Genomic DNA, 111,414 nt, shown 5'->3' with positions numbered 1-111,414 from the left:
GACGTTCCAGTACGCGACCGGCGGACGCGAAGCGATCGACCTGGCCAAGAAGATCCTGGTCGACTGCACGAAGGACGTGCCGAAGTCGACGACCCTCGGCACGATGCAGATCACCAAGGACAACGCTGTGCAGGCCTACACCGAGCTCGGCGGCAAGCAGTAACAGTTCCGCGGCTGCGGGCCCGCCGCGATGGCTGGGCGGGCCCGCACCACCGAACGACCGGCGAATCAGCCACCGGAAGCCGTCACCGCAAACCCGCATCGAGCCCTGGAGGAAAGCGATGTCCCGCCTACCGTCCCGCGTTGGCCGGCTGTCCGTGCTGCTAGCGGCCGCCCTGAGCCTGATCGCGACACCGGTTCCGGCTTGGGCGGCCGACCCGCCTGCGATCGACAACCAGCCGTACGAGAACCGGTCCACCATGGTCGGCGCCGGTGACTTCGTGCCCGTCTACGACCCCAGCGTCGGCGAGAACGAGCGCTGGTACTACAACGACCACACCATGGTGCGCGACCGCCGTACCGGCGAGTGGCACATCTTCGCGATCACCCACGCTGAGCCCGCCAACCCGCTCGACGAGCGGTTCTTCGGCCACGCCACGGCACCGTCTCCGCGCGGGCCCTGGACGAAGCAGCCGTTCGCGCTGGAGGCCGACCCCGCCGCCGGCGAGAGCCACATCTGGGCGCCGTACGTCCTGTTCCACGGCGGCACGTACTACATGTACTACGCGGGCGGCACGGCGGACCACACGGCCTACCGGATGCAGCTGGCCACGTCGAAGGATCTCAAGACCTGGACCCGCCACCCGGCGAACCCCCTGTTCACCGACGGCTTCGACGGCCGGGACCCGATGGTCACCCGCGTCGGCAGCCAGTGGGTGATGTACTACACCGCCAACAGCACACCGGCCGGTGGCCACCACATCGTCGCCTACCGCACCAGCCGGGACCTGGTGCACTGGGGTGCCCGGCAGACGGCCTTCGAACACCCGGCCACCGGCACCTTCGGCGGACCGACCGAATCGCCGTTCGTGGTGCGTCACGGCGGATCGTGGTACCTCTTCGTGTGCTGCGAGAGCGGATACCAGGACACCCGCGTCTACCGCAGCGCCGACCCCTTCCACTTCAGCGTCGACCAGTTGGCGGGGCAGATCAACGCGCACGCCGCCGAGGTGGTCAAGGACGACTCCGGCACGGGCGACTGGTACGTCACCGGTGCCGGCTGGGGCCAGGGCGGACTCTGGCTGGCACCGCTGCACTGGCGTACGCCGGTGGTGACGAAGGGCCGCGTCGTCACCACTCCCTACTACCGCGCCGTCGTGCAGACAGCACCTCAGGCCCGGCTGGTCTCCTACGACGCCGACCCCGCCGGACGTGGTGAACACCGACCCGTCACGGACTCGTCGTCCCGCTCCACGGCGCCCTACCTCGCGGTCGGAGCCTTCGGGCCGACAGACGTGGCGGGCGCCGCCAGGGACGTGACCGTCTCCGCCGACGGCACCGACCTGAGCCTCAACGGCATCCCCCTCGGAGACGAGCCGGTGACCGCCGACTGGCGGTTCCGGTTCGATACGGCCACCACGGACCTCAGCCTCGTCTGGCACGTGGCCGGCCCGACCACCGCGCCGGTCTGGGAAGCCGCCTGGAACCTGGACTCGGCCCTGCCGCGGCTCGGTGACCCCGGCCAGCAGGACAGGGACGGCGACGCCGCGGGTTTCACCAGTTGGACACTTGCCACCGACGACACGACCACGCTGGTGGCCGCCTACCGCGCCGGCTCGGCCTGGAGCGAGGACAACCGGTGGTTCAATCGCCCCAGCGGATCGATCGCATGGCAGCCGCTGTGGCAGCCCGGCGGACGGTCGATGCCCCTTGGTGACCTTCCCGGGGGAACCTGGCGGCTCGGGGTGAGCGGGACCGCCGCGGACACGTCATTCGCCGAGGCGCTGGCGGCAGGCCTCAACGGCGGGTAGCGGCCCGGTTGTCCCGTCGGGGTGTCGGGGTGGTGGACTCGGGTCGGGCCCGATCACTTGTCGAACCGGATCTCGACGCGTCGATTGCTGGCCCGACCCTTCGGGTTGTCCTTGCCGTTCAGGGTGTTCGGCGCGACGGGTCGGGTCTCCCCGAAGCCCTTGACCTCGTAGGTGATCTGGCTGCCGGCGAGTCCCACGGCCAACTCGTTCCGGACCGCCTCGGCTCGTCGACGGGACAACGTCAGGTTCTGCGCGTCGTGACCCACCGAATCAGTGTGTCCGAAAATCTGGACCTTGCCGGCGGCCTGGGTGCGCAGCCGTCTCGATATCTCGGCCAGCCGGGTACGGGCAGCCGGCGACAGATCGGCCTTGCCGAATGCGAAGAGGACGTCCGCCGCCAGGGTCAGCTCGATACGCCCCCCGGACTCGGCCTCCAGGCTGTTGCCGTCGAGGTCCTCGGTGCGCAGATAGATGTCCTCCATCGGCGCCCGGATGTCGATGATCGGCGCGCTCACCTGCTCGCCGGGCCCAAGCGTTGGTCCGGGCACGGGAGCGGTCCCCGACGACGGCGTCGACGTCGGCGCAGACCAGGCGACGGCCGGTTCACTGACCAGCAGCAGAGCCAGCGCGGTCGCGGCCAGCGCCGTCTGCCGGCTAACCGAGCGGGACATTCTCGAAGACCGGAACTCGGGGGATGACGACATCAACGGCGGTGACGTCGTCCGGTGGGGCTCCGAACATGGCGTACAGGTCCACCGACTGACCGGCCTCGACGAATACCGATGAGAGGCCCGACGAGGCGAGGTACTTCACCTGGCCGGGTGTCGCGTCCGGGTCGCCGCTCCGCGCGACCAGGTGCCGCTTGCGGTTCTTCCGGTCGATCATCGTCACGCCGGAGAACGCCAGGGAGATGGTCTCACCTTGAAAGGCGCTGCCAATCTGCCAGCGGTCCGGGCTGTCCGTGGTGTTCGTGCGCGTCATCCGGACATTGAGGTTGACGAACCCGCTGTCGCGTCGCAGCTGGTACAGCTCCACCTTCACCGGAAAGAGTTTGCCGCTGTCGCTGATCTGGATGTCCCGGCTCGCGATCGGGGAGCCCAGCTCCTCGGGCTTACCCGGCGCGGTACCGATGGTGTCCTTCGAGTCCTTCGTGGCATCTGAGCCATCGGTCCTGTCGATGCTGCTGCATCCGACGAGGACCAGGGCCACCGCTATCGCAAGCGAACCGGCGGCCATTGTGTTGCGCAAACGCACGGATTTCCTCCCCGTAGGCTGTCCGACTGCCAGTGACTCCGACGACCGCTTGATCGTGGAGGAGCCCCTGCGTCCGTGCCGGGCCGCGACCGGCCCCTGGGAGACGGTAGTAGACGGCACCGGATCGGCAAATGCTTATGCGATGGCCCGGGAGGGTGGAGCGTTGCGGGCATGCGGGGCCGCGACGGCCACCGCCCGCTCTGTCGAGGCAGCCTGTGAGGGCGCTCGCGGCCGATCAACGGTGGCCGCCACAGGTCACGCGACACGGCGCGCGCGGCACGCTGCCGCCGTGTCGCGTGATGCCGGTGGTCAGTCGGTCGGGTATTCCGCCAGTGCCTCGACGACCGCCGCTCGGGCGTCGAGCAGCGCCTGGTAGGCGGCCGGTCCGGGGGTGGCCGCGGGTTCGACACCGGCCAGTGCGGCCACCCGCGCCGGGTGGTCCTGGCCGCCGCGTTCGGCTAGCTGGTCGAGCAGGGCGAAGTCATCCTGACCGTCGCGGAACAGCTCCCACCGGATGCTCGACACCGGTCCGTCCTTGCCCGGGTAGACGAGGTACTCGTCGCCCTGCCGGTAACGGTAGGACCCGTCGGTGTACGGGTCCTGCGGCCACGAGTTGTACGCCCAACGCAGGTAGCCGTCGAGGTTGCGTTGTGCGCTGAGCCAGGACAGCACGCGTGCGCCGAGGGGCGCGGCCGGGGTCACCGTGTTCGGGTAGGCCGGGTTGGACCAGGTGTAGAAGGTGGTCTTCTTGCCCTCCGCCCGGCGCCGGTCGATCATCTCCTGCGACCAGTGGTCAACGTCGGAGTAGTTGAGCGACAGGTCCTGCGCGAACGCGTCGGTGCTCGCGGATCCGGCGATCGCGATCTGGTCGACGAAGACCGGTGCGACCTCCCGGACCAGGTCGATGGCCACCTGCATCTCGCTCGCGGGCCGCTCGTCGAAGGCGAGGTAGGTCCGGTCCAGCCAGCCCCGGTCCCGTACGTGGTCCTCGAACGCGACGAGGAACGCCGACCAGGCGTCCTTCCACTCCGCGCCGCCCAGTGAGACCTCCTGGTCCACCCGCTGACCGGTCCGGGTGTCGGTGTAGACGACGTGCTGGTAGCCGCGGAACATCAGCAGCCCGAAGGCGTGGATGTACGGGCCGATGCCGGCCCGCATCCCCTCCTCGACCAGACGGTCCCAGTTGGCGAAGTCGAAGGACCACTGCTCGCCGTCGTGGAACCAGTCGACGGCCGAGTGGTACGGCACGTAGGTCTGCGACCGCCACTGGCCGTCCGGCCACAGCACCGGCCACGGGTCCTCGGCTACTGCCGAGTTGATGACGCGTTGGCCGCGCGAGGCCAGGTCCTCCAGGTACGGCCGGATGGCCTTGAAGTGCTGGTCGGACCACAGTTCGAGGCCGGCCTGGTCGGCGATGGTGTCTGGCTGGAACCAAAGATTCAGGTGGAAGTCCCGCTCGGCGACCGGCGGCAGGGTCACGTCGGCGATCTTCACCGTGAGGTCGTACTCGATCGGCTTGACCCTGTGGGCGGTCACGGTGATCCGGCTGCGATAGGTGCCCGGGCGGGCGTCCGATGGTACGGCGAGGGTGAACCAGACCGGCTGCGCCTGGCCGGCGGGCACGTCCACCCGGTCGACCTCGCGCAGCGGGTCGGCGATCATCCCGCCCCGGTCGTCGGGGATGTAGGCGGGATAGCGGACCTGGATCGCCTTCGAGATCGCGCCGCCCTCGCCGGTCGGCTTCAACGGACCAACCTGCACCCGGAGTTTTTCGAGGTCCTGGGCGCTGGCCACGGCGAGTTGGGCGGACGCTTGTCCGCCCCGGACGGTCGCCAAGGACAGTTGCCGGGCGTTGCCGGTGGGCACCGACTCCGGGGCGACCTGCGGGACGCGCTCGAACGACGAGGACGCGAAGTCGCCGGTCGGCACCCATGTCTTGAGGGCATCCGCGGGCGGCCGTGCGCCGGCCGGAGTGGGTGCGGCGACGGATCCGACCAGGAGCGCGACGGCTGCGAGCCCCACGCTGAAACGGCGTAATCGGACCACTGTGGTCGGTGGATGGGTGATGTTCGACGGTGCGGGAGGAGGCATGTGATCAACTCCTGTGAGCGATATTGCCGGCATCCGACGGATAGCGATCAGTATTGATCAGAGCCCGCCGCTAGGCAAGAAGGGGGTGCGCGATAGCGACCGCTTTTTGTTAATATCGAGCACGAAACTCCATGCCGGAGCACCGGCGCCAGACCCCCGACGAGGAGTCGCGATGACCGAGCGGGCAACGTGATCCTCGCCGTTGCGCCGAATCCGGCGCTCGATGTGACCTATGGACTGGGGGAACTGCACCGGGGCCGGGTGCAGCGGGTGCGGACCGTCAGCGAACGCCCCGGTGGCAAGGCCGTCAACGTCGGCCGGGTGCTTCACGAACTGGGGGAGCGGGTCCTCGTCACCGGCATGTCCGGCGGTCCGGGGGGCGCGGCCCTGCGGGCCGCTCTCGACCGGGCCGGCGTGCCGGCCGACCTGCTCGACGTACTGCCGGACGTCCGGCGCACGCTGGTCGTACACGAGACCAACGGAGTGACGACGTCGCTGTGGGAGCCTGGCTATCCGCCGATGGACCCGCCGGCCGCCGCCAACGCCCTGACCCGGCACGTGAGCGAACTCCTGGCCGGTGCCGACGCGCTGGTCGTCTCCGGCAGCCTGCCGCCCGGCGTGGACCCGGGGCTTCCGGCCCGCCTGGTCGACGCGGCGGTGGCCGCCGGAGTGCCGGCCGTCGTGGACGTCAGCGGCCCGGCCCTGCGGGCGGCGGCGACTGCTGGCGGGGCGGTGCTGATGCCGAACGCGGACGAGATGGTCGAGTTGGTCGGTCACCGGCCCTCGACGCCGGCCGAGGCCGTACGGGCGGCCCGCCGGCTGCTGCCCCCCGCCGGCCGGGTCGCCGCCGTCGTGCTGACCCTGGGCGCCGACGGGATGGCCGTGGTGCGACCGGATCGGGCCATGCTGGCCGCGCCACCGGAGCGGATCGAGGGGAACGCGACCGGCGCCGGGGACGCGGCCTGCGCGGCCGTCGCCCGGCAACTCGCGGCCGCCGGGTCGCTGGACGCCGTCGACTGGCACGGCCTGCTCGTCGACGCGGTGGCGCTGTCGGCGGCAGCGGTGCTGCGTCCGGTCGCCGGTGAGGTGGACGTCCGTGCCTACCGGCGCTGGCGTGATCAGGTGAGAGTGGAGGAAGCATGACTCTGGCTTCGATGGCGGAGCTCGTCATCCCGGCAGCGCGGGACCGCCGGGCCGTCGGGGCGTTCAACGTCATCCAGCTTGAACATGCCGAGGGCATCGTGGCCGGCGCCGAGAGCGCGGCACGCCCGGTGGTGCTGCAGCTATCGGAGAATACGGCCCGCTACCACGGCAGCCTGGCGCCGCTGGCGCTGGCCTGCCTCCGGATCGCGGCGGAAGCGTCCGTGCCGGTCTGCGTACACCTGGATCACGCCACCCGGCGTGAGCTTGTCGAGCAGGCGGTCGAGCTCGGGGTGCCCTCGGTGATGGTCGACGCGTCCGGGCACTCGTACGAGAAGAACGTCGCCCTGACCGCGGAGCTCGCCGCCTGGTGTCATTCGCGGGGGGTCTGGGTCGAAGCCGAGCTCGGTGCGATCGGCGGCAAGGACGGCGCGCACAAGCCCGGCGTACGGACCGATCCGGACGACGCGGCCGCCTTCGTCGCCGCCACCGGTGTCGACGCGCTCGCGGTCGCGGTCGGCTCCTCGCACGCGATGCTGAGCCGTGACGCGGTCCTCGACGACGAACTGATCGCCGCGATCGCGGCGAAGGTGCCGGTGCCACTGGTCCTGCATGGCTCGTCCGGGGTCTCCGAGGCGGGCCTGCGGTCGGCAGTCGCGCACGGGATGTCGAAGATCAACATTGCGACCCATCTCAACGCGGTCCTCACCAGTGCGGTCCGGCGTGCGCTCGCCGCCGACGAGAACCTGGTCGACCCGCGCAGGTACCTCGGTCCGGGCAGGGATGCGGTGGCCGGGCAGGTCGCCCACCTGGTCACCCTGCTTGCCCCGTGACGGCGCGGGCGGGCCTCAGGCCAGCAGCACGTTGACGCCGGCGGCGCGCAGGTCGGCCACGACCTTCGCGTCCGCGCCGTCGTCGGTCACCAGGGTGTCCACCGCGTTGACGTCGCAGATCCGGGCAAAGGAGTGTCGGCCCAGCTTCTCCGAGCCGGCCACGACGACGACCCGACGGGACCGGCGGACCATCGTCGCATCGATGCCGGCCTCGCCCTCGTCGTGACAGGACGTGCCGCCGTCGGGGGAGAACGCGTCGACCCCGAGGATCAGCACGTCGAGCCACAGCTCGTTCAGAACCATCGTGGCCAGCGGCCCGGTCAGCTCGTACGACTGGGGCAGTGCCACACCGCCGAGGATGACGGTACGGACGTGGCGTCGCAGCACCATCTCCGTGGCGATGTTGAGTGCGTTCGTCACCACCGTCACGGCCGGCCGCTGAACGGCCTGGGCGAGGTCGACCCGCGCGGCGAGACGTCGGGCCGTCGCGGACGTGGTGGTGCCACCGTTGAACGCGACGACGTCGCCCAGTTCGACGAGCTCGCAGGCGATGGCGGCGATGCGCTCCTTGGCGCCGTTGTCGCCCCGGCCCCGGTAGCGGACCGGCAGGTCGTACGAGACGGACGTGGCCACGACGCCGCCGTGCGTCCGAGCCGCCAACTGCTGCTCCGCCAGGGTGGTGAAGTCCCGTCGGACCGTCGCCTCGGAGACCTGCAGGGCGCTGGCCGCCTCGGCGACGGACAGCCTGCCGCGCGCGCCCAGGATGTCGAGCAGCGCCTGCAAGCGCTGGGCACGGTCGCGGCCGTCCGCCCGGTCGGCGGCGGCGGCCTCGACCGTGCTCACTTGATGGCCCCCGCCGTGAGACCTGCCACCAGGCGCTTTTCAACCAATGCGAAGAGAACGATCACGGGCACGATGCCGACGATAGAGACTCCGAAGACGTATTGCCACGCCGAGTCGTACTGACCGACGAATTTCGTGATGGCGACGGTCAGCGGCTGGTTCTCCGCCGTGGTCAAGATGACGAGGCTGGCCGCGAACTCGTTCCAGCACGCGACGAAGGTGAAGATGATGGCGGTGACGATGCCCGGCCAGACCACGGGCAGGGTTACCCGCCGCAGCGTCTGCAGTTTGCTGGCACCGTCGATCATTGCCGCCTCGTCTATCTCCTTGGGCACCCCGGCGAAGAAGCTGTGCATGATCCACACCGCGAAGCTGAGGTTGAACGCGCCGTTGACGAGGATCATAGCGAGCCAGGTGTCGTCGATACCGATCGCGAGGAACTGCCGGAACAGTCCCGCCGCGAGTACGGTCGGCTGGAGCATCTGGGTCACCAGGACCAGGAGCAGGAACGCCAGCCGCCCGGGAAAGCGGTGCTTGGCCGTGTAATAGGCGGCGGGCATGGCCACCACCAGGACCAGCAGTGTCCCGCAGGCAGAGATGATTATCGTGGAGACGAGGTTGTAGGCGAGCGGCGTCTCCGGCGTGGACCACATCGACGTGTAGTTCGAGGGCACCCATTCGGTCGGCAGGTAGGTGGCCGGAATGCGCACGATCTCCGAGTGCCGCTTGAACGAGCCGATCACCATCACCAGGTAGGGCGCCAGGAAGAACAACGCGACCACCGCGCCGGCCAATGCCATCAACCACCGGCGACCGCCGCGCGGATGCCCGCCGCGGCTCCGGGTACGACTGTTGTGTCCGCTGGCGCGCACCGACTTCGTGACGCGCTCATCGCCCTGAGATCTGGTTGCCGTCGTCGCCAAGGCTCACTCGTCCCTCATCGGCCGGACAACCCGGAGGTAGATACCGATGACCGCGAGGACGATGACGAAGTTCACGACGCTCAGTGCGCTCGCCGTCTCGACCTGGCGGTCCTGCTGGATGTATTTGAAAATCAACGTGGTGGTGGTGTCCGCGTCGTACCCGGGAATGCTGCCGGTCAGTGTGCGGAGAATGGGCAGCGAGTTGAAGACGTTGATGATGTTGATCAGCACGGCGACGGCGATCGCTGGCCGTAGGACCGGGAAGATCACGCTCCAATAGGTCCGCACCGAGCCGGCGCCGTCCACCGCGGCGGCTTCCAGCACCTCGCGCGGCACCATCTGCAGCCCGGCGAGGATCGTGTACGTGGTGAACGGCAGCGAGACGAACACCGCCACTCCCATGGCCACCAAAAAGGCCGGCACCGGCTGTCGGGTGAAGCCGAACCCGGTATCCAAGATCCCGAGGTCGACCAGGAACTGGTTCATGACCCCGTAGAAGGGATCGAGTCCGTAGTAGAAGACGGTGGCCGTCATCACGACACTCGCCGCCCACGGGACGATGACCGCGAGTCGAACCAGTCGGCGACCAGGGAAGGCCTTGTCCAGGAATTGCGCGAGCGCCATGGAGACGAGCACGGTCACCACGACGCCGCCGACCACCCAGATCGCGGTGTTGAGCAGCACCCTGCCCAACGCGGGGGAGTCGAACAGCGTCACATAGTTGTCGAACCCGGCCGAGCCGCGGTCCACCCCGACCGGCGACACGTCCCGGGTCGAGGTCCAGACCAGATAGCCGGCCGGGAACAGGACGACGGTGACGATCAGGGTCAGCGCCGGCATCAGCCATGGAAGTGCCGCCACCAGGTCTCGGCGTGCCTGACGACGCGTCGAGATCGCGGGTGCCGGCACTTCCATGAGTTGGTTGGTCGTCATTTGTCAGCCGCGCAGGCTCTAGCCGTTGGCCTTGGCCTGGATTTCATCCAGCACCGCCCCGGGGTTCTTGCCCTGCCCGATCTGCCCCATCAGGCTCTGCATCGCGCCCTGGGTCGCCGCCCACTGCGGGTTCGTGCTGGGGTAGAACCGGGCGCTCGGCAGGACCTCGAGGAAGCTCGCGATCTCCGTCTTGCCCGCCAGCGCCGCTGCGCCGGACCTGGTGGTGGGCAGGAACCCCTCGGTGTCGACGAACTTCGTGTAGACCGGTGCGCTGAACACGTAGTCCAGGAAGGTCTTGAGCGCCTCCTGCTTGTCACCCTTGTTCTTGAACGCCATCAGGTGGTCGGCGACCCCGAGGGTCATCGGCTGACCGTCCTTGGTGGCGATCGGGGCGCTCGCGTACTTGAGGCTCGGGTTCTTCTCGGCGATCTGCCCGACGGTGGGCGGGAGCGCCACCACCATGCCAATCTTGCCCTGGATGAACACGTCCAGCATGGGGGTCCGGTCAGACGCCCCGGGGTCGGGCTGGGTGGCCTTTTCGTCGATCATCCGCTTCATGAACGTGACGGCTTCGAGGGTCGCGGGGGTGTTGACCGCGATGGCCGACCCGTTGGTCCACGATCCGCCGTTGCCGAAGGTCCAGATCGAGGTTTCCGCCTGGGCCTCCTCGCTGCCCAGCGGCATGCCGTAGCCGTAGACGCCGTCGCCGAGACCGGCCACCTTTTTCGCCGCGTCGAGCAGCTGGTCCCACGTCTTCGGCGGCGCTGCGACGCCGGCACGCTCGAACAGTTCGGTGTTGTAGAACATGGTGCGGGCCGAGGCGATCAGGGGCAGGCCGTACATCGTGCCGTCGATCGAGGCGTTGTCCGCAAAGGACTTCTGGAAGTCCGCCAGGGTGCTCGCCGAGACCACCTCGTCGGCGGAGTACAACAGGTCGTCCGCCGCGAAGCCCGAGAAGGCGTCGATGTTCAGGATGTCCGGTGCCGCGTTCGACTGGACCTTGGTACGGACAACATCGTTGATGTTGTCCCAGGACTGGATCTCCAGTTCCACGTTGATGTCCGAGTGGGCCGCCTCGAAGTCGGCGATGATGCCCTCCCAGAGCGCCTTGGTGCCGTCGCTGTAGCTGGGCACAAGGAACGACAGCGTGCGTGCGTCCGCACTCTGCCCGTCGTCGCCGCCGAATCCGCAACCAGTCAGCGTCAAGCCGGCAACCGCTACGGCCGCCCACGAACGCGCGAATCTCTTCATTTCCGCCTCCACCGGCGCAGGGGACATCGCCAAAGTTGTGATCGGAATCCTGGCTGGCTGTGATCGTTCGTGACTGGTTCCCGTCGGAACCTTCCACGATCACGCCGCTGTTGGTGGGATTCTGCGTCGCCTTCCTGAGTGGCGTCAAGGTCTTTCGCTGTAACTGCTGCTCAGGCCGTGACCGACTTCCGGCGCCTCAGTGCATGTTACTGACCGGTTCCACGACCTTCTTGACAGATTCGATCAGGTCGCTCCATTCTGGAGGCGCTCCAGACCCGCTCGCATGAACCATGAGGACGAGGCACCCGATGAGTGAAGGAACCTTCCTGGCGGCCGAGATCGAGACCCAGCCGGATGACTGGCTCCGTGTGCTGGACGTGCTGCCCTCGGTGGCGATGGACCTTCCGCAGCCTGGCGAGCGAGTCGCGGTGCTCGGGTGTGGAACCTCGCTGTTCATCGCCCAGGCCTACGCGGCCCTGCGGGAGAGCGCCGGCGAGGGCAGCACCGACGCGTGGCCGGCCAGTGAACACCAGCTGGGCCGTGGCTATGACCGGGTGCTCTGCATTACCCGCTCGGGCACCACGACCGAGGTGCTCGACGTCCTCAAGCAGTGCCGGCATCGCGTGCCCACCACGGTCATCACCGCCGACGCAACATCGCCGGCGGTGAGCCTGGCCCGTCCGGTCGTGCTCAGCGACGTCGACGAGCGTTCGGTCGTACAGACCCGCTTCGCGACGACCACCCTCGCGCTGTTGCGGGCGGCCCTCGGTCACGACCTGCGTCCGGTCGCCGAACAGGCACGGCAGGTTCTCGAGCGCGGGGCCGACGCGACGAGCCCGGCCGCGACGGCCGATCAGATCACCTTCCTCGGACGCGGCTGGACGGTCGGGCTCGCGCACGAGGCGGCCCTGAAGCTACGCGAGACGACTCAACTGTGGACCGAGTCCTACCCCGCGATGGAGTACCGGCACGGTCCGCTCAGCATCACCGCGCCCGGCAGGGTCGTCTGGGCGTTCGGAGAGGTTCCCGTCGGCCTGGCGGACCAGGTCCGGGCGACCGGCGGTCACTTCGAGTGGTCCGAGATGGATCCGCTCGCCGACCTGGTCCGCGTCCAACAGTTGTGCCTGCTGCGAGCCGGGGCAGCAGGGCTCGACCCCGACCAGCCGCGCAACCTGTCCCGGTCGGTCATCCTCGACGGCTGACCGCTCGACACTCGGGGCCAACGTGCCCGGAGGTAGCCGGGCCGGGTGGTCCGACGCTGACTGATCGCCGCGTCGACCAGCACGGCTAAGCAATTGTGCCCGCGTGACACGTCACATCCCCGCAGAGGAGCTGATCCACGTGAGTCCCAACGAAGCCAGCCCGAACGAGTCCACCGCGGCAGCCGGGTCCCACCCGTCGCGTCGTAACGTCCTGAAGGGCGTGGGCGCGCTGGGCGCCGCGGCCGGACTTGGCGGCGCCCTACTTCCAGGCACGGCGGCCGGTGCGGCGCCCGCCGCCGAACCTGCCCGGATCAAGGGCAAAGAGAAGTCCATGGTCAACGTCCCCTTCGAGGGCTTCGACGAGGTGCGTGTCGGCATCATCGGCCTTGGCAACCGCGGCGGAGACCAGGCCATGCGGTGGGCCGCCGTCTCCACGATCACCGCGGTCTGCGACATCCGGCCCGACCACGTCGCGGAGACCATCAGCCGAGTCATGGCTCAGGGCTTCCAGGACAAGGAGCCGGTCGGCTACTCCAACGGCGAGGAGGACTTCGAGCGGCTCGTCCGTCGTGACGACATCGACCTGATCTACGTCGCCACGCCGTGGGAGTGGCACCACCCGATGGCCAAGGCGGCCATGGAGCACGGCAAGCACGTCGCCATCGAGCTGCCCATCGCACCGCACCTGGACGACATCTGGGACCTGGTCCGCACCTCCGAGCGCACCGGCAAGCACTGCATGCTGCTGGAGAACGTGAACTACTTCCGCCCCGAGATGCAGATGTTCAACATGGCCAAGGCGGGGCTTTTCGGCGAGTTGCAGCACGCCTCCGGTGGCTACGTCCACGACCTGCGCTGGCCGTACACCTTCGGGGGCGCCTACTACCCGGAGCACTGGCGGCGGCGCTGGCAGACCCGGATGAACGCCGCCCACTACCCGATGCACGGGCTCGGGCCGGTCTCGGCCTCCCTGGACATCAACCGAGGCGATCGCTTCGACGAACTCGTCGCGGTCGCCTCGCGGCCCAAGGCGCTGGCCCTGTTCCGCGAGGAGGACCCGCGGGTTGGCGCGGACCACCCGGCCTGGGACGACGATCCCTACATCTCCGGGGACCGCAAGCAGGTCTTCATCAAGACCGTCAACGACCGGTTCATCCGGGTCGAGCACGACGTGAACTCGCCCCACCCGTACAGCCGGGAGACCACGCTCACGGGGACCCGGGGTTCACTGGAACTGGACAACGCCCGGATCTACCTGGAGTCGCTCGGCCACACGAACCACGCGTGGCGGACCGGCAGTGCCTTCAGCACGATCATGAACCAGCACGACCATTGGATCTGGCCGGCCCTGGAGAACCTGGCCAGCCAGTACGGTGGGCACGGTGGCGGCGACTTCATCTCCATCTTCCGGATGGTCCAGTTGATGCGCCTGGGCATGACCCCCGACATCGACGTCTACGACTCAGCGGCGTGGTGCTCGGTGATCCCGCTCAGCCACGAGTCGCTGAAGGGCAAGGGCTTCAAGTCGGTCAAGGTGCCCGACTTCACCCGGGGCCACTGGCAGCAGGCACGCCCCACGTTCGACCGGCCGCGGCCGGAGGACCCGTGGCTGGACGGCGACGGTCGGCCGCGCCGGTAGGCATGGGCGCGGGCTGAGCTGACGCTACGCGGGGTCGGGCACGAACGGGTTGTCCGTGCCCGACCCCGATGAGCGCGGCGAGCGGACCAGCAGGCTCGGTGCGAGCGGGGCGAGGGGAAGCGGTGAGTGAAGGCGCGGTGGTCATCGCCCTGGACGTGGGCGGCACGGGCATCAAGGCCGCGCTGGTCCGGGCGGATGGGACCAGCCAGCACACCGAACGGCACGCCACCGGCGCTGACCGGGGTCCGTCGGCGGTCGTGGAGACCGTCCTGTCCGTCGCAGGAGGGCTGGCTGACAAGGCCCGCGCCGACGGGTTGACTCCGGTGGCGGTGGGCATCGCGGTGCCCGGGGTGATCGACGAGGTCGCCGGCGTGGCGGTCTGGTCGGCCAACGTCGGCTTCCGGGACGTACCGTTGCGGGACCTGGCGGTCGCGCGGCTCGGGCTGCCCGTGGCGCTCGGGCACGACGTGCGGGTGGGCGGCGTGGCGGAGGCCCGGCTCGGCGCCGGGCGGGGTAGTAGGCACGTGCTCTTCGTCGCGATCGGCACCGGCATCGCCGCCGCGCACGTGGTTGGAGGGTCGGCCTACGCGGGCGCGCACGGCGCCGCCGGCGAACTGGGTCACATCGTGGTACGCCCCGGTGGGCCGCGCTGCGGCTGCGGCCAGCTCGGCTGTCTGGAGGCGGTCGCTTCGGCGGCCGCGGTCGGCCGGCGTTACGTGGAGCTGACCGGTACGCCCGCCACCGCGGCCGACGTCGCCGCGCGGGCCGCCGCGGGGGAGGAACTCGCCGGGCAGGTGTGGCGCGACACGGTCGACGCGCTCGCCGACGGGCTCCGCACCGGACAGGCGCTCTACGACGCGGAGGTGATGGTGATCGGCGGCGGCCTCGCCGAGGCCGGAGCCGGGTTGATCGACCCGCTCCGGGCGGCGCTGCGCGCGCGGCTCACGTTTCACCGGGAGCCGCGGCTGGCGCGGGCCGCACTCGGCGACGAGGCCGGCAGCCTCGGCGCCGCCCTACTCGCGCTCGACCGCGTGGAGGGTGGCGTGCGAGCGCCGTATTGACCGGTGTCATCGCGACCGACGGCACCATCCGTATCATCGCGGCATGGTGCTGGACCCGGAGCCACGGATCAGCCGGCGGGCGGTGCTCCTGGCCGCCGGCGGGCTGCTCGTCGGTTGCTCCCCAGAGCCCGAGGTCGACACGGTCCACCTGCGACTGGCCACCGGGCCGGCGGGGGCGGTGTACCGGCGCATCGGCGGTGCGCTGGCCGAACACATCTCCGAGCAGGTGCCGGGTGCCACGGTGACCACCGTGCCGAGCGGGGCGTCCACCGACAACATCCGGATGCTGCGGGCCGGCGCGGCGCACCTCGGGCTGACCAGTCTGGATGCGGTGATCACGACCGACGGCAGCGCGCCCGAGGGGCTCTCGGCGGTGTGCCGGCTCTACGACAGTCATCTGCATCTCGTGGTCATGGCCGGTTCGGCGATCGAGGAGTTCCGGGACCTTGAGGGCAAACGTCTGTCCCTCGGTGCCCGCGATTCGGGCACGGAGTTCACCTCGCTGCGGGTTCTGGAGCTCGGCCCGGTCAACGCCGACGTTCGGTACCTCAGCCAGGCCGAATCGGCGGCGGCGCTGCGCGACGGCAGGATCGACGCGATGTTCTCCCTGACCGGCGTCCCGACACCCGCCATCACGGAGCTGGCTCAGCGGCACCCGATCCGGCTGATCCCGTTGGACGCACAGGCGGACGCGCTCTTCACGGCGTACCCGGGTCCCTACGCTCCCGCCACGATCCACGCGACCGCCTACGCCGGCGTCCCGGCCACCCGCACCGTCGCCGTGCCGAACGTGCTGCTCGCGCGCAACGACCTGCCCGACGACCTGGTCTACGCCATCACCGACACGATCTTCACGCACACCGGCACGATCACCTCCGCCAGCCGTGGCGACGCCGCGGCCGTTCCCGAAGCGTGGCAGATCAACGTACGCACCGGGATCTCCACCGCATCGGTTCCGCTCCATCCGGGCGCGGTGGCCTGGTTCCGCGACCGCAAGCGCTGACCAGAGACAGCGGCAGGTTGGCGAAGAGACCGGGTCCTCAGACCGGCGACGGCGCCGGGGCGCCGGCCGACGACGCCACCTGCGGAACGACCGGCAACGCGACCACTGCGGCGAACCCGTGCCCGGACCCGTCCGGACGCGGCAGGCCCTCCTCCAGCCGCAGCTCGCCCCCGGCCGCCCCGACCAGGTCGGCGCAGATCGCCAGTCCCAGGCCGGTACCGGACACGTTCTGGTGCCGCGGCGACCGCCAGAACCGTCGTAGCGCCTGCGCCTGCTCGGACACGTCGAGCCCCTGCCCGTCGTCGCGGACCGAGATGGTGACCACCCCTGCGGCCGTGGAGCCGTTGCGGTTTCCGGCGCCCGCACCACCGGGAACAACGCGGGCGCTCACCTCCACGGTCCGCGCGCCCGAGAGCCGTAACGCGTTGCTGATCAGCTCGTCCAGGATGCTGCCCAGTCCGCCCGGCGGCTCCAGCAGCCGCAGCCCCGGCGGCACGTCGACCGCCAGTGTCTGCCCCGCTGTCGCCGTCAACGCCCGCCACCGGACCACCCGGGTCGCCAGCACCTCGTCGAGATCCACCGGCGACGCCGTCCGCATGCTCTCCATCCGCGCGCTGGCCTGCAGCGAGTTCAACATCCGTTGCATCGCCTTCAGCTCGTCGACGGCGACGTCGTACACCTGCCGTCCGCTGCCCTCCGGCCGCAGGTGCGGCGCGAGGCTCTCCACCGCGAGCCGGAGGCTGGTCAACGGGTTGCGCAACTGGTGCGACGCATCGGACACAAACGCTCGCTGCCGCTGCGCGGCGTTCTCGACGGCGTCCATCATGGTGTTGAACGACTCTGCCAGCCGCCGCAGCTCGATCGGGCCGGCCTCGGCGTCGGCGCGGATCGTCAGGTCGCCTTCGGAGATTCGCGAGGTCGCCGCGTCCAGCTTCCGCACCGGCCGCAGCACCCACGCCGACACCGGCCAGGCGACGGCCGCCAACGCGATCAACGGCAGCAGCCCCAGCCCGGCGAGCCGGGCCCAGCGTACGAGGATGGCTTCGCGCGTCTTCGACAGGTCGGAGATCGTCACGACGGCGCCGACCACCTCACTGTCCCGGCCAACCGGCTCGGCCACAACGAGTGCTGAATCGTCCCACGGCGCCCATTCCCAGGACGGTTCGGAGCGCGCCCCGGCCAGCGCCGCGGTCACGATCCGGGGCAACGTCGGCTCGGCGCGTGCCGCCTCCTGGTACGCGCCGGCCGGTCCGAGCAACACCTCGCCGGACGTGTCGACCAGCGCGACCGGGATGCCGTAGAGCTCGTGGTAGCGCGTCAGTTCCTGCTGGAGCGCCTCGGTCCGCCCGGTCGACAGCGCGGTCTCGGCCAGCGAGGCGAACCGGCCGACGTCGTTGAGCCGGTTGACGTACGTCTCCTGCATCTCCCGCTCGGCCACGGTGACGCTGAGCGGCACCCCGAGCGCCGCGACGAGCAGCACCGCAAGGGGAACGAGGACGACGAGCAGGCGGCGGTGCACGGCGTGTCAGCCGATCAGCTCCGGCTGGTCGGCCAGGAGCCGATAGCCGACGCCGTGGATCGTGCGGATGACCACGTCCGGCCCCAGCTTGTGCCGTATCGCCGCGATGTGGGTGTCCAGGGTGCGACTCGACGACTCCCAGGTCGCGCCCCAGATCTGGTCGAGGATGACGTCGCGGCTGACCACGTTGGGCGCCCGCCGGGCCAGCAGCAGGAGCAGCTCGAACTCCTTGCGGGTCAACGGCACGGGCGTGCCGTCGACGGTGACCTCGCGGGTGCCCACGCCGATCCGCATCGGGCCGAGCAGGAGCGGCTCGTCCGACTGGCTCAGGGCGCGAGCCGCCCGGGTGCGCCGCAGGACGGCGTCGATCCGGGCGAGCAACTCCGGGATGCCGAAGGGCTTGACGATGTAGTCGTCAGCGCCGGCGCGCAGGCCACGAACCCGCTCGTGCTCCTCGGACCGTGCGGTGACCGCGATGACCGCGGTCTGCGGGTGGTCACGCAGCTTCCGGATCACGTCGAGTCCGTCGCCGTCGGGCAGACCCAGGTCGACGAGCACCACGTCGGACGGCGCGGCGCGCACGGCCTCCGCGGCGGTGGCGATGCGGTGGACCTCGAAGCCCGCCTGGGTCAGGACGGTCACCAGACCCAGCGCCACGCGGTCGTCATCCTCGATGACGGTTATCCGCATACCAGCGGATTCTACGGCCCGGGTCGACCCTCGTGTCAGCCCTCAAGTTCTTGGGATTCCTCTGACACCATCCGCGTCCCGGCCAGTCGAGACTGAGGTCCACTCGCTCACTGAGACATGCGCATGCGCTGATGAGGAGGCCGCTGTGCGAGAGACCAGCAGGTACCGGGCCACCGCGCGGATGGTCGCCGCGATCGGCGTCGTCTCGCTCGTCGCCGCCTGTTCCGGCAACGGAGGCGCCAACGGCGGAGGCGACGCCGCAGGCTACCCGGACCAGAACATCACGATCGTCGTGCCGTTCAGCGCGGGGGGCCCGACAGACACCGTCACCCGCATGATCGCCGAGCCGATGGCCGCCAAGCTCGGCGCCAAGATCGTCGTCCAGAACGTCGAGGGCGCCGGCGGCACGGTCGGCGCCGGCGACGTCGCGCGGGCCGATCCGGACGGCTACACGGTGCTCATGCATCACATCGGTATGTCGACGGCGCCAGCCCTGTACAAGAACCTGGGCTACAAGCCGCTCGAGGACTTCGAGATGGTCGGACTCGTCACCGAGGTGCCGATGACAGTCGTCGCCCGCAAGGACTTCGCGCCCGCGACACTCCAGGACCTCGTGACCCACGTGAAGGCGAACGCCAACAAGGTCACCCTGGCCAACGCTGGCATCGGCGCCGCATCCCACCTGTGCGGCCTGCTGTTCCAGACCGCCACCGGTGTCAAGCTCCAGGAGGTCCCGTACCAGGGCACCGGCCCCGCGCTGACCGACCTCGTCGGCGGCCAGGTCGACTTCATGTGCGACCAGACGACCAACACCAGCGGCCAGATCGCCGCGGGGAAGGTGAAGGCGTACGCGGTCACCACGCCGGAGCGGGTGAAGAGCCTTCCCGACCTGCCCACCACGGCCGAGGCCGGGCTGCCCCAGCTTCAGGTCAGCGTGTGGCACGGTCTCTACGTCCCGGCCGGCACGCCGCAGGAGGTCGTCCAGAAGCTGTCCGAGGCGCTGAAGGTGGCACTGGCCGACCAGGGGGTCATCGACCAGATGGCCAAGCTCGGCACCGCGCCGGTCCCGGCCCAGGACGCGACCCCGCAGGCGCACCGGGCCAAGCTCGAGGAGCAGCTCGGCACGTGGGCGAAGATCATCGCTGACGCCGGGGTCAAGGTCTCCTGAGGTGGAACGCCGTCGGTCGTTCCCGGACGTCCTCGCCGGGGGACTCTTCGTCCTGATCGGTGGCGCATTCGTGTGGGTGGCGCTCGGCTACGAGCTGGGCGCCCCACTGCGGATGGGCCCCGGCGCCTTCCCGCTGCTGGTCGGCGCGACCGTGGCCGCCCTGGGCCTGGCGATCATCATCAAGGGACTCATCGCCGGTGAGGGGATCTCGTTCGGACCGGTCCCATGGCGTGCGGTCGCCGCCATCGTGCTCGCGGTCCTGTTCTTCGGACTCACCGTCCGGCGCCTCGGATTCGTGCCGACGTCGGCGGTGACCGCCCTGCTCACCACGCTGGCCAGCGCACGCGTACGGCTGCTCACGGCCGTGGCCGTGGCCGCCGGTCTGACCGCGGCCAGCACGCTCATCTTCGTCGTCGGACTTCAGCTGCGGATCCCGCTATGGGGCCCGTGGCTGGGGCTCTGACGCGGCATCCGGACTGAGGCATGGAACTTCTCGACAACCTCGCGCTGGGCTTCTCGACCGCCTTCCTGGTCCAGAACGTCCTCTACTGCTTCGTGGGAGTGCTGCTCGGGACCGCGGTCGGCGTGCTGCCCGGCATCGGGCCAACGGCGACGGTGGCGATGCTGCTGCCGATCACGTTCAGCTTCGAGCCGGTGACGGCGCTGATCATGCTGGCCGGCATCTACTACGGCGCGCAGTACGGCGGCTCGACGACCGCCATCCTGATCAACCTGCCCGGCGAGTCCTCGGCGGCGGTCACCGCGCTGGACGGGTACGAGATGGCCCGCCAGGGCCGGGCCGGGCCGGCCCTGGCCGCCGCCGCGGTCGGGTCCTTCATCGCGGGTACGGTGGCCACCGTCGCGCTGGCCGTCGCGGCCCCACCGCTGGCCAGCGTCGCGTTGAAGTTCGGCCCGGCCGACTACTTCTCGCTCGTGCTGCTCGGCCTGATCGTGTCGATCACGCTGGCGCGTGGATCGGCGCTCAAGGCACTGGCGATGATCGCGCTCGGCGTGCTGCTCGGCACGGTCGGCCAGGACATCTACACCGGCACGCCCCGGTTCGTGTTCGACCAGCGCGAGCTGTACGGCGGCATCAACTTCGTGTCGGTCGCCGTCGGCATGTTCGGGGTGGCCGAGATTCTGCGCAACCTGGAGAACGAGGAGACCCGCACGGCGATCGTCGGCAAGGTGCGGAACCTCTGGCCGACCCGTGAGGACCGCCGCCGGATCGTCGGCCCGATCGCGCGCGGTACCGGTCTCGGCGCCGCGCTCGGCGTCCTGCCCGGCGGTGGCCACGTGCTGGCCTCGTTCACCTCGTACGCCGTCGAGAAGCGGATCTCGAAGCGGCCGCAGGAGTTCGGGCGCGGCGCGATCGAGGGAGTCGCCGGCCCCGAGTCGGCGAACAACGCCGCCGCGCAGACGTCGTTCATTCCACTGCTCACCCTGGGTCTGCCCGCCCACCCGGTGATGGCGCTGATGGTCGGCGCGTTCATCGTCCACGGCATCACCCCCGGCCCGAACGTCATCACCAACGAGCCGGCGCTGTTCTGGGGCCTGATCGCGTCGATGTGGATCGGAAACGTGCTGCTCGTGCTGCTGAACCTGCCGCTGATCGGTATCTGGGTGCGCCTGCTGCGCATCCCGTACCAGGTGCTGTTCCCGATGATCATCCTGTTCGCCGCGATCGGCACCTACTCGCTGAGCTTCAACGCGTACGACGTCTACGCGATCGCGTTCTTCGGGATCCTGGGCTACATCCTGATCAAGTGCGGCTGCGAGCCGGCGCCGCTGCTGCTCGGCTTCGTCCTCGGCCCCCTGCTCGAGGAGCACCTGCGCAGGGCGCTCATCATTTCCCGCGGCGACGCGTCGGTCTTCCTGACCCGGCCGATCTCCGCAGTGTTCCTGGCCCTGGCCGTGGCAGCGCTCGTCGTCGCCGTCCTCCCGATGATTCGCAGGCGCCGCGAGATCGTGTTCGCCGACGAGGAGCAGGAGGCCGGATGGTGATCCCGGCGGGGCGCTCGGCGCGACCGGTCAGCGCCTCACGGGCAGGACGCTCGCGCGCAGACGTCGATGACCTTGCCGGTGAGCAGGAACACCGCCTTCTGTTTCTGGGCTCCGGCCTGGGCGCGCGGGAACTCGTGCGGATCGTCGCCGTACTCCGGCCCGGCCGGGGCGAGGTTCGTCGTCGGCGGCGCGTACGTCGCGCCGCTGTTCCAGATCACGATCGCCGAGCCGGTGTACGGATACGCCCGGATCGGTGTGATGCCCCAGTACGGCTTCACGTCGAGTGACCAGCCGTCGGCGAGGGCAGGGGTGTGCAGGCGGGCGCCGATGGTGCGCGCCTGGACCTCGGCCGCGGCGGGGGAGACCTGGTGGTCGCCGAAGGCCACGTGCATCAGCACCCGGTGCGCCGGGGTGCGCGGCAATGGCTCGTCGGTCATGTGCTGGGCGTACCCGTTGGCTTCGGACCGGTCCCAGAGCATCTGCAGCAGTGCGAAGATCAGCTGCTGTTCGACCTTGTCCGGGTAGTACTGGTCCATGATCGATTGGAAGGGGGCGAAGTCCACGCTGCGCTGCAGCAGCGTGGAGTAGTTCATCGCCGGCACGCCGAGCACGGACCGGGTCCAGTCCTGGGCGATGGCGGTGAGTGCGCCGCCGTTGATGCCACCCTGACTGTTGCCGTCGTAGTGCAGCCCGCCGGCCACGTCGATGAGCGGTTGCCCGCCGGCGTCCTGGAACGCCGGGTCGGCCGCGAACCCGTCCGGGTGGATCATCGCCCGGCCCAGGAATAGGAAGTTCAGGAAGCTCTGCTGCAACCGGTCCGCCACCGCGGGGAAGGCGCTGAGGTCGGTGAAGGCGCCGGCCACGTACGGGACGTCAGCGGCGGCCATGCCGATCCAACTTGTCGCGCAGAAGCTGAAGTCGTACGTCGCCGACATGGTCTTGACGTTGCCGGCGTTGACCTCGGTCGGGCTGCCCAGCAGACCGTGGCCGTAGAGCGACAGGTGTGCCGGATCGGCGGCGGAGGCGCTGCGCGGGATGTTGCAGACGAAGTCCGCCCGCAGCGTCGCGCCGGACGGCGTGGGCAGGGAGTACCTCGTCGGTGCTGTCCCGTCGCCGTCGGCCGGCCCGTAGTGCAGCCGTGACCCGGGTCCGCCGCTGCCGTTCAGATAGGACGGTACGCCGATGGTGCCGGTCACCTGCCGGGCGATCCGCGCATCCTGCGCGGGCGGGTAGTCGGTCACCTGGGTGACGGTGATCGACGGCGCCGCCGCGCCCAGGGTGGCGAAGGCGTTGTCGCGGATCGCCAGCATCCGCCCGGTCAGGCCCTGCCGGCTCGCCACCGTGAAGTCCCACGCCAGGTGGAGGCTGTGCCGCTTGACGCCGACCCTGGTCAGGTCGGCGAGGACCCGCTTGATCTGCGGGGCGCGGCGGTCCCGGGGGCCGAGGCCGGCGCCGGTTACGTACTTCCGGAATGCGGCCGGCGTAGGGATGAGCTTCCCGTTCCGGTCGCGCATGCCACGCAGGCCCACCACGTACCGGGTGCCCTCGGCCAGCGCCACCGCCGGCCGGATGATGAGCAGCTGCCGGTCGGGCGCGCCGGCGGCGTGCGCGTCCAGCTCCGCCCAGTACGGGGTGCGCTTGCCGGTGGTCGTGTTGAGCAGCACGATCGGCGCGTCCGGCGCCAGCGAGCGGCCGATGTCGGTGACCGGGGCGATCCCCGTGGCCGCGGCGTCCAGGCCGGGCACGCGCACCAGGATCGGCGAGCCGGGGCTGAACCCGTCCTGTCGGTTCCATTCGGCCGGGTCGATCGGGGTGCCGTGCACGTTGGCGGGCATCGAGGAGGCCGCGAGTTGCACCCGCTTGCCGGTGCGGCTGGCTCGATCCGGCACGGTGAAGAAGTCGTTCGGGAACGGCAGCAGGCACGCGGTCGGGTCGATCGGGTCGCAGCCACCGTGCGTGGCCGGGTGCGACGACACCGCGGGTGGCGCGGCGGGGGCTGCCGTGCCGAGCAGCACGGCTCCGGCGGTCACCAGCACGGACACGGCGAGACGGAGCCGTACGGGGGTGGTCACACGCATCTCCTTCGATGGTGGCCGGAGTGGACGGACCCTACGCCGCACGAGGGATCGCGGCAAGAGCGGGCGTAGCCGGCCCGGCGCGGCTCGATCGTGCGGTGGGCGCAGAAGCCGACCGTCACCGTCGCGAAGGTGACTGAGCCGCTGCGCCGCCGGGGACTAACATCCGGCCATGGAAGCCCTGTTCCAGTTCGCCCAGGTCAGGCAACCGCTCACGACCGACGCTCCCGAGGCGATCGACCTGAGTGCCGACCCGGAGCTGAAACGGCAATTGGCGGCGGTCGCGTCCGAACCGGACTCCCGCACGCGAATGAGGCGGCTGGCGGAGGAGTTCGCCGCCGGTCCGCACTACGTGACCGGAGAGGAGACGACGGGCGTCGTCGGCGCGACGCGCGCCGTGAGCGAGGCGCTTGCCCGGTCGGAGACGCCTCTCGATCTCGCGGACCTCCTGGGCCGTGCAGGTCTATCGCGGGCTCACGACGGTCAGCAGCACGACTGAGTCCTCGACCGCGGTCAGGGCGTGCCGCTGTGGCGGGATCGCGACGTGGTCACCGTCCCTGCCCTCCCATGCCTCGGTCGACGTGGTGAGGCGGACGTGGCCGCGTAGGACCAGCAAGGTCGCCTCGCCCGGGCTGCTGTGTTCGGCCAACTCACGCCCGGCGAGCAGAGCCAGGACGGTATGGCGGAGTGCCTGGTCGTGGCCGCCGTGGATGGTGTGGGCCGATCGGCCGCTGTGCGCCTCTCGAGCCAAGGTCAGCTGTTCCTCCGCCAGCGTGGGGAGGGAGGTCGACTTCATCGATAGAGCCCTTCGTCTCGTCCGGGATCAACGCGTTGGGTCAGAGAGCCAGCAGGAGGACGCCGCCCGCGAGCAGGGCGACCACCTTGACCAGCTCAAGGGCAACGTAGGCGTAGTGAGCGTGCGAGCGTGGTGCGTTCTCGCCCGCCAACACGGCGCGGGAGCGCCGAGCCAGCCGCGGCCGGACAGCCAGCAGCTGGACCAGCAGGACGGCGACGGCGACCATGATGGCTGCGAGCGCCCGCGCTGGCGGCGGCTTCAACGCGAACGCGACCAGGATGGTCATGCCGAGGATGACCTCGATGGCGTTGAGGACACGGAAGACCAGCCGACCGATGCCCAGCCCAATCTGCACGGTCACGCCGGGGGCACGAAACTTCAGCGGCGCCTCGATGAACGAGATGGCCAGCACCATGCCCAACCAGACGAAGCTCACCGCGACCGCGACCGCCGCGGCGGCGTTCATCGGGCTGCCCCGGTGACCGTGAGGTGGGTGAGGCACAGGTTGGGCTCGACGAACGGCTCCAGCCGGTCGACCATGACCGGCACCTGCCAGGCGTCCATGGCACCTCGCATCAGCCCCAGGTGGACCGGGCAGACGACGTGGGGCTGGGATTCGGCGAGTTCGAGGAAGGGGCAGTGCCGCAGACCGATCCGTACCTGCCCGTCGGCGTCACGCCGTTCAGGAGCGAAGTTCATCGTCTCCAGCAACGACATCAGATGGTCGACCGGCGCCGCTTTCCCGCCCGCCCCGTCGTCGTCGGTGGACGAGGCGATCTGTCGGCCCCACCGGCGACCGGCCTCGATCGCCTTCGCATCGGGATCAGCGTCGCCGGCGAGACTCAACGCGAGTATCTCGGCCAGCATCCGATACTGCCGCGGCCCGGCCGGGTCCATCCTTCGCACCGCCCGGAACAGCAGCGGGGGACGGCCGGGGCGGTTCTGCTCGGGTACCACACGTTCGACCCGGCCCTGACCGACCAGGGTGTCCAGGTGAAACCGGACGGTGTTCGGATGCACGCCCAACTGGCCGGCGATCGCCACGATGCTCAGCGGGGCGCTCGCCGCGTTCAGCACCCGCAGGACCCGCAGACGTGGCTCCGCCGGCTGCTCGGACTCGGTAGCCATGATTCTCACCCTTCCTGTGCGGCGTTCGTCGGCGGGAGATTCGCCACCATCGGCGTGTCCACCCCCAGCGGGCCGATCCTCGCGGCACCGCCCGGGGAGCCCAGGGGCCCGTCGCGGCCCGGCAGGGTCTCGACGAAGAACGCCTCGTTGTCGGCGAGGTGCGGACGGTACGGCTCGGGCAGATCGTCCTCGAAGTAGATGGCCTCGACCGGGCAGACCGGCTCACAGGCCCCGCAGTCGACGCACTCGTCCGGCTGGATGTAGAGGCTGCGGGCCCCCTCGTAGATGCAGTCCACCGGGCACTCTTCCACGCATGCGCGGTCGATCACATCTACGCAGGGTTCACCGATCACGTACGTCATGTCTATAGTTTACACAAGTTCGGGTTGTATAAACCCATGGGTGGGAGGAACCAGATGGAGCAGAAGAGCACGGAGTCAGAGCTCGACGTGCGGCAACTTCGCAAGACCGACAAGCACCCGACGATCTTCGCCGGCTATGCCGAGCTGCCGACGAACGGGTCGTTCGTGCTCGTCAACGACCACGACCCCAGGCACCTGCGCGACGAGTTCGAGGCTGACCACCCCGGCAGCGTCGGCTGGGAGTACCTGGCGCGGGAGCCCCGCAACTGGCGGATCCGGATCACCAAGCTCACCAGTACGCCGCTTCCCCGGACTCTCGTCGATACGACCAGCCTCGCCGAGCTCACCGGTGAGCCGGATGTGACCGGGGCGGTGTGGAAGTTGCAGGCGCGCGAACGGGACCTGGACGCCAACATCATCGCGTTGCCGCCCGGCGGCGTCATCGACGAGCACGCCGGCCCGGACCTCGATGTCCTCATCCACGTCCTGGCCGGGTCCGGGCAGCTCGCCACCGAAGGCGGCGTCGTGGACCTGCGGTCCGGCGCCCTGGTGTGGCTGCCCCGGCGGTCGCGCCGTCAGTTCACCAGCGGGCCGGACGGACTGCGCTACTTCACCGTCCACCAGCGCCGACAGGCTCTTCTCGTGGACACCACGGTGCGGCGGGCCGACTGATGAGTGGGCCAGTGTGACCTGAGGGTTCGTGATCCGCCTCGATGTCGCGGCCGGCCGCTCGTCAACGTCCCGACGGCCGGAGGTGAGCGGCGCCATCGCGATTCGGCGTCGCCACTGGCGGCCCGTCGGCCGGTCTTCCACAATTGGCCCGGTCGGCTCGGAGTGCTCACCGTGTCGGGCGGGCGCTGCTTGCGGCTGCTCACTGGAGATGTTTGACTGACGCGTCAGTATTGGTGGTTTGGGGACTGCTTGGTCGGCCAGACGGATGGATGGGGCCCATGGCGCGAGTGAGCGTGGAGGCGGAGCGCAAGGGTCAGATCCTCGCGGCCGCCTGCGAGGTCCTTTCCGAGATCGGCTTCAAGTCCCTGCGCGTAGCCGATGTGGCCCGGCGCGCGAAGACCAGCACCGGTACCGTGCACTACTACTTCGACACCAAGCGTGACCTCATGCACGCGGCGTTCGAATGGAACTTCGCCCAGTCCCTGCGACGGCGGGCGCCGCTCATGGAGCAGCACCCCGACCCACGGGACAGGCTGCGTGCCTTCGTGGAGTCGTATCTGCCGGCCGACGAAGTCACCGTGCGTGCGTGGCACGTGTGGGCGGAGCTGTGGGTGGAGGCTCTGCACGACCTGGACCTGCAGGACCTGAACGAGCGGGTCTACGGCGAGTGGCGGCGGACGGTCGCTGCGATCATCCGCGACGGGCAGGCCGCCGCGTACTTCCGCGAGGGCGATCCGGTGCTGCTCGCCAACGGTCTGATCGGCATGATCGACGGGCTCAGTCTCCAGGTGCTGCTTGGATCAAAGAGCCTGACCGTGGCCCGGATGCGTGCCGCCTGCGAGGAAATGCTGCGCACTCTCGAGGCTCCGTCACAGTCACCCGGTACCCACGCCCCGGTGTCCGTACCGCGCCCGTAGTCCGCGCCCGCCCGGCCCGGTTCTGCCGGCGCACTCCGCCCGGGCGTTGTCGCCGCCGCGCTGGCCGCGCTTCTCCCCGCGGACACGCCGCCCCGCTCAGATGTGCGGGGTGGCGCGTTGCCGTGCGGGTCGATCGACCCAGCCATCGGTGATCTTCAAGGCTTTCTCTGAATCAGGCGCGCTTCGGCGCCAGAAACCCCCGAAGACCCCCTTGACACGTCGTGACTCACCTCACAGGATCGTGCTCATATAACTGACGCGCCAATCAAATTTGGGGGACTAGTGCACGTTCCGAAGCGGGTCCTCGCTGCCGGTGTCGCGGCGGGTGCCGTGGTCGCCCTGGTCGGATGTGGTGGAGACGCCGGCGGGGCCAGTGGCAAGTCGCTGACCGTGGTCATGTGGGGCGGCGAGGATCAGAAGACCCACGTGCGGGAGGCGGTCCAGCCGTGGGCGGACCAGAACGGTGTCACGGTCAAGCAGGACTCTCCCACCGACTACGCGAAGTTCCGCGCCCAGGTCGAGTCGGGCAAGGTGAGCTGGGGCGTGGTCGAGGTGGAGCCGAACTTCGCCAAGACCGCGTGTTCCAACGGCTGGGCGGAGAAGCTCGACAAGGCCAAGGTGGACACGTCGCAGGTCAACCCGGTGGAGGTCACCGACTGCGCCGTGCCGACCCTGGAGTACGCGTTCACCATCGCGTACAACACCAAGACCTTCGCCGATCGGCACCCGACGACCTGGGCGGAGTTCTTCGACACCGCGCAGTTCCCCGGCAAGCGGGGCTTCTGGAGGTACGCCACCGGCGCCATGTTCGAGGCCGCGCTCCTGGCCGACGGGGTGAAGCCCGAGAACCTCTACCCGCTGGACATCGATCGCGCCTTCCGCAAGCTCGACACGATCAAGAAGGACATTGTCTTCTACGAGACCGGTGAGCAGCAGCAACAGCTGGTCTCCACCGGGGAGGCTCCGCTGATCCAGGCCTGGAACGGGCGGATCTACTCCGCGGCCAAGGCCGGCCAGCCGGTGGCCAACGAGTGGAACGAGCACATGGTCGCCTACGACCAGTTCGTCATTCCCAAGGGCTCCCCGCAGGCGGCCCAGGCGCAGGAGTGGCTGGCCCACTATCTCATGGATGCGAAGGGTCAGGCGGGTTACTCCAATGCCACCGCGTACGCGCCGGTCAACAAGGCTGCCTTGGAACACATCGACCCGGCGGTGGCCAAGGAGCTGCCGACGTCGCCGGAGAACGCCGCGAAGCGCTCAGTGATCATCGACTACTCCTACTGGGCGGAGCACTACGACAGCGTGACAGAGCGGCTCACCGAATGGGCGGTCAAGTGAGCGTGGTGGCGTCCGCGCCGGACGGAGTGGCATCGGGCAGCCGGGGCGCGGACCCCGGCTCCCCGGCCCCTTCGCAGCCGTACGGGCGAAGGCGTGGGATCTTCGACGGGTGGGGACTGCTGCTGCTTCCCCTGGTGCTCTTCCTGCTGGCGGTGTACGTCGCCCCGCTGGTCCTGGTGCTCGCGCGCAGCTTCACTGACCCGGTCACCGGCTTGGACAACTATCGGGACTTCTTCGCCTCACCCGTCTACGTCGATGTCCTGGTCAACACGTTCCGGATCTCCGGGCTGGTCACCCTGGTGACCCTGCTCCTCGGCTTTCCCTACGCCTACCTGATGACGCTCGCCTCACCGTTCTGGCGCGGCGTGCTGCTGGTGGCCGTCCTGGTGCCCTTCTGGACCAGCCTGCTGGTCCGCACCTTCGCCTGGGTGCTGATGCTCGGCGACACCGGGGTGGTCAACCAGACCCTGATCAGTGTCGGCATCATCGACGAGCCCATCGCGATGATTCGCACGTCCACCGGCGTGGTGATCGGCATGGTCCAGGTGATGCTGCCGTACGCCGTACTGCCGATGTTCGCCACCATGCGCGGCATCGACCGGCGGCTCGTCCAGGCCGCCGAAGGACTCGGCGCGCGACCGGTGTCGGCGTTCTGGCGGGTGTACGCCCCATTGACCGTGCCCGGCGTCGCCGCATCCAGCCTGCTGGTGTTCATCTCCTCAATCGGGTTCTACGTCACGCCGGCGCTGCTCGGCAACCCGCAGGACATGATGATCGGCGAACTCATCGTGCAGCAACTCTCGGCCGTGCTGCGGTGGGGCTTCGCGTCGGCACTGGCGGTCGTGCTTTTCGTGGTCACCGGCGTGCTGCTGCTCCTGGTTTCTCGCATCGTCAAGATCGACAAGTTCGTGGCGGGTGGGCGATGACCTCACGCACCGTGGTCCGCGCGGCGTTGACCGGGCTGGTGGCGTTGACCGGGATCTACCTGGTCGCCCCGGTGTTCGTCGTCGTCCCGACCTCGTTCAACGACAGCTCGTTCCTGGCGTTCCCTCCCGAGAAGTGGTCGTTGCGCTGGTACGAGAGCTACTTCCAGGATCAGACCTGGATCTCCAGCACCCTCAACAGCGTCCAGATCGGATTGTTGGTCACCGCCCTGTCCGTCGTGCTCGGCGTGCTGGCGTCCCTGGCGATGGTGCGCGGCCGCTACCCGCTGCGAGCGGCGGTGAGTGGTCTCGTGCTCGCGCCGGTGCTGGTGCCCTACGTGATCGTCGGGCTCGCGGTGTACGCCGCATTCCTGCGACTGGGGCTCACTCAGACGACGCTCGGGTTCGTGCTGGTGCACACCGCGCTGGCGGTGCCGTTCGTGGTGATCAACGTATCGGCGGCGCTGGTGAGCTTCGACCGCAGGCTCGAAATGGCCGCGTCGGGCCTGGGAGCTGGACGGTTGAGCACCTGCTTCCGCGTCACCCTGCCCATCATCGCGCCCAGTGTGCTGGCCGGAGCCCTGTTCGCTTTCATCACGTCGTTCGACGAGGTGGTGACCAGCATCTTCCTGGCCGGTCCGGAACTGACGACGCTGCCCGTGCAGATGTGGAGCGGAGTCCGGGTCCAGATCGATCCGACCGTCGCCGCCGTCTCGACGATGCTGCTGCTCGTCACCCTGGCCCTGTTCGCCTCGGTCGGTCTGGCACGCGCCCTGCGTAACCGCCGCCTCAACCGAGCCTGACCTTCTGCCAAAGGACACCACGCCATGAACAATCAGCTCGCAGAACTCGGCGGCGCAGGGACATCCATCGACATCGTCAACGTGGTCAAGCGCTACAGCGGCATGACCGCGGTCGACGACGTGAGCCTGCACGTGCGGCCCGGCGAGTTCCTCACTCTGCTCGGCGCGAGCGGGTCCGGGAAGTCGACGCTGCTCAACATCATCGCCGGCTTCATCGACGCCGACGCGGGGCGCATCCAGGTGGACGGCCGCGACCTCACCAGAGTCCCCTCACACAAGCGCAATCTCGGCATGGTGTTCCAGCACTACGCGCTGTTCCCGCACATGTCGGTCTTCGACAACGTCGCCTTCCCGCTGCGCCGCCGGACGGTGGGCCGCAGCGAGGTTGTCCGACGGGTGCAGCAGGCCCTTGAAGTGGTGGAACTCGGCCACCTGGGCAAGCGGCGGCCCGCCCAACTGTCCGGCGGGCAGCAGCAGCGGGTGGCCCTGGCCCGTGCCATCGTCTTCCAGCCGCAGGCGCTGCTGATGGACGAACCGCTCGGCGCGCTCGACAAGCGGCTACGCGAACAGCTCCAGCTTGAGATCAAACGACTGCACCGGGAGCTGGGCACCACCGTCGTCTTCGTCACCCACGATCAAGAGGAGGCGCTGGCGATGTCCGACCGGATCGCGGTCCTGCGCGACGGCGCGCTGGTCCAGGTCGGCACACCCGAAGAGCTGTACGAGCGGCCGTCCAGCCGCTACGCCGCGGAGTTCCTCGGCGAGTCGAACATATTCGCCGGCCACAGTGACGGGCAGAAGTTCGTCGACGAGGCCTCGAAGGCGGTGTTCGCCATCCCGGACACGGCCCGCAGCGGCTCCGCGCTCGTCGTGCGGCCCGAGCACGTGCAGCTTGCCGAGCCCGGCACCGATCTGCCCGCCGAGGACAACGCCGTCGACGGGGTCGTCCGCGACGTGGTCTACCTCGGCAGCGGGCTGCGCGTCGAGATCACCCTTCCCGACGGTCGGAACCTGGTGGCCCGCGCCGCCACCCGGGGGCGGTTCACCCCGCAGCCCGGCCTTGCGGTGCTCGCCCACTGGCATCGCGAGCATTCGCTCGTGGTCCAGGACGACATCAATGGCGGGGACCGCGCCGCAAGCGTCAACTGACCTGGTCCCGTACGTCGACGGCCCTACCTGGGAGGGCCGTCCGCTGAACCCTGCAAGGAGGCACCATGACCCGCAGCATCCGTGACGGCATCGAACTGAGCGAGGAGCAGCGCGAGTTCGTCGCGCTCGCCCGTGACTTCGCCGAGCGGGAGATCCGCCCTCGTGCCCGTGAGGTCGACGAGGCCGACACCGAGTCCCCGCTCGACCTGTGGGCCAAGGCGGCCAGGGTCGGCCTGGCCTCGTACATGCTGCCGGCCGAGTACGGCGGCGGCGGTATCAGCGACCTGGTCACCCAGTGCCTGGTACAGCAGGAACTGTGCTACGGCGACATCGGCATCGGCAACTTCCTGACGTCCAGCGCGTTCTTCGCCGGGCCGGTACTGGAACTGGGCAACGAGGAGCAGCGCAAGCGTTGGCTCACCCCACTCGCCAGTCAGCAGCCGCCGGTCACCGCGGTCGCGGTCACCGAGCCCGGTGTCGGGTCCGACTCCGCCGCCATCCAGACACGGGCGGTGCGCGACGGCGACCACTACGTCCTCAACGGCCAGAAGACCTGGATCTCCAACGCCCCCTACGCGCAGTGGATCGTGGTGTTCGCGACCGTCGACCCCGCGCTGCGGGCGAGAGGCGTGACCGCCTTCCTCGTCGAGCGGGACACGCCCGGCGTCGCCATCGGCAATCCGATGAAGAAGCTGGGTCAGCGGGGCATCGTCAACGCCGAGGTCTTCCTCGACAACGTGCGGGTACCCGTCGGGCACCGGCTCGGCGCGGAGGGCAAGGGCTTCTACGGCCTGATGCGTACCTTCGACGCGTCCCGCATTCTGATCGGCGCCGGTGCGACCGGGCTGTCCCGGGCCGCGCTCGACGCGACGATCACGTACGCCCACGAGCGCGTCCAGTTCGGTAAGCCGATCATCGAGCACCAGGCCGTGGCGTTCCGGATCGCGGACATGGCCGCGCGGACGGACATCTCGCACCTGGTCACGATGCGAGCCGCCCGGCTGTTCGACGCTGGCGAGCACGTGGCGGCGGAATCGGCGATCGCGAAGGTCACCGCCTCGGAGAACACCACCTGGGTCACCAACGCCGCACTGCAGACCCACGGCGGCTGGGGCTACTCACGTGAGTACCTGGTGGAGAAATGGCTGCGCGACGCGAAGCTGGAGGAACTCGAGGAGGGCACCTCCGACATCCAGCGGCTGATCATCTCCCGCTCCCTGGCGCAGAAGAAATGAGCGCCTCGCTGTCGGTCTTCTCCGATCCCCGCTGCGTGGCCGTGGTCGGTGCCTCCAGCGACCCGGCGAAGTGGGGTTACTGGCTCGCTCGGGGCGCGATGCGTGGCACCGACCGCCGCTCGGTGTACCTGGTGAACGGGAAGTCCCCGACGATTGAGGGAATTCAGTCCTACGCCTCGCTGCGCGACCTGCCGGAGCCTCCGGAACTCGTGGTGCTGTGCGCGCCCGCGGCCAGCATCCCGGCCGTGGTCGACGAGGCGCTGGCGCTGGGGGCCACAGGGTTCCTCGGTATCACCGCCGGGATCGATGCCGTGCACGGCGAACCGGGCCTCGAACGCCGGCTGGCGGCCCGCATCCGCGCGGCAGGGGCCCGGCTGGTCGGCCCGAACTGCCTCGGCCTCTACGACGCCGAACACCAGCTCGAGCTCGCCTGGGGCAGCTTTCACCCCGGCAGCCTCGGCATCGTCTCCCAGTCCGGGCAGCTCGGCCTGGAGATCGCCGGCCTGGCCGCGCACGCCGGCCTCGGCGTCTCCCGATTCGTCTCGGTCGGCAACCAGGTCGACGTCACCGCGGCAGACCTGCTCGAAGACCTCGTCGACCATCAGCCGACCAAGGCTGTCGTGCTGTACCTGGAGAGCTTCGCCTCCGGGCGGGACCTCGTCGCCACCATGGCCCGGCTGCGCGCGGCCGGCAAACCGGTCGTGGTGCTCACCGTGGGTACCAGCGAGGCCAGCCGGATCGCGGCCCGCTCGCACACCGGAGCGCTGACCGTGTCGACCGACGTGGTTGCCGCCGCCTGCCGTGCCGCCGGAGCACTGCTCGTCGAGACCCCGGCGCAGGCCATCGACCTCGCGCATCTGCTCGTGGGCAGCCCGCTGCCGCGCGGCCACCGGGTCGCCGTCGTGAGCGACAGCGGCGGTCAGGGCGCCCTGGCCGCGGACATCCTGTGCCGCGAAGGGCTCACGGTGCCGCGATTGTCCCCGGCTCTCTCCGACGCGCTCGCGGCAGTCCTGCCAGCCGCCGCGGCAGTGGCCAACCCCGTGGACCTGGCCGGCGCCGGCGAGCAGGACCTGGACACCTATTCCCGGATTGTCGAGATGCTACTGGCCAGCGACGAGGTCGACGCCGTGGTGTTGTCCGGCTACTTCGGGTCGTACGGCTCGGACACCCCCGCACTGGTGGACCGGGAACTCGAGGTCGTCGAGATGCTGGCCGATTCGGTCCGCCGCCACGAACGGCCGGTCGTCGTGCACAGCATGAGCCATGACTCCGAAGCCGTGCAGTCCATGCGCGCTCAGGCGGTGCCCACGCTGCACACCATCGACGGGGTGGCCCGCTCCCTGGGACTCGCCGCCAACCTCTTCGACCGCGCCCCTGACCAGCTCAGGGAGGCCGCGCCCGCCGCCGTGACGGTGGGCGAGGCCGCGCTCTACCTCGACGGACGCGATCGCATCGCCCGACACGGCGTGCCGTACCCGAGGGCGTCGGCCGTCGCGTCGGCGGACCACGTCCGCGTCGCCGCGGCGGCGATGACCGGGCCGTTCGTGCTCAAGGCTGACTGGCTGGAGCACAAGTCCGACGTCGGCGGCGTCGTCGTCGGACTGGCCGACGCCGAAGCGGCCGTCGCCGCGTTCACCGACATGTCCGGACGACTGGGTGCCGGCGGCTACGTACTCGAGGAGATGGACGTCCGGCCCGACGTGGTCGAGCTGATCGTCGGCGCCCGACGCGATCGGTCCTTCGGTCCCCTCGTGCTGGTCGGGCTCGGCGGCGTGCAGGCTGAGCTGTACCGCGACGTGCAACTCGCCCTGGCGCCGGTCAACGAGGGGCAGGCCAAGCGGATGCTCGAATCCCTGCGCGCCTACCCGATGCTGCAGGGCTGGCGGGGCCGCCCGCCGGTCGACGTCGACGCCGCCGCCCGGGTTGTCGCCGCCGTGTCCCGCCTGCTCGCCGAGGAACCAGACGTGGTGGAGTGCGAGGTCAACCCGTTGCGGGTAGCCCCCGACGGCGCTCTGGCGGTGGATGCTCTGGTGCTCACCGCGCTCCCCAGTGACGACGTGGCACCCGATCCGCTACTGACAGGAGCAAACCAATGATCGGCACATCGCCGTACAACGAATTCGTTGGCAAGGTCGCGCTGGTCACCGGCGGCGGTTCCGGCATCGGCCGGGCGATTGCCCTGCGGTACGCCGCCGGCGGTGGCGAGGTCGTGGTGCTCGGGCGCCGCCGCGAGCCGCTGGAGGAGACCGCCCGGATGGCCGAGAAGTACGGCGTCCGGGCCGGTGTGGCCTGCTGCGACGTGCGCGACCCCGATGCCGTGACCGCGGCGGTGGACCGGGTGGTGACCGACCACGGGCGACTGGACGCCCTGGTGAACAACGCGGCGGGCAACTTCGTCTGCCCGGCGGAGAATCTGTCGCCCAACGGCTGGCGAGCGGTGGTGGACATCGTCCTCAACGGCACCTTCTACTGCACTCGCGCCGCGGCCGCGCACATGCTGGCGGCGGGCGGTGGAGCGGTCCTCAACGTGATCGCCAGCTACGCCTGGCACGGCCATCCCGGCACCGTGCACAGCGCCGCGGCGAAAGGCGGCGTCCTCGCCATGACCCGCACCCTCGCCGCCGAGTGGGGCGCCCGCGGGATCCGGGTCAACTGCATCGCGCCGGGCCCCACGGAAACCGAAGGCGCCGGCGCGGCACTGTGGCCAACGGCCGAGGACCGGGCCCGGGTGCTCGGCAGCGTGCCAGCGGGTCGGTTCACCAGGCCGGAGGAGGTTGCCGAGTCCGCCGCGTTCCTCCTCGACGAGCGGCGCGCGGGCTACGTGACCGGCGACGTGCTCTCCGTCGACGGCGGCCAGTGGCTCGGCAAGGTCGTGTACGCCAACTCCTCCGCCGGGCGGTAGACCATGACGCAGATGACCGGTGGTCAGGCGCTCGTAGCCGCCCTCGTCGCCCACGGCGTCGACACCGTGTTCGGCATCCCGGGCACCCACAACCTGGAGATCTACCGCCACCTCGCCGAGCAGGGGGTACGGCACATCAGCCACCGCCACGAGCAGGGCGCGGGCTACGCCGCCGACGGTTACGCCCGTAGCACCGGCCGGCCGGGGGTGGCTGTCGTGACCAGCGGCCCGGCGGTGCTCAACGCGGCCGCCGCGGTCGGCCAGGCCTACTCCGACTCAGTGCCGGTGCTGCTGGTGTCGCCCGGCCTGCCGTTGCGCCATCCGGGCCTCGGCAACGGCCTCCTGCACGAGACCAGGGACCAGGGTGCCGCGTTGGCCGCGGTGGCCGCCGCGAGCATCCGGGCCGCCAGCGTCGCCGAGATCCCGATCGCGGCCGCCCAGGCGTTCGCCACCATGACGGCGGGTCGACCCCGACCCGTGCACCTCGAGGTGCCGCTCGACGTCCTCTCCGAGACCGGCGCGGTGGACATTCCCCGGCCCGTGCAGGTGCCCCGGCCGGCCCCGCTGGCCGAACAGGTCACCGCCGCGGCGCACCGGCTGGCCGCGGCGCACCGACCGGTCATCCTCGCCGGCGGTGGTGCACGTCGGGCGGGGGAGGAGGTGCGACTGCTCGCCGAACGCCTCGGCGCTCCGGTGGTCACCACTACCAACGGTAAGGGAGTGCTGGCCGAGGACCACCCTCTCGCGCTCGGCGCCGGGATACACCTGCCGTCGGTGCGTGACCTGGTGGCCGAGTCCGACGCGGTACTCGCCGTCGGTACCGAGCTCGCACCCTCGGACCTGTGGAACGGTCCCCTACCGCTCAACGGCCGGCTGATCCGGGTCGATGTCGATCCCGTCGGCGCGGTCACCAACGCCGTACCGGACATCGTCCTGATCGCGGACGCGGCGCCCGCGGTGCGTGCGCTGCTGGCGGCTCTCCCGGCGACCAGCACCGACCCGGCGGCCGTCGAAACCGCCCGCCGGTGGCGGCAGCGCAAGCTCAAGGAGGCGCGGACCGAGGGAGCGGAATGGCTACCGGTCATTGAGGCGCTCGCCGCCGCGCTGCCCCGTGATGCGGTGGTCAGCGCCGACAGCGCAATGGTCTGCTACTACGGCGCGCTGGCCAACCTACCGACCTACCGGCCCTCATCGTTCCTGTACCCGACCGGATACGGCACCCTCGGCTACGGGCTTCCCGCCGCGGTTGGGGCCAAGGTCGGACACCCGGACCGGCCGGTCGTCGCCCTGCTCGGCGACGGCGGCGTCATGTTCACCGTCGCCGAACTCGCCACCGCCGCCGCCCTCGGCCTGCCGCTGCCGGTCGTCGTCGTCGACAACAGCGGCTACGGCGAGATCCGCAACGAGATGGTCGATCGCGGTGATCCGGTGCACGCGGTCACGTTCACCGCACCGGACTTCGCCGCCCTCGGCCGTGCCCTCGGCTGCCACGGGGTCACCCTCGACGACCCCGGCACGCTGACCGCCGCGGTCCGCGAGGCCCTCGCCGCCGACCGGCCCACGGTGATCCACCTCAAGCACCACGACCCCGCCGCCATCGCCTCCGAAGGACCACTCGCATGAGCTCGCTACTCGAGATCACCTGGACAGACCCCGTCACGTCGCGGAAAGGCTACGTGGTGATCGACACCCTGGTCCGCGGCCTGGCCAGCGGCGGCCTGCGGCTGCGCGACGGCTGCACCCTCGACGAGGTTCGCGGCCTGGCCCAGGGCATGACCCGCAAGGAGTCGCTGGTCTACGACCCGGCCGACCGCTACCTCCCGCTGGGCGGGGGTAAGGGCGGTATCGACATCGACCCCGGCGACCCGGAGGCACCTGAGGTTCTACGCCGGTTCCTCGCCGCGGTACGTCCGATCGTCAAGGAGCAGTGGAACACCGGCGAGGACTTCGGGCTACGCCAGGAGACCCTCGACAAGGTCGCCGCCGATCTCGGTCTGGCCTCCACCGTGGAGGCGGTGTTCGCCATCCTCCCGGATGCCGACGCCGCACGGCAGCGGCTGGCCGAGGCGTTCGCCGTCAACGTGGACGGCCTCTGCCTGGCCGACCTGGTCGGCGGGTACGGTGTCGCCCAGGCGTGCCTGGTGACCGCCGAACGCATGGGCCTGGACCATGAGCGGGTGACCGCCGTGGTGCAGGGCTTCGGCTCGATCGGCGGTGCGGTCGCCCGTTATCTGGCCGCCGCAGGGGTCCGGGTCATCGCGGTGGCGGACCGGGACGGGCTGATCCGCAACGACGCCGGCCTGGACGTCGAACTGCTCCTTGGCGCCCGCGACGGTCTCGGCGTGATCGACCGGGCGGTGCTTCGCCCGGGGGACCGCACCGGCCCGCGTGAGGCCTGGCTCGACGTCCCGTGCGACCTGCTGGTCCCGGCGGCGATGTCGTACGTCATCACCGAGGCCGACACATCCCGCATCACGGCCAGGGTGGTGGTCGAGGGTGCGAACATGCCCACCCTCCCGGAGGCGGAGGCCGCCCTGGTGACACGGGGCATCCCGGTCGTCCCCGACTTTTTGGCGAACGTGATGACCAACGCGTGGTGGTGGTGGATCGTCTTCGGTGACATCGAGCCGACCGCCGCCTCGTCCTACTCGAAGATCGACAGCACCATGCGCCGGCTGGTCGAGGCCGTCAGCGTCGAGGCCGATCGCACCGGCCGCACCCTGCGTGCATGTGCCCTGCAACTGGCGCGGCGCAATGCCGAGGCGGTGACCGAGCGCGCCGGAGTGACCGGGTGAGCCGTGCGGAGTGGCACCGGGCGGAGGTGTTCGTCGGTGGCCGTTGGCGGCCCACGCGTGACGGACGGACCGTCGCGGTCGACAACCCGGCGAGCGAAGAGCCCATCGGCGCCGCCGCGGATGCCGGCGTGGGTGAGGTCGACGATGCGGTCGCCGCGGCCACGGCGGCTTTCGTCGACTGGTCGACCAGACCGGTCGACGAGCGGGTAGACCTGCTCACCAGCTGGCTGAAGGTGCTCGATGCGCGGCGGGACCTGCTGGTCGAAACCACCATCGCCGAGGTCGGTGCGCCCCGGACGGTCGCCGAGCAGGCGCACGTCGACAGCGGCCTCGCGGTTCTGTCGGGCTACCTGACCGCGGCGCCGGACGTGGTGTGGCAGGAGCGGGTGGGCAACTCGCTGGTGCTGCGGGAAGCGGCCGGGGTCGCCGCGTGCATCACCCCGTGGAACTACCCGCTCTACCAGGTGCTGGCCAAGGTCGGTGGTGCACTCGTGGCGGGCAGCACCGTCGTGCTCAAACCCGCGGAGCTGACCCCGCTGTCGGCGTACCTGCTTGCCGACGCCGCCGCGGACGCTGGCCTGCCACCCGGCGTGTTCAACCTGGTGCCCGGGGCGGGTCGGGTGGTGGGGGAGGCCCTGGCCGGCCATCCCGGAATCGACGTGCTGTCCTTCACCGGGTCGACCGCTGTCGGCGCCCGCGTGTCGGCGCTGGCCGCACCCACCATCAAGCGGGTCTGCCTCGAGCTGGGCGGGAAGTCGGCGAGTGTCGTACTGCCCGGTGCGGACCTGGCCACCGCCGTGACGGCCACCGTCGAGTCCGCGATGCTGAACTCCGGCCAGACCTGTAGCGCCTGGTCGCGGCTGCTGGTGCCGGCCGACCTGCTGGCCGATGCGGTCGTCCTGGCCGGACAGGCCGCGGCGCGCCTCGTCGTGGGAGACCCGACCGCCGCCGCCACGGCCATCGGACCGGTCGTCTCCGCCGCCCAGCGGGACACCGTCCTGGGTTTCGTGGCCCGGGCAGTCGAAGCCGGTGCCGTCGTCGCCGCAGGCGGGCACGCGCGACCCGACGGCCTCGACCGGGGCCACTACGTGCGGCCCACGGTGCTCACCAACGTGCGGCCCGACGCGGAGATCGTCCTCGAGGAGGTGTTCGGCCCGGTCCTCACTGTGCAGGGGTACGACAGCGAGGCCGAGGCCCTGGCGATGGCCAACGCCACGGCGTACGGCCTCGCCGGGGCGGTGTGGGCCGCCGACGAGGACCGCGCGCTCGCCTTCGCCTGTCGCATGCGAACCGGCCAGGTCGACATCAACGGCGGGACCTTCAACCCTGTCGCGCCGTTCGGTGGCTACCGCAGGTCCGGAAACGGCCGGGAGTTGGGCCGGTGGGGCATCGAGGAGTTCCTGGAGACCAAGTCGGTGCAATGGTGACAGCGCAGGCGGTCACGCCCGGACCGCCGCACCGACGAGCGCTCAGTTCCGCGGCGCTGGCGCTGGTCGGGGTCACCGTGATCTGGGGCTCCACGTTCTCGTTGTCGAAGGACCTGCTCACCCGGATCGCGGTCACCGACTACCTCGCGCTGCGCTTTCTGCTCGCCGCGCTGGTGGTGGGGTTGGTACGCCCGAGGGCCATCCTGCGGCTGGACCGGCGTGGCGCCCTGATCGGCATCGCGCTGGGCCTGGTCTACTGCGCCGGTCAACTGCTGCAGTTCGTCGGCCTGAAGCACACCGCCGCGACCGTCTCGGCCTTCGTCGTGTCCATGTACGTCGTGTTCACGCCGCTGCTCGGCGCGCTGCTGCTGCGGGTACGCCCGGACCGGCTGACCGTGCTGGCAACCGTTGTGGCTACGGCCGGAGTGGCGGCGATGTCGTTACGGGGCTACGCCTTGGGCTTCGGTGAGGTGCTCACCATGGTGGCGGCACTGCTGTACGCCGTCCACATCCTCGCCCTCGGCCACTGGACGTCGGCGGGTACGGCCTACCCGCTCACCTTCGTGCAGCTGCTCACCATGGGAGTCTGCTTTCTGGCGATCGGGGCGGCGGACGGCCTGCACGGCCCACAGTGGGGCGACCTGCTGTCGTTCCTCTACCTGTCAGTCGTCGCCGCAGCGGTCGCGATGCTGGTGCAGACGTGGGCGCAGGCGCACGTGTCCGCGGCTCGGGCGGCGGTGCTGATGGTGCTGGAACCGGTGTGGGCGGCGTTCTTCGGGTTCGCGCTGTGGGGCGAGACCCTCGACCTACGCGGCGTCGCCGGCGGGTCCCTGGTACTGGTCGCGATGCTGCTTGTGGTGACGACCCGTCGACCGGCGCCGGGACCGCCGGCAGCGTCCACGTTCTCGTCGCGGCGGCGACCGGGCGCTGCCCGCGCGCCTCGTCAGACACCGCCGGGGCGGCAGCTGGAAGGTAGGAGACCATGACGGGCCAGGCCACTGTCGAGCCCGCCCGCAATCTGCGACCGCCGCCAGGGGGCGAAACCTGACCGACGTGGTTTCCCGACCGCCACCGAGGGCTGATCGTGGTTCGAACTTCGGCGTGGACGCAACCTGGTGGTCGCCCGGACCCGTCGAGCTTGCGGAGGAGGGAGCCTCGATGGTGGATGCCGAGCATGGGTTCGTGGAGTACGTGTCAGCGCGACTGCCGAGCCTGCATCGGACCGCGTTTCTGATGTGCGGCGACGCGCATCTGGCCGACGACGTGGTGCAGCAGACGATCACAGCGTTGTACGTGAACTGGCGGCGGGTGAGCCGGGCCGACAACGTCGACGCGTACGTGCACCGGATGCTGGTCCACAAGCTCGTCGATGAGAAGCGGTTGGGCTGGGCGAAGGTCCGGCTGCTGGGGTCGGTGCCAGCTCCAGAGCGCCCGCCGGTCACCCCGCAGGACGAGCTGGCCGAGCGGGACAGCCTCGTCGCCGCGCTCGCCCACCTCCCCCGGGGCCAGCGCACCGTGCTGGTCCTGCGGTTCCTGCGCGACCTGTCGCTGGCGGACACGGCCGCCGCGATGGGCTGCTCCGAAGGCAACGTGAAGTCGCAGACGGCTCGGGCGCTGGCAGCGGTCCGCCAGGTGCTCGACGTCACCGAGATGTCCGGGAGGAACGCGAGATGACCACGTTGGACGACCAACGAATCGCCGAACTGCTGCGATCGGCGCCGGTTCCCGAGCCGAGGGTTGACGTCGGCCGCGCCATCCGCGACGGCCGGCGTCGCCGCCAGCGCCGCCGCGTCGGCGGGATCGCCGTGGTATCGGTGCTGGCCGGGCTCGGCGTCGTCGGCGCGGTCCAGCTCACCGGGGCCGCCGGTGGGCCGGCTCCGACCACGCCGGCCCTCGCGGACTCACCGGCCGGGACCAGGTCGACCGCTCCGGTCGCGCCGGTCACCTGCGAGGCGTCGTGGTTGCCGCAGCCGATCGATGGTTCGGTCGCGGTGGCGAACGGCGTCGACCCGACCGGCCGGTACATCGTCGGCGACATCGGCACCGGGCGGGAGGACGGGCGGGTCGTCCGGTGGACCGACGGCCGGGCTGGCGTCCTGCCGGCCGGGGCGCGGCACGCGGCCGCGGTCAACGCTGACGGCGTCGTGGTCGGCACCAACGGCGACGGCACCGGTTGGGTCTACCGGGATGGAAAGCTGCGCTTGCTGGCCACCCCGCCCGGCTACCACGCGGTCCTCGTGCACGCGGTCAACGGCCGGGGCGACATCGCCGGCACCGCCAGCGGAGCCGGCGACTCGCACCACGCCGTGCTGTGGTCGGTGGACCGCCCGCAGGCGTACCGACTCGTCGGACGGCCGGGATCCACCGCGACCGGCATCACCGAGGACGGCACTGTCGTTGGCGCGATGGGCCAACTGCCCTACCGGTGGACGCCGCAGGGCCGCGGGGCGGCGCTCGCGGTGCCCGACGGCTACCCGCGCGCCTCGGTCGACTCGGCGCACGGCGAATGGGCGATCGGCATGGTTCCGGGCGGGCAGCAGGGCGGCGCCGTGCAGATGCTGCCGGTACGTTGGAATCTCACGACCGGGGCGGTGAGCCTGCTGCCGTTCCCCGGGGCGGCCGGCATCGCCGGCAACGGCGACCTGCTGGTCGGCGACGGCGCACCGCTGGTCGTCGCCCCGGACGGCACGTCCCGCCGGTTGCCGGGTCGGCCCGAGGTCCGGGCGACCGAGGCGGGCACGTACACGGCCAATGGGATCAGCGACGACGGTCTGACCGTGGTCGGCGCGGTCTACGAGAACCAGGTGTACCGGCCGCTGGTGTGGCGCTGCCACCGCTGAAGGTCGCGCGCTCGGTCCCTGCCGCTGGCACTGGTGTCGGCTGCGGCGGCCGGGGACCGAGCACGCCTGGCACCACCTGTGGCAGCATCGGGTGGACGAAGAAGGAGCATGCATGGCACCGGGGCGAGTGTTGGTGATTGGTGTCGATCCCGTCCGGATTCCTGGCTGGGATCCTGAACCGGTCGTAGCGGCGATCGCGCGCGGCCAGGCCCGTTTCGCTGATCATGGCATCGAGGCCGACATGTGCCTGGTGGTACCCGACGAGAACGCCGAGGGAGCGATCGTTGAGGCTCTGACCGGGAAGGACTACGCCTGCGTGGTGGTGGGGGGCGGTATCCGCAAGCATGAGCCTCTGCTCGAGTTCTTCGAGAAGGTGGTCAACCTTGTTCGGCAGCACGCGCCCCGGGCGGCCATCGCCTTCAACAGCAGCCCTGAGGACACTGCCGATGCCGCACTGCGGTGGCTGCGGTAGGCAACGCGTGGAGTAGTTCGAGGCGATCCGCTCGGCTCAGCCTTCGGTGGCGATGGCAGCGATGGCGGCGTGCGGCCGATGAGTGCCGTCGGCGGGCCGGTGCAGGCGCTCAACTTCGGTGAAGCCGGCGCGCGTCAGTCGCTCGGAGAGCTCGTCGACGGGCCAGCGATAGGCGGTCACGACCTTGTGGTCGAAGGCCGCGACCTCGTCACCGTCGAAGAAGCCCAGCACCAACGTTCCGGACGGGGCCATGGCTCGCCCGAACCTGCTCAATGGTCACCGGGTGACTATAGGAACCATCTCGGATGCGCGCCGAGGGGTACCGTCGTGTGCTGCCCCGGGGCACAGCTGCCTCGCCCCCCTGTGCCGGTCACCTAGTGTTCGGCGCATGACAGAGCGACGTTCCATCCTCAGCGGCTCGACGTTCGAGGAGCAGATCGGCTATGCCCGCGCCGTGGTCGATGGCGACTGGGTGCATGTGTCCGGGACGACCGGCTTCGACTACGCCACCATGACGATTTCCGACGACGTGGTGGAGCAGGCCGAGCAGTGCCTGCGCAACATAGATGCCGCGCTGACCGAGGCGAAGTGCACCTTCGCCGATGTGGTCCGGGTGCGCTATCTGCTGCCCGAACGGGCCGACTTCGAGCCCTGCTGGCCGACCTTGCGTCGCGCCTTCGGCGAGGTCCGGCCAGCCGCCACGATGCTCGTGTGCGGCCTCGCCGACCCTCGGATGAAGATCGAAATCGAGGTGTACGCACGGCGAGCCACCACGTAGCGGCCCGCGCACCAGGCCTGGGGGAACGGGAGGCGTCGTCGAAGTGTCCGACCAGCCCATCCACGAGCAGGCGGCGGGACGCTCCGCGGAACGTTGGCTCCACCGGCCGCTGGTCCTGCACCGGCCCAGATTAGTGCTCAACAATGTCTGACGAGGTCAGCGAGTTGGACCAATTCACGGCACGATTCAGCTGATCGGCGGTGCTCCGCCTTGGCCCCTTCTGGGAAGCGGAGGTCAGACCAGGAGACGCTCTCGCATCTTCGCACCCAGGTTGATCGCACCTACCACCCGAGGGCCGGTCGGGTCATGAACGTCGAGGGTGTTGTTGCGGCGCATCAGCTCACGGACCGGAGGTGGCAGCCGGGGAGGGTCGTCCATGGTTGCGAGGACCTGCCCGGCGGTCGAGATCAGTCGATCGGCCAGGGCGGCGGCGTCGGTGTCCACCCGCACCCGCCCGTACTCCCAACCGGCGGTGGTGAGGTCGAGCACCTCGAACACGCGGGTCACGAGTGGGTTCGGGTCGGTCACCCGGTCGAGCCGCCCCGCATGGTCGCCGACGACGGCGACCGCGGCGGCCACCTGCGCGTACGGGTGGAAGCCGCACGGCAACGCGAACAGTGGCCACCGCAGGGCCGGGCCGGCCTCCTTCCACAGCGGCCGGGAGTTCCGGCGGTGCACCAGGAGCCGCCGGCCCGTCCGGCGGTGTATGTCGTGGGCCTGGGCCTGCAGGTCCGCATGGGCCTCGTCGGCGACCTGGCTCACGATCCGGGCTGCCACCACCAAGCCGTCGTCGCCCTTCAGCAGTGCGGTGACCGCTTCGACCTGCTCGGAAAACCGGATCTGCGCGTGGGCGCCGTACCGGTACTGGACGTCCCGTAGCAGCGCCTGCTGCCGCTCGGGATCAAGCTGGACCCGCCCGCCGCCCAGCAACCGCCGCAGCCACCGCATTTCGCCTCGTTTCAGCAGAGCCGTCCCGGACCGCGGCAATGCTAGTGCCTCGGGCCTCCCTCGCATTGGGACGGGGTGGGATGAATGTTCTCTGACCATGTTGGCGGTGTACGCCCGCCCGGCCGGCGAGCTCGTGACCTGCACGGGGCGTATGACCCTGTCTCTGAGCACGGCTACCTAGGCGCCGTGCCGTCCCGTCATGCGAGGGTGGTGGTCATGCGTCGACTGCTACCGCAGCTGCTGATCGTGCTCGCTGTTGCCGTGGCCTGCGCCGGGCCGAATGCCCAGCCGGGTCGTCCGGACCGGTCGGCCGCAGAGCCAGCGCCCACCTCGCTGCTCGCCGACGGCAGCGTCCCGTGGGCTGACCTGAAGATCACGGCGGAGGACCTCAACGGGCGCCCGGCCGGACCACGGGTCCCGGCAGCCGCAAGCAAGCCGTGCCGGGCGCAGCAGCTGTCCGGCCGACTCGTCCGCTGGACGCGGCCCGGAAACGGCGGTGAGACACCCCGCGGCAGGGATGCCGCCATCGGCAAGCTCATCGGAGAGGTGGACGTGCGGAACTCGTCGAAGGTCGAGTGCACGTTGCAGGGTGAAGTGCCCACCACCATGTTCGCTGACGGCCGTGAAATTCCCATGCTCTACGAGCACGGCATCAACGGCGAGGCTCGGGCCCGGGTGGTCGCCGTGCCTGCCGGTGGCCACGCCAGCTTGCGCCTGGACTGGTCCGGGCCGTTCTGCCAACCGACTGACGGGGCGCTGGAGCTTGCGATCCAGGTGCCGGACGGCGGCGGCACGTTACGCGCACCCATCACCGCGGACGACCGCCCCGGCTGCCAGCGGGGCGAGGGGGTCAATCCCAACGCGCGGGCGACGCTGTACGTGAGCGGGTTCACCGAGCCGGTCGCGGCGTCGAGGCCTCCATCCTCGCCGCTCGACGAGCTCACCGTCACTGTCGCGGGGCCGCCAGCCGCCGCGGCCGGGTCGCGGCTCACCTTCCGCGTGACACTCGGCAACCCGACCGGTGGCCCGCTCGCGCTGGACCCTTGTCCGGGCTATCTGATGGAACGCTTCTCCCTCGGCGATGCGACGAATGAGGCGGTGAACACGTCTCAGCTGTACCGGCTGAACTGCCGTCCGCTGACCCAGATCCCCGCCGGGGGCACCGCCGTGTTCGAAATGGTCGCCGAGGTGCCGGCCTCGATGCACCCGGGGCGGGAGCTGACGGTCACGTGGAAGCTCTACCTGCCGCACTACGTGCAGCGCGGCAACCAGGTCGGTGCCTTCAGCCTGAAAGTCGCCTGAGCACGGGTGAACGCGCCGGCAGGGAACGAGGCCGACCCGACGGTGCGGGACCAGGTGGATTGATCGACAAATGCCGTTGCACTGCGACAGCCGCATACCATGTGTGGTTATGACACGTCGAGCCGCGATGGCCGGCATTCTCGCGGGAACACTGCTTCTTCTGGGTTGCTCGGCTGGCGCGCGGACGGGAAGCGAACCCGCCCCGGTGCCGACCGTCAACGTTGAGGCCGCCACGACGGCCAAGGCGATCGACCTGCTGCGGGCAGGTACGAAGTTCATCGATCACACGAGCTTTCGCGTCGACGTCGACATCGCGAGTCAGGTCACGTCACTGCTGCACGCCGACAACGTCAACAAGCGCGCCGACGCCACGCTCTCGACGTTCGGCCGGATCACCGAGATCCGGATGATCGACAACGACGTCTACATGAAGACCGACGTGGACCTGCCGGGTGTCGGCCACGAATGGATGACCCTCGACCCGGCCCGGGTGCCGTCAGCCTTCGCCCTGAGCTTCGCCCCAGGCAAGAACGACCCCGGCGGCTCGGCCCGCCTCATCAACGCGATCGTCACCGCACGAGCAGACGGCTCGCACATCACCGGGACGATCGACGTGACCCGGATCGGCGCCGGCAACGGGATCAACTTCAGCCCCGGCCCTGGTGGCACATTTCCCGACAGCGTGCGCAGCCACGCGTTCCGCGCAACGCTGGACACCGAGGGTCGGCTGGTCAGTTTCCTGATCCCGGCCGCCAGCGGGATGCCGAACGCGTCCCTTCGCTACAGCGACTTCGGCGCGGCCATCGACGTCACGCGGCCGCGGGGCGCGGTCGCCGCCCCCGACGCCCTGTATCCCCAGCTGGGCATGGGCGGCTGACCGTCGGTCAGGCTCCGCGGGTGTGGGAAGGTGGCTCATGCCCTTGAACAGGTACCACCTCAGAGCTTCGGTCGCCGTGTCCGACATACGAAAGGCGGTCGCCTTCTACGAAGGCAAACTGGGCCTCCAGGCGCTGCGGTCCGGCCCCAGTGCCACCATCGCCGATGGCAGCCGTGTCTATGGGTCTGGTGGCGGGCCGGCGCTGAACGTGTACCAGTCGGTCACTGCCGGGAAGACCTCGGCGACGCTCGCGACGTGGTACGTCGACGACATCGACCAGATTGTTGACGAGCTCACCTCGGCCGGCGTCGAGTTCACGCGCTACGACCAGTTCGCACACGACGCCAAGGGGATCACCGCTCGGGCCGGCGGTGGACGTATCGCGTGGTTCCAGGACCCGGACGGCAACACCTTCGCGCTCGAAGCCGACGTCTGACTCCTTCCCAGCGTAGGCCGGTGGCTCGGGGGACCAGGAGGGTTGGGTAGTTTCCTGTCATGAGTGACGACACCTTCCGCTCGGTGGAGATCGAGCGCACCGGTCTGGGGAACTACGTCGCCCGGAACATCCGCGGCGGTTCGCTGTCGATGGGCACGGGCGAGGACGCCAGCTTCACGCCGGTGGAACTGCTGCTGGCTGCCATCGGCGGCTGCACCGCGGTGGACGTGGACCACATCACCAGCCGCCGCGCCGAGCCGACCCGGTTCTCCGTCGACGTCACGGGTGACAAGATCCGGGATGAGGCCGGCGGAAACCGGATGCAGAACCTCCGGGTCGAGTTCACCGTGACGTTCCCGGTGGGCGCGGACGGCGACAGGGCCCGCGAGGCGCTGCCCCGGTCGTTGCAGCAGTCGCACGAACGGTTGTGCACCGTCTCCCGTACCGTCGAACTTGGCACTCCCGTCTCGATCGTCGAGGCTGCCGGACCCGACGAGGAGTGAGGTTTCCGGGCGGACGAGCGGACGTCCGTTCCTCACGTCACCCGCGCCACGCGACGCAGCGCAGGTGTCAGTTCGGAGCGCGCAGCCCCGCTAGCACCAGGCTGCCCAGCCGTCGAATCAACACTGCGCTTCTCTCCGGCGGCAGAGCCCGGAAGGGCGCGATCGCCAGGAGGCCAGCCCGGACGTCGTCGACCGTGACACCTTCGCGGAGAACTCCCGCGGCGTGTGCCCGTCCGACGAGCGTTTCGAAGGCTGCTGAATGCTCTTTCCGTTCCCGTCTGAACGCGAGCCCGGCTTCGTGTGATCCGAGCAGCGCCTCGTTGAGCCCTCGGTCCTGTACCTGTCGGTCCGCGAACCGCAGAATCGTGCCGGAGAGCGCCCGCCACGGGTCCGGGTCTGCCAGCGCCTGACGCATCTCGGCACCGCACACGGCGACCCGCTCGGAGAGCACCGCCGTGATGAGGTCCGCCCGGTCGGGAAATGCCGGTAGACGGTCGCGATGCCAACCGACGAACGGCGAGCCACCTCCCGGACGGGTACCTCGAGCCCACCCTCGGCGAACGCTTCGCGCGCCGCGGTCACGACGCGTTCGCGGTTGGCCCGAGCGTCCGAGCGCTCGATCCGAGACATCCGTTGTCCCTGCTCTCTCACTTCGACCGCATCTGGAACACCTGCTCCGTTTCGTCGTTACGGTACTGCGGAGCCGGACCCTCCGGCCAGGGAAGGAAGCGGTGTTCGCACTTCAGTTCCATCAGTTTGGCGGCCCCGAGGTTCTCCAGGTGGGTAGCGCCGACATGCCTCACCCCGGCGCTGGCGAGATCCGCGTGCGGGTCAGAGCGGGCGGACTCTCGCCGGTCGATCTCGGCCTCCGGTCCGGGGCCACCCCGATGAGCACACGATTGTCGCTACCGCACATTCCGGGCGTCGACGCTGCCGGAGTCGTCGACGCGGTCGGACCGGGTGTCACGGGTGTCGGCGTGGGCGACGACGTGTTCGGCACGGTGAACGTCGCCCGGCTCGGCGGCGCCCACGCCGAATTCGCGGTACTGCGGCTCTGGGCGCACAAGCCTGCCTCGATGCCGTGGGCACAGGCCGGAGCCGCAGGATCGAGCATCGAAACCGCCACCCGGGCCCTCGACCTCCTCGACCTGCGGGACGGAATGACCATCGTCGTCGACGGTGCCGCCGGCGGTGTCGGCAGTGTCGCCGTGCAACTCGCCGCCGCACGCGGCGCGCATGTCATCGGGACCGGACGGTCCGACAACCACGCCTTCATCACCGAGTTGGGCGCCACCCCGACCACGTACGGCCCGGGACTTGCGCACCGCATCCCCGCACTCGGCGTGACCAGGGTCGACCGCGCTCTCGACATCGCCGGGGCGGGCTCGCTCCCGGAACTGATCGAGATCACCGGGACACCCGAGAAGGTGGTGACCCTCGCCGACTTCGGCGCGGCCCGGCACAACGTCCGCATCTCGACCGGACAGCTCGGAGGCGAACCCGATGGACGCCACGGCCTTGCCGAGGCGGCGGCACTGTTCGTTGAGGGCCGCTTCCGGATGCCGATCGAGGCCGTGTTCACCCTCGATCAGGCTGCCGCCGCGCATACCGCCGCAGGCGAAGGCTCCCGCCGCGGCAAGATCGCCATCATCGTCAGCGACGACCGGGCGGACATCTGACGATCCGCAGGCGGCGGACGAGATCACGGGCTGTCGCCGACTTCGACAGACCCTAACGGGCTGGCAGCGGTGCGACCGGACGGACCGAGGTGAACTGGGCGTGCTCGTACCGGTGCCGGAAAGCAGCAATAGCCACTCGTCGCAGCCCTGCCACGGGTAGAGGTCGGCGGTGCCGCCGCGCACGGTCCGGTGCCCGTCGCCGGTGCGTGGTCGGGCGTCCGCGGGCGCGCCCGCGAAACCGGGGATCCATACGTCGGCGCAGATCTCACTCGCCGAGCCGAACGCGGCCAGGCCGAACGCGTTCTCCCCGGCCGCCGTCCGTTCCTCATCGCACAAGCGCCGAACGCTAGCAACTCGACCGCCGACCGTACCGTGCGTGCACGGGTCGGCCGCCGGCTCGATTGGGGGAGTGGGCTGGGCGCGGCAGGGGTGGGCTGAATGGTCCGGGTGGCAGGACCGCCACCACTGGCCGACGGCTCAGCGAGGCCGGCGTGGCGATGCCCAGCCCTGCTGTTGCAGCCGTTCGATGCCGTCCATAAGCAGGTCAAGCGCGAACTCGAACTCGAACTGGTCGTCACAGCCCTGCCCGAGGACGGACGCGTCGTCGTGGGACGCCGCCATGGCGACCTCCGCGACGTGCGGGAATCTGGCCGCGATCTCCGGGGGCAGGGCCGCCGGTGGCTCCGGGGTGGTCGTGCCGGACCGGCCGGCGCGCCGGCCGGCGTCGAACAGCTCCTGGCTGAAGCCCAGGATCCGGCTACCCATCGCGTGCATGACGTGGTGCGCGAGGTCGACGGAGAACCCGCCGGCCCGGAACGTTCCGATCATCGAGTCGAGGTAGGACAGGATGGCCGGCGTCGCCATGTTCCGTGACTCGATCGCGAGCGGCGCCCAGGGGTGGCGCTGCAGCACCTGCCGCGCCGAGAGGATGCGCTGGCGGACGGTGAGCTTCCAGTCGGCGTCGGGCACGGGCGGGTCGATCTCGCCTACGACGACGTCGATCATGCCGTCGAGCAGTTCGTCTTTGTTGGCCACGTGCTTGTAGAGGGCCATCGGCACGACGCCCAGTTCCTGAGCGAGGTTGCGCATGCTGAGGGATTCGATCCCGGCCCCGTCGGCGAGCGCGACGGCGGCGTGCAGGACCCGGTCCCTGCTCAGCGGCGTCCGGCGCAGCGTCTCAGCCTGCTCAGCCATCTCGCTCCTCATCGTTCGGCGGCCGATTGAACCATAATCCTCTTGACAGGTGTACGGCGTACACCTACCTTGTTTCTAAGGGTGTACGCCGTACACTCGGGGAAGGGGAGCAAGATGAAGGCGATCGTTCAAGACCGCTACGGCCCGCCGGAGACGCTCACGCTCGCGGAGGTGGACGCGCCGGTCCCTGCCGCCGACGAAGTGCTCGTGCGGGTGGAGGCCGCCGCGCTCAACGCGTACGACTGGCATGCCATGCGTGGTGACCCCCAGATGGCGCGGCTGGCCATGGGCCGATCAAGGCCCCGAGCACGCATCCGCGGCCGCGACTTCGCCGGCCGGGTCGAGGCCGTCGGCAAGCAGGTTCGCCAGGTGCGCCCGGGTGACGCCGTCTTCGGCGACCTCGGTGACGCCAACGGCGCGTTCGCCGAGTACGTGTGCGTACCCGAGACCCTTGTCGCGCCGCAGCCGGTGAACCTGACGCCGCAGCAGGCGGCCGCCCTGCCACTGGCCGGCATCACCGCGCTCATGGGCCTGAGCGGTGTCGGGCAGGTCGAGTCGGGCCACCGCGTTCTCATCAACGGGGCCTCCGGCGGCGTCGGCACCATGGCCGTCCAACTGGCCAAGACGCTCGGAGCGACCGTGACCGGTGTGTGCAGCACCCGCAACGTCGACCTGGTCCGCTCCCTCGGCGCCGACCACGTCGTCGACTACACCCAGGACGACTTCACCCGCGACATCCGCCGCTACGACGTCGTGTTCGACCTGGTCGGCAACCGCTCACTCACCGCGCTCCGGCGGGTGCTGACCCCGACCGGGACGCTGGTGCTCTCCGGCGGCGGCGTGTACCGCGGCGGGAGCCTCATCGGACCGGTCAAGCTCATCGCGCGGGGGCGGCTGCTGGCACCCTTCGTCCGACACCGCATCGTCATCCTCACGGCGGCACCCAGCCGGCAGCACCTCGACACGCTCCGCGCGCACGCCGAGACCGGCCGCCTCACCCCGGTCATCGACCGCACCTATCCGCTGCACGAGGTGCCCCAGGCCATGCGATACCTCGAAGGTGAACACGCGCGGGCGAAAGTCGTCATCACCGTCTGACGTGCGCGCCGGCGGGCATCGACGGGTCGTCGGATCGGCGGCCGGCGCAACCCGGGTCGGGCCGTCCATCGCCGATCCCATCCCTCTGTCACGCCACAGCCCTGTCGGTCCTCGCCGCCTCGAGCAGCGCGGCGAGTGGCCGAGGCAGCGCACCCCGGCCGATTGCCGCCTCGGCGAGCAGTCGTGCGTAGCGCAGATTGCGACGCGCGCCGCTGCGGAGGAACCGCCACATCTGCCGCTCGGGTTCCTGGCCGCGCCAGGCGGGTTGGTTCTGCAGCGAGCGGAACGAACCCAGATCGCCCTGCGAGTCGAACAGGGCTTCCACCTCTGCGGCGCCCACGGCCCGGATCAGTTCCTCTTCGAGGTCGTTGACGCAGACGTGAAACCCGAGGCGCTCCATGTCGGCGCGAGTGTGGGGCGAGCCGATCTGGGCGGCGACCAGTGCGCGCCGGAAGACTTCCTCCTCACGCACGTCGTACAGGCCGGCGAGACGCACCTGAGTGGTCAGCGGGCCCAGCTCGGTCAGGAAGCGGCCGATCGCGTGTGCCCCGCCGATCGGCACGATCACGACGCGCTCCGCTTCGAGATCCCGGCCGCCGCCGGTCGCGGCCGTCTCGAGCGCGATCTGGTCGCTGAGACCCTCGACCAGGACCAGGGCCACAGCGTCGCCCATCTTCGCCCGGGCGCTGGTCATCGCCCGGGTTGTGGCGTCAGGGCCACTCTCGTAGCCATCGAGCGCCCTGCGGGCTAGCTCACGACGTTGGGCGAGATCCATGGTGGTTCCGTCGGCTGGGATGCGGGTCGTGGCCATCATCGTCGAGGCGTATGGCGGCGACAACCCGATATCGGAGGTCGGGCGACCGGGCGGCGGCGCGGTGCTTGAGAACGATGAGTCCGGGGTACCGAAAGCATCATGCCGAGTGTGGGGCAAGTCGTCGGAGACCGTTACCGCCTGGTCGAGAGCATCGCCAGCGGCGGAATGGGCGACGTGTGGCGGGCGGTTGACGAGACCCTGGACCGCTGCGTGGCCGTCAAGATGCTGCACCCCCGCCTGGTCGCCGACGCCGGCTTCGGCGAGCGGTTCCGCCGCGAGGCACGCGCCATGGCGGCCCTGCGTCACCCGGGTGTCGCCCAGGTCTACGACTACGGCGAGATGTCCCGGCCCGGAGAGCCGGTCCTCGCCTACATCGTGATGGAATGTGTGCAGGGACAGTCCCTGTCGGAGCGGATCGCCGAGGTCGGCCAGCTGGGCGCGGCCGAGGCGATGTCAATCGCCGCGCAGACCGCCCGAGCCCTGCAGGCCGCGCACGACGCCGGCATCGTCCACCGGGACGTCAAGCCCAACAATCTGATCATCGAGCCGGACGGGCACGTCGTGCTCGTCGACTTCGGCGTTGCCGTCATGCCGGAGGCGGCGAGCCTGACCGGGGTGAACCAGGTCGTCGGCACCGCCCTGTACATGGCGCCCGAGCAGGTGTCCAAGAACGAGAGCACACCGGCGATCGACATCTACGCGCTGGGCGCTGTCGTCCACCACTGCCTCGCCGGTGAACCCCCGTACCAGGGCGACAACGCCGTCGCGGTGGCGCTGCGCCACCTCGAAGAGGAACCACCGCCGCTGCCCGAGAGCGTCCCGGCGCAGGTACGGCAGCTGGTGGCCATCGCGATGGCCAAGGAGCCCACCCGCCGGTTCCCGACGGCGGCGGCCCTGGCCACCGCGGCGCAGGCGCTCGCGGACTCGTCCGACCCGCAACTGAGGGCCGCCACCTGGGCGACCGCGACCGGGCCGCGGACCGAGCACCCGAACACCCGGCGGTTGGCCCTCGGCGGCGCATTGAGCCGGGGTGTCCGTCCCGGACGTACGACGCTCGCGGTGCTTCTCGGATCGTTGGCCGCTGTTGCTGCCGTCCTGGTGCTGGCTGATCCCACCGGGATGCGGCCGGGCCCGGCCGGGCGACCGTCGGGACCTCCCGCGGTACCGCCCGCGGTGCGGACATCGGTGCCACCCGGGCAGGACAAGCCTGGCCCTGGCGTCGGTGGCGGCGAACCCGCCACCCGCAATTCCGCCGGTCCGCCGGTACGCGTGCCCGCATCCGCGACCCCGACGACCAGCCGTCCAGCAGCCGAGGGCACGACGGGCCGGTCCACGCCTTCAGGCGACAGCAGTCAGGGTTCACCCGGCCCCACCACCTCTGAAAGCGCCCCGCAGGAACCGACGCCGGCTCCCACGGGCGCAACGACAGCGGCACCGACCGAGGAGCCGGCGGATGCACCGACGGCGGAGGAGTCGGCGGCCGGAGGCAACGCGGTGGCGCCGGTCCAGTCGGCGACGGCGGATGCCACGGGCGCCGACCTCACCGCCCGCCTCGACGGGTGACCCGGGGATCCGGCCCAAGTCGCCCCAGGTCGGGCCAGAGGCGGGCGGGATGGTGACAGACCTGCTGTGGCGCGGCGGCCGAGGCCGCCGCGCCACAGGTGCGGTTGTCCGGAGCTGGTCGGGGTCAGCCGGTTCGGCAGGTGACCGTCGGCCAGGTCCAGTTGCCGTTGGCCATGATCGTCACGCCGAAGTTGTTGCCGTTGCCGTTCGGTCTGGCGGTGATGGTTCCGCTCGTGCCGCTGACGGAGGCGTTCCAACTGTTCTGCAGGCTCTGGCCGCCACCAAGGCCGAGGCTGACGACCCAGTTGCTGGTGCCGCTGACCGCGACGTTGAGGTTGAACCGGTCGCCCCACTGCTGGCCGGCGGAGAGCGTCGCGGTGCAGTTGCCGCCTCCCGGGTTGCCGGTGGTGGGCCCGGGGCCGGGGTTGCCGCCACCGCCTTCCCGGACGGTGATGTCGGAGCTGCCGCTGCTCTGGTAGCCCTCGGTGGCCATGATCTGGTAGCTGTGGTTGGTGCCGAGGTTCAAGCCGGCGCGGGCCCAGGCGTCGAAGTGGTTGGCGGTGGTGATGGTGCCACCGGTGCGCTTCTGCTGACGGACGCTCCAGTACTGGTAGAACGTGGCGATGCCGTCGATGGACGGCTGGTTGACCCGCTGGGTGCGGTACAGGTCGTAGGTGCCGCCGTCGGTGGTGACGGAGCCGACCCGGGTGGCGCCGGTGCTCGGGTTGTAGGTGCCGAAGTTCTCCACGACGTAGTACTCGATCAGCGGGTTCCGCGTCCATCCGTACAGGGCGAGGTAGCTGTTGCCGTTCGGGCTGTAGGTGCCCGAATAGCTGATCGTCCTGCGGCTGCCGGTGGCCCAACCCTTGCCACCGACCCAGTTGTTGGTGCCGCTGCCCCACTGGCTGGAGTATCGGCCATCGGCGCGCAGCGTCATGCTGGCGTTGCCACTGTCCTTCCAGAACGAGTAGAAGAACCCGTTGTGCGTGCCGGTGGCGTTCGAGCTGACGGTCCGATCGGCCTCGGCGTACGCGTTGGTGGCCAGCACCGTGCTGCTGACGGCCACCACCGCGGCGCACGCGGCGCCGAGGAGCAACCGCATGCGGCCGCGCCCTCTCGGTCTGGTGGGTGTGTGGTTCATGTCGTCCATGGACGTGCGTCCTCCTCGTGACGGCTGGCGGGAGGCCAGCGGTGCGGCACGAACCGGCGGCCAGGCGATGGCCGGGCGGGCATCGGCGCGTACCACGTGGTGGTGGTTGGTCGTCCTGCGCGACGACCGGGGGAGTGGGTCGCGGTGGGTGCCATCGACGGTGATCGAGGACCGTCGATGGCGACCGTATTGACCCTCCGGTCGGCTTGTCAACAATTTTCGGAAACAGCGTTGGAAGCTTGGCCTGGGCGATCGGCATTCCTCGGGAGGGCATTCATCCTGCCCAACAGCCCTATCAGATCGACTTCGGCTTGAGCTGACCACCTCGATGTCCCGGCCCAGAAGCCGAAATCGGGGTTGTCACCGTCGGAATTTCCGGAGACTTTCCGGACCGCAGCCGGGCTGACCAGGGGTAGGTGCAGACACCGTCGGCCCGTGGCTTACGGGATCACGACAGGTGGGCCGCCGGGTTGGGTGCCGGCCGCTGCCGTAGCCATGGCGGTCGGGCCTGCCCCGGGCTTGGGTTGCGTTCGGCCGTCGAGCGGCGGACCACGAGGCGTACCGGCAGGACCATCGGTCTGCCGGTGTGCCCGGGCGCTCCCTCGATCATCGTGAGCAGGTGCCGGGTGGCGGCCGAGCCCTCCGCGTAGAACGGTGCCGCGACCGTGGTCAGCCCGGGCGTGACGATGTCAGCGGCGAGGATGTTGTCGAAACCGACGACGCTGACGTCGCCGGGAACGTTGACCCCCATCCAGCTGAGGCCGCGGATGAGGCCGATCGCCATCTGGTCGTTGAAGGCGAGGACAGCCGTCGCCGGATGCGCGCACAGCTCCTCGGCGGCCCGCTCGCCGCCCTCCATGGTCGGGCTGAACGGGCCGATCTTGCGTACCTTGATCTCCAGCTCCATGCCCGCTTCGAGCAGCGACCGCCAGCGGATACCGTTCGCCCAGGACGCCTCCGGCCCCGCGACGTACGTGATGTGGTCGTGCCCCAACTCGCCGAGGTGCTCGGCGGCCCGCCGAACCCCGCGCGGGTTGTCCGTCACGACGCAGGGCACGTCGGCGATGGCGCGGTTGAGGACGACCACCGGCCGCTGCTTGGCGAACATCCGGATGGCCGAGTCGGACATCCGGCTGCTGGCCAGCAGGAACCCGTCGACGGTCGACATCGTTCGTTCGATCACCGCCCGTTCCAGGCGGTCGGACTCCTGGGCGTCGATCAGCACGGTGGTGTATTCGCCGCCGAGCGATGCCTCCTGCGCCCCGCGGACGATCTCGGCGTAGACCGGGTTGGTGATGTCGGGGATGACGAGCGCGATCATGTGCGTCCGGGACGTGGTGAGGGCGCGTGCCAGCGGGTTGGTCCGGTAGCCCAGCCGCTCGGCGACCTGCCGGACCCGTTCGGCCGTCTCGGAATTGACGCGGCTCGGCTTGGAGAAGGCGCGGGACACCGTGGACGGTGAGACATTGGCTTCGGCCGCGACGTCGTAGATCGTGGCCCTCTTGTCTGGCGGCCTGGTGTGGTCGGGCATCTTCATGCTCCCCCCGGGCTACGCGCCATGATCATGCTATGACGCCGGTGAGTACTCGGCAATGCCCTCGCAACAGTCGGTTCTCCTGCGCGCATTCGCGCGAGGCAATACATGGCAACCCGTTGCTGTTCGGCCCCGCAGGCTGTCTCAATGCTCCACAGATGGCGCATGTAGGGCGGCCTCGCCGAGGCGACCCACCTGGGCAGAGCGTGGACCTACCTGGCCGGCCCGGGTAGTCGATGAAGGGAACGACTCATGGGTATGACGCGGCGCGGCGCTCTCATGGTCACGGCATCGTCGCTCTTCGTGGGCGCGGTCGGGTGTGGGGCGCCGGAAGGTCCCGGCAAAACCTCGGGCGACACCACGGGCGAGGTACCGGAGCGGCCCGCCCGGGCCGTGACGCTCAACGTTCTCGACGTCGCCGGCAACCTGCAGCTGACGCAGGCGATGATCGACGAGTTCGTCTCGAAGAACCCCAACGTGATCTCCCGGGTGACGTATTCGAAGGCGCCGGCGCCCGAACTGGCCGGCAAGATCAAGGCTCAGCAGGGAGCCGACCGGGTGGACATCGGTCTCGTGCTGACCGGCGTCGACGGCCTGGCGGCCGGCATCGAGCAGGGGCTCTGGACGGACGTGCTGCCGAAGTTCCAGGACCGCCTCGGCGGCATGCGGAACTACCTGGAACCGGCCGCCGCGATGCAGCAGCTCGCCGGCAACGCCGGCGTCACGGTCACCTACTATCCGTCCGGCCCGCTGCTCGAATACCTGCCGTCCCGCCTCTCCGCGCCGCCGACGAGCGCGGACGCCCTGCTCGCCTGGGCCAAGGCGAACCCCCGCAAGTTCCAGTACGCCCGGCCGGCCAACTCCGGCCCGGGCCGGACGTTCCTGATGGGCCTGCCCTACATCCTGGGCGACACGAACCCGAAGGATCCCGCGGCGGGGTGGGACAAGACGTGGGCCTTTCTCAAGGAGCTGGGCCAGTACGTCGACTACTACCCGTCCGGCACCACCGAGACGATGAAGAACCTCGCCAACGGCACCGCTCACCTGATCGTCAGCACGACCGGTTGGGACATCAACCCCCGCGTGCTGGGTACGGTGCCGAAGGAGGCCAGGATCGCCACGATCGACGGTTTCCACTGGGTCACCGACGCGCACTACGCCGTCATGCCCAAGGGCGTGTCGACCGACACGCAGGCCGCGGTGCTGGCCCTGCTGGCGTTCATGCTCACCCCTGAGCAGCAGGCGAAGGCGTACGACGAGGGCTACTTCTATCCGGGGCCGGCGGTGAAGGACGTCCAGCTCTCGTCGGCGCCGCAGAAGAGCCAGGACGCGATCCGGGAGTTCGGCCGCCCGGAGTACGACGCGCTGATCGCCGGCAACCCGACCGAGGTCCCGCTCGACGCGAAGAGCCTCGTGGCGGCGTTCAACCGCTGGGACCGCGAGATCGGCGGCGGGAAGGTCAAGCAGGGATGAGCGCCTTCTCCCAGCTGCGGTTGGATGGCGTGTCCCGCCGGTTCGGCGGCCAGGACGCGCTCACCGAGCTGGACCTGACAATCGAGGCGGGCGAGTTCATGGCCCTGCTCGGCCCGTCCGGCTGCGGCAAGTCGACGGCCCTGAACTGCCTGGCCGGGCTCCTGCCGTTGACGCAGGGGAGTATCTGGCAGGACGAGCGCCGGATCGACACGCTGCCACCGGAGCGCCGCGGCTTCGGCATGGTGTTCCAGAGCTACGCCCTCTTTCCCCACCTGACGGTCCGCGCGAACATCGCCTTCGGGCTGCGCATGCGGCGGCTACCGAAGGAGGAGATTCGCCGGCGTACGCAGGAGGCGGTGCGGCTGGTGCGGCTCGAGGCCCACGTCGACAAGCTGCCCGGCCAACTCTCGGGTGGCCAGCAGCAGCGCGTCGCCATCGCCCGAGCCGTCGTGTTCGAGCCCTCCCTCGTGCTGATGGACGAGCCGTTGAGCAACCTCGACGCCAAACTGCGCCTGGAGATGCGCACCGAGATTCGCCGGCTGCACCAGTCGCTGGGGCTCAGCACCGTCTACGTCACCCACGACCAGGAGGAGGCGCTCTCCCTGGCCGACCGGCTGGTCGTGCTGCGGGAGGGGCGGGTGCAGCAGATCGGGTCGCCACGCGAGATGCACAACCGGCCGGCGAACTGGCACGTCGCCGACTTCATGGGCTACCGCAACCTGTGGCGGGGACGGGTGGAGCAGCTGGACGGCGCCCGGGCCACGGTCGAGTCTTCCCGTCATCGCCTGCTCGGCGAGGCCATGGGCGACCTCCAGGCCGGTGCGGAGGCGGTGGTCGCGGTACGCCCGGAGGACATCCGCGTCGACGGGCCCGGCGAGGCCCACAACACCATGTCGGCGAGCATCGAGGTGGTCGAGTACCAGGGCCGCGAGTTGGCCGCCGAGGCCCGCACCGAGACGGGACAGCTGCTGCACCTGCGTACCGAGCAGCGGATCGCACCGGGCGACCAGGTCAAGGTCGCCATCGACCCGCAGCGGCTCCTCGTCTATTCCGCAGGCGCGGAGCAGGCCACCGACCCCCGGCCCGACCAGCTCGCGGACACCTCGGAGGCCGCGCGGTGAGCGGCGCCGGGCCGGGCAGGCCGCTGGCGCACTGGCGGCACCGTCTCGCGGAGCGGGGCGTCGATCGGCAACTCTGGTTGCTGGTCCCGGCCCTGATCTTCGTCATCGCCCTGTTCCTCTACCCGTTCTTCTACGGCCTGACGCTCTCGTTCCAGCCGACCAACGGCGGGCCGTTCAGCGACTACGCCCGGTTCTTCTCCGACGCGTACGAGCGGGGCACGATCTGGATCACGCTGCGGATCGCGCTGCCTGCCGCGCTCCTGAACGTCCTCGCCGCCGTGCCGATCGCCTACCGGATGCGCGGTCGGTTCCGGGGCAAGCGGCTGGTCACCACACTGCTGGTCGTGCCGATCACGCTCGGCACGGTGCTCACCGCCCAGGGGCTGCTGAACTTCCTCGGCCCGACCGGTTGGTTCAACCGGATCCTGCTCGCCACGAACCTCGTCGACGAGCCGGTGCGGCTGATCCACAACTACTGGGGCGTGTTCTTCTCGCTGGTGATCACCGGCTTTCCGTTCGCGTTCCTGCTGGTGCTCTCCTATCTCTCGGGCATCGACCCGACCCTGGAACGGGCGGCCGCGACGCTCGGGGCGGACTGGCGTCGCCGGTTCCTGCGGATCACGCTCCCGCTGCTGATGCCGGGCCTGGCCACGACCTTCTGCCTGACGTTCGTGCTGGCGTTCAGCGTGTTCCCGTCGGCCGTCCTGGTCGGCAATCCGGCGGGCGAGACGCGGGTCATCTCCCTCGCCGCGTACCAGGCGGCGTACGAGCAGTACGACTACCCGTACGCCTCGGCGATCGCAATGATCATGGGGTTCGTCGAGCTGGTCATCATCGCGGTGGTCCTGGCGGCGCGCAACCGTCTCTACACCGGCTCCACCGGAGGCAAGGGCTGATGGCAACGATCACCCAGGCGCCACCAGCGCGGCCCCCCGCCACCACCGACCGGCGGCGGCGCATCGCCGCGCGACCGGCCGCCTGGATCGTGTGGGGCGTCGTCATCTTCTTCTTCCTCAACCTGCTGGGCGTCGTGGCGTCCGTGCTGGTCAGCTCGTTCGGCCAGCGCTGGTTCGACACCTGGCTCCCCGACGGCTACACCACCAGCTGGTACGGCCGGGCCTGGGACGAGTTCGCGCTCATGCAGGTCATCGTCGTGACGCTCGAGGTCTCCGTGCTCGTCGTTGGCCTCTCGCTGCTGATCGGCGTGCCGGCGGCCTACGTCCTCGCGCGGCGGTCGTTCCCCGGCAAGCGGCTGATCTTCCTCGTGTTCCTGCTGCCCATCCTGATGCCCCCGATCACGTACGGCATCCCGCTGGCGACCGTCCTCTACAAGTTCGGGCTGGCCGGGAACATGTCCGGGGTCGTGCTCGCCAACCTCGTACCGTCGGTTCCCTTCGTCATCCTGACCATGACCCCGTTCATCGAGCAGATCGACCCGCGGATCGAGAGCGCCGCGCGCATGTGCGGCGCGGGCCTGCGGACGGTCTTCCTCCGGGTCCTCACGCCGTTGCTGGTGCCGGGCATCCTCGCCTCCGCGATCCTCGTGCTCGTCCGGACCGTGGGCATGTTCGAGCTCACCTTCCTGACCGCGGGGCCCGACTCGCAGACCATCGTCGTGGCGCTCTACTACTCGATGTCCGCGTCCGGGATCAGGGCGCAGCAGTCAGTCGACGCGATGGCGGTGATCTACACCTCGATGATGCTCGTGCTCCTCGTCGTCGCGCTGCGGTACGTCAACCCGACCCAGCTCGTGGCCCAGGTCAAGGAGGAGCCGGAGCACTGAAGCCCACGGGTGGGGACGGTCCGGCCGCCACCTCGTCGAGGATCTCACCCACCCGGCCCGCGGCGCTGATGAGCGCGGGCAGCTTCGCGCGCAGGCCGCGATAGGTCGCGGCGAGGGCGGGGTCGACCGCGATCGGCTCGCTGCGGGCACGGCCGGGATCGAGCTGGGTGACAGCCCCCTTGAGATCGGGAGCGAGGCCGATCGCGAAGAGTCCGAGCGCGGCCGCGCCGAGGGCGGCGTCATCGCCGTCACCCGCCGCCTGGACCGGACGATCCAGAACGGCGGCCATCACCTCGCGCCACAGTGGAGAGCGGAAGGCGTCACCGGTCAGCCGGACGCTGCTGATCGGCGTCAGCTCGGCCACGCGGTCGAGGACGACACCGAGTTGCAGGCACACGCCTTCGACGGCGGCCCGCACCAGGTGGCCGCGGGAGTGCTCGCTCCGCAGCCCCAGGTACGCCCCCGGCGGGTCGGATCCTGCTGCCGGGTCGTCGAGCAGATAGGGGAGCATCACGAGGCCGTCGCTTCCCGGGGGAATCCGCTCGGCGAGATCCAGAAGCGTGGGCGCGGCATGGTCGAGGTCGGGCGCGAGGGCACGTCCCGCCCAACGTACGACGTTGCCGCCGTTGCTGACCGCTCCGCCGACAACCCACGCGTCCTCGGTCAGCGCGTCGCAGAAGAGGGTTTCCGCCTCGTCGACGAGCGGAGCCGAGACGACCGTGCGCAGGGCCCCGGTGGCCCCGAGCGACAGGTTGCCGACGGTGCTGTCGATCGCCGCCGCGCCGAGGTTGTGCAAAGGGCCGTCGCCCGCACCCACGACGACGGGTGTACCGGACGGGAGGCCGACGGCCCGTCCGGCAGGGGCCGAGAGCCGCAACGCCGCGGTCGTGGGCAGGACCGGGGGCAGTTGACTCTCCGACACACCGACGAGGTCGAGCACGGCGCGGCTCCACGCCCGACGGTGGACGTCGAACATCCCGGTTCCGGAGGCCGAGGACAGCTCGGTCACCAGCTTGCCGGTGAGCCGGTAGAGCAGGTAGTCCTTGAGGCCGATCCACCACCGGGTCGCCGTGCAGAGGTACGGCTCATGGCGGGCAAACCACATGAGCTTGCACAGCGGGCTCATCGGGTGCACCGGCGTGCCCGTCAACCAGTGCAGTTCCCGGCCCTGCCCGGAGATCCGCAGGTCGCGGGCCGCCTCCGACGACCGCGAGTCGGCCCGGGTCAGCAGCGGCGTCACCGGCGTCATCGCCGCGCCGAGCCCGATCAGGCCGTACATGGCGGAGCTCATCGCGAGGGCGACGACCTCCGCCCCGGCGGTGTCGGCGACACACGCGGACGTCGCCTCCAGGGTGGCCGCCACGAGTACGTCCGGATCCTGTACCTGCCAGCCGGGCGCCGGCTGCAGGAGCGGGTACTTCCGCCTCGCGACGTGTCGCGCGGTGCCGTCCAGCGCGAACGCGGCCGCCCGCACCGCCGTGGCGCCCACGTCGACCCCGAGAATGACACGACGTCCTGGCCGCATGCGCACATGGTCGAGCGGCGTCCGGTGGGCCGGCAAGCGGTTGCGCGCAGTTGTCGTCGCCCTGGTTGAGCAACAACTTGCTGATGCGTGGGATCGGGCTGCTCGAGAGCGGAACGCCAAACCTGACGCGTTACGTGTTCACCGATTCGCGTGCCCGGACATTCTTCCCCGATTGGGAGCAGGTGGCCGACGAGCGTGCCTTCGACCTGTGGCTGGGGCCTTCTGCGGAAACCTCCGAATGGTTCCGTGCCGAGCTCGCCCCCCTGGCTGGCATGGAGTTCACCCGACGACTCAACCGCCACCTGCCCCCACCGCCCGCCCCGTTTCGGCTCAACCATCCCATCGGGCAGGAGCTTCGGTGGCAGCGGGAGAAGCTCGAGTTGCCGCGAACCGACGCGCAGGAGCTGGTCGTTCTCCTGCCGGCCGATGACGCGACGGCGCGGGCGATGGAGCGACTGCGCCGCCAACCCGACCGCATGCTTCGCGCGGTCGGCCTACCGAACAGGGTCAAGGCCCCGTTGATGGAGATGGGCTGCGTGCGGTAGCTGCCCGCAGAGCCTGGCGAGGTCGCCTTCGAGGGCTTACCGGGACCAAACCAGGTCTCTACGGGGTCTCCTTTTGCGTACGCTCAAGGTGCATGTCGGCCGGGGTCACGGGGTGACCAGGGACGTTGATGCACAACTGTCCCGCCTCGGCACCGCACATGGGGCAGGGGCGGTACGACTCGACAGGCCCCGGATCGAGGCCCCTCGCCAGGGCCGCTCGGACGATGTCGTCGGCCGCGTGGTGTAGCTCAAGGTCCCGATGTCTCACGGCAGCCTGGTGGATTCGCTGGAGCGCGCTTCGCGCCAGCTCCGATGGGTCATTCATCCAACCGACCTTCCCGCTGTGCTCGCCGTCGCACGTACTTCCCGTGTTCAACTGCCGATCACCGGCCTGGTTGGCTCCGCTGGCGCGTGGCGGCGCCGACGATGTGCTCCAGCGCGGCCGCGTGCCGCTGAAACGCGTGCCGCCCGTGCCGAGTGAGCTGGACGGAGGTCGGCCGTGCCCGGTGGCGGGGCCGGCAGCCGGCCCGACTGCGGCCAGGACCCGCGCGACGTGGGGGAGCACGCGCGAACCAGGGCGAGAACTCTGCCCGCGGCACTGGGCCATCTGGCAGCGTCTACCCTGTCACCGAGGAAGGCGGATCATGATCGTTACGTGTTGTCGGGCGCGGGTCTTCCCCCCGTCCAGGGTCGGCCGATGAGCGCGATCGCGTTCCTCAACATCGCCATGCACGGGCACATCAACCCGACGCTGCCGGTCGTGGCTGAGCTTGTGCGCCGTGGCCACTCCGTCACCTACCACACGACGCCCGCCTACGCGGAGGAAATCGCCACCACCGGCGCGCGAGTGGTCGCCTACTCCGGGGATGACATACCGCTGTCCGGCCCGCCGACGCCCGTCACGGTGATGGAGCAGCTCGCGCGCACCGCCGTACGCGTGCTGCCCGCCGTCCTCACCGATCTGCGCGGTGCCCGGCCGGATCTGGTCGTGCACGACTCCCTCTGCCTGTGGGGGCCGGTGGTCGCCCGCGAACTCGACGTACCGGCGGCGTCGTCGTTCACCACGTTCGCGTTCAACCGGCACGTGCCCAGCCCCACCCACGGCTCCTGGGAGCTGCTCGCGGCGGCGGCGGTCAAGCCCCGCCCCACCGCGGGGTACCTGAAGTCGCGCTGGGAGCTGAGCCGCCGGTACGACACGGAAGCGGTGCCCCTGATCGACCTGGCGAACATCCGCCAGCCGCTCAACCTGGTCTACACCTCGCGGGCGTTCCACCCCGAGGCCGACAGTTTCGACCAGTCCTACCGGTTCGTCGGGCCGAGCATCGGTGCCCGCCCAGCCGACTCGTCGTTCCCGCTCGATCAGCTGCGCGATCCGGTGCTCTACGCCTCGCTGGGCACGGTGTTCGGCGCCGACCCGCAGTTGCTGCGCACCTTTGCCAACGCGCTCGCCCCGCTGGGCGGCACCGTGATCGTCTCCACCGGGCCCACCGACCCCGCCACGGTCGGTCAGCTGCCGGCCAACGTGATCGTCCACCGCTCGGTACCGCAGCTGAAAGTCCTGTCCCGTGCAGCGCTGTTCATCACCCACGGCGGGGTGAACAGCGTCAACGAGGCCCTGTACGCCGGCGTCCCGATGCTGGTGGTCCCGCAGGGCGCCGACCAGTCGTTGGTGGCGTCCCGCATCGTCGAGCTCGATGCCGGCCTCGCGATCCGCACCGAGGACGTCACGGTGGAGGTCCTGCGCGCCCTCGCCCGGCGCCTGTTGGACGAGCCCCGATTCCGGGCCGCCGCGAACACCCTGCGGGTCGCCCAGCGCGAGGCAGGCGGCTATACGCGCGCCGCCGACGAACTCGAGCGCTACGTGCAGCGGACCGCCTCGTCCGCTCAGCCGGCCTCTGCCGACCTGCCACCGCAGGGCTGACCGATGTCCCCGGTCGTCGCCGTCATGCTGCTGTTCGCCGGGCTGTCCGAGGCCGTCGGGCGCCTCCTGCCCGTGGTGGCACGCCTGTCCGGCGTGTCGCACACCAGGGTGTTGGTGATGGTGCTGGCCGGCGCCGTGGTCGACGGCGCGGTGTTCGCGCTCTGGCCACTGTCCGCGTGGACCCTCGCCGAGCTGGTGCTGCCCGCCGCGTCGTCCGACGAATCCGCGCTGGCCTGGACACCGTGCCTGGCCGCCCCGCTGCTGCTTGCCGCGGTCCTCGCGTTTCCGCTGCTCGGGCCGCTGCTGCACCTGGTCCTCATGGTGGGAGTGGGGGCCGGCCTCGCCACTGCCCTGGCCACGGTGGCCGGGCTCGGCTGGTGGGATGCCGCCGGCTGCGTGGCCGTCGCGGGAGTCGGGCTCGGCGTCGCCGTCGAGGGCATCCGCCGCCTGGTCGTGCGGCTCAACACGACACGAGCACCGGAGCGGTTTCCGTGATCGAACTTGCGCTCCTGCTGCTGCTCGGCGGGATCGGACCGGTCCTGCTCGCCGAAGCTCTGCTCGCCCGCTACGAGGTGGTGGTCTACGCCGCAGGCTGGCGGAGCCCCACCGCGGCGCGACCTAAGGGCATGCCCCCCGCCCGAGGCGCGGACCCGGACCGCCCCCCGGACGCGTACCTGGTCTATCTGGACGGTATCGGGAAACGCCGCTTCCACGACACCCGCGACGGCGGCCGACTGGTCAAGGCCCTGATCGCCGGAGCGCCGGAGCTCAGGGTGCTGGGCCAGGTGCAGCCGTACTCCCCGCTGGCTCTGCCGCTCGCCGACCGGCCGGTGTGGGTCTGGCTGCGCCGCCGCATCGGTCTGGTGCTGTTTCTGCACAACGTGATGCAGACCTTCGTCGCCGCCGACCGCCGGTACCGTCCCCTGTACAACCGCGCCGTCGGCTCGCAGATCGCCACTCAGCTCCGAGACGCCGGCTATCGGCGCGACAGCGGCATTCCCGTGGTGATGCTCAGTTACAGCGGTGGCGCCCAGGTCGCCACCGGCGCGGTGGACGAACTGTGGTCCCAGCTGCGTCCTCCGCTCTGGTTGATCACTCTCGGCGGGTTCCACAACGGCGCCAACGACATCAGCCACGCCCAGCACCTCGACCAGCTCACGAGTGCCGGCGACCGGATCGAGCGGGTCGGCACCTGGATGTTCCCGCAGCGGTGGCGGCTGTTCCGCCGGAGCGGATGGAACCGGGCCGACCGCGCAGGGAAGATCACCGTGCACAGCCTCGACCCGGCCACCCACGTGGGTCCGCGCAGCTACATCAGCCCGGAGGCCCGGCTACCCGATGGCCGCAGTCACCTCGACCGGACCGCGGACACCGTGATCGCGCTGATCCGGGATCGCCTCAGCGCGACCGCGCGGAACGACGGCCCGCTGCCCTGAGCGAACCGCCACCACCGGCGCGCGAGTGGTCCCCTACTCCGGGGATGACGTACCGCTGTCCGGCCCGCCGACGCCCGTCACTCAGTCGACGATACGTACGGATGGCCGCGGCCAGATCTCGCGACCCGCTCTCCAGCCCGAGTCCCGGCAGCTACCGCTCCGGCCGCGCCGAACTCGACGTCGTCTTCCGGCCGACGGGGCGTGATCGGGCCGTCATTGGCCGCCCACCGGAACGGGAGCAGACCCGGTAGTTCCGCGGTCATCGCTGGGCTGCCGAGGAGATGACGCGGGGATGGCGTTGTCGATGAGGACGGCGGCGATGGCGGCGGCGGTGGGGAAGGATTCGCTGTTGAGGACTCGGGTGCGGGCCGAGGCGCCGTCGATGAGCAGCGCCAGTTGTTCGCCGAGTTGTTCGGGGTTGGTGGCGCCGGCTTCGCGGGCGGTTTCGGTGAGCCGCGCGGCGATGGCGGTCTTGTAGTCGCGTGCGTACTGGGATGCGGGGTGTTGGGGGTCGTGGAGTTCGACGGCCGCCCCGATGTAGGGGCACAGGGGCGTGGACGCGGGTATCTCGAAGGCGGCGAGGAGTCGTTCGCGGGGTGTGAGGTCGGTGCGCTCGAACACTCCGGGCATGACGTCGGGATCGAATCGGCGCAGGTATTCGGCGACGAGTTCGTCCTTGCTGGTGAAGTGCTGGTAGGCCGTGCGCTTGGACACCTGGGCCACGGCGCAGAGTTGGTCCATGCCGGTGCGGTTGATGCCCTGATCGCGGAACAGCTGCTGTGACGCGCTGAGGATGCGCTCGCGTGCGCCCCTGCCACGGCGCCGGCCCAGGGGGCCCTTCTCCAACTCCGTCATGCCTTCAGTATAGACCGTTCGGTACAGACCGGTCTACATAGCTTGCGTACGGGTTGATCATCGGTTACGTTAAGCATACAGTACGGTGTACATACGCCTGGACCGTGCGCCGATCGCGATGACGGCGATTTCGCAAGGCGAGAGCGGTCCCGATGATCGTCGGTGCGCCATGGCGCACCGGGCGTCCCACGGGTGGGGTCGGTACCGACCGGTGTATGTAGCTTGCGCCCCGACCAGTCATCGGGTACGTTACGTACACAGCCCGGTGTATATAAGAACCGAACTGTTTCGGATACCCATCAATTCAACGGAGTGATCGTGGGAAAGCTCGATGGCAAGGTAGCGGTGATCACCGGCGGATCCACCGGCATGGCACTGGCCGGCGCCAAACTGTTCGTCGAGGAAGGAGCGCACGTCTTCATCCAGGCCCGGCGGCAGGAAGCACTGGACGACGCCGTCAAGCTGATCGGCCGCAACGTCACCGCCGTCCAGGGTGACGCGGCCGAACTGGACGACCTGGACCGCTTGTACGACACCGTCAAGCGGGAAAAGGGCTCGATCGACGTGCTGTGGGCCAGCGCCGGGATGGGCGAACCCGCCGTCCTCGGCGAGATCACCGAGGAACAGTTCCACCGCGCCTTCTGGCTCAACGCGCGCGGCACCCTGTTCACCGTGCAGAAGGCACTGCCGCTGATCAACGACAACGGCTCGATCTTCATGACCGGATCCAACGCCTCCCTCGGCGCCTTCCCCGGCTGGAGCCTCTACGCGGGAAGCAAAGCCGTCCAGCAGGCCTGGGCCCGCGTCTGGCTCAACGAACTGCGCGACCGCAAGATCCGGGTCAACGTCCTGACCCCCGGCCAGGTCGCCACCGCCAAGCAGGAAGAACTGTTCGACGAGGCAACCAAGGCCGCATTCGAGTCCCTCATCCCCCGCGGAAAGATGGGCCGCCCCGAAGAAATCGCCACCGTCGCCCTGTTCCTCGCCTCCGACGACTCCAGCTACGTCAACGGCCTGGAACTGGTCGCCGACGGCGGCACCACCGCCATCTGAACACACACCAGGAATGCCGCGGGCACACCCCACAACGAGACAGAGCGACACCTCGAGAACAGGAAGCACCCTCATGAGCAGCATCACCCTCATCGGTACGGGGAACATGGCCCGTACCATCGGCACGCTCGCGGTGGCGGGCGGCAACACCGTTGAGGTCATGGGACGCGATCAGTCCAAGGCCGATGACCTGGCCAAGGCTCTGGGCGGCGGCGCGACGACGGGCAAGTGGGGCACCGTCCCGGCCGGGGACATCGTCATCACGGCCCTGTTGTACGACGGTGTCGTTCCGGTCGTCGCCGAGTACGGAGACGCCCTCGCGGGCAAGGTCATCGTCGACATCAGCAACCCCTTCAACGCCACGTTCGACGGACTGGCCCACAGCGAGGAGACCTCGATCGCGCAGGAGGTCGCCAAGGTGGCCCCGGCCAGCGCCAGCGTGGTGAAGGCATTCAACACCATCTTCCGTAATGTCCTGGAGAAGGGCCGGCCCAACGTCTTCATCGCTGGCGACAATGCGCAGGCCAAGGCGGGCGTGGCGGCATTCATCGAGAGCCTCGGGCTGCGCCCGCTGGACGTCGGCGGCCTGAAGATGGCGCACTGGCTGGAAGGAGTGGGCGTGGTCACGGTGGGCCTCGCCGGCAACGGGGTTGGCCACTGGGACTTCGCCCTCAGCGTCAACGAATTTACCGGCTGAGCCCCCGGGGCCGAGCAGTCGGCGAACAGGGCGCCGTGTGCCCTGACAATGGTTGATGGATCACCGACTCGCTGATGTCGGATATCAATGTTGGCGAGGCGCGTACCGGCCGGATCATTCGGCTCGTCCCGGCGCTGGGCGCTGCAGCCCGAGGCGACCAGCAAGCCGGTTCACCACCGCCGCGAGGGCGGCCGGAGTGGGGCGGCGGCTCACCATGAAGAGCGTGAGGCGGCCGGGTACGGGCGCGGCGGACACCCGGTCCCCATCCTGGGCGTAGGCGAGCCCGAGCCCGCGGGGCAGGACGGCCGGGCATCCCAGTAGTCGCGCCATTCGTACGGCCGTCTCCGCGGTGGCCGCCGTGCGAGGCCGGGCGCCGAGGCCGGAGAGTCGTTGGTGCAGGGTGTCCGTGGACATGTCGTAGGTGTAGATGGCAACGTCGAGATCGGCGAACGGCCGCCGGCCCTTGCGCAGCGACGCTGCCGGTGGTGTCAGGACGGCCAGTCGGTCGCTCGCAACCGGTACGGCGCTCACGGTGGTGGGTAGACGCATCTGGTTGGCGACGGCGACGAACGCGGCGTCCAGCGACCCTTCGCCGACCCACTCCACGAGCCTGTCGCCATGGTCCGTCACCTGGTTGACGGTCGAGTCGTCCATCAGCACGTCGAGCGCCGGAAAGAGCAACGGCGCGAGGCTGCTGAAGGTGCCGACGTTGAACGTTCGTGCCCGCGCGGCGGCGCGCGTCCGGTCGAAGATGCGTCCCAGATGATCAAGCACGTGGGTCGCCTCGGCGCACAGCGCACGACCGGCCGGCGTCGGCCGCGCCCCGGTCGTGTCCCGGTCGAAGAGCCGTTCACCGACCCGCCGCTCGAGCGCCGCCAGGCGGTTGCTCGCGGCCGGCTGGCTGATGAGCAGCTCCCGCCCGGCGGCTCCGAGGGAGCCGTGCCGCGCCACGGCCTCGACCAACCGGAGATCCTCGACGGAGGGGAATGAGCTCATATCCCCAGGCTATGAGCTCCGATGCCGATCCGCCAACTACCAGCGCTTTCTGCCCCACCCGACGATTACTGCGTGAATGCCAGACGCGAAATCGCCGCCATGCTGACAACCACCTTCGTGAGCTGGATGGGTCAACGTACGACAGCCGTCGCGCTTCCGCTCGTCGCGCTCGCCGAGACCGGATCCGCCTGGTCCACCGGGTTGGTCGGTGGGGCGGTGGGCCTGCCCATGCTCGCCTCGCCCTGGTGGGCCAGGCGCCTGCGTCAGCGACTGACCACGGGCAGAGCCCTCGCCCGGGTGCTCGCGGTCCAGGTGGTCGGCTTGCTCGTCGTTCCGATCGGCGCGGCTGTCGGAACGGTCAGTGCGGTTCACCTCGCCGTCGCCGGGCTGGTCACCGGATGTGCCACCGCTCTGAGTGGCCCGGGGCAACGGGCGGTGCTCTCGGACATCGGCGACAGCCTCGGGTCCACCGTCGCGGCGAAGCTGCTGGCCTGGCAGGATCTCCTGCACCGCAGCACGATGATCCTGGCGCCACCGCTGGCCGGGTGGGCCGTGGCCGTCGGCGGACCGCTGCCCCTGCTCTGGGCAGAGGCCACCGGCGTCGGTGCGGGAGCGGTCCTCCTGCTCACCGTTCGCGCCACCGCGGCGGTCGCCCCGCCAGCCCGTTCGGCCGGTGCTCCGGCCCTGCGGCACGTGCTGGCGCAGCACAGGGACATCCGTCGTGCCGTGACGATGTCGGGAGTCGGCGGGCTCGTATGGTTCGCGTTCACCCTCGGTCTCGCGATCCTCGGCGCCGAGACCGGGCGGCCCGGGGTACTCATAGCGGCAGGCATGACCGGATACGGCCTGGGCTCGCTCACCGGTGCGCTGCTGGCGCCGATGCTCGTTCCGCGAATGCCGGCGCTCGCGACGATGGCGATCGGATGGGCCGTCCTCGGCGTGACGTTCATGGCCCTGCCCGCCGTGGCATCGTCCGTCGTCCTGCTGGCGTGCGTGGCCGCCGTTGGTGGCTTCTGCATGCCGCTCGGCATCGGCGCCCTCAACCGGATCATCAGCACGCGCACCGATGGCGCCGACCGGCGAGCGGCCTTCGCAGCGGAGAGTCTCGTACACGACGGCGCGGTGTCCATCGGTCTGCTCGCCGGGGGCGCGATCATCGGCGTCGTCGGCGCGGGCCCGACTCTCGTCGCCGCCGGAGTCGCCCAGGTCGCCGTCGCGCTCTTCGCCGGCCCGTGGCCGAAAATCTCGCGGCTCGAACGACGGCATCGACGTGGTGCCGGCCGTCGAGTACGTTACCGGCGAGTCCGTCTGGCGATGGTGGACGACGGGGAGGCCGCGTGGCCGGGAAACACCGTTCGTGGTGGGGCTGGGGGCACGTCGAGGACGCGGTGACCGGCGCGGAGGCCACGGCGTTGGCGGATCGGGTGCGTACCCTGCTGCCCGACGCCGACCTGACCGCGCACGTCGCCCCGCCGGTGGCCGATCTCGCCCTGCGCGCGCCGCGGGTCGATCCGCCGGCGTCACTGGCCCGACTGTGCTCGACGGACCTCGCCGACCGGGCCGCGCACACCCACGGCAAGGCGTTCCGGGACGTCGTCCGTAACCTGCGCGGGGACGTCCACGACCCGCCGGATCTGGTGGTCCGGCCGATGACCGAGCAGGACGTCGTCGATGTGCTCGACTGGTGCGCCGGCCGGGGCATCGCGGTGATCCCGTACGGCGGCGGCTCGTCGGTGGTTGGCGGTGTGGAGCCGAGGATCGACGACGCGTATCCCGCGGCGGTCAGTCTCGACCTCGGGCGCCTCGACCGGGTGCTGGAGGTGGACCCGACCAGCCGGGCGGCGCGCATCCAGGCCGGTGTGTTCGGCCCGGCGTTGGAGGATCAGCTTCGGCGGTACGACCTCACCCTGCGGCACTTCCCGCAGTCGTTCGAGTTCTCCACCCTGGGTGGCTGGTTGGCCACCCGCGCCGGCGGTCACTACGCCACCGTCCTCACCCACATCGACGACCTGGTGGAGTCGATGCGGGTGGTCACCCCGGCGGGCATCAGCCAGTCGCGCCGGCTGCCCGGCTCTGGCGCCGGGCCGTCCCCGGATCGGCTGTTCCTCGGCTCGGAGGGCGTGCTCGGCGTCATCACCGAGGCGTGGATGCGGCTGCAGGACCGGCCCCGCTGGCGGGCGGGCGCCTCGGTGCACTTCACCGACTACGACCGGGCGGTCGCCGCCACCCGGGCCATCGCCCAGTCCGGCCTGTACCCGAGCAACTGCCGGCTGCTCGACCCGGTGGAGGCTCTCCTCAACGCCGGTGTCGCCAGCGGCGGTGTGCTCGTCCTGGGCTTCGAGTCCGCCGACCACCCGGTCACACCGTGGTTGGACCGCGCCGTCGAGCTCTGCCGCGACCACGGGGGAGCCCTGCCGGAGCCGTCCCGCGGCGACGACCCGTCCGGCCCACGGCAGCGGACCGCCGCCGACGCCTGGCGCTCGGCGTTCCTGCGGATGCCGTACCAGCGCGACGCGCTCGCCGCCCGGTCGATGATCGTGGAGACGTTCGAGACCGCCTGCACCTGGGACCGATTCCCCGCCCTGCGCGCCGCCGTGCTCGACGCGGCCGGGGAAGCGCTCCGGGCCGTCGCCGCGACCGGTGTGGTCACCTGCCGCTTCACGCATGTCTACCCGGACGGTCCCGCCCCCTACTTCGGCGTGTACGCCACCGGCCGCTGGGGCGCCACCCTCGCCCAGTGGGACCAGATCAAGCATGCCGTCTCCGACGCGTTGCTCGCCGCCGGCGGCACCATCACCCACCACCACGCCGTGGGCCGCGACCACCGACCGTGGTACGACCGGCAGCGTCCGGACCCGGTCGCGCTGGCGCTGCGCGCCACCAAGAGCGCGCTCGACCCGTCCTGGATCCTCAACCCCGGCGTCCTCGTCGATCCCGCCAGCTGACCCACGGCTCTGCCGTCGCTGAATGAACAACTCTTCGGCCTGCTGGTACGGCATCGGCGGTGCGCGGTAGCGTGTCTGATATCGCGGGGTTTCGCCCTTTCGGTGAACTCCTCCTATCGGGTCGAGGCTGAGCCAAACTTGAACTGCTCCAGAAAAGTGGACTATGTTCGGCACGTGGCGTCCGACTTCGAGGCTCAGCTGCGGGCGGTCTCGTTGCGCGTGACCCGGCCCCGGCTGGCGGTGCTCTCCGCGCTGCGCGACCATCCGCACGTCGACACCGACGCGGTGATCCGGCTGGTACGGACCGATCTCCCCACGGTCTCCCACCAGGCGGTGTACGACGTCCTGCGCGCGCTCACCGACGCCGGTCTGGTGCGGCGTATCCAGCCCGCCGGTGCGACCGCTCGCTACGAAGCGCGGGTGGCGGACAACCACCACCACATCGTGTGCCGCTCCTGCGCTGCGATCGCCGACGTCGACTGCGCTGTCGGCCAGGCTCCCTGTCTCACCGCCTCGGACGACCACGGGTTCGTGGTCGACGAGGCGGAGGTCGTCTACTGGGGCACCTGCCCCGACTGCGCGACCGAACGCACCGCCCAGCGATCCGTCAGTTCGGAAGGAAGTACATGAGCGACACCCAGGACAACGCTCCCTCCAGCGCCCAGGGCGTGGACAAGAAGGAGGCGGCCGGCTGCCCGGTCGCGCACGACTCCGTGACCGCGCACGGCAGCGAGAGCGAGAACCCGGCGATCGACTCGCCGACCCCGAAGACCGGAGGTCGTCCGCGCACCAACCGGGACTGGTGGCCCAACCAGCTCGACCTCTCGGTGTTGCACGCCCACTCGTCCAAGAGCAACCCGCTGGGCGAGAACTTCAGCTACGCCAAGGAGTTCGCCAAGCTCGACGTCGAGGCCCTCAAACAGGACATCGTCAACGTCCTCACCACCTCGCAGGACTGGTGGCCGGCGGACTTCGGCCACTACGGCGGTCTGATGATCCGGATGAGCTGGCACTCCGCCGGCACCTACCGCATCCACGACGGTCGTGGCGGCGCCGGCGACGGCGGGCAGCGTTTCGCCCCGCTCAACAGCTGGCCCGACAACGCCAACCTCGACAAGGCCCGCCGGCTGCTGTGGCCGGTCAAGCAGAAGTACGGCCAGCAGATCTCCTGGGCCGACCTGCTCGTGCTCGCCGGCAACGTCTCCCTGGAATCGATGGGCTTCAAGACCTTCGGCTTCGGCTTCGGCCGCGAGGACGTCTGGGAGCCCGAGGAGATCTTCTGGGGTCCCGAGGACACCTGGCTGGGCGACGAGCGCTACGTCGGCGAGGCCGAGATGACGCCCGAGGTCGGCGCGACCGAGATGGGCCTCATCTACGTCAACCCGGAGGGCCCGAACGGCAACGCGGACCCGAAGGCGGCGGCGTACTTCATCCGGGAGACCTTCGGCCGGATGGCGATGAACGACGAGGAGACGGTCGCCCTCATCGCCGGTGGCCACACCTTCGGCAAGGCCCACGGCGCGGCCCCCGCCGACAACCACGTGGGCCCGGAGCCCGAGGGTGCCCCGCTGGAGGCGCAGGGCCTGGGCTGGCTGAGCAGCCACGGCAGCGGCAAGGGCCGGGACACGATCACCAGCGGCCTCGAGGTGACGTGGACCGACGTGCCGACGCAGTGGAGCAACCGCTTCTTCGAGATCCTCTTCGGCTTCGAGTGGGAGCTCGTCACGAGCCCCGCCGGTGCGAAGCAGTGGGTCGCCAAGGACGCCCCGGAGATCATCCCGGACCCGTTCGACGCGTCCAAGAAATACAAGCCGACGATGCTCACGACCGACCTGGCCCTGCGTTTCGATCCGGCGTACGAAAAGGTCTCGCGCCGCTTCCTGGAGAACCCCGACGAGTTCGCGCTGGCGTTCGCCAAGGCCTGGTACAAGCTGCTGCACCGCGACATGGGTCCGATCGACCGCTTCCTCGGCCCGTGGGTGGCGGAGCCCCAGCTGTGGCAGGACCCGGTGCCGGCCGTCGACCACGAGCTCGTGGGTGACGCCGACATCGCCGCTCTGAAGGCGAAGGTCCTGGAGTCCGGCCTCACGACCGCCCAGTTGGTCTCCACCGCCTGGGCTTCCGCCGCCAGCTTCCGGTCCACCGACAAGCGCGGCGGCGCCAACGGCGCGCGGATCCGCTTCGAGCCGCAGCGCAGCTGGGAGGTCAACCAGCCCGAGCAGCTCGCGGCGGTGCTGGAGACCCTCGAGGGCATTCAGCGGGAGTTCAACGAGGCCGGCGGCGCGAAGATCTCGCTCGCGGACCTGATCGTGCTGGCCGGCTCGGCCGCCGTCGAGAAGGCGGCGCGCGACGCCGGCGTCGAGGTGACCGTGCCGTTCCACCCGGGCCGCACCGACGCCACGCAGGAGTTGACCGACGTCGAGTCCTTCCGGGTCCTCGAGCCGCGTGCCGACGGGTTCCGCAACTACCTGCGTCCCGGTGAGAAGACCCAGCCGGAGGTGCTGCTCCTCGACCGTGCCTACATGCTCAGTCTGTCCGCGCCCGAGATGACCGTCCTCGTCGGCGGTCTGCGCTCCCTCGGGGCCAACGTCGGCGGCGCGCAGCACGGTGTCCTCACCAACCGGCCCGGCGTGCTCACCAACGACTTCTTCGCCAACCTGCTCTCCCCGGGCACCCGGTGGAAGGCGTCGGAGTCCGACGAGCACGTGTACGAGATCCGGGACCTGGCCACCGACGAGGTGAAGTGGACCGCGACCGCGGTCGACCTCATCTTCGGCTCCAACTCCCAGCTGCGGGCCCTCGCGGAGGTCTACGCCAGCCAGGACGCGCGCGACAAGTTCGTGACTGACTTCGTCGCAGCCTGGACCAAGGTCATGGAACTGGACCGGTTCGACCTCGACTGACCCGGCTCCACACGGCGAGCCCCGGTCGATCCATCAGCGATCGACCGGGGCTCGCCTGCACGGCGCGTCGACCGTCACGGTGGACGCGCGTGGACGATCTATGCCGTTCGGGTCGGGGTTGGCGCGTTGTCGAGCAGCGCGCCCAGTCGAGCGGCGGACTCGTCGGTCAGGCGATAGAGGCCCTGAAGGCTGATGGAGCGTTTGAGACGGCCGTCGGCGACGTACTTCAGGGTGCGCTCGTCCCCGCGTCGGTTGCGCCAGGTCAGCACGGTGAGCAGGTCGCCGGGTATGGCGACGTCGAAGCGGGTCGGTGTCGCCTCCACGTGCACAGGGCTCGCCTCGCATCCGCCGGCACCGAGCACCGCCCACTCATCGTGACCGGGATAGACCGTCCCGCCCCATGTTGTCGGCGCGGCGCCGCAACACTCGCGCGGCTGCTTGTCCAACACGCGAAGACGGCTCACCACGTGGACCACGCACCGGTTGACGTGCAGCGCGAAGACATCGTCGCCGACGCCGACGCTCGTCCAACTGGGAAGCGACTGGTGCAACCCGCTGAACGCCACCGGGGGCCGCTGCCCCACGCGCTGTCTGCGCAGCTCGCGGCAGACGTCCTGGGTCCACAGGGTGGTGAAGGCAGCCGACATGGCCGTGAAAATAAAGACGATGGCCGACAGTCCCGATCTCAGCGGCGGAGGTGGAACGGCAACCTCGGCAGCAGTTGCTCCAGTTCGATGGCACCATCAGCCCGATCCAGAGCAGCACCGGAAGCGCGACCAACCCGAGCGCACCGACGAGGACCACCTGTGTCATCGCGGGACCGACGGGTGTCGCGGGCCGAGGTTCCATCACCCCGGCCAGGCCGCGGATTCGTTCGTCGCCGCTCACGTCGCCCCCGTGTCCGTCGGCTCCACCGGCCCGTCGGCCCGCGCAGCGACTGTGTGTCCGCGCAGCCTCGCACGAACCAGGACAGCGGCGGATCCGGTGTTCGGATGCCCTCCCACTGCGGTATGGGGGAGATCAGCGGACGACGTCCCAGGCTTGACCTTCCCTCCTGCTGGCGACCTTCGGCCGGGCCGGACGGACGGACGTATCGCCCTTCGGGCGACGGGGCTCCGGTGTCAACGTCTCCCGCTCGGCCCGTCCGTCCCGTCCTGCTCGACGGCGGCCAGGATCTCACGGGCGGCGGCTTCGTCGTCGGCGGCGATCAGCACGTGGACCCCTTGCAGCTGTAGGTGCGGCTCCTGCCCGCCGACGTCATCCGCCGCAACGACGGCTCTGAGGCCGTAACTGCGCAGCAGGCCGACGATGAGTTCCGCCTCCGTGCGGCTGCCGACAACCGTCAACGGCACCGTTGTGCGTTCCTCCATGCATTCCCTCCTTCGTTCCAGCTCGCTCAGCGGCCAACGGCGGGAACGGCTGGATGACATCGAACAACACCGACCGGGGCGTACGGGCGTGATTCGCCAACCCGGTGGGACACTCGCCGCCGAGCAGCTCAGCGCAGGCCGGCCACCCAGCGCGCATTGCGGACGAAGGTGCGGCGGGTGGTGTCGGGGTCGTCGAGGAAGCAGCCGACCATGAGGGCGTCGCGCAGCATGGCGAGGGTCTCGGACTTGGCGTCGACGTCGTCGCGGCCGGCCTCCCCGAGCAGGCGCCGCAGCTCGGCGAGGGACCAGGCGCGGTGCTTGCTGATCACCTGGCGCACCGGGCTTCCGGGATCGGGGAACTCGCCGGCCGCCTTGGTGAAGGGGCAGCCGTGGTTGTGGTGTCGGTAGGCGTCTTCGGCGATCCCCTCGATGGCCATTTCGAGCGCGTGGTCGGCGGAGACGGCGCGGCCGAGGCCGTCGTTCCACAGGGCCCGGATCATCTGGTCCTCGCGTTTGAGGTACGCCACGACGAGTGCCTCCTTGCCGGTGAAGTGCCGGTAGAGCGTGGCGCGGGTGACTCCGGCCTCCTGAAGGACGCGGTCGACCCCGACGCTGTTGATGCCGACGGTGTAGAACAGGCGGCTCGCCGCCGCGAGGAGCTGCTCGCGGGGTGCTGACTGCCGGGTGGTCGCCATCGTGGGATCCTACCCCTAAGACTGATCGTTCTTTCTGAAATCCGTCGGCGATATGCTGCGCGGCGGGGCGATGACCTGGCCGTGCCAGGTGAACAAGAACGTCCGTTCTTTCTTTGAGCGTGGGGGAGACAGGCATGAGCAGGACCGCCGATCGGATGGCGGCGGCGTATTTCGACGCCATCGAGTTCCTCTGCGAGGTAACCCCGAAGGGCTGGTACGCCGAGCGGGGCACCGCCCGCGCGGCGGTGACCCACGCCGGCGTCGCAACGTTGAACGTGGCCTACGACACGACTCGGGATCCGGATCTCGGGTCGCTCGACGAGATGGCGACCGAGGTCGGCAGGCAGGCGACGCGCTGGTCGATCATGGTTCGGGGCGAGGCGGGCGAAGAGGTCACCGATTTCGCTGCCCGGCACGGGTTGTTCGAACGCAGTGATCTGCCGCTGCTGGCCTGCACCGCGGGCGACATCGTGCTCCGGCCCGACACGGCGCAGCGGGAGCTGGTGCGCCAGGTCGGCGCGGACGAGAGCGACCTCTACACCGAGGCCCTCACCCGGGGCTTCGATGCTCCCGAGGGCATCTTCGGCTCGCTGATGGGCGGTGCGGTGCTCGACGCCGACCCCATCACCGGCTATCTGGCCGAGGAACTTGGCCGGCCCGTTGGCACCGGGCTCGGGATGCGGACCGCCGGTGTGGTCGGCGTGTTCAACATCGCCGTCGTTCCGTCCGCACGGGGCGGTGGCTTCGGCCGGGCGATCACCGAGGCCGTACTGCGGGACGGCATCGCAGCCGGCGCGGACGCGGCCTACCTGCACTCCAGCGCGATGGGCCGGCCGCTCTACGAGTCGATGGGCTTCGGTCTCGTGGAGAACTGGACCGTGTTCCACGCACGGTGACCGGAGACCCCGGCTCGAAAACGAGGCGGGACGTGTCCACCAAGCTGATCCGCCGCACGACCGCAAGAGGACCCCATGAACTTCAGTGAGAACGTGCGCTCGGCCTTCCGGCGGGGTGAGACCGGCGCCGTGGTGCGCATGAGCGAGGCCGAGATCGAGCGCGCCCGGGCGGCCGGCGACCCGGCGGGCGAGGTCGAGGCCCGATACAGCCTGGCCCGGGTCGCCATCCGCGGCGGTGACCTGCCGGGCGGAGCGGCCCGGGCGGGGGAGGCCCTCGAGGTCGCGCTGCGCTCCGGTGACCGCCGCCTCGAGGAACGGCCGAGGCACGTGCTGGCCGCCGTGGCCCGCATGTCCGGCGACCTGCTCCGCGCTCGTGATCTCTATCGGGAGAGCATCGCTCTCAACGAGTCACTCGACCAGCCGATGACGGTCAACTCCGAGTATCACAACCTCGCGTTCTGTGAGCTGGGTCTGGGCAATCTCGACGGGGCGAGGAACCTGTTCGCCGAGGGGCGTGAACGGGTCTTCCGCAACGGCTGGGCCGACTTCGTGCCGTACGTCTGCGTGGCGGGGCGCCGCGCTCGCCTCGGCCGAAGCGGATCACCTGCGGGCGGCGCTGATGATCGGTGTCGCGGACGCCGCGTTCGCGTCGCTCGGCCAGGTGCCGGACCCTGACGACGCGGCCGACCTCGCCAAGGTGCGCGCCGCCGCGATCGAGGCGCTCGGCCCGGCGGCCTTCGGCGAGGAGTACGCGAATGGCCGGCACCTCGACCCGCGTGCGGTCTTCGCTGACGATCGGCGCTGACCTGACGTCCGGGCTGATCCGACGCGATCAGCTTTCGCGGAATCTCGCCTACCCCCCGGTCCCACACCCCGGAACAGCATTTAGTGAGGCACATCTATATTGACGTTCGCAATTGGGGGCGACAGGATCTCGGCACCACCACCATCGTCATCCCCCTTGGGAGGCGTCATGACCCGTCCCCGCCTGCCGTTCCTGCCGGCAGCCGCCCGGTTGGCCGCACTCGCCGTGGCCACCGTCGGCGTGCTGCTCGCCGTCGCCACACCCGCCAGCGCCGCCGTGCCCGCCGGCCGGTACGTCGCGCTGGGCGACTCGTACACCGCCGGTCCGCTGATCCCCACCCAGGTCGACCTGAACTGCCTACGGTCCAACCGCAACTACCCATCGCTGGTTGCCGCGTCCGGCTCGTCGTCGTTGGCCGACGTGAGCTGCTCCGGCGCCACCACGGACGACATCCTCTACGGTGGCAGCGGCCAGCTGGGCATCGCGGTGCCACCGCAGCTCAGCGCAGTCACGTCGAACACGGCACTGGTGACGGTGCAGATCGGCGGCAACGACATCGGCTTCTCCGGGATCATCAGTGCCTGTGCGGAGGCGAGCCTCAGCAGCCCGCTCGGATCTCCGTGCAAGAACCGGTACACCGCCGGCGGCACCGACCAGTTGCAGGCCCGGATCGCCGCTGCCACGCCGAAGGTGACCGCCGTGCTGCAGGCGGTCCGCCGGGCCGCGCCGGGCGCGCGGGTCGTGGTGCTCGGGTACCCGGCGATCCTGCCGGACACCGGATACGGCTGCTGGCCCGTCGTCCCGATCGCCTACCAGGACGTGCCGTACCTGCGCGGCATCGAGAAGTCGCTCAACGCGATGCTGGCCAGCACCGCGACCGCGAACGGCGCCACCTACGCCGACGTCTACGCCCCGTCGATCGGCCGCGACGCGTGCAAGGGCAGCGGCACGCGGTGGGTCGAGGGACTAATGCCACAGAACTCGGCTGCCCCGTTCCACCCGAACGCCCGGGGAGAGCAGGGCATGGCCACCGCCCTGCTCGCCAAGCTGAACAGCTGACCGGAGCCGACCGGTCGAGCCGGCCCCGTCACCCGGCGGCGGGGCCGGCTCACCGCGCCGCGTAGAACGGCCGTGGGATGCTTCGCAGATGTCCTCCCTCCCGGCGACGTTCGCCGAAGACGTGATCGCCCAACCGGCCGAGGTCCAGTTCGAGGCGTTTCTCGATGAGCACCGCCGCGCGCTCAATGACTGCTTGGACGGGCTGACCGAGGAGCAGGCGCGCCGTTCGTTGGTGCCGTCCCGGACCACGCTGCTGGGCCTGGTGAAGCACGCGACCTTCGTCGAGAAGGTCTGGTTCGACGAGGCCGTCACGTGCCGGCCACGCGCCGAGATCGGTATCCCCGCGACGCCGGACGAGTCCTTCATCCTCGATGACGACGACACGGTCGCCAGCGTGCGACGAGCACACCACGAGGCATGCCAGGCGTCACGCCACGCGACGTCATCCCTCGGGCTGGACGACCTGGTGTACGGCAACCGACGCGGCCCGCTCCCGTTGCGCTGGGTGTACCTCCACGTGCTGCGCGAGCTCGCCCAGCACTGCGGGCACGCAGACATCCTGCGCGAGCAACTCCTGGGCGAGTAGCGCTCCGGCGTCCGCACCTGCCGGTCGACGGGGGAGAGGTTAACGAGCCCACCACCCGGCGTCATCAGTCATCTGGACCACGCCGGTCAGGTACTCCCTACGTCGCTGCGGTTCAAACTTCTCGATCGCGTACCGCAGCATGACGCGCGGCATGACCCGGTAGTGCCGGGCCAGGAACTCCTCCTCCGCCGCTCTGTCCCGGTTTCCTGCCTCGCGCAGCATCCAGCCAACCGCCTTGTGAACCAGGTCGTGCGGGTCGCGCAGGAGCCGTTCGCTGAGGCGGAAGGTCCAATTGAAGTCACCGGCCTTGATGAAGGCGAACGTTGCCATGATGGCGATGCGCCGGTCCCACACCAGGCTTGACCCGGCCAACCGATCCAGGACGCCGCGGTCCTTGTCGATCAGCCAGGGGCCGACGATGTACGGCGCGGACGAGTCCACCAGGTCCCAGTTGTTGATGCGGCCGGTGTTGGCCAGGACGAGGCGGAAGATCTGGCCCCGTTCCTCCTCGTCACCCTTGGTGAACTTCCGCACCAGGATGAACAGCGACGTCAGCCTCTCCTCGTGCACGCTGCTGCTCAGCAGCTCCGCTGTCTCGGCGAGGGAGAGGTCGCGCCAGCACCGGGCGGCCACCCTGCGTTGCTCCGGCACGGAGACGCCGATTGCCCGGTCGCCCTCGCCGTATCCGCCCGGGATCATCTGGAGAAACCGGCTCGATCCCTCGGCCCGACGTGGGTCGGCGAGGCTGGCGAGTTCGTGACGGACGTCGGCGGTCGTGGCCATGACCCTGCAACCTACCGCGACAGCCGTGTGCGCCGCGGTCTGCGGCGACGTCTCGCGACGAGCACGAAATGTCGAGCTTCTCGTCGTGTGAGGCCCCAGGCCGGCCGATGAGTTTGGGATGATGCGCCGGTCTACCCACCGACACCACCTGACACGAAGGGATCACCCCGATGGCAAAGGTCATCTCTACGCTGTTCATCTCCGCCGACGGTGTGGCGGAGATCGACCCCGATTGGCACTTCCCGTACTTCGACGACAACATGGGTCGCGCCGTCGGCGAAGACTATGACACCTCCGACGTGCTGCTCATCGGGCGCGAAACCTATGACAGCTTCGCCGGAGCATGGCCGGACCGCGAGACCGCGGGTGGCGAGGACGCACCGCTCGCCAAGCAACTCGGAGACGTGCGCAAGGTGGTCGTCTCGCGCCAGCCGCTGGAGTTCTCCTGGCGCAACTCCGAGCTGATGAAGGGCGACCTCATCGGTGCCGTCACCGCGCTCAAGGCCGATGCCGCCAGCAAAGGCATCCTCATCCCCGGGTCGATCTCCGTGGTGCAGCAACTGCTCGCCGCGGGGCTGGTCGATGAGCTGCGCCTCCTGGTGCATCCGGTCGCGGCACGCAAGGGCCGCAAGCTGTTCGACGAGGGGGACACGGCGTACCACCTGAAGGTGACGGCGACGGAGGCGTTTCCGACGGGCGTCATCCGCGTGATCTACGCGCCGACCGTGGCACCCACCAAGGTCGGCTACGACGAGGTCAAGGACCAGGTGCCCGCCGGCAGTTAGTCCGCCTTCGCGGAGCCCGATCGCCGTGCACCGCCAGCGCGCTCCTTCTCCATCTGTTGAGCACGCTCGTCGCCTGGCCGGGATCGGGCTCGCGAGGGAAACTCCGGTCAGAGTGTCGCCGGCGGGATGCTCTGCTCGTACTGGAAGACGTTGTGGGGGTCGTACTTCGCCTTGACCTTGCGCAGGCGGTTGAAGTTGTCCGCCGCGAGCAGGAGCAGCCAGTGGGCGGCGCGTCCCTCGCTGTACCTGCGGGAGGAGTACCGGCGGATCACCCCGGAGAGGCCCTTGGGTGGGCACGAGGTGCCGAAGACCGGGGTGAGGAACTTGCGGTCCGGGGGCAAACCGTGACCCGGCGCCGGCGCGGCGCGGTGCGTCCCTCCCTCGGTCCTGCCAGCGGCGGTACCCCGGCAACCGGCGCGGGAACCGGACCGGCCAACCTGGCCACGACGGCGGGCTGCGCCCTCGTGGTCAGCCGCGACAACCGGGGGTACGTGACACCGCGTCACGCCCCGCCGAGATCGGTGCAGTGTGCGATCGTCGCGTCGTCCGCCGCCACCGCGTCGTGCGCCTCCGCCTGCCGGACGCGGCGGATGATCTCGGCCGGTCCGCTCGACGCCAGGCCGGCCAGGACGTCTGGCCAGTCGGCGAGATGGAACCGGTCCACGATGCGGCTGGCTCCGTTGCTGAGCAGGACGGCGCCGGTCAGCTCGGAGACCGGACAGCTGCCGGTGATCGCCTCGTCTGCCGCCCGCGGGTCGTCCTTGGCCACCCAGAAGCCGCCCGGCTGGTTCCGGTTGGCGCGCAGGTCCCGGAGGATCCGGTGGTACTCGTCGCTGCCCTCGGCGACGGCCTCGAGCGCGGACTGGTACGACCGACTGATGATCACCTCTCGGGGATCGGAGACGACGAGGGGCGCAGCATCCGCTCGGTCGAGCACGACGACCGAGTCACCGAGCACCAGGTGCTCGATGAGGCCGTCGGACAGGCGCAGGATCGCCACGGTCGCCGACGGACTGATGGGGTCGGCGACGTCGCAGGTGTCCCGGTGGGCGTTCGTCACCTGCTCGATGGCCTCGGCGAGCAGCGCCGGAAGGCTGCGGTCCGGCACGAGTGACAGGAGGCTGAGGAGGCTGCCTCCCAGGCGGCTCGCGTACCAGGCCACGCCGTGCCGGCAGATCGACTCGGCGCCGGGAATGCCGGCGCCGTCGATCAGCACCGCCGCCGTCGGTACGGCCCCGGTGAAGTCCTCGTTCGCGCGGCCGGGCCGAGCCGCGGCACTCGTCATCGTCACCCGCATGGCCTGCCGCCGCCCTTCCGCCGCGCAGACGGGTCTGACCCCGCATCAGCGAGGCTACCGACCATCAACATGACGGATTTCGGCAGCCATCTGCGACGAGCTGTGGTCGGTCTCCGCTCCCTCGACGAGGATCACCTCGCCGGTGAGGTGCCTCGTCCGCAGGGGTTTGATCTCCTGGTAGGCGCTGGAGTGGTACCAGGAGCGGGCCGTGACCAGGTCGGGAAATTCGATGATCACCACGTCACCCGGCCAGTCGCCTTCCAGTACGTCGATGGTCCCGCCGTGGACGATGAACCGGCCCTCGAACGGGGCGAGGGTGGCCTGGATGCGCTCCAGGTACTCCAGCACGTCGGCGTGGACTGGTGCCTTGCGCAGGTGTGCGAGCGCGTACGCGGTCATGGGTCTTCCTCCGTTGAGGCCGGTCTCCCGGCGCCTGTGCCGGTCGTGTCGAGCAGCGGGCCGCTGGGTGTCCGCGGCCCCGGAGCTCCCTACGCCGCTGGGAGCCGGTCCAGGAAGCCGAGCACCTGGGTCAGCCGTCCGCTGCCGTCGGTCACTGCGACGTCGAAGCCGGCGATTGGCGCCTCGACGTTCTCCGGCCCGAGTTCCCAGGTGAAGCGGGCCTGGTTGTGGTGGCCGTCGACCGGCCCGGCCAACCGGAACGTCATGCCGGGAAACTGGCTCTGCGCGGCGGCGATCGTCGCGTCGATCGCGTCCCGGCCCTCGGCGACGGCCAGCGGGTCGACGTAGCGGCCCTCGGGGGCCCACAGGTCGTCGATGTCGCGGCGCCGCCTCGCCGGATCGGTCTCGTTCCAGATCGCGATGTACCGCTCGGCCAGCAGGTCGAATGTGGTTGCCATGGATCTCTCCTCGATCGCCAGAATGGTCGCCTCTGGAGCAGATGATTTCCGGCGCCGTGGCAGGCTGTCGATTACGTCGCAGGTAATGGCCGCCGCGCCGACGCGGTCATTAGGGTCGGTGGCGTGACGACCATGACCAGGCCGGGACGACCGGTGGGGGAGCTGCTGCGCGACTGGCGCCGAACTCGCGGGATGAGTCAGCTCGACCTGTCGATCGAGGCGGGGGTGTCGGCCCGGCATCTGAGCTTCGTCGAGACCGGGCGATCCCGGCCGAGCCCGGAACTGATCCTGCGGCTGGCGGAGCAGCTTGAGATGCCGCTGGCTGAGCGCAACACGATGCTGCTGGCCGGCGGCTACGCGCCCGTCTACCCCAGTCACGAGCTGAGCGATCCGGAACTGGCGCCGGTACGTGCCGCCGTACGGCAGATCCTCGACGGACACGGCCCGTACCCCGCGCTACTCGTCGACCGGCACTGGCATCTCGTCGAGGCCAACCCTGCCGTCGCCCTGTTCACCGCCGGTGCGCAGCCGTACCTCCGCACACCACCGATCAACGTGCTGCGGCTCAGCCTGCACCCCGACGGCATGGCACCGCGAATCCTGAACCTGCCGGAGTGGCGCGCCCACCTGCTCAACCGGCTGCGCCAGCAGGCTGCGGCGGCCAACGACCCGGTTCTGCACGAACTGCACGAGGAACTGCGCGGCTATCCCGGCGGCAACGCCCACGCGGCACCGATCGACGACGCCGTTTCGCGCGTCGTCGTTCCGCTCCGGTACCGCCACAACGACCAGGCGCTGTCCTTCGTCAGCACCACGACCCTCTTCGGCACGCCGCTGGATGTCACTGTCTCCGGGTTGGCCATCGAGGCCTTCTTCCCCGCCGACCCGGCGACCACCGAAACGCTGCACACCCTCGCCACGCCCTGAGCCGGCAGGGCGGATGGCAGCAGTTCACCAGCAGATCCGCGGCACTGCGGCGGATGCGCAGGGCCAGCGCCGACGCCGACGCGTGCAGCGACCGGGTGACCGGCCGGGACACGCGACGACGTCGACGAACTGCCCTACGTCGGCGTCATCGACCTCGACCTCGACGAGCGCAGCACCGATGAGGTCGCCGTCGGCGACTGGTCACGTGCCCGGTCGGTAGCGTCGCTCGACATGGCCCTTGAGGTCCTCGGGGTAGAAGTAGACGGGCCGGAGGTTGCCGCTCGCGTAGCGTTCGGCCTGGTCGTTGAAGTGCGGCGAGTCCGGGTGGCCGCTCGCGCCCCCCGCCGTTACGGCCCAGGCCCGCAGCCTCGGCCCGAACTCCACGACCGCCACGAAGCTGTTGCCGCTGGTGCCGTAGTAGCGCTTCGTTCCCGGGTAGCGCCTCGCCCCGAACGAGGCGAGCGAGCCCCACTGCGCGGACGTGAAGGGCACCGGGCTGCTCGGTTTGGCGTCGTCGAACGTCTGGACGATCGCGCCGTCGTTGCGCTGGAAGCGGTTGATCTCGCCCCAGGGCACCTGCCAGCTGCCGAAATCCTGCGTCAGCCGATCCGCCGCGGCCTCCAGCGCCGCGAGCCGCTGCGCGTCGGTGGCGCGCTCGGCCAGGTAGTCCCACATCGACATGCCCGCGTCTCGCGCCGCCTGGGCCAGGGGTGTCCAGAGCGCCTCCCCCCAGAACACCGCCAGCGACGTCGCGGTCGACTGCGCGCTCCAGCGGTAGTTCCAGCCCCGCAGCAGGCCGATGGGACCGGTGAGCGTCGCCTTCTGCTGGTTGCCCTCGGGCAGCTTGTCCCACGCCGCGACCAGCCCGGGCACGAGCCGGGCGAAGGCGGTGAGGTAGGTGTCGAAGGCCGCGGCGATGAGCGTCTGCGGGGTGAAGTCGTTCCGGGCGCTGAGCACCCGGATCGCCTGCGGTCCGCGGGGGTTCTCCCCGGCCTGGTCGAAGTAGCGCGGATAGTCGGCGGCGTCGGGGCTGTCCGTGCCGGCCGCGGTCCAGGGCCAGTTGTTCGTGTTGAACGCCCAGCCGTTTCTCGGGTTCACCGCCTGCGGGAGACTCCGGAGACTGTGCAGTCCGCGCCAGTCGGTCTCCGGGTCGCTGCCGTCGACGGGCCTGCGGTAGTCGAAGCGATCGTCGCGCCTCGGCATGAACTGCGGCACCAGGAACGCGATCTCGCCCCTGGAGTCCGCGAAGAGCGTGTTGTTCGAGCTGTTGGCCTTGAGGCCCGCCACCTGGATGAAGTCCGCGTAGTCCCGCGTCTTGGTGCGCAGGAAGCTCTGCTGCAGCGCCTCGACGGGCTTGTTCATCAGCGCGAACGCGATCCACTTGCCGTCCGCTTCTCGCACGATCGGGCCGTGGTGGGTGGCGAAGGTGGTGAAGCTGCGCCGAGCGCGCCCGCCATCGGCCGTGCGATACGACAGTGTGATCGTCTTCGTCAGCACCGGCCGGAGGGCGTCGCCGTAGCGGTAGGAGTGCCGCCCATCCGCGCCGGTCACGATCGTCTCGGCGAACTCGTCGACGTTGTCGACGCCGCTCGACGTGTGCATCCAGCCGGTGTTCGGGTTGAAACCCTGGTAGATGAAGAACTGCCCCCAGGTGGCCGCGCCGTAGGCGTTGAGCCCCTCCCGGCTCGTCACGTGCTGCTCGGAGCGGAAGAAGAAGCTGGTGTGCGGATTGATCAACAGCAACGCGTGGCCGTTGCGCGTGTGGCTCGGCGCGATCGCCATGCCGTTCGAGCCACTGGGCTCGCGGAACAGCAGCCCGCGCTCTTCATCGGTCAACGGCACCGAGCGCCCGCTGTAAAAGGCTTCGAGCTGGGTGAGTGGCACCCGTTCGATGTCGCCACCGATGCTGCCCTCGGAGAAGCTCAGCGGCATCCACGGCTCGAACCGCCTGATCACGCGCGGCTGCACCTCGGGGTGTGTCGCGAGGTAGTAGTTGAGCCCGTCGGCCCAGGCCTGCATCAGCTTGCGCAGCCAGGACGGGCAGTGCGCGTAGTCCCGCTTCAGCGCCGAGGGATCGACGTACAGCCGCTGGCGCAGGTCCTGCCAGATGGCGCTCTCGCCCTCGGCCTCGGCGAGGCGACCGAGGCTCACCAGATAGTTTCTCTCGATCCGGTTGAAGTCGTCCTCGGCCTGGGCGTACATCATCCCGAACACCGCGTCGGCGTCGGTCCTGCCCACCACGTGCGGGATGCCCCAGTCATCCCGGGTGATCGTCACGTGTGCGGCCTGCCTGCGCCAGCGGGCGACGTCGGGCGCGGTCCGCGCGGGTGCGGCGGCGGCAGCGGACGGCAGCCCCGCGGCGACCACCGCGGCACCAGCGGCCAGTCCGGCTGCTCCGCCCAGCATGCGGCGCCGGCTCAGCCCTTCGTTCTGCGGGTGGTTCATGAATTTGGTCCACCTTTCTCGGGGGTGCGGGAGATCGTGCCGGGTTGGCCGACCGGCACGGTGGGGCCCGCGCCCGAGGGACCGCCGGGAGCGGTCGGGACGGGAGGGTTCGGCCGCTCGTGGTTGCGCCGCGCCGGCTGCGGGGATCACCGCCGCCGGCGCGGCGACGCCCGCCAGCCGTACCCCGATGTCTCGGTGCGATGGACGGTCCACGGGTTTCGAACACTCGCCGGTCGATCCCTACCGGACAGAGGTGGTCGCGGTGCCGACCATCCGGGTGCTCGGGTGGCTGGACGCGGATACGGGCATGGTCGCCTCTCGGGTCGCTTGGTGATCAACCTTCTCCAAGATGACTACCACTCGTTCAGCCCGGTGGGCAATAGACATTCGATGATGGCGCAACACGCGACGTGCCCACGACCGTCGAGGTCGGCCGTCGCACAGGCCGTGCTGTCGCCGTCGCCGATCAGCCGGCGCGGCGGAAGCGAGCCAGGGCCAGGCCACCGAGAACCACGGCGATCAGCCCCACCACCAGGGCCACGTAGGCTCCGCCTCGCCCGTTGCCGGTGCCGATGCCACTGTCGGAGGTGGCCACGACCAGACCGCCGAGGGCGATGCCGATCAGCCCCACCGCCAGGGCCATCGTGGCTCCGACTCGTCCGTTCCCGATGCCGATACGACTGGTGGGGCGGGCCAGGGCCAGCCCACCGATGATCACGCCGGCCAGCCCCAGCAGGGCGCCCACGGATGCCCCGAGTCTTCCGGTGCTCATGGTGCCGACACCGGCGGCGATCGGCTCAGCCGCGACGTGCGCGGCGGCCGGCGCGGCGAGCCCGAGAGTTCCGATCAGGGCGGCTCCGGTCGAGGCAAGGACAAGTCGGACTGACATCAGGGCTCCGGATCGGCTCATGTCTAGCTCCTCTTTCGTGCGTCTGGATACGAGGCTCAGCATGTCGCCGGTGGCGCCGCCGGTCGTCCCACAGCCGGATGCACTTCGCGCTGCCGCCGCTGCTGCACCCGGCTGCCGCAGACGCCGCAGGCGCCGCGAAGATACTGCGTGCGCGGTAGGCGGTCGGTCCTCCGTGAGCAGGAGTCGCCGGCCGGCGGTATCCAGCTAAGGTGCGCGCATGAGCACAGGACGGTCCGGTGTTCGGGCCGGTGTCAGAGACTGGGCGATCGCGGTCTGCGTGGCGGCCGTGCTGCTGGTCGCTGGGCGGTCCGGGAGCCCTGCCGCGGATACCGACCTGCTCGGCTATGCCTTGTTGGCGGCCGGGGGCCTGGCGCTGGCCGCGCGCCGCCGGGCTCCGGTTCCCGTCCTGGCCGTCACCGGGCTCTGCGCGGTGGGCTACCAGGCGGTCGGTATTGAGGTGCCCGCCGTCGCGTTCCTGTTCGCGGTGTACGCCGCCGTGCGGGCGGGCCACCGCGTCAGCACGGTCGTGGCGGCCGTGCTGATGCTGGCCGCTCTCCCGCTCGCGGCCCTCGCCCCGCCGCAGGACATGCCCGTGGGTGAGGCGCTCGCGCGGGCCCGGGGTGCTCTCGAACTGGCGTGGCTGATCGCCGCCGGTGCCGCGGGGGAAGCGCTGCGGCAGGCCGAGCGGCGGGCGGACGAGGCCGAGCGCACCCGGGAGGAGACCGCGCGGCGGCGCGCGGACGAGGAGCGGCTGCACATCGCGCGGGAGCTGCACGACTCACTCACCCACCAGATCTCGATCATCAAGGTGCAGGCCGAAGTGGCCGTCCACCTGGCCCGCAAGCGCGGAGAGCAGGTGCCGGAGGCCCTACTGGCGATCCGCGAGGCCGGTCGTGAGGCGAACCGCGAACTGCGCGCGACCCTGGAGACGCTGCGCGACGACACGACCCCGCCACACGGGCTCGACCACCTCCCGGAACTGGTGGAACGGGCCCGCATGGCGGGCCTGGACGCGACGTTGACCATTGAGGGACAACGGCACGACGTGCCGGCCGCGGTGGACCGGACCGCGTACCGGATCGTTCAGGAGTCGCTGACCAACATCGCCCGTCATGCCGCCGCCGCCACGGCGTCGGTCCGGGTCGACTACCGTCCGGACGCCCTCGCGATACGAGTCGACGACGACGGCAGGGCTACACCGGACGCCGCCCCGATTCCCGGCGTCGGGCTGCTCGGGATGCGCGAACGAGTCACCGCCCTCGGCGGTCGACTGCGCGCCGAACCACGCAACGAGGGCGGCTTCACCGTCCAGGCCGATCTGCCCGTGGCCTGGCCGTCATGATCCGCGTCCTGCTGGTCGACGACCAGCCGCTCCTTCGCAGCGGCTTCCGGGCGCTCCTCGACGTCGAGGACGACATCGAGGTGGTGGCCGAGGCCGCCGACGGGAAGGAGGGCCTGGCTCTCGCCAGGGAACACCTGCCCGACATCGCGCTCATCGACATCCAGATGCCGGTCATGGACGGCATCGAGGCGACCCGGCGCATCGCCGCGGACCCGGCGCTGGCCCGGGTGCACGTCGTCATCCTGACCAACTACGGCCTCGACGAACATGTCTTCCACGCCCTGCGCGCCGGGGCCGCCGGATTTCTCGTCAAGGACATCGAGCCAGAGGACTTCCTGCACGCCATGCGCGTCGCCGCGCGCGGCGACGCGCTCCTCGCACCGTCGATCACCCGCAAGTTGATCAATCGGTACGTCACCGAGCCGCTCCACACAGCCGCTGACAGGCGGCTGGAGGGGCTGACCAACCGCGAGCGCGAGAGCGTGGCCCTCGTCGCGCAGGGCCTGTCCAACGACCAGATAGCGGAACGCATGGTGATCAGTCCACTGACCGCCAAGACCCACGTCAACCGGGCCATGGCCAAGCTCCATGCCCGCGACCGCGCCCAACTCGTGGTCCTCGCCTACGAATCGGGGCTGGTGGCACCACGCAACCGGTGACACCCCCGGCCCGAGGAGGCTGGTGCCTGCTCGGGCCGACACGATCCCGAGCCCCGGGCTAAGGGCTCCGCCCCCAGCTTGGCGGGTGTAGGCGCCCAACCGGCGGGTAGGGGGTGGCCATGCTGAGGCGTGCGGTGTGGCAGGGGCTGGTGGCCGGGCTGGCGGGGGCGGCGGTGATGACCGCTACCGGAGCGGTCGCGGATGCCCTCGCCTCCCGCGACGGCGCCGGCCCCGGCCAGCGGCACGCGGCGTTGCATCCCGGTCGCCGTTCCGACGTGGGCCCGCTGCCGCGCGCCGCCGCCCACGCCGAATCCGGACGGCGGAGGTAGGGTCCCGCGCCGGGGTGCGGCCTCCGGTGGGTGGTCGGTGACCAGGCAGAACCGGCGCGCCGCGGATCCAGGCCGTCACCGGGCGGTGGTCTGTGTCGCCAGCAGATCCAGCACGGCGCGGAGGTCGCCGGTGCGCTCGAGCGTCCGGCGCTGTCGATGGGCGCCGGTGCCGTCACGGCGTAGCCGGGCCAGTTGGGCCAGAACGTAGCCGAGGTTGCCGTGGCGCAGGAGCGCCGGTGCGACGGTGGCGAAGAGTTCGTCGATGAGTTCCCAGGCGGGGCGGGCTCCGCCGGCGCGCAGGTCGATCAGGGTGCCGTCGAGGCCATCGTGCGCTGCCCGCCAGTGCGCGGCGGAGACCAGGCAGCCTCGGACCCGGGGCACGGCGACTCCGGCGTTGATGTCCTCGATCACGGTGGCGACCAGCGCGCGGACCAGCCCGGCGACCAGCACCGTGTCGTCGACGGTGGAGCACACGTCACCGACCCGGATCTCCACCGTCGGGTAGGCGGCGGACGGTCGGGCGTACCAGTAGACCATCGCCTCGTCGAGCATCACTCCCGCGGTGACCAGCGCGGCGACGGTCTGGTCGTAATCGGCGGTGGAGGCGAAGTGCGGGGTGGGGCCGATGCTGGGCCAGCGTTCGAGTTGCATGGAGCGCCAGCTGGCGTGGCCGGTGTCGGCCCCGTCGTGCAGGGGTGAGTTGACGGTGATGGCCTGGACGACTGGCAGCCAGACCCGCAGGTGGTTGCAGACCTGCACGGCCAGTTCGCGGTCGGGGATGCCGACGTGGATGTGGCAGCCGCAGACGGCGGGGTCGTGGGCGACGGGCCCGTAGCGGTCCGACATGGCGTGGTAGCGCGGCCTGTCCGGCACTGACCGGTGTGGTTCCGCGACGGGGGTCGCACCGACCGCCACCAGGCGGGCGCCCGCGTTCGCGGCGGCTCGCGACGCGGCCTCGCGCAGCTCCACCAGCTGGTCCCGGAGCTCGTCGAGGTCCGTGCAGACGGGCGTGACCATCTCGATCATGCTGTGCCGGAACTCCTGACGGCTCTGTTCGCGGGCTTCGCCATGCAGGGCGGTCAGGACCTGGTCGGCCACCGGCAAGTTCACGCCCGTCTCCGGATCCAGGAGCAGGTACTCCTCCTCCACGCCGAGCGTGAGCACGTCCGTGCCCGGTCGCGCGGCGGTGGTGACCGTGGAACGTCGCGTCATCGTTCGTCCGCTCCTGTCGTGGCCAGAGGGAGGTCGCCCCGAGTTCCCGGCCCTCAGGCGGACAAACCCTGCGGGCGGGTTGGTTGTTTGCGCTGACCAGGACGGGAGAAGTGTGACGATCAGAGGCGGAGGGGAGTCCGATGAGGCAGCTGCGGCGGTCGGTGCACGCCTTCGCAGGCAGCGCGCTGGCGGTCGTCGTTGCCGGCGCGGTCGCGGTCCTCACCCATCAGCCGTGGTTGTTTCCCAGTCTCGGGCCGGCGGTGATGCTGCACGTGGAGAAGCCGGACGCGCCCCAGTCGTCGCCCCGCAGCACCTTCATCGGGCACGGGGTGGCCCTGCTGGCCGGGTACGTGTTCCTTGTCGTCTGCGGACTGTCCGACGACCCCTCGGCGCTTCAGGAGGGGGTCGACGGGCTGCGGGTCGTCGCGGCGGCAGGGTCGCTGGCCGTGACCATGCTGGTTCTGGTGCTGCTGAAGGCGTCGCATCCCCCGGCGGGCGCGACGACGCTGATCGTGAGTCTGGGCCTGCTGCGTACCCCGACGCAGTTGCTCATCGCGGCCGGCGCGGTGGTCCTGGTCACCGCTGTGGACTGGTCGTACGGTCGGGTGTCGGGTCGGCCCATGCCGGTGTGGGCGGTGTCCGACATGTCCTCGACGAGAGGAGCGCGTGATGGTTGATCGGATCGCCGATCCGTGGGGTGCGCGAACCCCGTACGGGCCGGGGCAGGAGTGGCCGGTCCGGGTGGACCGGTTCCTCGACGGTGACCGCACCGAGGCGGACGTCGATCGGTGGGTCCAGTCGGCGTCGGTGTTGCACTCCAACGGAGACGCGATGGACATCGCGGTCGCCGGCGGCAGGATCGTCGGGGTGCGTGGCCGCGCCGTCGACCGGGTCTATCGGGGACGGCTCGACCCGAAGGATCTCTGCGGTGACACCGGACGTGGGCAGCCACCAGTTTGGACGCGGTCAGTGTTGTACGGTGCGCGGGGGAGGGCCGGTGCGACGGTCCGGCCGGGTGGGTCGGCGGGTACGAAACGGGGTGCCGTCGCGGCGATGAGTCTGCCGGCGCCCACAGGTCTACCTCCCGACCGAGACGATCAACCCATCAGGAGTACGGCATGGGCCTCCTCCACATCGAACTGTTCGCGACCCTCGACCTCGTCGGGCAGGCGCCCGGCGGCCCCGACGAGGACCCGGTGGGGTTCCCGTTCGGCGGCTGGCAGGCGCCCCTGCTGGACGAGGTCGCCGGGGCGCAGGTGTTCGCCGCGTACGAGGGCACGGACGCCCTCCTGCTCGGCCGGCGGACGTATGACATCTTCGCCGCCTACTGGCCGCACCAGGAGGGCGGCGAGGACAACGAGATCGCCACACTCTTCAACCGCGTCCCGAAGTATGTGGCCTCCCGCGGCAGGCCCGACCTCTCCTGGGCCGGGTCCACGCAGCTCGGCCCCGATCTGGCCGGCGCGGTACGCGAGATCCGTGACCGGCACGAACACGTGAAGGTCGTCGGGAGCCTGAACCTGGTGCAGACCCTCCTGCGCGAGAAGCTCTTCGACCGTCTGGACCTCTGGGTGCACCCGATCGTGCTCGGCGTCGGCAAGAAGGTGTTCGACGGTGGCGCGGTGCCCGCGAACCTCACACTTCTCGAACCGCCGGTGGCCAGTCCGAAGGGCACTGTGTACCTGCGCTACGGGCTCGCCGGTGGCACGCCCGGGACGGGGGACATGAGCGCACCCGATCGCGGTGCCGGGCGCGACTGAAGCCGGCCCGCGCCAGGCCCCCACATCGGACCACTCTCACGCGCCGCCCCAGCGCCCGGCCGGGTCGAGCTGCTTCTCGAACCAGTGGTGAGCGAAGTGCTCGCTGTTGTACGGCTCGATCTCCCGGTACCCGGACGAGTGGTACATGGCGATCGCCTCGGTGAGGTTCCGGTTCGTGTCCAGCCGTACGCTGGTCCAGCCTCGCTCGGCCGCGTACCGCTCCAGGTCGCTCAGTATCCGCCGGCCCATGCCGAGACCGCGCACGGTGTCCGCCACCCAGACCCGCTTGATCTCGGCAGGTGCGTCGGGGTGCAGTTTGACCGCGCCGCAGCCGACCGGCTCGGAGTTCAGCGTGGCCAGCAGGAACACGCCGGCGGGCGGGACGAGTTCCTCGTCGTGGACAGGCTTGCTCAGTGCCGGGTCGAACCCGTCGTCGAAGCGCCGGGCGAGGTCCCGGGCGTAGGCGCGCAGGCATGCCCGGGCGCGCGGATCGCTGGGCGGGCAGGGCTCGACGACCACCATCGACGCGATGAGCAGCCGCTCGACCTGGGTCATCGCCGCGACGAGCTGCTCGCGTCGTTGCCCTGACAGCGGTTCGAGGATCGACCAGGCGAGCTGGTCGGAGCGCGCGTCGAGGGCGGTCCACTCCGCCCGCCCGGCTTCGGTGAGCGTGGCCACCCGGACCCGCGCGTCACCGCCGACCGGTTCGGCCGGCCCGACCGTGACCAGCCCGTCGCCTTCCAGGGTGCGCAGCAGCCGGCTGAGGTAGCCCGAGTCCAGGCCGAGTCGGGCCCGTAGCGCCGCGACCTCGGCGCCGTCCGGACCGATCTCCCACAGCAGTCGCGCCTGCGCGAGAGGGCGTCCGGAGGCCATGTACTCGTCGTCGAGCGCGCCGACGCGCTGGGTCACGGTCCGGTTGAAGCGCCGCACTGCGGCGACGAGATCGAGCGTCATATAGCTGACTTTAGTCAGGCAATGGAGATCGGGCCAGTCAAACGGACCCAGACCACCGCCGTCACCTCGACCTCGGTCGGGGTGACGGCGGCATGGCGGGCGAGGGGCTACCCGCCGACGACGGCGGCTCCGGTGGGCAGTCCGAGACGGTCCACCACGGCCGACACGAGCTGCTCCGGAGACAGCGCGACGTCGAGCACCAGGCCCGGCGGCTCGCCCGGCTCGAACCGCTCCAGGATGGCCAGTTGAGAGTCCAGGAGGCTCGCCGGCATGTAGTGCCCGGCGCGTCGGGCCATCCGCTCCCGGATGACCTCCGCGGTCCCGTCCAGGTGGACGAAGTCCACGCTCGGCGGTCCCTGCCGGAGCACGTCCCGGTAGGACCGCTTCAACGCCGAGCAGGCCAGCACCGTCGACACGCCCTCGGCGTCACGGGTGGCCATCCAGTCGGCGAGGGCACGCAGCCAGGGCCAGCGGGCTTCGTCGTCGAGGGGTACCCCGGCACTCATCCTCGCCACGTTGGCCGCGGAGTGGAACTCGTCGGCCTCGGCGAAGGTCAGGCCGGCGACGTCGCTGATTCCCCTCGCCACGGTCGTCTTGCCGGCACCGGACACGCCCATCACGACGACGTGCCGGGGTGGCTGCCGGCGGCCGGGCCCGGCGGCGGCACCCTGCTCACCAGTCATGGACGGTCCCGTCCTTGAGCCGGTTGAACGGCAGGTAGGCCGGCACGTACGGGAACCGCTCGGCGGCCTCCTCGTCGAGTTCGACGCCCAGACCCGGCTGCTCGCCGGGGTGGAGGTAGCCGTCGGCGAACGTGAAGGACTGCCGGAAGACCTCGTCGGTCAGGGCGCCGTGCCGCATGTACTCCTGGATGCCGAAGTTGTGGATGGCCAGGTCGAGGTGCAGGGCGGCGGCCATGCCGACCGGCGAGATGTCGGTCGGGCCGTGGATGCCGGACTTGATCTGGTACTGCGCGGCGAAGTCGAGCAGCTTGCGCATCGCCGTGATGCCCCCGGTGTGGGTGACGGCGGACCGGACGTAGTCGATCAACTGTTCGCGGATGAGCGTCTGGTAGTCCCACACCGTGTTGAAGACCTCGCCGATCGCCAGCGGCGTGGTCGTGTGGTGGCGGACCAGGCGCAGGGCCTCCTGGTTCTCGGCGGGAGTGCAGTCCTCGAGCCAGAACAGGTCGTACGGCTCCAGGTCCTTGCCGAGCCGGGCGGCCTGGATCGGGGTCATCCGGTGGTGACCGTCGTGCAGCAGCGGAAGCTCGGGTCCGAACTCGTTGCGTACCGCCTCGAAGACGCCGGGCAGGTGACGCATGTAGGAGCGGGTGTCCCAGTCCTCCTCGGCCGGCAGTGGCGTGCGCTGCGCCGGCTCGTAGTCGTACCGCGTGCCGTCGGCGCTGGGCTGCGCGGCGACCCCGTAGACGGCGTTGATGCCCGGGACGGACGTCTGGACCCGGATCGATCGGAAGCCGAGTTCGAGATGGTGGCGGATCGAGTCGAACAGCTCCGGGACGTCCCGCCCCGAGGCGTGGCCGTACGCCATGATGCCGGTCCGCGACGCGCCGCCCAGCAGCTGGTAGAGCGGCATGCCGGCGGCCTTGGCCTTGATGTCCCAGAGGGCGACGTCCACGGCCGCGATCGCCGCCATGGTCACCGGGCCCCGCCGCCAGTACGCGGAGCGGTAAAGGAACTGCCAGGTGTCCTCGATGCGGTGCGGGTCCCGCCCGATCAGCAGCGGGACGACGTGGTCGCGCAGGTACGAGGCGACCGCCAGTTCCCGCCCGTTGAGGGTGCCGTCGCCCAGTCCGGTGACCCCGTCGTCGGTGGTGATCTTCAGGGTGACGAAGTTGCGGTCCGGGCTGGAGACGATGACGTCCGCTGCGACAATCTTCACGGGGTGCCTTTCTCAGGTGCCGCGCTGGGCGGGTTTACCGGATGGTGCTTCCAGTCTCGTGTTCGTCGAGAAGGGACAGTTCGGCGCGGCGCGGCAGGCCCTCCCAGTCGCCGTGAGCGGCGACGGCGAAGGCGCCCACGGTCACCGCCCGACGCAGGCGGCCGTCGAGGTCGAGCCCGTCGAGGTGCCCGGAGAGGTAGCCGGCGCTGAACGCGTCACCGGCGCCCACCGTGTCGACCGCGGTCACCGGCACCGCCGCGACGTGCCGGACGCCCTGGTGGGTGTGGGCCCGGGCGCCGTCGGCGCCGAGCTTGACCAGGACGGTCCGCACGCCACGCGCCAGCAGGCGCGCGACGACGCTGGACTCGTCCGCCCCGGGCTCGTCGACGAGGTCCAGCTCGTCGGCGGAGGCGATGACCAGCGAGGCGTACGCGGCCAGCGGGGTGAGCGTCGTGCGGGCCGCTTCCCGGGTCCAGAGCCGGGCCCGGTAGTTGACGTCGAGGCAGACCAGCGTCCCGGACCGGGAGGCCGCCTCGGCCGCCCAGGTGGTGGCCTCGCGGGCGCTGTCGGACAGCGCCGGGGTGATCCCGCTCAGATGCAGCACCCGGGCGCCCTCGGCGATCGGCGCGCGCACGTCCTCGATGCTCAGGGCGGACCCGGCCGAGCCGGACCGGTGGTACCGCACCCGGGTCACGTCGGCGGTGCGCCGTTCCAGGAACATCAGCCCGGCGGGCCGGGTGGGGTCGGTGGTCACGCCGTCGACGCGTACGCCTTCGGCGCGCAGTTGCCGCAGCACGTACTCGCCCAGCTCGTCGTCGCTGACCCGACCGACCCAGGCGGCCCGGTGGCCGAGCCGGGCCAGGCCGATCGCGACGTTCGACTCCGCACCGGCCAGGTGCATGGTCAGGGCGCCACCGACCGCGAGCGGTCCGGCCGCCCGCAGCGACACCAGTGACTCGCCGAAGGTGAGCAGGTCGACCGCGGTCATGGGACCGGCCGGTGGGTCGCCGCCGTCAGGTAGCCGCGCGCCCGGGCGCGCAGCGCGTCGAGGTCGCCGCCGGACGCGGCGTCGCCCACCAGCGGGCCGCCGACGCCGACGGCGATGGCCCCGGCGTCGAGGTAGGCGGGCATCTCGGCCAGACCCACCCCGCCGACCGCGACGAGGGGAAGTTCCGGGAACGGGTCGCGTAGCGCCCTGAGGTACGCCGGGCCGCCGAGCGAGGCGGGGAAGAGCTTCACCGCCGACGCCCCCATCCGGACCGCGGTGTACGCCTCGGTCGGGGTGAGCGCCCCGGCGGCGACCGGCAGACCGCGGCGAACGGCCTCGGGGATCGAGTCGACGACGGCCGGGGTGACGACGAAGTGCGCGCCGGCGGCGGCCACGTCGGCGACGTCGGCGGCGGTCAGCACCGTTCCCGCGCCGACCAGCGCGCCGACCGGCGCGGCCGCCCGGATGGCCTCGATGGCGCGTAACGCTCCGGGTGTCGTGAGGGCCACCTCGACGATGCGTACGCCCTCCTGGAGCAGCGCCACGCCGGTGGCGATCGAGGCGGCCGTGTCGGTGCCGCGGATGATCCCCAGAAGGCGGGCCGCGGCGAGTTCACCGGTGAGGTCGAGGGTCATGCTCACCATTCCGCGTAGGAGCCGTCGGGGTGCCGGAAGGTGGGGCTGCGCCACACGTGCCCGCGCTTGTCCGCCGCGCGTACCGCCTGCTCGTCGACCTCGATGCCGAGCCCGGGCGCGGTGAGACGCTCGATGTGCCCGTCGACGAAGAGCAGCGGGGTGGTCTCCACGACGTAGTCGAGGACCTCGGCCCCGAGGTTGTAGTGGATGCCGATGCTCTGTTCCTGAATCAGGTAGTTGGGTGTGGCGAAGCCGATCTGCAGGCACGCCGCGAGGGCGATCGGCCCGAGCGGGCAGTGCGGGGCGAGCTGCACGTCGTAGACCTCGGCGAGCGCGGCGATCCGGCGTACCTCGGAGATGCCGCCGGCGTGCGAGAGGTCCGGCTGGGCGACCGCGATGCCGGCCTGGAAGACCGGCAGGAACTCCTGCCGGCTGTAGAGCCGCTCCCCGGTCGACACGGGCGTGGTCGTGGACCGCACGAAGTCGCCGATGAGGTGGGAGTTCTCCGGTACGACCGGCTCCTCGAGGAAGAGCGGCCGGTACGGCTCGAGCAGCGGGGCGACGCGGCGGGCGTTGGCGAGGGTGAACCGGCCGTGGAAGTCGACAGCGACGTCACGCTCGTCGCCCAGCACCTCCCGGGCGGCGGCGACCCGCTGGACCACCCCGTCCAGCTCGGCGACGGACGCGATCGGGCTCATCCGCCCCGAGGCGTTCATCTTGACCGCGGTCAGTCCGGCCTCCACCTGCGCCGCGATGTGGTCGCGGACCTCGCTGGGCTCGTCGCCGCCGACCCAGCCGTAGACCCGGATCCGGTCCCGGACCGGGCCGCCGAGCAGCTGGTGCACCGGCGCCCCGTACCGCTTGCCGGCGATGTCCCACAGCGCCTGGTCCAGGCCGGACACCGCGCTGGCCAGGATCGGGCCGCCCCGGTAGAAGGAGCCCTTCGTCATGGTCTGCCAGTGGTCCTCGATCCGCAGCGCGTCCCGGCCGATCAGCAACTCGCTGAGCTGCTCCACGGCGGTGCGGACGGTTTCCGAGCGGCCCTCGCAGGTCGCCTCGCCCCAGCCGACGATCCCGGATTCGGTCTCGACGCGGACGAAGAGCCAGCGGGGGGCGACCAGGAAGGTCTCGACCCGAGCGATTGTCGTCACGGTGTCCTCAGCCCTTCGTCGCGCCGGCGGTGAGGCCGGAGACGACGTACTTCTGCACGAACAGGGCGATCAGCATGATCGGCAGGGTGACGACGCTGGCCGCCGCCATGAGTCCGCCCCAGTCGATGCTGGCGTAGCCGACGAAGTCGAAGATCGCGACCGGCAGGGTCTTGGTGTCGGCGCCGGAGAGCACCAGGGCGAACATGAAGTTGTTCCAGGAGAAGATGAAGGACAGGATGCCGGCGGTGGCCACGCCCGGTATCGACAGCGGCAGCGTGATCCGGCGGAACGCGCCGATGTGGGTCAGCCCGTCGACGAGCGCCGCCTCCTCGAGTTCGATGGGCAGGCTGTCGAAGTAGCCCATCATGATGTAGACCACCAGCGGCAGCGACACGAACATGTGGCTCAGGATGAGCACGCTGAAGCCGCCGACCATCTTCAGGTTCGAGAAGACGTAGTACCAGGGCACCAGCAGGGAGACGCCGGGGATGACCCGCGCCATCAGCACGACGAGCGCGGACTTCCTCATGTTGAAGCGGCTCATGGAGTACGCCGCGGGCACGCCCAGGACGATGGAGAGCACGGTGGCCGCGAAGGCCACCCAGAGGCTGTTGACGATGAACTCGACGTAGTTGGCCTGCTCCAGGACGTTCGCGTAGTTCGTCAGGGTGGGCGAGAAGGCGAACGCCTTGCCCGTGTCGTAGATGTCGACGTTCGTCTTGAACGAGGCGGCGACCATCCAGAGCAGCGGCACGAGCAGCGCGATCACCACGACGGTGAGCGCCACCACGCGGAACACCCGGTAGGCGGGGCTGGACTTCATCGCTTCGCCTCCTTCCTACGCGACGTCAGAGCCCACATCGACCCGATGATGATCAGGAAGAAGACGATGAGGACCGTCGATGAGATGCCGTACTCGTTGTAGTCGAAGCTCAGTCCGTAGGCGTACACGTTGAGCGTCTCGACCTCGTGGAAGGAGCCGCCGCCGCGGCCCTTCGTGGCGTAGAGGATGTCGAAGGTCTTCAGCGCGTCGATGCCGCGCAGCAGGATCGCGACGATCACGGTCGGCATCACCAGCGGCAGGGTGACGTGCCGGAACCGCTGCCAGGTGCTGGCGCCGTCGATACGCGCCGCCTCCTGGGGCTCGTCGGACAGCGAGGTCAGGCCTGCGAGCAGGATCAGCACCACCATCGGGGTCCACTGCCAGACGTCAATGAAGATCGTCGTGGGCAGCGCCGAGTGCTGGCCGGCCAGCCACGGTTGGGGTCCGATGCCGACCCAGCCGAGTACCTGGTTCGCCATGCCGATGTTCGGGTCGAAGATGAGCCGCCACATCATGCCGACCGCGACCGGGGTGGCGACCAGCGGCATCAGGATGGCGACCCGGACCCATTTCTGACCCCGGAACGGTCGCCACAGCAGCAGCGCGACCGCCATGCCGAGGACGACCTCGAACAGCAACGCGACGACGGTGAACGCGGCGGTCCGGCCGACGGCGGGCCAGAACCGGTCGGTGTCCGAGAGCACCTCGACGTAGTTCTGGAAGCCCACGAACTCGGACTCCGCCCGAACCGAGCCCTCGGCGTCGGTGAGGCTGAGGTATCCGGTCCAGGCCAGCGGAAAGACGATCAGCGCGGCGACGAAGACCATGGCCGGCGTCGCGAAGAGCCACTTGCGATGGTCGTTGGCCCAGCGGGCCCACGCCGGCGTGTCCGGCGTCTCCGATGCTCGGCGGGGCGGTCTGGTGGGGGTGGTCACTGCTGCCATGAGATCTCCGGGGTGGGCGGGCCCGGCGGGGGTGGCGGAGCCGGACGGCCCCGCCAGATAGGAAGTGCGTGGTGTAGGGAAGGAGTGGGTGTGCGGGCTGGAACGCCTCGTTGGCGGAGTCGGCCGCCGCCGCCGCATCCTTGCCCGCGATGGCGTCGACGATCGGCTGGCCGACGATCTCCCGGGCCTGGGCGACCTTGTTGACCAGCGGGCGGTCGTGACCCACGCCGTCCTTCGTGCTGGCCGCGATGGCCTCGACGAGGTCCTTCGGGTACGTGGCGGTGCCCTCCGGGTTGGCCCAGACCGAGGTACGCGCGCCCGGCACGCCGGACTTCTGCTGCGCGAGCGTCTGCTCCTTGCTGGTCGCCCACTCGACGAACTTCCAGGCGTTGCTCTGGTTCTCGGAGTTGTCGTTGATGCCCAACGCCCACGAGGGGATGTTGTAGGGCTTCGAACCGGCGGGGCCGGCCGGGAAGGGCGCGAAGCCGACGGTGTCGGAGACCTTCGACTTGGCCGGGTCGGTGGCGTTCTTGTAGAGCGAGTTGGCCTCGGTGTAGAACGCCGCCTTGCCCTGGGTGAAGATGGCCATCGCCTCGGGCCAGCTCATGTCGGTGCTGACGTTCGCCGGGCCCTGGTCCTTCAGGAGCCCGCCGTAGTAGGCGTACGCCTGCTTGGCCTGCTCGCTGTTGACGGTGGCCTTGCCGCTGCTGTCGACGAAGTCACCGCCGAAGCTGTAGAGGAAGCTGGAGAACTGGGTGACCGCCGGCGACTTGCCGGTACGCGCCACGAAGCCCGCGATGCTCGGGTCGGCGGCCTTGATCTTGGCCGCGGCCGCCTTGAGCTCGTCGAGGGTCTTCGGTGGGGCGGTCAGACCGGCCTTGCCCAGCAGGTCCTTGCGGTAGTAGAGGACCTCCTGCTCGGTGATGATCGGGACGCCGACCGCCTTGTCCTCGTACGAGGTGGCGTCCACCGGGCCGGCCTGGAAGTCGCTGAAGTCCCAGTCCTTGTTGGACTTCACCTCGTCGGACAGGTCGGCGAGGTACTTGTTCTTGGCGAACAGCTTCCCCTCCTGCAGGGGGCGGTACATCATCACGTCGATGTCGCTGGAGCCGGCGTTCAGCTTGACGTTGTACTGGTCGGAGAGCTGGTCCTCGCCGAGCTGCGTGATCTCGACCTTCAGGCCGGACTGCTTCTCGAACTCGGGCAGGGCCTGCTTGATGTTCTCCGTCCACACGTGGTTGGCCAGGGTCACCCGCACGGTCTTCGACGAGGCGCTGTCGTCCCCGCCGCCGCCGCACGCTGACAGGCCCATGGCGGCAACCACGGCCAGAGAAGTTCCAAATATCGATCGACGCCGCACGTCCATCTCTCCTTCTGTCGTGGTCGCCGCTTCGGGGGTAGAGCACGACCTCGCTGTTAACGTCCGCTTAACGTCCGGATGCTAGGCCGATAAAGCGGATTTATTCAAGGGGTGATCTCCAACTGATATGCTGCAACGCGTGGACCGGTCCTCATCAGGGGTTGCAGCCGTCCAGAAGAAGGCCCCTGCCGAGGCCGGGCTGCACGCACAAGTTCTCGACCACCTCGGCACCGCCATCTGCGGAGGCCAGCTGACGCCGGGCTCCGTCCTCAACATCGACGAGCTGGTCGACCGGTACGGCGTGTCCCGCTCGGTCGTCCGCGAGGTCCTGCGGGTGCTCGCCGCCATGGGGTTCATCGAGACCCGCCGCCGGGTCGGGGTGCTGATCCGGCCAACACGCGACTGGAACGTCTTCGACCCGCAGGTGATCCGCTGGCGACTGGCCTCGGACGGCCGGATGGCACAGATGCGCTCGATCACCGAGCTACGGACGGCCGTCGAGCCGCACGCCGCCTGGCTGGCCGCTCGCCGGGTCGACCACGACGAGGCGAGCGACCTCGTCGGGTTGGCGGCCAAGATGTGGGCCGCCGGGAAGGCCGGGGACGAGGAGCGCTTCCTCCACCTCGACATCGAGTTCCACCGTCGGGTGCTGGCTGCCTCGGGTAACGAGATGTTCGTCAGGCTGCAGGACCTGGTGGCGGAGGTTCTCACCGGCCGCCACCACTACGACCTGATGCCGCACTACCCCCACGAGCAGGCTCTCCAACTGCACGCCGACGTGGCACAGGCGATCCAGCGTCGCGACGGCGACCGCGCCCGCGCCGCCATGGTCCAGATCATGGAGCAGGCGTTCGGCGAAATGAAGTCGATGTGGGAGCAGACCGGCGAGCCCGGCCAGGGCTGAGCTGCTGATGGCTGACATCTCCGTGCGTCCCATGGCTGCCGGTGACGCCGAGCGGGTCCTGGCGATCTACCAGGCCGGGCTCGACGCCGGCAACGCCAGCTTCGAGGTCACCGCGCCGACCTGGTCGGCGTTCGACGCCACGCGCCTGACCGCGCACCGGTTCGTGGCCGTCAGCGGCGAGAGCGGCGTCGCCGGTTGGATCGCGGTCTCGCCGACCTCGACCCGCGCGGTCTACGCCGGCGTCGTCGAGCACTCCGTCTACGTCGATCCGGCCGCCCACGGGCGCGGGATCGCCCGACTGCTGCTGGACACGCTGATCGCCTCGACCGAAGCCGCCGGCATCTGGACGATCCAGTCCGGTGTCTTTCCGGAGAACACCGCCAGCCTGACCCTGCACGAGCGTGCCGGGTTCCGCGTCATCGGCGTTCGCGAGCGCGTCGGTCGCCATCACGACCGTTGGCGGGACGTCGTCCTGCTGGAACGCCGTAGCCCCGCCATCAGCTGACGAGCGCGGCAGGTCGCCGCACCAGCCGCGACGTCACAGGTGAGCCGCCTCAGTCCAGGCAGAACTCGTTGCCCTCGGGGTCGGCCATCACGATGAAGCCGGCGTCCAGTGGGGGAGCGGGCTCGGAGCGACGTACCCGCGTCGCCCCCAGCGCGAGGAGCCGGTCGCACTCGGCCTCCAGCGCCGCCATCCGCTCCTCTCCCTGCAGCCCGGGGGCCGCACGGACGTCGAGGTGGACGCGGTTCTTGGCGACCTTGTCCTCCGGCACCTGCTGGAAGAACAGCCGTGGGCCGTGCCCGTCCGGGTCCTCGATGGCCGATCTCGTGTTGCGCTCCTCCTCCGGTACGCCGATTCGCGCGAGGAAGTCGTCCCACGCGGCCAGCGGGTCGGCGCCCTCGGGCAGGTCGACTCCGGGCGGGCCGGGGAGCACGTAGCCCAGCGCCTCGCACCAGAAGGACGACAGCGCCCGCGGGTCGTGGGCGTCGAAGGTGACCTGGATGTGGCGGCTCATCGGGTTGCTCCGTTCGTAGTGGGTCTCGGAGGTCGCGCTGGGGGCAGACCTTCTTCCATCCACGAGCCACCCTGCCACGCCCAGCGGACAGAATCGGTCCGCTACTCCCGCCGGTGGGCCGTGCCGTGGCGCCGCTCTCCGCGGGCATTCGCTACGACCGTCGGGTGTGTACCTTGTAGAAATCGAACGCGGCGATGGGGGGTCTGGTGACTGGCCGGAACGGGGAACTGTCAGCGGCGGACCGGATCGACACCACGGTCGCGCACCCGGCTCGCAGGTACAACTACCTGTTGGGCGGCAAGGACAACTTCGCTGCTGACCGGGAGTCCGGTGACGCCCTCGCGGCCGCGATGCCCACGATCCGGCTGGCTGCGGTCGAGAACCGGATGTTCCTGCAGCGGGCGGTGCGATTCCTGGCGCAAGAGGGCGTCCGGCAGTTCCTGGACATCGGCACCGGCATCCCGACCGCCGACAACACCCACGAGGTCGCCCAGGCGATCGATCCGTCAGCCCGGGTCGTCTACGTCGACAACGACCCGATCGTCCTCGCCCACGCCCGCGCGTTGCTGAGCAGCACAACCGAGGGCCGCACCGCCTACCTCGACGCCGACCTGCGTGAGCCCGACAAGATCCTCACCCATCCGGACCTGTGGACCACGTTGGACCTGTCCCAGCCCGTCGCGCTGATGCTGGTGGCGATCCTGCACTTCATCCGTGACGACGAAGACCCCAAGGGCATCCTCGACCGACTCGTCGCCGCGCTCCCTGCCGGCAGCTACGTGGTCGCTTCGCACGTCACCTGGGAATACATGCCACCGACCGTGACCGCGAAGCTCGAAGCCAGCAATCACGACGGGCGGTTCCGCGCCCGGAGCACGGAGCAGTTCGCCGAGCTGCTCGCCGGGATGGAGCTCGTCGATCCGGGCATCGTGTCCGTGGCGCGGTGGCGCGCGGATGACGCGCCGCAGCCACGACCATCCGTGCAGGACGTGTCCGTCAACGGCGCCGTCGCCCGCATCGCGCGATAGCCACCGGCGGAAGGCTGCTCGCTCACCGCGACGAGGCCCTGCGCGTGCGCGCCCAATCTGTCCAGCCGGGATGTCTACCCTCGATCGTGAGTGTGACCAGCAGCCCGGGGTGGTCCGTCGCCCCGTGCATTCCTATCGACCGGCGGCAACAGATCGTGACGTCGGCTGTCGTCATGACGTGTTGCAGCGCGCCGTCGTCGATCCGCAGGTACTCCGGCGGTACGCAGGACCGCACGTTGGGGGAACGGTCGTGCCGGAGATTGAGGTCGCCGATCAGCACCGTCGGCGCGTACCCCACGCTCCTGCGGATCGCGGGCACGACCGCGTCGAGCAGGTGACGGCACTGGTCGAGCGCGACGGTGATGCTGGTGGCCGCCAGATGTGTGGTGCAGGCGTGCAGCGAGCCGGGGACCTGGACGCAGAGCCAGGCTCGTTCCTCAGGGTCCGAGACATCCTGCGCCGGGTAGATCCCGCTGCGCACCGTGTAGGGCGTGGTTGTCGCATCGACGCGGGTCAGCAGTCCGATGCCGTACGGCTCGCCGTTGCGGCACTGGGTGACGGCGCCGCTGGGGCGGTCGCCGGCAGCCTTGAAGGCGGACACGACCGCGCCGTCGGTGTGGACGGTCGCCAGCGCGGCCTCCAGCACCGCCACATCGCCCCGGCAGATCTCGTTGAGAGAGACCACGTCGGGCACCTCCGCGCTGATCACCTCGACCGCCGCGGTCACCGACCGACCCGTGTAGCAGCCGGCGCGGCCGCTGTTGCAGAGGTTCAGCTGGAGCACCCGCAGGGCCGAGGACTCGGTCCTGGTGGCCAGCGGCGGACGGGCCGGCACCGTGGCGGCGGCGACCAGGCACACGACGGCCAGTGCCCAGCGGAGAGATCGGTACCAACGGTCAGCCATGCGCGGTCCGCGGAATATGACCAACGGTGGCACCGTCCAGCAGGAGGCGCCTCCGGAGACGGGTCTCGCGGGTGGCGTCGACGGCTGACTGCTCGGACACGCGGGCTCCGGATGAAGCAGGCGACAGTCGTCGCCGAGGTGCAGCGATCCTACTGCCGGCCCACCGGCAGGAGCACCATGCCCGCGGGCCGTGTGGGGCGCGGAGCCCCACACGGCCCGGTCGTGCTCCGGTGACCCTCGTCGGCTCAGCCGAAGCGGTCGGTCAGCGGCGCGGCTTCGGAGTGGTGCGCGGCAGGACGTACGGCGGGCCGGCGAAGATCAGGTCGGACTTCAGCTCGTGGTACGCCCGCTTGGGCTGGTAGTTCTCGTCGTAGATGGTGGCCATGCCCTCTGGCGGGTCGTTGAACCAGCCCGGCACCCAGGAGTGCCGGTCACTGAAGCCCCAGACGGTGTACGACAGGCAACTGCGCACGGCCAGGCAGGCCTTCATCAGCACGCTGAAGTTGGCGGCCGACGCCTGCAACCGGGGGTTGATCTCGGCCGCGTTGCCGGCCCGGACGGCCTCGGTCATCTCGCTGCGGACGTCGACCTCGGTGAACGCGGTGGCGACACCGAGCGCGGTGAACTTCTTCAGCGCGGCGGTCACCTGGAGGGTGTCGTAGTTGCCGTACTGCGTGCCCAGGTGGCCCTGGGAGCCGATGCCGTCGACCGGGACGCCCTGGGCGCGCAACCCCTTGACCATGTCGTAGACGAACTGAGACTTGTCGTCGGCGGGGTTGCCGGAGCCGAACGCCTCGATGTTGTAGTCGTTGTAGAACAGCAGCGCCCGGGGGTCGGCTGCCCGCGCCCAGCGGAACGCGTCGGCGATGTAGCCGGGCCCGAGGTTCTGCGCCCAGAAGCCCTTGTAGTGCAGGGTCGACGGGGTGTCCCAGGGGTCACTGACCGCCTCGTTGACCACATCCCACTGCCAGATCTTGCCCTTGTAGCGATTGGCGACGGTGGTGATGTGCTTGCGCAGCAGCTCGCGCAGCTCCTGCTTGCTGATGGAGCCGTCGGCGACGCCACTGGTCAGCTAGGTGGGCAACTGGTTGTGCCAGACCAGCACGTGGCCGCGCACGCTCTGCTTGTTGCGCCTGGCGAACTCGACGAGTTGGTCGGCCGCCGCCCAGTCTCAGACGCCGCGGGTGGGCTCCAGGCTCTCCCATTTCATCGCGTTCTCCGCGGTGACCGAGGAGAACTCGGAGGCGACCAGCCTGCGGTACTGCGGGTCGTTGGCGTCGTTGAGGGCCGCCATGTCCACCGCGGTGCCGACCTGGAGACCGTGCCGCAGCCCGAGAGCCGCCAGGCTCTGGGCGGTGGGATCGTACGGCCGGCTCGCGGTGGCCGGCACCGCGTTCAGTGCCGCGACGGTCGCGACCGCGACCGCGCCGACACTGATCCACCGTCGTTGCTTCATCTGCCTTCCTTTCGGCACCAATCGATCTTGATCGATCATCAGATGGAGGGTGTGGGCATGGTGCTGATGGGCTGGGAGCAGGGTCGGTGTCGGGTGTCCGAGGTCTCGGGCTGACCGTGGTGGCTCCGACAGCTCTTCGGGTGGAGACCCGAAACCTGCCCGAAACGTTAAGGCTGTCGATGGACCCCGTCAAGGTCGAACACTTCCGGAAATCCGTCGCGTGACCTGCGAAGTGCTGGTGTCGTTCGGTTCGAAACTTCCGAAGGTTGGTGGCGCTGGCAGATCAGCAGGGCGGCTCGACCGCAGGTGGGGACCGGCGCGGCCGGCCGATCATGGCGGCGCCGGGCCGGTGTTTCGGGTCGTATCCGCCCCCTCGCCGCCGCACGGTTCGGCCCATCTGCCGCTCGCCGCGCCTGAAGCGCCGTTCGCCGCACCGGGTCGACCGCTCCCGGCGACTGTGTCGTCGCTCAGGCATGGCCCCGTACGGCAAGAACTACAGTCGGCAGGAGCGCGTCTGATCGATCACCACGCATGTCACGGTGAGGAGCGAGTCGATGACCATCCCTGCGGGCGTCGAGGTCACAGGCCCGATGCACCCCCGGTACGACGAGATCCTCACCCCGGAGGCGCTGGCCTTCCTCGCCGATCTGCACCGCGCCTTCGACCCGCGTCGCCGGGACCTGCTCGCCCTGCGACGGCAGCGTGAGGCAGAGCTGGCCGACGGTGGGCTGCTGGACTTCCTGCTGGAGACCCGGGAGATCCGCGAGGCCGACTGGCGGGTCGCCGAGCCGGCACCGGGCCTGGTCGACCGCCGCGTCGAGATCACCGGACCCACCGACGCGAAGATGACCATCAACGCCCTGAACTCCGGCGCGAAGGTGTGGCTGGCCGACCACGAGGACGCCAACACCCCGCTCTGGGAGAACGTCATCTCCGGTCAGCTCAACCTGCGCGACGCCATCGACGGCAAGCTCGCCTTCACGTCCCCCGAGGGCAAGCAGTACGCGTTGCACGACGGCGAACTGGCCACGATCGTGGTGCGGCCGCGCGGCTGGCACCTCACCGAGAAGCACATCCTCGTCGACGGTGAGCGCACCTCCGGCAGCCTCGTCGACTTCGGGCTCTACTTCTTCCACTGCGCGCGCCGGCAGCTCGACCGCGGCGCCGGGCCCTACTTCTACCTGCCCAAGATGGAGAGCCACCTCGAGGCGCGACTGTGGAACGACGTCTTCCTGGCCGCCCAGGAACGGCTCGGCATCCCGCGCGGCACCATCCGGGCCACCGTGCTGATCGAGACCTTCCCGGCCGCGTTCGAGATGGACGAGATCCTCTACGAGCTGCGGGAGCACTCCGCGGGGCTGAACGCCGGCCGGTGGGACTACATGTTCAGCGTGATCAAGAAGTTCCGTACCCGGGGCGCGGACTTCCTGCTGCCGGACCGGAACGCGGTGACGATGACCGTGCCGTTCATGCGGGCGTACACCGAACTGCTGGTGCGGACCTGCCACCGACGCGGCGCGCACGCCATCGGGGGGATGGCGGCCGTCATCCCCAGTCGACGCGACCCGCAGGTCAACGAGACCGCCCTGGCGAAGGTCCGCGACGACAAGACCCGCGAGGCCGGCGACGGTTTCGACGGCTCCTGGGTGGCCCACCCCGACCTGGTGCCGATCTGCCGGGAGGTCTTCGACACGGTGCTCGGCGACCGGCCGAACCAGCTCGACCGCACCCGCGAGGACGTACGGGTCGTCGCCGCCGACCTGCTCTCGGTGGGAGCCACCCCCGGCCCGCACAGCGAGACCGGGTTGCGCAACGCGGTCAGCGTCGGGGTGCAGTACCTGGCCAGCTGGCTGCGTGGCTCCGGCGCGGTGGCCATCTTCAACCTGATGGAGGACGCCGCCACGGCGGAGATCTCCCGCAGCCAGGTGTGGCAGTGGCTGCACAACGACCTCACCCTCAACGACACCGGCGCCCGGGTCACCCGGGAGTTGGTCGAGCGGATCGCCGACGAGGAGATCGCCAAGCTCCCCGGCGACCCGGGCGACTACGCCGCCGCCCGGGCGCTGTTCATGGAGGTCGCCGTCGCCGACGACTTCGCCGACTTCCTCACCGTGCCGGCGTACGAACGGATGCCCTGACCGACGA

Annotated in this window: 110 protein-coding genes and 5 pseudogenes (1 of these 115 cut by a window edge); 66 read left to right on the top strand and 49 right to left on the bottom strand. The window is 70.2% G+C overall.

What is annotated here, in order from left to right; translation table 11 throughout:
• Positions 1–163, top strand: the end of a protein-coding gene (locus ABZU69_RS19890) for a substrate-binding domain-containing protein (RefSeq protein WP_354965812.1). It extends 842 nt beyond the left edge of the window; the window shows 163 of its 1,005 coding nt (coding positions 843–1,005); its start codon lies off the left edge, out of view; it ends in the stop codon at positions 161–163.
• A 118-nt stretch (positions 164–281) separates the two neighbouring features.
• Positions 282–1,970, top strand: a complete 1,689-nt coding sequence (locus ABZU69_RS19885; protein WP_354965811.1) for a glycoside hydrolase — start codon at positions 282–284, stop codon at positions 1,968–1,970.
• Positions 1,971–2,023: 53 nt separating this feature from the next.
• Here the strand turns inward: ABZU69_RS19885 and ABZU69_RS19880 are convergent, their stop codons facing one another.
• The 3 genes from ABZU69_RS19880 to ABZU69_RS19870 all read right to left on the bottom strand — a co-directional run bounded on the left by ABZU69_RS19880 (position 2,024) and on the right by ABZU69_RS19870 (position 5,246).
• Positions 2,024–2,641 carry an OmpA family protein gene (locus ABZU69_RS19880; protein ID WP_354965810.1) on the bottom strand — a complete coding sequence of 206 codons (618 nt, stop codon included), beginning with the start codon at positions 2,639–2,641 and terminating at the stop codon, positions 2,024–2,026.
• Positions 2,625–3,206 (bottom strand): hypothetical protein, encoded by a 582-nt coding sequence (locus ABZU69_RS19875; RefSeq protein ID WP_354965809.1) that lies wholly within the window; start codon positions 3,204–3,206, stop codon positions 2,625–2,627. The genes ABZU69_RS19880 and ABZU69_RS19875 overlap by 17 nt, the downstream gene beginning before the upstream one ends.
• A gap of 327 nt (positions 3,207–3,533) precedes the next feature.
• Positions 3,534–5,246, bottom strand: coding sequence for a glycoside hydrolase domain-containing protein (locus ABZU69_RS19870; protein WP_354965808.1), 1,713 nt, complete (start codon positions 5,244–5,246; stop codon positions 3,534–3,536).
• A gap of 258 nt (positions 5,247–5,504) precedes the next feature.
• On the opposite strand from ABZU69_RS19870, the gene ABZU69_RS19865 reads away from it, so the two are divergent.
• Together ABZU69_RS19865 and ABZU69_RS19860 are read left to right on the top strand one after the other, a co-directional pair.
• Positions 5,505–6,458, top strand: a complete 954-nt coding sequence (locus tag ABZU69_RS19865) for a hexose kinase (protein WP_354965807.1) — start codon at positions 5,505–5,507, stop codon at positions 6,456–6,458.
• Positions 6,455–7,288, top strand: a complete 834-nt coding sequence (locus tag ABZU69_RS19860) for a class II fructose-bisphosphate aldolase (protein WP_354965806.1) — start codon at positions 6,455–6,457, stop codon at positions 7,286–7,288. Before ABZU69_RS19865 ends, ABZU69_RS19860 begins: the two co-directional genes overlap by 4 nt.
• 15 nt (positions 7,289–7,303) lie before the next feature.
• Here the strand turns inward: ABZU69_RS19860 and ABZU69_RS19855 are convergent, their stop codons facing one another.
• From ABZU69_RS19855 to ABZU69_RS19840, 4 genes are all read right to left on the bottom strand, one after another.
• Entirely contained in the window at positions 7,304–8,071 is a 768-nt protein-coding gene (locus ABZU69_RS19855) for a DeoR/GlpR family DNA-binding transcription regulator (protein ID WP_210910628.1), read from the bottom strand.
• Between the two features lie 56 nt (positions 8,072–8,127).
• A complete protein-coding gene (locus ABZU69_RS19850) occupies positions 8,128–9,054 on the bottom strand; it encodes a carbohydrate ABC transporter permease (protein WP_354965805.1) in 927 nt (308 codons plus the stop codon).
• A gap of 3 nt (positions 9,055–9,057) precedes the next feature.
• On the bottom strand, positions 9,058–9,915 hold the full coding sequence (locus tag ABZU69_RS19845) for a sugar ABC transporter permease (RefSeq protein ID WP_354965804.1): 858 nt from the start codon (positions 9,913–9,915) through the stop codon (positions 9,058–9,060).
• A 90-nt stretch (positions 9,916–10,005) separates the two neighbouring features.
• The gene (locus tag ABZU69_RS19840; RefSeq protein ID WP_354965803.1) at positions 10,006–11,193 is read right to left on the bottom strand and encodes an extracellular solute-binding protein; all 1,188 of its coding nucleotides are present in this window, start codon (positions 11,191–11,193) and stop codon (positions 10,006–10,008) included.
• A 353-nt stretch (positions 11,194–11,546) separates the two neighbouring features.
• On the opposite strand from ABZU69_RS19840, the gene ABZU69_RS19835 reads away from it, so the two are divergent.
• The 4 genes from ABZU69_RS19835 (at position 11,547) to ABZU69_RS19820 (ending at position 16,143) form a co-directional block, all read left to right on the top strand.
• Positions 11,547–12,440, top strand: a complete 894-nt coding sequence (locus tag ABZU69_RS19835; RefSeq protein ID WP_354965802.1) for an SIS domain-containing protein — start codon at positions 11,547–11,549, stop codon at positions 12,438–12,440.
• A 139-nt stretch (positions 12,441–12,579) separates the two neighbouring features.
• Entirely contained in the window at positions 12,580–14,079 is a 1,500-nt protein-coding gene (locus tag ABZU69_RS19830; protein WP_354965801.1) for a Gfo/Idh/MocA family oxidoreductase, read from the top strand.
• Positions 14,080–14,201: 122 nt separating this feature from the next.
• Complete coding sequence (locus tag ABZU69_RS19825; RefSeq protein WP_354965800.1) at positions 14,202–15,140, top strand: ROK family protein; 939 nt, start codon at positions 14,202–14,204, stop codon at positions 15,138–15,140.
• A gap of 43 nt (positions 15,141–15,183) precedes the next feature.
• Positions 15,184–16,143 carry a TAXI family TRAP transporter solute-binding subunit gene (locus ABZU69_RS19820; RefSeq protein WP_354965799.1) on the top strand — a complete coding sequence of 320 codons (960 nt, stop codon included), beginning with the start codon at positions 15,184–15,186 and terminating at the stop codon, positions 16,141–16,143.
• A 37-nt stretch (positions 16,144–16,180) separates the two neighbouring features.
• Here ABZU69_RS19820 and ABZU69_RS19815 read toward each other — a convergent pair whose 3' ends face one another.
• Together ABZU69_RS19815 and ABZU69_RS19810 are read right to left on the bottom strand one after the other, a co-directional pair.
• Complete coding sequence (locus tag ABZU69_RS19815) at positions 16,181–17,662, bottom strand: HAMP domain-containing sensor histidine kinase (protein WP_354965798.1); 1,482 nt, start codon at positions 17,660–17,662, stop codon at positions 16,181–16,183.
• 6 nt (positions 17,663–17,668) lie between these two features.
• On the bottom strand, positions 17,669–18,352 hold the full coding sequence (locus tag ABZU69_RS19810) for a response regulator transcription factor (RefSeq protein ID WP_354965797.1): 684 nt from the start codon (positions 18,350–18,352) through the stop codon (positions 17,669–17,671).
• A 145-nt stretch (positions 18,353–18,497) separates the two neighbouring features.
• On the opposite strand from ABZU69_RS19810, the gene ABZU69_RS19805 reads away from it, so the two are divergent.
• From ABZU69_RS19805 to ABZU69_RS19795, 3 genes are read left to right on the top strand one after another with little or no spacing between them, the layout of a single operon-like run.
• Positions 18,498–19,520, top strand: a complete 1,023-nt coding sequence (locus tag ABZU69_RS19805; protein WP_354965796.1) for a tripartite tricarboxylate transporter substrate-binding protein — start codon at positions 18,498–18,500, stop codon at positions 19,518–19,520.
• A 1-nt stretch (position 19,521) separates the two neighbouring features.
• Positions 19,522–19,983 carry a tripartite tricarboxylate transporter TctB family protein gene (locus tag ABZU69_RS19800; RefSeq protein ID WP_354965795.1) on the top strand — a complete coding sequence of 154 codons (462 nt, stop codon included), beginning with the start codon at positions 19,522–19,524 and terminating at the stop codon, positions 19,981–19,983.
• A gap of 20 nt (positions 19,984–20,003) precedes the next feature.
• Positions 20,004–21,524: a tripartite tricarboxylate transporter permease gene (locus tag ABZU69_RS19795; protein WP_354965794.1), complete on the top strand. Its 1,521-nt coding sequence runs from the start codon at positions 20,004–20,006 to the stop codon at positions 21,522–21,524.
• A 35-nt stretch (positions 21,525–21,559) separates the two neighbouring features.
• Here the strand turns inward: ABZU69_RS19795 and ABZU69_RS19790 are convergent, their stop codons facing one another.
• Positions 21,560–23,602 carry a hypothetical protein gene (locus tag ABZU69_RS19790; RefSeq protein WP_354965793.1) on the bottom strand — a complete coding sequence of 681 codons (2,043 nt, stop codon included), beginning with the start codon at positions 23,600–23,602 and terminating at the stop codon, positions 21,560–21,562.
• A 169-nt stretch (positions 23,603–23,771) separates the two neighbouring features.
• Between ABZU69_RS19790 and ABZU69_RS19785 the strand changes: the two genes are divergently transcribed.
• Entirely contained in the window at positions 23,772–24,098 is a 327-nt protein-coding gene (locus ABZU69_RS19785) for a hypothetical protein (RefSeq protein ID WP_354965792.1), read from the top strand.
• On the opposite strand, the gene ABZU69_RS19780 is transcribed toward ABZU69_RS19785, so the two are convergent.
• Genes ABZU69_RS19780 through fdxA form a run of 4 tightly spaced genes read right to left on the bottom strand, consistent with a single transcriptional unit; the run spans position 24,063 to position 25,885 of the window.
• Entirely contained in the window at positions 24,063–24,395 is a 333-nt protein-coding gene (locus ABZU69_RS19780) for a cupin domain-containing protein (protein ID WP_354965791.1), read from the bottom strand. The two genes, ABZU69_RS19785 and ABZU69_RS19780, sit on opposite strands and share 36 nt — an antisense overlap.
• A 40-nt stretch (positions 24,396–24,435) precedes the next feature.
• The gene (locus tag ABZU69_RS19775) at positions 24,436–24,861 is read right to left on the bottom strand and encodes a hypothetical protein (RefSeq protein ID WP_354965790.1); all 426 of its coding nucleotides are present in this window, start codon (positions 24,859–24,861) and stop codon (positions 24,436–24,438) included.
• Complete coding sequence (locus tag ABZU69_RS19770; RefSeq protein WP_354965789.1) at positions 24,858–25,523, bottom strand: helix-turn-helix domain-containing protein; 666 nt, start codon at positions 25,521–25,523, stop codon at positions 24,858–24,860. Before ABZU69_RS19770 ends, ABZU69_RS19775 begins: the two co-directional genes overlap by 4 nt.
• 5 nt (positions 25,524–25,528) lie before the next feature.
• Positions 25,529–25,885 carry a ferredoxin gene (gene fdxA, locus ABZU69_RS19765; RefSeq protein WP_354965788.1) on the bottom strand — a complete coding sequence of 119 codons (357 nt, stop codon included), beginning with the start codon at positions 25,883–25,885 and terminating at the stop codon, positions 25,529–25,531.
• A gap of 54 nt (positions 25,886–25,939) precedes the next feature.
• On the opposite strand from fdxA, the gene ABZU69_RS19760 reads away from it, so the two are divergent.
• The 16 genes from ABZU69_RS19760 to ABZU69_RS19685 all read left to right on the top strand — a co-directional run bounded on the left by ABZU69_RS19760 (position 25,940) and on the right by ABZU69_RS19685 (position 43,358).
• Positions 25,940–26,557: a DUF2249 domain-containing protein gene (locus ABZU69_RS19760; protein WP_354965787.1), complete on the top strand. Its 618-nt coding sequence runs from the start codon at positions 25,940–25,942 to the stop codon at positions 26,555–26,557.
• Positions 26,558–26,835: 278 nt separating this feature from the next.
• Positions 26,836–27,474 (top strand): TetR/AcrR family transcriptional regulator, encoded by a 639-nt coding sequence (locus ABZU69_RS19755; RefSeq protein ID WP_354965786.1) that lies wholly within the window; start codon positions 26,836–26,838, stop codon positions 27,472–27,474.
• 282 nt (positions 27,475–27,756) lie between these two features.
• Positions 27,757–28,812, top strand: a complete 1,056-nt coding sequence (locus ABZU69_RS19750) for an ABC transporter substrate-binding protein (protein ID WP_354965785.1) — start codon at positions 27,757–27,759, stop codon at positions 28,810–28,812.
• The gene (locus ABZU69_RS19745) at positions 28,809–29,738 is read left to right on the top strand and encodes an ABC transporter permease (protein ID WP_354965784.1); all 930 of its coding nucleotides are present in this window, start codon (positions 28,809–28,811) and stop codon (positions 29,736–29,738) included. The genes ABZU69_RS19750 and ABZU69_RS19745 overlap by 4 nt, the downstream gene beginning before the upstream one ends.
• Positions 29,735–30,538, top strand: a complete 804-nt coding sequence (locus tag ABZU69_RS19740; protein ID WP_354965783.1) for an ABC transporter permease — start codon at positions 29,735–29,737, stop codon at positions 30,536–30,538. The genes ABZU69_RS19745 and ABZU69_RS19740 overlap by 4 nt, the downstream gene beginning before the upstream one ends.
• A gap of 24 nt (positions 30,539–30,562) precedes the next feature.
• Positions 30,563–31,687, top strand: coding sequence for an ABC transporter ATP-binding protein (locus ABZU69_RS19735; protein ID WP_354965782.1), 1,125 nt, complete (start codon positions 30,563–30,565; stop codon positions 31,685–31,687).
• 65 nt (positions 31,688–31,752) lie between these two features.
• Entirely contained in the window at positions 31,753–32,922 is a 1,170-nt protein-coding gene (locus ABZU69_RS19730; protein WP_354965781.1) for an acyl-CoA dehydrogenase family protein, read from the top strand.
• Complete coding sequence (locus ABZU69_RS19725; RefSeq protein WP_354965780.1) at positions 32,919–35,018, top strand: acetate--CoA ligase family protein; 2,100 nt, start codon at positions 32,919–32,921, stop codon at positions 35,016–35,018. Before ABZU69_RS19730 ends, ABZU69_RS19725 begins: the two co-directional genes overlap by 4 nt.
• Positions 35,015–35,824: an SDR family oxidoreductase gene (locus tag ABZU69_RS19720; protein ID WP_354965779.1), complete on the top strand. Its 810-nt coding sequence runs from the start codon at positions 35,015–35,017 to the stop codon at positions 35,822–35,824. The genes ABZU69_RS19725 and ABZU69_RS19720 overlap by 4 nt, the downstream gene beginning before the upstream one ends.
• Positions 35,825–35,836: 12 nt before the next feature.
• The gene (locus ABZU69_RS19715; protein WP_354965778.1) at positions 35,837–37,447 is read left to right on the top strand and encodes a 5-guanidino-2-oxopentanoate decarboxylase; all 1,611 of its coding nucleotides are present in this window, start codon (positions 35,837–35,839) and stop codon (positions 37,445–37,447) included.
• Complete coding sequence (locus ABZU69_RS19710; RefSeq protein ID WP_354965777.1) at positions 37,444–38,619, top strand: Glu/Leu/Phe/Val dehydrogenase dimerization domain-containing protein; 1,176 nt, start codon at positions 37,444–37,446, stop codon at positions 38,617–38,619. Before ABZU69_RS19715 ends, ABZU69_RS19710 begins: the two co-directional genes overlap by 4 nt.
• On the top strand, positions 38,616–40,046 hold the full coding sequence (locus ABZU69_RS19705) for an aldehyde dehydrogenase family protein (RefSeq protein WP_354965776.1): 1,431 nt from the start codon (positions 38,616–38,618) through the stop codon (positions 40,044–40,046). Before ABZU69_RS19710 ends, ABZU69_RS19705 begins: the two co-directional genes overlap by 4 nt.
• Positions 40,043–41,032: a DMT family transporter gene (locus ABZU69_RS19700; protein WP_354965775.1), complete on the top strand. Its 990-nt coding sequence runs from the start codon at positions 40,043–40,045 to the stop codon at positions 41,030–41,032. Before ABZU69_RS19705 ends, ABZU69_RS19700 begins: the two co-directional genes overlap by 4 nt.
• A gap of 172 nt (positions 41,033–41,204) precedes the next feature.
• Complete coding sequence (locus ABZU69_RS19695; RefSeq protein WP_354965774.1) at positions 41,205–41,720, top strand: SigE family RNA polymerase sigma factor; 516 nt, start codon at positions 41,205–41,207, stop codon at positions 41,718–41,720.
• On the top strand, positions 41,717–42,886 hold the full coding sequence (locus ABZU69_RS19690) for a hypothetical protein (RefSeq protein ID WP_354965773.1): 1,170 nt from the start codon (positions 41,717–41,719) through the stop codon (positions 42,884–42,886). Before ABZU69_RS19695 ends, ABZU69_RS19690 begins: the two co-directional genes overlap by 4 nt.
• Positions 42,887–42,998: 112 nt before the next feature.
• Positions 42,999–43,358 carry a hypothetical protein gene (locus ABZU69_RS19685; RefSeq protein WP_354965772.1) on the top strand — a complete coding sequence of 120 codons (360 nt, stop codon included), beginning with the start codon at positions 42,999–43,001 and terminating at the stop codon, positions 43,356–43,358.
• Positions 43,359–43,394: 36 nt separating this feature from the next.
• On the opposite strand, the pseudogene ABZU69_RS19680 reads toward ABZU69_RS19685, so the two are convergent.
• Positions 43,395–43,631, bottom strand: a pseudogene (locus tag ABZU69_RS19680) (SAM-dependent methyltransferase); the annotation flags it as partial.
• A gap of 115 nt (positions 43,632–43,746) precedes the next feature.
• Between ABZU69_RS19680 and ABZU69_RS19675 the strand changes: the two are divergent.
• Positions 43,747–44,136 carry a RidA family protein gene (locus tag ABZU69_RS19675; RefSeq protein ID WP_354965771.1) on the top strand — a complete coding sequence of 130 codons (390 nt, stop codon included), beginning with the start codon at positions 43,747–43,749 and terminating at the stop codon, positions 44,134–44,136.
• A 234-nt stretch (positions 44,137–44,370) separates the two neighbouring features.
• On the opposite strand, the gene ABZU69_RS19670 is transcribed toward ABZU69_RS19675, so the two are convergent.
• Positions 44,371–45,084 carry a hypothetical protein gene (locus ABZU69_RS19670; protein ID WP_354965770.1) on the bottom strand — a complete coding sequence of 238 codons (714 nt, stop codon included), beginning with the start codon at positions 45,082–45,084 and terminating at the stop codon, positions 44,371–44,373.
• A gap of 216 nt (positions 45,085–45,300) precedes the next feature.
• Between ABZU69_RS19670 and ABZU69_RS19665 the strand changes: the two genes are divergently transcribed.
• From ABZU69_RS19665 to ABZU69_RS19650, 4 genes are all read left to right on the top strand, one after another.
• On the top strand, positions 45,301–46,386 hold the full coding sequence (locus ABZU69_RS19665) for a hypothetical protein (RefSeq protein ID WP_354965769.1): 1,086 nt from the start codon (positions 45,301–45,303) through the stop codon (positions 46,384–46,386).
• A 109-nt stretch (positions 46,387–46,495) separates the two neighbouring features.
• Complete coding sequence (locus ABZU69_RS19660) at positions 46,496–47,263, top strand: hypothetical protein (protein WP_354965768.1); 768 nt, start codon at positions 46,496–46,498, stop codon at positions 47,261–47,263.
• A 37-nt stretch (positions 47,264–47,300) separates the two neighbouring features.
• Entirely contained in the window at positions 47,301–47,699 is a 399-nt protein-coding gene (locus ABZU69_RS19655; protein ID WP_354965767.1) for a VOC family protein, read from the top strand.
• Between the two features lie 59 nt (positions 47,700–47,758).
• Positions 47,759–48,202 carry an OsmC family protein gene (locus tag ABZU69_RS19650; protein ID WP_354965766.1) on the top strand — a complete coding sequence of 148 codons (444 nt, stop codon included), beginning with the start codon at positions 47,759–47,761 and terminating at the stop codon, positions 48,200–48,202.
• 67 nt (positions 48,203–48,269) lie between these two features.
• Here ABZU69_RS19650 and ABZU69_RS19645 read toward each other — a convergent pair whose 3' ends face one another.
• Both ABZU69_RS19645 and ABZU69_RS19640 read right to left on the bottom strand, forming a co-directional pair.
• Entirely contained in the window at positions 48,270–48,653 is a 384-nt protein-coding gene (locus tag ABZU69_RS19645) for a hypothetical protein (RefSeq protein WP_354965765.1), read from the bottom strand.
• A gap of 71 nt (positions 48,654–48,724) precedes the next feature.
• A pseudogene (locus tag ABZU69_RS19640) lies at positions 48,725–48,832 on the bottom strand (TetR/AcrR family transcriptional regulator); the annotation flags it as partial.
• Positions 48,833–48,933: 101 nt separating this feature from the next.
• Here ABZU69_RS19640 and ABZU69_RS19635 point away from each other — a divergent pair.
• On the top strand, positions 48,934–49,881 hold the full coding sequence (locus tag ABZU69_RS19635) for an NADP-dependent oxidoreductase (protein ID WP_354965764.1): 948 nt from the start codon (positions 48,934–48,936) through the stop codon (positions 49,879–49,881).
• A gap of 52 nt (positions 49,882–49,933) precedes the next feature.
• Here the strand turns inward: ABZU69_RS19635 and ABZU69_RS19630 are convergent.
• Positions 49,934–50,205 (bottom strand): annotated as a pseudogene (locus ABZU69_RS19630) (hypothetical protein); the annotation flags it as partial.
• A gap of 153 nt (positions 50,206–50,358) precedes the next feature.
• Positions 50,359–51,075, bottom strand: a complete 717-nt coding sequence (locus ABZU69_RS19625; protein ID WP_354965763.1) for a TetR/AcrR family transcriptional regulator C-terminal domain-containing protein — start codon at positions 51,073–51,075, stop codon at positions 50,359–50,361.
• 114 nt (positions 51,076–51,189) lie between these two features.
• Between ABZU69_RS19625 and ABZU69_RS19620 the strand changes: the two genes are divergently transcribed.
• Entirely contained in the window at positions 51,190–52,173 is a 984-nt protein-coding gene (locus ABZU69_RS19620; RefSeq protein ID WP_354965762.1) for an NAD(P)-dependent alcohol dehydrogenase, read from the top strand.
• Positions 52,174–52,261: 88 nt separating this feature from the next.
• On the opposite strand, the gene ABZU69_RS19615 is transcribed toward ABZU69_RS19620, so the two are convergent.
• The gene (locus ABZU69_RS19615; protein WP_354965761.1) at positions 52,262–52,987 is read right to left on the bottom strand and encodes a TOPRIM nucleotidyl transferase/hydrolase domain-containing protein; all 726 of its coding nucleotides are present in this window, start codon (positions 52,985–52,987) and stop codon (positions 52,262–52,264) included.
• Positions 52,988–53,095: 108 nt separating this feature from the next.
• Here ABZU69_RS19615 and ABZU69_RS19610 point away from each other — a divergent pair, with 108 nt between their 5' ends.
• On the top strand, positions 53,096–54,550 hold the full coding sequence (locus tag ABZU69_RS19610; RefSeq protein ID WP_354965760.1) for a protein kinase: 1,455 nt from the start codon (positions 53,096–53,098) through the stop codon (positions 54,548–54,550).
• 124 nt (positions 54,551–54,674) lie between these two features.
• Here ABZU69_RS19610 and ABZU69_RS19605 read toward each other — a convergent pair whose 3' ends face one another.
• Positions 54,675–55,652: a glycoside hydrolase family 11 protein gene (locus ABZU69_RS19605; protein WP_354965759.1), complete on the bottom strand. Its 978-nt coding sequence runs from the start codon at positions 55,650–55,652 to the stop codon at positions 54,675–54,677.
• 496 nt (positions 55,653–56,148) lie between these two features.
• A complete protein-coding gene (locus ABZU69_RS19600; protein WP_354965758.1) occupies positions 56,149–57,231 on the bottom strand; it encodes a LacI family DNA-binding transcriptional regulator in 1,083 nt (360 codons plus the stop codon).
• 255 nt (positions 57,232–57,486) lie between these two features.
• Between ABZU69_RS19600 and ABZU69_RS19595 the strand changes: the two genes are divergently transcribed.
• The 4 genes from ABZU69_RS19595 to ABZU69_RS19580 are packed head-to-tail and all read left to right on the top strand — an operon-like array spanning position 57,487 to position 61,611.
• Positions 57,487–58,707 (top strand): extracellular solute-binding protein, encoded by a 1,221-nt coding sequence (locus ABZU69_RS19595; RefSeq protein ID WP_354965757.1) that lies wholly within the window; start codon positions 57,487–57,489, stop codon positions 58,705–58,707.
• Entirely contained in the window at positions 58,704–59,828 is a 1,125-nt protein-coding gene (locus ABZU69_RS19590; protein WP_354965756.1) for an ABC transporter ATP-binding protein, read from the top strand. The genes ABZU69_RS19595 and ABZU69_RS19590 overlap by 4 nt, the downstream gene beginning before the upstream one ends.
• The gene (locus tag ABZU69_RS19585) at positions 59,825–60,724 is read left to right on the top strand and encodes an ABC transporter permease (RefSeq protein ID WP_354965755.1); all 900 of its coding nucleotides are present in this window, start codon (positions 59,825–59,827) and stop codon (positions 60,722–60,724) included. Before ABZU69_RS19590 ends, ABZU69_RS19585 begins: the two co-directional genes overlap by 4 nt.
• Positions 60,724–61,611, top strand: coding sequence for an ABC transporter permease (locus tag ABZU69_RS19580; protein WP_354965754.1), 888 nt, complete (start codon positions 60,724–60,726; stop codon positions 61,609–61,611). The genes ABZU69_RS19585 and ABZU69_RS19580 overlap by 1 nt, the downstream gene beginning before the upstream one ends.
• Here the strand turns inward: ABZU69_RS19580 and ABZU69_RS19575 are convergent.
• Positions 61,589–63,136 carry a gluconokinase gene (locus ABZU69_RS19575; RefSeq protein ID WP_354965753.1) on the bottom strand — a complete coding sequence of 516 codons (1,548 nt, stop codon included), beginning with the start codon at positions 63,134–63,136 and terminating at the stop codon, positions 61,589–61,591. The genes ABZU69_RS19580 and ABZU69_RS19575 overlap by 23 nt on opposite strands.
• A gap of 65 nt (positions 63,137–63,201) precedes the next feature.
• Between ABZU69_RS19575 and ABZU69_RS19570 the strand changes: the two genes are divergently transcribed.
• From ABZU69_RS19570 to ABZU69_RS19555, 4 genes are all read left to right on the top strand, one after another.
• Entirely contained in the window at positions 63,202–63,681 is a 480-nt protein-coding gene (locus tag ABZU69_RS19570) for a hypothetical protein (RefSeq protein ID WP_354965752.1), read from the top strand.
• Positions 63,682–64,378: 697 nt separating this feature from the next.
• On the top strand, positions 64,379–65,602 hold the full coding sequence (locus ABZU69_RS19565) for a macrolide family glycosyltransferase (protein ID WP_354965751.1): 1,224 nt from the start codon (positions 64,379–64,381) through the stop codon (positions 65,600–65,602).
• 3 nt (positions 65,603–65,605) lie between these two features.
• Positions 65,606–66,097: a hypothetical protein gene (locus ABZU69_RS19560; protein WP_354965750.1), complete on the top strand. Its 492-nt coding sequence runs from the start codon at positions 65,606–65,608 to the stop codon at positions 66,095–66,097.
• The gene (locus tag ABZU69_RS19555) at positions 66,094–67,038 is read left to right on the top strand and encodes a hypothetical protein (protein WP_354965749.1); all 945 of its coding nucleotides are present in this window, start codon (positions 66,094–66,096) and stop codon (positions 67,036–67,038) included. The genes ABZU69_RS19560 and ABZU69_RS19555 overlap by 4 nt, the downstream gene beginning before the upstream one ends.
• A gap of 213 nt (positions 67,039–67,251) precedes the next feature.
• Here ABZU69_RS19555 and ABZU69_RS19550 read toward each other — a convergent pair whose 3' ends face one another.
• A complete protein-coding gene (locus ABZU69_RS19550) occupies positions 67,252–67,893 on the bottom strand; it encodes a TetR/AcrR family transcriptional regulator (protein ID WP_354965748.1) in 642 nt (213 codons plus the stop codon).
• Positions 67,894–68,211: 318 nt separating this feature from the next.
• Between ABZU69_RS19550 and ABZU69_RS19545 the strand changes: the two genes are divergently transcribed.
• Positions 68,212–68,946 (top strand): SDR family oxidoreductase, encoded by a 735-nt coding sequence (locus ABZU69_RS19545; RefSeq protein WP_354965747.1) that lies wholly within the window; start codon positions 68,212–68,214, stop codon positions 68,944–68,946.
• A 73-nt stretch (positions 68,947–69,019) separates the two neighbouring features.
• Positions 69,020–69,643, top strand: a complete 624-nt coding sequence (locus ABZU69_RS19540; RefSeq protein WP_354965746.1) for an NAD(P)-binding domain-containing protein — start codon at positions 69,020–69,022, stop codon at positions 69,641–69,643.
• A gap of 114 nt (positions 69,644–69,757) precedes the next feature.
• On the opposite strand, the gene ABZU69_RS19535 is transcribed toward ABZU69_RS19540, so the two are convergent.
• Positions 69,758–70,639, bottom strand: coding sequence for a LysR family transcriptional regulator (locus ABZU69_RS19535; RefSeq protein WP_354965745.1), 882 nt, complete (start codon positions 70,637–70,639; stop codon positions 69,758–69,760).
• A 72-nt stretch (positions 70,640–70,711) separates the two neighbouring features.
• Between ABZU69_RS19535 and ABZU69_RS19530 the strand changes: the two genes are divergently transcribed.
• The 4 genes from ABZU69_RS19530 to katG all read left to right on the top strand — a co-directional run bounded on the left by ABZU69_RS19530 (position 70,712) and on the right by katG (position 76,487).
• Positions 70,712–72,031, top strand: coding sequence for an MFS transporter (locus ABZU69_RS19530; protein WP_354965744.1), 1,320 nt, complete (start codon positions 70,712–70,714; stop codon positions 72,029–72,031).
• Positions 71,977–73,584, top strand: coding sequence for an FAD-binding oxidoreductase (locus tag ABZU69_RS19525; RefSeq protein WP_354965743.1), 1,608 nt, complete (start codon positions 71,977–71,979; stop codon positions 73,582–73,584). Before ABZU69_RS19530 ends, ABZU69_RS19525 begins: the two co-directional genes overlap by 55 nt.
• Positions 73,585–73,758: 174 nt before the next feature.
• Positions 73,759–74,214: a Fur family transcriptional regulator gene (locus tag ABZU69_RS19520; RefSeq protein WP_354965742.1), complete on the top strand. Its 456-nt coding sequence runs from the start codon at positions 73,759–73,761 to the stop codon at positions 74,212–74,214.
• Positions 74,211–76,487 (top strand): catalase/peroxidase HPI, encoded by a 2,277-nt coding sequence (gene katG / locus ABZU69_RS19515; RefSeq protein ID WP_354965741.1) that lies wholly within the window; start codon positions 74,211–74,213, stop codon positions 76,485–76,487. The genes ABZU69_RS19520 and katG overlap by 4 nt, the downstream gene beginning before the upstream one ends.
• 98 nt (positions 76,488–76,585) lie before the next feature.
• Here the strand turns inward: katG and ABZU69_RS19510 are convergent, their stop codons facing one another.
• The 3 genes from ABZU69_RS19510 to ABZU69_RS19500 all read right to left on the bottom strand — a co-directional run bounded on the left by ABZU69_RS19510 (position 76,586) and on the right by ABZU69_RS19500 (position 78,552).
• The gene (locus ABZU69_RS19510; protein WP_354965740.1) at positions 76,586–77,134 is read right to left on the bottom strand and encodes a hypothetical protein; all 549 of its coding nucleotides are present in this window, start codon (positions 77,132–77,134) and stop codon (positions 76,586–76,588) included.
• Between the two features lie 474 nt (positions 77,135–77,608).
• Positions 77,609–77,857 carry a DUF2007 domain-containing protein gene (locus ABZU69_RS19505; protein ID WP_354965739.1) on the bottom strand — a complete coding sequence of 83 codons (249 nt, stop codon included), beginning with the start codon at positions 77,855–77,857 and terminating at the stop codon, positions 77,609–77,611.
• Between the two features lie 128 nt (positions 77,858–77,985).
• Entirely contained in the window at positions 77,986–78,552 is a 567-nt protein-coding gene (locus tag ABZU69_RS19500) for a helix-turn-helix domain-containing protein (RefSeq protein ID WP_354965738.1), read from the bottom strand.
• 134 nt (positions 78,553–78,686) lie between these two features.
• On the opposite strand from ABZU69_RS19500, the gene ABZU69_RS19495 reads away from it, so the two are divergent.
• The 5 genes from ABZU69_RS19495 (at position 78,687) to ABZU69_RS19475 (ending at position 81,898) form a co-directional block, all read left to right on the top strand.
• Positions 78,687–79,448, top strand: a complete 762-nt coding sequence (locus tag ABZU69_RS19495; protein WP_354965737.1) for a GNAT family N-acetyltransferase — start codon at positions 78,687–78,689, stop codon at positions 79,446–79,448.
• A gap of 75 nt (positions 79,449–79,523) precedes the next feature.
• A complete protein-coding gene (locus ABZU69_RS19490) occupies positions 79,524–80,123 on the top strand; it encodes a tetratricopeptide repeat protein (protein ID WP_354965736.1) in 600 nt (199 codons plus the stop codon).
• Positions 80,110–80,253, top strand: a complete 144-nt coding sequence (locus tag ABZU69_RS19485; protein WP_354965735.1) for a hypothetical protein — start codon at positions 80,110–80,112, stop codon at positions 80,251–80,253. Before ABZU69_RS19490 ends, ABZU69_RS19485 begins: the two co-directional genes overlap by 14 nt.
• Before the next feature lie 168 nt (positions 80,254–80,421).
• On the top strand, positions 80,422–81,312 hold the full coding sequence (locus ABZU69_RS19480) for an SGNH/GDSL hydrolase family protein (RefSeq protein WP_354965734.1): 891 nt from the start codon (positions 80,422–80,424) through the stop codon (positions 81,310–81,312).
• 88 nt (positions 81,313–81,400) lie between these two features.
• Positions 81,401–81,898 (top strand): DinB family protein, encoded by a 498-nt coding sequence (locus ABZU69_RS19475; RefSeq protein ID WP_354965733.1) that lies wholly within the window; start codon positions 81,401–81,403, stop codon positions 81,896–81,898.
• Between the two features lie 39 nt (positions 81,899–81,937).
• Here the strand turns inward: ABZU69_RS19475 and ABZU69_RS19470 are convergent, their stop codons facing one another.
• On the bottom strand, positions 81,938–82,681 hold the full coding sequence (locus ABZU69_RS19470) for a DNA alkylation repair protein (RefSeq protein WP_354965732.1): 744 nt from the start codon (positions 82,679–82,681) through the stop codon (positions 81,938–81,940).
• A 170-nt stretch (positions 82,682–82,851) separates the two neighbouring features.
• Between ABZU69_RS19470 and ABZU69_RS19465 the strand changes: the two genes are divergently transcribed.
• Positions 82,852–83,466, top strand: coding sequence for a dihydrofolate reductase family protein (locus ABZU69_RS19465; RefSeq protein ID WP_354965731.1), 615 nt, complete (start codon positions 82,852–82,854; stop codon positions 83,464–83,466).
• 107 nt (positions 83,467–83,573) lie between these two features.
• Here the strand turns inward: ABZU69_RS19465 and ABZU69_RS19460 are convergent, their stop codons facing one another.
• From ABZU69_RS19460 to ABZU69_RS19445, 4 genes are all read right to left on the bottom strand, one after another.
• Positions 83,574–83,807 carry a BBE domain-containing protein gene (locus ABZU69_RS19460; protein ID WP_354965730.1) on the bottom strand — a complete coding sequence of 78 codons (234 nt, stop codon included), beginning with the start codon at positions 83,805–83,807 and terminating at the stop codon, positions 83,574–83,576.
• Between the two features lie 161 nt (positions 83,808–83,968).
• Complete coding sequence (locus tag ABZU69_RS19455; protein ID WP_354965907.1) at positions 83,969–84,751, bottom strand: hypothetical protein; 783 nt, start codon at positions 84,749–84,751, stop codon at positions 83,969–83,971.
• Positions 84,752–84,817: 66 nt separating this feature from the next.
• Entirely contained in the window at positions 84,818–85,162 is a 345-nt protein-coding gene (locus tag ABZU69_RS19450) for a DUF1330 domain-containing protein (protein ID WP_354965729.1), read from the bottom strand.
• 89 nt (positions 85,163–85,251) lie between these two features.
• Positions 85,252–85,620 carry a nuclear transport factor 2 family protein gene (locus ABZU69_RS19445; RefSeq protein ID WP_354965728.1) on the bottom strand — a complete coding sequence of 123 codons (369 nt, stop codon included), beginning with the start codon at positions 85,618–85,620 and terminating at the stop codon, positions 85,252–85,254.
• Between the two features lie 132 nt (positions 85,621–85,752).
• Between ABZU69_RS19445 and ABZU69_RS19440 the strand changes: the two genes are divergently transcribed.
• The gene (locus ABZU69_RS19440; protein WP_354965906.1) at positions 85,753–86,547 is read left to right on the top strand and encodes a helix-turn-helix transcriptional regulator; all 795 of its coding nucleotides are present in this window, start codon (positions 85,753–85,755) and stop codon (positions 86,545–86,547) included.
• A 201-nt stretch (positions 86,548–86,748) separates the two neighbouring features.
• Here ABZU69_RS19440 and ABZU69_RS19435 read toward each other — a convergent pair whose 3' ends face one another.
• The gene (locus ABZU69_RS19435) at positions 86,749–88,992 is read right to left on the bottom strand and encodes a penicillin acylase family protein (RefSeq protein WP_354965727.1); all 2,244 of its coding nucleotides are present in this window, start codon (positions 88,990–88,992) and stop codon (positions 86,749–86,751) included.
• Between the two features lie 466 nt (positions 88,993–89,458).
• Positions 89,459–89,881: a DUF6223 family protein gene (locus ABZU69_RS19430; protein ID WP_354965726.1), complete on the bottom strand. Its 423-nt coding sequence runs from the start codon at positions 89,879–89,881 to the stop codon at positions 89,459–89,461.
• A gap of 238 nt (positions 89,882–90,119) precedes the next feature.
• On the opposite strand from ABZU69_RS19430, the gene ABZU69_RS19425 reads away from it, so the two are divergent.
• The 3 genes from ABZU69_RS19425 to ABZU69_RS19415 all read left to right on the top strand — a co-directional run bounded on the left by ABZU69_RS19425 (position 90,120) and on the right by ABZU69_RS19415 (position 92,232).
• The gene (locus ABZU69_RS19425) at positions 90,120–91,244 is read left to right on the top strand and encodes a histidine kinase (protein ID WP_354965725.1); all 1,125 of its coding nucleotides are present in this window, start codon (positions 90,120–90,122) and stop codon (positions 91,242–91,244) included.
• Positions 91,241–91,903 (top strand): response regulator transcription factor, encoded by a 663-nt coding sequence (locus ABZU69_RS19420; RefSeq protein WP_354965724.1) that lies wholly within the window; start codon positions 91,241–91,243, stop codon positions 91,901–91,903. The genes ABZU69_RS19425 and ABZU69_RS19420 overlap by 4 nt, the downstream gene beginning before the upstream one ends.
• A 119-nt stretch (positions 91,904–92,022) precedes the next feature.
• Complete coding sequence (locus ABZU69_RS19415) at positions 92,023–92,232, top strand: hypothetical protein (RefSeq protein WP_354965723.1); 210 nt, start codon at positions 92,023–92,025, stop codon at positions 92,230–92,232.
• Positions 92,233–92,307: 75 nt separating this feature from the next.
• Here ABZU69_RS19415 and ABZU69_RS19410 read toward each other — a convergent pair whose 3' ends face one another.
• Positions 92,308–93,444 (bottom strand): glutamate--cysteine ligase, encoded by a 1,137-nt coding sequence (locus ABZU69_RS19410; RefSeq protein ID WP_354965722.1) that lies wholly within the window; start codon positions 93,442–93,444, stop codon positions 92,308–92,310.
• Between the two features lie 140 nt (positions 93,445–93,584).
• On the opposite strand from ABZU69_RS19410, the gene ABZU69_RS19405 reads away from it, so the two are divergent.
• Entirely contained in the window at positions 93,585–94,121 is a 537-nt protein-coding gene (locus ABZU69_RS19405; RefSeq protein ID WP_354965721.1) for an HPP family protein, read from the top strand.
• A 441-nt stretch (positions 94,122–94,562) separates the two neighbouring features.
• Positions 94,563–95,204, top strand: a complete 642-nt coding sequence (locus ABZU69_RS19400) for a dihydrofolate reductase family protein (RefSeq protein WP_354965720.1) — start codon at positions 94,563–94,565, stop codon at positions 95,202–95,204.
• Positions 95,205–95,240: 36 nt separating this feature from the next.
• Here the strand turns inward: ABZU69_RS19400 and ABZU69_RS19395 are convergent, their stop codons facing one another.
• The 9 genes and pseudogenes from ABZU69_RS19395 to ABZU69_RS19355 form a co-directional block, all read right to left on the bottom strand.
• Entirely contained in the window at positions 95,241–96,158 is a 918-nt protein-coding gene (locus ABZU69_RS19395; RefSeq protein WP_354965719.1) for a helix-turn-helix domain-containing GNAT family N-acetyltransferase, read from the bottom strand.
• A 107-nt stretch (positions 96,159–96,265) separates the two neighbouring features.
• Positions 96,266–96,841, bottom strand: coding sequence for a gluconokinase (locus ABZU69_RS19390; protein ID WP_354965718.1), 576 nt, complete (start codon positions 96,839–96,841; stop codon positions 96,266–96,268).
• Positions 96,831–98,060: a D-mannonate dehydratase ManD gene (gene manD, locus ABZU69_RS19385; protein ID WP_354965717.1), complete on the bottom strand. Its 1,230-nt coding sequence runs from the start codon at positions 98,058–98,060 to the stop codon at positions 96,831–96,833. The genes ABZU69_RS19390 and manD overlap by 11 nt, the downstream gene beginning before the upstream one ends.
• A gap of 34 nt (positions 98,061–98,094) precedes the next feature.
• Positions 98,095–99,048: a sugar kinase gene (locus tag ABZU69_RS19380; RefSeq protein ID WP_354965716.1), complete on the bottom strand. Its 954-nt coding sequence runs from the start codon at positions 99,046–99,048 to the stop codon at positions 98,095–98,097.
• Positions 99,045–99,683, bottom strand: coding sequence for a bifunctional 4-hydroxy-2-oxoglutarate aldolase/2-dehydro-3-deoxy-phosphogluconate aldolase (locus ABZU69_RS19375; RefSeq protein ID WP_354965715.1), 639 nt, complete (start codon positions 99,681–99,683; stop codon positions 99,045–99,047). The genes ABZU69_RS19380 and ABZU69_RS19375 overlap by 4 nt, the downstream gene beginning before the upstream one ends.
• Before the next feature lie 2 nt (positions 99,684–99,685).
• Positions 99,686–100,834, bottom strand: coding sequence for a galactonate dehydratase (gene dgoD / locus ABZU69_RS19370; protein ID WP_354965714.1), 1,149 nt, complete (start codon positions 100,832–100,834; stop codon positions 99,686–99,688).
• A 7-nt stretch (positions 100,835–100,841) separates the two neighbouring features.
• Positions 100,842–101,657, bottom strand: coding sequence for a carbohydrate ABC transporter permease (locus tag ABZU69_RS19365; protein ID WP_354965713.1), 816 nt, complete (start codon positions 101,655–101,657; stop codon positions 100,842–100,844).
• Positions 101,654–102,271 (bottom strand): sugar ABC transporter permease, encoded by a 618-nt coding sequence (locus ABZU69_RS19360; RefSeq protein WP_354965712.1) that lies wholly within the window; start codon positions 102,269–102,271, stop codon positions 101,654–101,656. Before ABZU69_RS19360 ends, ABZU69_RS19365 begins: the two co-directional genes overlap by 4 nt.
• 625 nt (positions 102,272–102,896) lie before the next feature.
• A pseudogene (locus ABZU69_RS19355) lies at positions 102,897–103,913 on the bottom strand (sugar ABC transporter substrate-binding protein); the annotation flags it as partial.
• Between the two features lie 187 nt (positions 103,914–104,100).
• Here ABZU69_RS19355 and ABZU69_RS19350 point away from each other — a divergent pair.
• Positions 104,101–104,865: a FadR/GntR family transcriptional regulator gene (locus ABZU69_RS19350; protein ID WP_354965711.1), complete on the top strand. Its 765-nt coding sequence runs from the start codon at positions 104,101–104,103 to the stop codon at positions 104,863–104,865.
• 7 nt (positions 104,866–104,872) lie between these two features.
• Entirely contained in the window at positions 104,873–105,370 is a 498-nt protein-coding gene (locus ABZU69_RS19345; RefSeq protein WP_354965710.1) for an N-acetyltransferase family protein, read from the top strand.
• A gap of 49 nt (positions 105,371–105,419) precedes the next feature.
• Here the strand turns inward: ABZU69_RS19345 and ABZU69_RS19340 are convergent, their stop codons facing one another.
• Positions 105,420–105,881 carry a VOC family protein gene (locus ABZU69_RS19340; RefSeq protein ID WP_354965709.1) on the bottom strand — a complete coding sequence of 154 codons (462 nt, stop codon included), beginning with the start codon at positions 105,879–105,881 and terminating at the stop codon, positions 105,420–105,422.
• A gap of 206 nt (positions 105,882–106,087) precedes the next feature.
• Between ABZU69_RS19340 and ABZU69_RS19335 the strand changes: the two genes are divergently transcribed.
• Complete coding sequence (locus tag ABZU69_RS19335; protein WP_354965708.1) at positions 106,088–106,909, top strand: SAM-dependent methyltransferase; 822 nt, start codon at positions 106,088–106,090, stop codon at positions 106,907–106,909.
• Between the two features lie 22 nt (positions 106,910–106,931).
• On the opposite strand, the gene ABZU69_RS19330 is transcribed toward ABZU69_RS19335, so the two are convergent.
• Positions 106,932–107,813, bottom strand: a complete 882-nt coding sequence (locus ABZU69_RS19330; protein WP_354965707.1) for an endonuclease/exonuclease/phosphatase family protein — start codon at positions 107,811–107,813, stop codon at positions 106,932–106,934.
• Positions 107,814–108,075: 262 nt separating this feature from the next.
• Positions 108,076–109,269, bottom strand: a pseudogene (locus ABZU69_RS19325) (endo-1,4-beta-xylanase).
• A 554-nt stretch (positions 109,270–109,823) separates the two neighbouring features.
• Between ABZU69_RS19325 and aceB the strand changes: the two are divergent.
• Positions 109,824–111,407, top strand: a complete 1,584-nt coding sequence (gene aceB, locus ABZU69_RS19320) for a malate synthase A (RefSeq protein ID WP_354965706.1) — start codon at positions 109,824–109,826, stop codon at positions 111,405–111,407.
• Positions 111,408–111,414: the final 7 nt, after the last annotated feature.

The organism is Micromonospora sp. NPDC005206 (assembly GCF_040608175.1).
GTDB lineage: Bacteria > Actinomycetota > Actinomycetes > Mycobacteriales > Micromonosporaceae > Micromonospora.
Note: the sequence above shows the minus strand (reverse complement) of the source record. Positions and strands in the feature narration are given on the sequence as shown.

What these genes read in the sequence shown, in the direction of transcription:
- ABZU69_RS19740 (WP_354965783.1), top strand. Translation starts at nt 29,735, where the DNA reads ATGACCTCACGCACCGTGGTCCGCGCGGCGTTGACCGGGCTGGTGGCG.
- ABZU69_RS19580 (WP_354965754.1), top strand. Translation starts at nt 60,724, where the DNA reads ATGGCAACGATCACCCAGGCGCCACCAGCGCGGCCCCCCGCCACCACC.
- ABZU69_RS19625 (WP_354965763.1), bottom strand. Translation starts at nt 51,075, where the DNA reads ATGGCTGAGCAGGCTGAGACGCTGCGCCGGACGCCGCTGAGCAGGGAC.
- ABZU69_RS19470 (WP_354965732.1), bottom strand. Translation starts at nt 82,681, where the DNA reads ATGGCCACGACCGCCGACGTCCGTCACGAACTCGCCAGCCTCGCCGAC.
- ABZU69_RS19430 (WP_354965726.1), bottom strand. Translation starts at nt 89,881, where the DNA reads ATGTCAGTCCGACTTGTCCTTGCCTCGACCGGAGCCGCCCTGATCGGA.
- ABZU69_RS19820 (WP_354965799.1), top strand. Translation starts at nt 15,184, where the DNA reads ATGGTGCTGGACCCGGAGCCACGGATCAGCCGGCGGGCGGTGCTCCTG.
- ABZU69_RS19345 (WP_354965710.1), top strand. Translation starts at nt 104,873, where the DNA reads ATGGCTGACATCTCCGTGCGTCCCATGGCTGCCGGTGACGCCGAGCGG.
- katG (WP_354965741.1), top strand. Translation starts at nt 74,211, where the DNA reads ATGAGCGACACCCAGGACAACGCTCCCTCCAGCGCCCAGGGCGTGGAC.
- ABZU69_RS19720 (WP_354965779.1), top strand. Translation starts at nt 35,015, where the DNA reads ATGATCGGCACATCGCCGTACAACGAATTCGTTGGCAAGGTCGCGCTG.
- fdxA (WP_354965788.1), bottom strand. Translation starts at nt 25,885, where the DNA reads ATGACGTACGTGATCGGTGAACCCTGCGTAGATGTGATCGACCGCGCA.
- ABZU69_RS19500 (WP_354965738.1), bottom strand. Translation starts at nt 78,552, where the DNA reads ATGGCGACCACCCGGCAGTCAGCACCCCGCGAGCAGCTCCTCGCGGCG.
- ABZU69_RS19560 (WP_354965750.1), top strand. Translation starts at nt 65,606, where the DNA reads ATGTCCCCGGTCGTCGCCGTCATGCTGCTGTTCGCCGGGCTGTCCGAG.
- ABZU69_RS19410 (WP_354965722.1), bottom strand. Translation starts at nt 93,444, where the DNA reads ATGACGCGACGTTCCACGGTCACCACCGCCGCGCGACCGGGCACGGAC.
- ABZU69_RS19425 (WP_354965725.1), top strand. Translation starts at nt 90,120, where the DNA reads ATGAGCACAGGACGGTCCGGTGTTCGGGCCGGTGTCAGAGACTGGGCG.
- ABZU69_RS19690 (WP_354965773.1), top strand. Translation starts at nt 41,717, where the DNA reads ATGACCACGTTGGACGACCAACGAATCGCCGAACTGCTGCGATCGGCG.
- ABZU69_RS19835 (WP_354965802.1), top strand. Translation starts at nt 11,547, where the DNA reads ATGAGTGAAGGAACCTTCCTGGCGGCCGAGATCGAGACCCAGCCGGAT.
- ABZU69_RS19440 (WP_354965906.1), top strand. Translation starts at nt 85,753, where the DNA reads ATGACCAGGCCGGGACGACCGGTGGGGGAGCTGCTGCGCGACTGGCGC.
- ABZU69_RS19735 (WP_354965782.1), top strand. Translation starts at nt 30,563, where the DNA reads ATGAACAATCAGCTCGCAGAACTCGGCGGCGCAGGGACATCCATCGAC.
- ABZU69_RS19375 (WP_354965715.1), bottom strand. Translation starts at nt 99,683, where the DNA reads ATGACCCTCGACCTCACCGGTGAACTCGCCGCGGCCCGCCTTCTGGGG.
- ABZU69_RS19710 (WP_354965777.1), top strand. Translation starts at nt 37,444, where the DNA reads ATGAGCTCGCTACTCGAGATCACCTGGACAGACCCCGTCACGTCGCGG.
- ABZU69_RS19860 (WP_354965806.1), top strand. Translation starts at nt 6,455, where the DNA reads ATGACTCTGGCTTCGATGGCGGAGCTCGTCATCCCGGCAGCGCGGGAC.
- ABZU69_RS19685 (WP_354965772.1), top strand. Translation starts at nt 42,999, where the DNA reads ATGGCACCGGGGCGAGTGTTGGTGATTGGTGTCGATCCCGTCCGGATT.
- ABZU69_RS19615 (WP_354965761.1), bottom strand. Translation starts at nt 52,987, where the DNA reads ATGATGGCCACGACCCGCATCCCAGCCGACGGAACCACCATGGATCTC.
- ABZU69_RS19600 (WP_354965758.1), bottom strand. Translation starts at nt 57,231, where the DNA reads ATGCCCGACCACACCAGGCCGCCAGACAAGAGGGCCACGATCTACGAC.
- ABZU69_RS19535 (WP_354965745.1), bottom strand. Translation starts at nt 70,639, where the DNA reads ATGAGCTCATTCCCCTCCGTCGAGGATCTCCGGTTGGTCGAGGCCGTG.
- ABZU69_RS19795 (WP_354965794.1), top strand. Translation starts at nt 20,004, where the DNA reads ATGGAACTTCTCGACAACCTCGCGCTGGGCTTCTCGACCGCCTTCCTG.
- ABZU69_RS19885 (WP_354965811.1), top strand. Translation starts at nt 282, where the DNA reads ATGTCCCGCCTACCGTCCCGCGTTGGCCGGCTGTCCGTGCTGCTAGCG.
- ABZU69_RS19590 (WP_354965756.1), top strand. Translation starts at nt 58,704, where the DNA reads ATGAGCGCCTTCTCCCAGCTGCGGTTGGATGGCGTGTCCCGCCGGTTC.
- ABZU69_RS19495 (WP_354965737.1), top strand. Translation starts at nt 78,687, where the DNA reads ATGAGCAGGACCGCCGATCGGATGGCGGCGGCGTATTTCGACGCCATC.
- ABZU69_RS19360 (WP_354965712.1), bottom strand. Translation starts at nt 102,271, where the DNA reads ATGGCGGTCGCGCTGCTGCTGTGGCGACCGTTCCGGGGTCAGAAATGG.
- ABZU69_RS19715 (WP_354965778.1), top strand. Translation starts at nt 35,837, where the DNA reads ATGACCGGTGGTCAGGCGCTCGTAGCCGCCCTCGTCGCCCACGGCGTC.
- ABZU69_RS19655 (WP_354965767.1), top strand. Translation starts at nt 47,301, where the DNA reads ATGCCCTTGAACAGGTACCACCTCAGAGCTTCGGTCGCCGTGTCCGAC.
- ABZU69_RS19400 (WP_354965720.1), top strand. Translation starts at nt 94,563, where the DNA reads ATGGGCCTCCTCCACATCGAACTGTTCGCGACCCTCGACCTCGTCGGG.
- ABZU69_RS19780 (WP_354965791.1), bottom strand. Translation starts at nt 24,395, where the DNA reads ATGAAGTCGACCTCCCTCCCCACGCTGGCGGAGGAACAGCTGACCTTG.
- ABZU69_RS19465 (WP_354965731.1), top strand. Translation starts at nt 82,852, where the DNA reads ATGGCAAAGGTCATCTCTACGCTGTTCATCTCCGCCGACGGTGTGGCG.
- ABZU69_RS19390 (WP_354965718.1), bottom strand. Translation starts at nt 96,841, where the DNA reads ATGACTGGTGAGCAGGGTGCCGCCGCCGGGCCCGGCCGCCGGCAGCCA.
- ABZU69_RS19405 (WP_354965721.1), top strand. Translation starts at nt 93,585, where the DNA reads ATGAGGCAGCTGCGGCGGTCGGTGCACGCCTTCGCAGGCAGCGCGCTG.
- ABZU69_RS19475 (WP_354965733.1), top strand. Translation starts at nt 81,401, where the DNA reads ATGTCCTCCCTCCCGGCGACGTTCGCCGAAGACGTGATCGCCCAACCG.
- ABZU69_RS19480 (WP_354965734.1), top strand. Translation starts at nt 80,422, where the DNA reads ATGACCCGTCCCCGCCTGCCGTTCCTGCCGGCAGCCGCCCGGTTGGCC.
- aceB (WP_354965706.1), top strand. Translation starts at nt 109,824, where the DNA reads ATGACCATCCCTGCGGGCGTCGAGGTCACAGGCCCGATGCACCCCCGG.
- ABZU69_RS19790 (WP_354965793.1), bottom strand. Translation starts at nt 23,602, where the DNA reads ATGCGTGTGACCACCCCCGTACGGCTCCGTCTCGCCGTGTCCGTGCTG.
- ABZU69_RS19450 (WP_354965729.1), bottom strand. Translation starts at nt 85,162, where the DNA reads ATGACCGCGTACGCGCTCGCACACCTGCGCAAGGCACCAGTCCACGCC.
- ABZU69_RS19695 (WP_354965774.1), top strand. Translation starts at nt 41,205, where the DNA reads ATGGTGGATGCCGAGCATGGGTTCGTGGAGTACGTGTCAGCGCGACTG.
- ABZU69_RS19445 (WP_354965728.1), bottom strand. Translation starts at nt 85,620, where the DNA reads ATGGCAACCACATTCGACCTGCTGGCCGAGCGGTACATCGCGATCTGG.
- ABZU69_RS19490 (WP_354965736.1), top strand. Translation starts at nt 79,524, where the DNA reads ATGAACTTCAGTGAGAACGTGCGCTCGGCCTTCCGGCGGGGTGAGACC.
- ABZU69_RS19595 (WP_354965757.1), top strand. Translation starts at nt 57,487, where the DNA reads ATGGGTATGACGCGGCGCGGCGCTCTCATGGTCACGGCATCGTCGCTC.
- ABZU69_RS19675 (WP_354965771.1), top strand. Translation starts at nt 43,747, where the DNA reads ATGACAGAGCGACGTTCCATCCTCAGCGGCTCGACGTTCGAGGAGCAG.
- ABZU69_RS19575 (WP_354965753.1), bottom strand. Translation starts at nt 63,136, where the DNA reads ATGCGGCCAGGACGTCGTGTCATTCTCGGGGTCGACGTGGGCGCCACG.
- ABZU69_RS19785 (WP_354965792.1), top strand. Translation starts at nt 23,772, where the DNA reads ATGGAAGCCCTGTTCCAGTTCGCCCAGGTCAGGCAACCGCTCACGACC.
- ABZU69_RS19505 (WP_354965739.1), bottom strand. Translation starts at nt 77,857, where the DNA reads ATGGAGGAACGCACAACGGTGCCGTTGACGGTTGTCGGCAGCCGCACG.
- ABZU69_RS19420 (WP_354965724.1), top strand. Translation starts at nt 91,241, where the DNA reads ATGATCCGCGTCCTGCTGGTCGACGACCAGCCGCTCCTTCGCAGCGGC.
- ABZU69_RS19340 (WP_354965709.1), bottom strand. Translation starts at nt 105,881, where the DNA reads ATGAGCCGCCACATCCAGGTCACCTTCGACGCCCACGACCCGCGGGCG.
- ABZU69_RS19880 (WP_354965810.1), bottom strand. Translation starts at nt 2,641, where the DNA reads ATGTCCCGCTCGGTTAGCCGGCAGACGGCGCTGGCCGCGACCGCGCTG.
- ABZU69_RS19415 (WP_354965723.1), top strand. Translation starts at nt 92,023, where the DNA reads ATGCTGAGGCGTGCGGTGTGGCAGGGGCTGGTGGCCGGGCTGGCGGGG.
- ABZU69_RS19725 (WP_354965780.1), top strand. Translation starts at nt 32,919, where the DNA reads ATGAGCGCCTCGCTGTCGGTCTTCTCCGATCCCCGCTGCGTGGCCGTG.
- ABZU69_RS19365 (WP_354965713.1), bottom strand. Translation starts at nt 101,657, where the DNA reads ATGAAGTCCAGCCCCGCCTACCGGGTGTTCCGCGTGGTGGCGCTCACC.
- ABZU69_RS19620 (WP_354965762.1), top strand. Translation starts at nt 51,190, where the DNA reads ATGAAGGCGATCGTTCAAGACCGCTACGGCCCGCCGGAGACGCTCACG.
- ABZU69_RS19395 (WP_354965719.1), bottom strand. Translation starts at nt 96,158, where the DNA reads ATGACGCTCGATCTCGTCGCCGCAGTGCGGCGCTTCAACCGGACCGTG.
- ABZU69_RS19380 (WP_354965716.1), bottom strand. Translation starts at nt 99,048, where the DNA reads ATGACCGCGGTCGACCTGCTCACCTTCGGCGAGTCACTGGTGTCGCTG.
- ABZU69_RS19730 (WP_354965781.1), top strand. Translation starts at nt 31,753, where the DNA reads ATGACCCGCAGCATCCGTGACGGCATCGAACTGAGCGAGGAGCAGCGC.
- ABZU69_RS19810 (WP_354965797.1), bottom strand. Translation starts at nt 18,352, where the DNA reads ATGCGGATAACCGTCATCGAGGATGACGACCGCGTGGCGCTGGGTCTG.
- ABZU69_RS19875 (WP_354965809.1), bottom strand. Translation starts at nt 3,206, where the DNA reads ATGGCCGCCGGTTCGCTTGCGATAGCGGTGGCCCTGGTCCTCGTCGGA.
- ABZU69_RS19770 (WP_354965789.1), bottom strand. Translation starts at nt 25,523, where the DNA reads ATGGCTACCGAGTCCGAGCAGCCGGCGGAGCCACGTCTGCGGGTCCTG.
- ABZU69_RS19605 (WP_354965759.1), bottom strand. Translation starts at nt 55,652, where the DNA reads ATGCGGTTGCTCCTCGGCGCCGCGTGCGCCGCGGTGGTGGCCGTCAGC.
- ABZU69_RS19670 (WP_354965770.1), bottom strand. Translation starts at nt 45,084, where the DNA reads ATGCGGTGGCTGCGGCGGTTGCTGGGCGGCGGGCGGGTCCAGCTTGAT.
- ABZU69_RS19775 (WP_354965790.1), bottom strand. Translation starts at nt 24,861, where the DNA reads ATGAACGCCGCCGCGGCGGTCGCGGTCGCGGTGAGCTTCGTCTGGTTG.
- ABZU69_RS19435 (WP_354965727.1), bottom strand. Translation starts at nt 88,992, where the DNA reads ATGAACCACCCGCAGAACGAAGGGCTGAGCCGGCGCCGCATGCTGGGC.
- ABZU69_RS19455 (WP_354965907.1), bottom strand. Translation starts at nt 84,751, where the DNA reads ATGACGAGTGCCGCGGCTCGGCCCGGCCGCGCGAACGAGGACTTCACC.
- ABZU69_RS19665 (WP_354965769.1), top strand. Translation starts at nt 45,301, where the DNA reads ATGCGTCGACTGCTACCGCAGCTGCTGATCGTGCTCGCTGTTGCCGTG.
- ABZU69_RS19510 (WP_354965740.1), bottom strand. Translation starts at nt 77,134, where the DNA reads ATGTCGGCTGCCTTCACCACCCTGTGGACCCAGGACGTCTGCCGCGAG.
- ABZU69_RS19760 (WP_354965787.1), top strand. Translation starts at nt 25,940, where the DNA reads ATGGAGCAGAAGAGCACGGAGTCAGAGCTCGACGTGCGGCAACTTCGC.
- ABZU69_RS19550 (WP_354965748.1), bottom strand. Translation starts at nt 67,893, where the DNA reads ATGACGGAGTTGGAGAAGGGCCCCCTGGGCCGGCGCCGTGGCAGGGGC.
- ABZU69_RS19755 (WP_354965786.1), top strand. Translation starts at nt 26,836, where the DNA reads ATGGCGCGAGTGAGCGTGGAGGCGGAGCGCAAGGGTCAGATCCTCGCG.
- ABZU69_RS19565 (WP_354965751.1), top strand. Translation starts at nt 64,379, where the DNA reads ATGAGCGCGATCGCGTTCCTCAACATCGCCATGCACGGGCACATCAAC.
- ABZU69_RS19540 (WP_354965746.1), top strand. Translation starts at nt 69,020, where the DNA reads ATGAGCAGCATCACCCTCATCGGTACGGGGAACATGGCCCGTACCATC.
- ABZU69_RS19650 (WP_354965766.1), top strand. Translation starts at nt 47,759, where the DNA reads ATGAGTGACGACACCTTCCGCTCGGTGGAGATCGAGCGCACCGGTCTG.
- ABZU69_RS19660 (WP_354965768.1), top strand. Translation starts at nt 46,496, where the DNA reads ATGACACGTCGAGCCGCGATGGCCGGCATTCTCGCGGGAACACTGCTT.
- ABZU69_RS19330 (WP_354965707.1), bottom strand. Translation starts at nt 107,813, where the DNA reads ATGGCTGACCGTTGGTACCGATCTCTCCGCTGGGCACTGGCCGTCGTG.